The organism is Pseudomonas sp. TE6288, from assembly GCF_054062095.1.
Window position 1 is genome coordinate 57,672 of sequence record NZ_JBSSEW010000009.1, and the last position, 115,343, is coordinate 173,014.

Here is a 115,343-nt window from a genome sequence, read left to right on the forward strand (position 1 = left end):
GACGCCGAACACCACGTCGCGCTCGCCGCTGTAACGGGCCAGGGTCAGCGCCCAGGCCGCCTGGGCGAAGGTGTTGACCGTCAGTTGGTGGGCCTGGGCCAGATCACGCAGGCGGGCGCCCTCGCTCACTTGCAGGCGGGTGTAGCAGTCACCCACGACCATGCCGTCTCCGGCGTGGTCATGGCGCAGCGGACGGTCACTGGGGATCGCCGTGGCGCGCTCAAAGCCGGCCAGGTTGGCCTGCCACCACTGGCGCGCCTCGTCGAGGTCCTGGCGCTGCAGCCAGCCGATGTAGTCGCGGTAGCGCGGCGGCACCGGCAACTGGGCCTGGCGCCCTTCGCCCAGGGCCTGGTAGATCTCGAAGAAGTCGTTCATCAGCAGCGAGCGGCACCAGGCATCGATGAGGATGTGGTGGTTGCTCATCATGAACCAGTAACGCGCATCGTCCACACGTACCAGGCGCAGGTGGAACGGTGCTTCGCGCAGCAGCTCGAAGCCGGCCTCGCGCTCCTCCTTGTGCAACGCTTGCAGGCGCGCTTCCTGGGTGTGCTCGTCGAGGCCGCGCCAGTCCTGATAGTCCACCGCGGTCTTGCCGGGTTTGTGGATGATCTGCAGCATCGCTTCGCCGGCGTTCCAGCTGAACGAGGCGCGCAACGCCTCATGGCGCGCCACCACCGCCTGCCAGGCCCGGGCGAAGCGCTCGGGGTCGAGGGCGCTGTTGATGCGGTAGCGGTCCTGCATGTAGTAGATGCCGGTGCCCGGCTCGAGCAGGGTGTGCAGCAGCAGGCCTTCCTGCATCGGCGTCAGCGGGTAGACGTCCTCGATCTCGGCGGCCGGGATCGGCAGCGCGTCGATCTGCTCCTGAGTCAGTTGCGCCAGCGGGAAGTCCGAGGGGGTGAAGCTGCCGTTGCCGTCCGCCAGGCAGTGGGCGACCAAGGCCAGCAGCTCCTGGCGATAGGCCTCGGCCAGACGGGCGATGGTCGCCTCGTCATAGCGCTCGGCACTGAAGCTCCAGCGCAGTTGCAGCGCGCCGCCGTAGACCTGGCCATCGACGCTCAGCCAGTTCGGCAGCGGCGCATCCAGGTCATGGGCCAGGCCCGCCGGGGCATCCAGCGGCTGGAACAGTGCCGCCTGGTCGAACTGCTGGTCGAACTGGCCGAGGTAGTTGAAGGTGATCCGGGCCTGGGGCAAGGCGGCCATGCGCTCACGCCCGGCCTCGTCGGCCAGGTAGCGCAGCACACCGTAGCCCTGGCCTTTGTGCGGTACCTGGCGCAGTTGTTCCTTGATGCGCTTGATCGAAGCGGCGCGGCCAACTTCGCCCTCAGCCATTACGGGGGTCAGGCTCAGTGGGTAGGCGTTGGTGAACCAGCCGACACTGCGGGTCAGGTCCATGTCCTCGAACAGACCATCGCGGCCATGGCCTTCCAGCTGCACCAATACTTGTTGGTCGCCGCTCCACTGGCACAGGGTACGGGCCAGGGCAGTCAGCAGCAGGTCGTTGACCTGGGTGTGATAGGCCGCCGGCGCCTGTTGCAGCAGCTGGCGGGTCTGCTCGACGTCCAGCTCGATGGCGATGCTGCGGGCATTACGGTGCAGGTTGTCGCCCTGGGGGTGGTCGCAGGGCAGTTCACGACGGGCGTTGCCCAGTTGCGCTTCCCACCAGCCCAGCTCGTCGCGCAGCGAGTCGCTGCCGGCATAGCTGGCCAGGCGCGCCGCCCAGTCACCCATGGCATGGGTCTTGGCGGCCAGGGTTTCACCGCGGTACAGCGCCTGCAGGTCTTCCAGCAGGACGCGCCAGGACACGCCGTCGACTACCAGGTGATGGATCGCCAACAGCAGGCGCTGGGCGCCCTGGTCATCGCTGACCAGCAAGGCGCGCAGCAGCGGCCCCTCGGCAAGGTCGAGGCTGCGCTGCACATCGGTATAGAACGCCTGGCAGTCCTCGAAATCGCTCACCGTCGCGGTCCATAGCAACGGCTGGGTGCTCGGCTGGGCGTACTCGGCCTGCCAGCGGCCGTTGGCCTGACGGAAGCGCAGGCGCAGGCTGTCGTGGTGTTGCACCAGCGCGGCCAAAGCCCGCTCCAGCGCCTCGGCCTGCAACGGCTGGCGCACACCGAGCAGCACCGCCTGGTTCCAGTGCTGCGGTTGCGGCACTTCGCTGTCGAAGAACCAGTGTTGGATCGGCGTCAGGCCGGTGCGTCCCTGACGTGCGCCCTGCTCGATCGCGCTCGGCGCCTCGCTGCGGGTCACCACGGCCGCCAGGGTCTGGATGGTCTGGTGCTGGAACAGGTCACGCGGGGTGAACTGCAGCCCCAGCTGGCGGGCACGGCTGACCACCTGAATCGACAGGATCGAGTCGCCGCCCAGTTCGAAGAAGTTGTCCTGCACGCCGATGCGGGGCAGGTTGAGCACCTCGCGCCAGATCTGCGCGAGTTGGCCTTCCAGCTCATTGGCCGGCGCCTGGTAATGCTGGCGCGCCTGCTCCAGATCCGGGGCCGGCAACGCGCGGCGGTCGAGCTTGCCGTTGCCCATCAGCGGCAGGCTGTCGAGCAGCACCAGGTGCGCCGGCACCATGTAGTCGGGCAGGTGCTGGCGGGCATCGGCCTTGACCGCCTCGCGCAGCAGGGCCTGGGCCTCGCCGTCGGCGCTGGCCTGCGGGCACACCAGGTAACCCACCAGCTGCTTGCCGCCCGGCAGGTCGAGGGCCAGGACTACCGCTTCCTCGACGTCGGCGTGCTCCTGCAGGCGGCTCTCGATCTCACCCAGTTCGATACGGAAGCCACGGATCTTCACCTGCTGGTCGGCACGGCCGACATACTCCACCAGGCCATCGGCGCGCAGGCGCACCAGATCGCCGGTACGGTATAGGCGACCGCCAGCATGGCTGAACGGGTCCGCGACGAAACGCTCAGCGCTCAGGCCCGGACGGTCGTGATACCCCTGGGCCAGGCCGGCACCGCCGACGTAAAGCTCACCGATGCCGCCTTGCGGCAGCAGCGCCAGGTCCTCGTCAAGGATATAGGCGGTGCGGGCACCGATGACCCGGCCGATCGGCACGCTGCCGGCGTCGACCGGTATCTGCTCCGGCGCCAGGCAGGCCAGCGGCATCACCACCGTTTCGGTCGGGCCGTAGGCATTGAAGAACTGTTGCGGCGCAAAGGCCTGACGGATGCGTTGCAGGTGCTCGCCGGTCAAGGCCTCGCCACCGGTGATCACCAGGCGCACCGGCAATTGCTCGCCCTGCCCGGCCAGGTACTGGGCCAGCTGGCTGCCGTAGCTCGGGGTGAAACCGAGCACGCTGACTTGCTGCTCGCGCACCAGCTGGCAGATTTCCTCGGCGCCCCACTGTCCTTGGGCACGCAACACCACGCGGGCACCGCACAGCAGCGGCACCAGCAGGCGCTCGCTGGCGGCGTCGAAGTTGATCGAATAGAAGTGCAGCTCGCAGTCGTCGCTGCGCATGCCGAACTCGGCGATCACCGCCTTGCAGTGCATGGCGATTTCACCATGACTGACCACCACGCCCTTGGGCTTGCCTGTGGAGCCGGAGGTGTAGATCAGGTAGGCCTGGTGCTGCGGCAGGTTGAGGTTGTCCAGGGCGGCGTCGCTGTAGGCGGACAGGCTCGCGGCATCGTCCTCCAGGCTCCAGCGGTCAACGCCCGGCGGCAGTTCGCCCAGGGTGTCGAGCAACGCCCGCTGGCCGATCAGCAGGCCCAGGCGGCTGTCCTCGATCATGTAGCGCAGGCGATCGAGCGGGTATTCCGGGTCCAGCGGCACGTAGGCGCCACCGGCCTTGAGGATGGCCAGCAGGCCGACCACCATCTCCAGCGATCGCTCCAGCGCCAGGCCCACCCGCACCTGCGGGCCGACGCCGCGCTCGCGCAAGGCCCGGGCCAGGCGGTTGGCCTGCTGGTCGAGTTCGGCGTAGCTCAGGTGCTGGCCGGCGAAGGTCAGGGCCAGGGCCTGCGGGGTGCGCTCAGCCTGGGCAGCGAACAGCCCGTGCAGGGTCTGGTCCAGCGCGAAGTCCTGCTCGCCCTGCAGCTGGCCGATCAGCACCTGCTGCTCGGCTTCAGCCAGCATCGGCAGTTCGCACAGGCGCTGCTGCGGATCGTCGATCAGCGCCACCAGCAACTGCTGCCAGTGCTCGGCCATGCGCGCGATGCGCGGCTCATCGAACAGGTCGCGGCTGTAGGTAAAGCAGCAGCCCAGGCGGCCGTCGAGGTCGGTGACCTCCAGGTACAGGTCGAACTTGGTGGCGCTGGCGTCGTTGACCAGGTAGTCCACCTGCATGCCCACCAGCTCACGGCTCTGCTGGAAGGCCCAGCGCTGCACGTTGCACATCACCTGGAACAGCGGGTTGTAGGCGCTCGAACGCGGCGGCTGCAGGGCTTCGACCAACTGCTCGAACGGCAGGTCCTGGTGCGACTGGCCATCGATGATGGTCTGGCGCACCTGGTCGAGCAACGCGCCGGCGCTCATTTGCCCGTCCAGTTCGCAACGCAGCACCTGGGTGTTGAGGAAGGCGCCGATCAGCCCCTCGCTTTCCGGGCGGATGCGGTTGGCCACCGGCGCGCCGATGCGCAGGTCGCGCTGGCCGCTGTAGCGGTGCAGCAACGCGGCCAGGGTGGCGGTCATGGTCATGAACAGGGTCAGGCCGCGCTGGCTGTTGAAGGCATGCACGCGTTTGACCAACGCCGGATCCAGGTCGAAGCGGTACAGCTCGCCGCGGTGGCTCTGCACCGCCGGGCGTGGGCGGTCGGCGGGCAATGCCAGCACCGGATGCTCATCGCCCAGGCGGTCCTTCCAGTAAGCCAGCTGGCGATCGCCCTCGCCGCTTTCCAGCCACTGGCGCTGCCACACGCTGTAATCGAGGTACTGCACCGGCAGCGGCGCCAGCGGCGACTCGCGCTCGTCGACGAAGGCCTCGTACAGCTCGCCCAGTTCGCGGGCGAAGATATCCATGGCCCAGCCTTCGGTGACGATATGGTGCAGGGTCAGAACGAAGTAGTGCTCGCGCTCGCCGGCCTTGACCAGGCAGGCGCGCAACAGCGGACCGCGCTCCAGGTCGAACGGCTGGTGCGCCTGGTCATCAGCCAGTTGTTGCAGGCGTTGCTGGCGGGCCTCGTCGGCCAGGGTGCTGAAGTCATGCCAGTGCAGTTGCACGTGGCTGTCATCGGCCACGCACTGGTAAGGCTTGCCGTCGATGCTGGGGAAGGTGGTGCGCAGGGTTTCGTGACGCACGATCAGCGCCTGCAGGGCGCGCTCGAAGGCGTCCACATGCAGCAGGCCCTGGAAGCGAGCCATGCCGCCGACGTTGTAGGCGGGGCTGTGCGGATCCATCTGCCAGAGGAACCACATGCGCTGCTGCGAGTACGACAGCGGCACCGCCTGGCGGCGGTCGACACGGGCGATGGTGCCTTGCAGGTTGCGTGCGCCGCTGTCCTGCAGACGGGCAATCTCGGCGCAGAACGCGCCCAGCTCGCTGGCCTCGAACAAGGCCTTGAGCGGCAGCTCGACATCCAGCGCCTGGCGGGTGCGCGAGACGATCTGGGTGGCCAGCAGCGAGTGGCCGCCGAGGGCGAAGAAGTCATCCTGCAAGCCGACCTGCGGCCGGCCCAGCACCTCGCGCCAGATCGCCGCGACCTGTTGTTGCAACGCGCTTTGCGGCTCGACATGTTCACGTTGCTGCCAGACCGGGGCCGGCAGCGCCTTGCGATCGACCTTGCCGCTCGGCCCCAGGGGCATCTGCGCAAGATGAATGAGTTGTGCCGGCACCATGTAGGCCGGCAGGCGTTCGGCCAGAGCGGCCAACAGCGCCTCGGTCTGCTCGACACCGCTGTAATAGCCCACCAGCTGGGCACCGACGGCATCCTTGTGGATCAGCACCAGTGCCTGGGCGACACCCGGCTCGGCCAGCAGCACCGCCTGCACCTCCTCCGGCTCGACGCGGAAGCCGCGCACCTTGACCTGCTGGTCGAGGCGCCCCAAGTACTCCAGGGCCTGGCTCGGCATGTGCCAGCGGGCGCGGTCGCCGCTGCGGTACAGCCGTGCGCCGTCGCCATCGGGCTGCGGCACGAAGCGCTCGGCGGTCAGCCCCGGGCGGCCGAGATAGCCGCGAGCCAGGCCCGCGCCCCCCAGGCACAGCTCGCCGGGCACGCCCGGCGCGGTCAACTCGAACTCATCGTCCAGCACCCGGCACAGCACGTTGCCCAGCGGGCGGCCGATGGGCGAGCGCTCGCCGTCATTCGCCTGGCAGTGCCAGTGGGTGACGTTGATCGCGGTTTCGGTCGGACCGTAGCGGTTGTGCAGTTGCACCTGTGGCAGCAGTTGCAGCACGCGGTCACGCAAGGCGGCGGACAGCGCCTCGCCACCGGAGAACAACCGGCGCAGGCTGGTGCAGCCGGCGGCCAACGGCTCCTGGACGAACACCTGCAGCAACGGCGGCACGAAGTGCAGCGTGGTCACCGCGTGTTGCTGGATCAGCTGGGCGATGCGCTGCGGATCGCGATGTTCGCCGGGGCCGGCCAGGACCAGCTTGCAGCCGGTGACCAGCGGCCAGAAGCACTCCCACACCGACACGTCGAAGCTGATCGGCGCCTTCTGCATCAGCACGTCGCTGTCATCCAGCGCATAGCTGGCCTGCATCCACTGCAGGCGCTCGGCCAGCGCGGCATGGGTGTTGCCCACGCCCTTGGGCTGGCCGGTGGAACCGGAGGTGTAGATCACATAGGCGAGGTTGTCGCCGTGCAGGTGCAGGCCGGGGGCCTGGCTTGGCCAGCTGTCCAGGTGCAGCTGGTCGAGGGCGATGGCGCTCACGCCTTCGACCTGCGGCAGTTTGTCGAGCAGGCTGCTGTGGCTGAGCAGCAGGCCGGCCTGGCAATCACCGAGCATGTAGGCCAGGCGCTCGGCCGGGTAGTCGGTGTCCAGCGGCACGTAGGCGCCACCGGCCTTGAGAATGGCCAGCAGGCCGACCAGCAGCTGTGGCGAACGCTCCAGGGCAATCGCCACGCAAGTGTCCGGACCGACGCCCTTGTCGCGCAGGTAGTGCGCCAGGCGGTTGGCCTGCTGGTGCAGTTCGGCATAGCCAAGCTGACCGCCCTCCCACACCAGCGCGGTGCGCTCGGGGCTCAGGCGCGCCTGTTCGTTGAGTTGCTCGACCAGCAGGCGCGGCGCGCTCGCCATGGGCGCCTGGCCCCACTCGAGCAGTTGCGTCTGGCTGTGCTCGTCGAGCAGGCGCACCTCGCCGAGGGGCAACTGCGGCTCGGCGCAGACCTGCTCGAGCAAGGCCAGCAGATGGCTGGCCAGGCGTTTGACGGTGGCCGCCTCGAACAATCCGGCGGCGTAGTCGAAGGCCAGCGTCAGGCGGCCCTGGTGGTCTTCCTCGCTGTGCAACTGCAGGTCGAACTTGGCTTCGCGGCTGTGCCAGGGCAGCTCTTCGGCCAGCACGCCGGGCAGGCGGCGCAACGCCGACAGGTCGCGTTGCTGGTGGTTGAACATGACCTGGAACAGACCCTGTTCACGAGCCTGCGGCAGCGCCTCGAGCAGTTGCTCGAAGGGCAGGTCCTGATGGGCCTGGGCCTCGAGTGTGACCTGGCGTGCCTGGGCCAGCAGCCCGGCGAACGGCAGACGGCCGTCGAGCTCGGCGCGCAGCACCTGGGTGTTGATGAAAAAACCGACCATGCCCTGGGTTTCCAGGCGCGGACGGTTGGCGTTGGGCACGCCGATACGGATATCGCCCTGGCCGCTGTAGCGGTGCAGCAGGGCCTGCCAGCCGGCCAGCAGGACCATGAACAGGCTGGCCTGCTGGTCGCGGGCCAGATCCTTGAGGGCGCTGGTCAGCGCCGCAGGCACCTTGAGCGTGTGGCGCGCGGCAAGGCTGTGCTGCCGGCTGGCGCGGGGCTGGTCGGTACACAGGTCGAGCACCGGCAGTTCATCACCCAGCTTGTTCTTCCAGTAGTCGAGCTGGCGGGCGCTTTCGCCATCGGCCAGCCACTGGCGCTGCCACTGGCCGTAGTCGGCGTAGCCCAGCGTCAGTTCGGGCAGTTGCACAGCCTGGCCCTGGGCCGCGTACAGACGGGCGAACTCATCCAGCAGGATGTTCAGCGACCAGCCGTCGGCGACGATGTGGTGCAGGGTCACCCACAGCTGGTGCTCTTCGTCGTCCAGGCGGGCCAGGGTCACCCGCAGGAGCGGACCCTGGCGCAGATCGAACGGCTGCTGCGCCTCATCCTCGCGGCGCGCGGCCACCTCGGCGGGAGACTGCCCTTCGAGCTCCAGATGACGCAGGGTGAACGCCTGGCTCGGCAGGATGCGTTGCACGGCCTGGCCGTCGACTTCGTCGAACAGCGTGCGCAAGGATTCATGGCGTGCCACCAGAGCCTGGAAGCTGGCCTGCAGCGCCGCGACCTCCAGCTCGCCGCGCAGGTGCAGGCCAGCGGGGATGTTGTAGGCGGCGGACTGCGGCTCCAGTTGCCACAACAGCCACAGGCGGTTCTGTGCCAGCGATTGCGGCAGGGCCTGGTCGCGAGCCTGGGTTTCGATGGTGCCGGCGGCGCTGCCACCTTCGGCGAGGACGGCCGCCACGGCGGCGCTGTACTCGGCCAAGGTCGGTGCCTCGAACAGGGTACGCAGGCTGAGCTGGATGCCCAGTTCATCACCCAGGCGCGCGGTTACCTGGGTGGCCGCGATGGAGTTGCCACCCAGCAGCAGGAAGTGGTCGTCCGCCGCCACCGCCTCGACCTTGAGCAGTTCACGCCAGATACCCGCGATCCGTGCCTGCAGGTCGTCACCGGCCACGCCATTGCCCTGCTCCGTTTGCGCCGTCGGGAACCGCGCATAGATATCCAGGCTGCTGTCGTTCATGCGCAGGCGGCAGGCCGAGCGCTGCAGCTTGCCGCTGGAGGTCTTGGGCAAGGCGCCCGGGTTGAGCAGCAACACCACGGCCGGCGCCTGGCGACAGGCATCGGCAATGACCCGGCGCAGGGTATTGATCAGCGCCTCGGGCGTGTGCGCCTTCTGCACATTGCGGCTGATCTCCACCGCCACGCCGATGCCTTCCTCGCCCTGGTCGTCGACGGCGAACACCGCCACCCGGCCCTTGCGCAGCACCTCGACCTCGCGCTCCAGGGTCTTTTCCAAGTCTTGTGGGTAGAGGTTCTGGCCACGGACGATGAGCATGTCCTTCAGGCGCCCGGTGACAAACACCTCGCCGTCGCGCATGAAGCCCAGGTCGCCGGTGCGCAGCCAGGTCTGGCCGTCCATCTCGACGAAGGTGCGGGCGCTGGCCTCGGGGTTGCGCCAGTACCCCAGGGCGATGCTCGGGCCGCCGGCCCAGATCTCGCCCACCTGATTGTCAGCCAGCACCTGCAGTTGCTGCGGCTCGACGATACGCACCGCATGGCCCGGCTGCGGATAGCCGCAGCTCATCAGCACGCTGCCCCGGCCCGGTTCGGCACGGTTGGCGGCGAAGGCCCTGGCATCCAGTTCCAGGGCGCCGATGCCTTGGCCACGGCGGCTGCCGCTGACGAACAGAGTAGCCTCGGCCAGGCCGTAGCTGGCGAAGAAGCTGCTGGCGTCGAAGCCACAGGCGGCAAATTTTTCGGCGAAGGTGTCGAGGCTGTCCTGGCGGATCGGCTCGGAACCGGAATAGGCCACGCGCCAGCGGCTCAGGTCCAGGCCGGCGAGTGCCGCCTCGCTGACGCGCTCGCTGCACAGTCGGTAGGCGAAGTCCGGACCACCGCTGATGGTGCCGCCGTAGTCGCTGATCGCCTGCAGCCAGCGCAGCGGTCGGGCGAGGAAGTAACCCGGCGACATCAATACGCAAGGCACGCCGCTGAAGATCGGCTGCAGCAGGCCACCGATCAGGCCCATGTCGTGGTACAGCGGCAGCCAGCTGACGATCACGTCGTCCGGGTTCAGGTCGATGCCGAATCCCTGGCGGATCAGCTGTTCGTTGGCCACCAGGTTGCCGTGGCTGACCTGCACACCCTTGGGCAACGCGGTGGAGCCGGAGGTGTATTGCAGGAAGGCGATGTCTCTGCCTTCCAGCCTCGGTTCGCGCCACTGCGCGGCCAGTTGCGAATCCAGGCGGTCCACGGCCAGCAGGCTCGGAGCGTTGGCCCCGGCCAGGGCCTCGAGGCCCTGCAAACTGTCACACAGCGCCTCTACCGTCAGCAGCAGGCGCGGCTCGGCGTCGTCGATGATCGACAGCAAGCGTTCCTGATGGTGCTGGCGCGAAGACTCCGGCGGGTAGGCCGGCACGGCGATCACCCCGGCGTACAAGCAGCCGAAGAACGCCGCGACATAGTCCGGCCCACTAGGGAACAGCAGTACCGCACGCTCGCCAAACCCGGCTCGCGCCTGCAACGCCGCGGCGATGGTCCGCGCACGCTGGTCGAGGTCCCGATAACTGAGCACCGCCTGCTCGCCGGGCGCGTCAGCGAGGAAGCGCAAGGCGATGCGCTCCGGGGTCTGGGCGGCGCGTTGCGCCAGGGCCTGGACCAGCGAGTGCGGGAGTTCGAAGGCGTCCGTCATGGAATGTTCCTGCCAGTGTCTGGGTGAGTCGCGCCTGACTGGCCCGCGCACGACAGGCGGGCAGTGTTCGGCAGCCGAGATGTACACAGGGGAACGGATGGGCGGGGGAAGAAATTAGGACCGTCGGGAAGGCTGGAAAGGCCGGACGTAGAGGCAAATGTTGAAGCGTTTCACAGGTTGAAGCTTAGAACCAAAATGGATAGAAACTCATTAACTTTCGTATTTGACAATCATTATCATTACGAATAGTTTGTCGCACGTCGTAGGAAGCCTCCTCCAGAGGTGCGCTCCCTCTCCTCTCTGAGACAAGGTGATTTCCATGGCGGAACAACTATCCACAAGTAAGTGCGATTCACCATTACTCCAGGCATTCGTCGACAACCGCAGCATCCTGGTCAAGATCGCAGCCCGCATCACCGGCTGCCGCTCCCGCGCCGAGGATGTGGTGCAGGATGCCTTCTTCAGGCTCAGCGCCGCCCCGCAGATCACCTCATCGTTCAAGGCCCAGCTCAGCTACCTGTTCCAGATCGTGCGCAACCTGGCCATCGATCACTACCGCAAGCAGGCCATGGAACTCAGGTACTCCGGCAGCGAGGAGGAAGGGATGAACGTGGTCATCCAGAACGCCTCGCCCGAGGCCACCCATATCAACCTCGCTACCTTGGAACACATTGCCGACGCCCTCGACGAACTGCCCAAACGCACCCGCTACGCCTTCGAGATGTACCGCCTGCATGGCGTACCGCAGAAGGATATCGCCAAGGAGCTGGGGGTCTCGCCGACGCTGGTCAACTTCATGATCCGCGATGCGCTGATCCATTGCCGCAAGAGCAGCCGCCTGGGCTGAGGCCGTCATCGCGGGGCAAGCCCGCTCCAACAGGGGCGTGTTTGCCTTGGGCACTGCAACAGCCTGCCCGCTCCCTACTGAATACGCGACGGCCTTGCCGAAATTTAGGCTCCTAGTCGTGCGGCGCTTCGACGGTGATCTGGTAAGGCTGGAAGATCCGCAGCAGCTCGCCGTTTTCCCGCAGCTGGCGCAACAGGCTGGCGAACGCCTCGGGGCTGATGGACGCCCCTGGGCGCAGCAGCGCGTAGTGATGGTAGACCTGGTCGACCCGTTGCGAGGCCAGCAACTGGCCGGCACTGTCCGGGTTGCGCCTGAGAAAATCGCTGAGGTACGAACGGGTGACCAGGGCGATGTCCGCACGCCCACGCTCGACCATGTTCAGGTTGCTGTCGTGGGAATAGGTCAGGGTCGCCCTGTAGCGTTTCTTCAACCAGGCCGGGTCCGGGTTGAAATCGGCGAAAGCGTAGTGGTAGCCATTGAACAGCGCCAGGCGCTTGCCTTCGAGATCGTCGAAGTAGTGCTGGTCACGCCCGGACTGCTGACGGCTGACGAACACCTCGGCATCTTCCAGCCCCATGTCCACGGTCTTGTGGGCAATCTCCTGCCAGCCCCACTGCGGGTTCTCGAAGATCGCCATGTCGGTGCGGCCTTGCTGGAAGTCGCCAAAGCGCCGGGGAATCGAGGTGGGCACCAGGACGAAACGGTGCCGGGACTGCAAACGGTTCAACGCCTCGACCAATTGCGGCAGCAAACCGGTATCGGCACCCTGTTCGGGGCGCACGGTATACGGGGGAAAGTGCGCCGCCCCGATCTTCACTTCCAGCACCTCGTCTGCCCGCGCCGCACCACCCAGCGCTACCGCAACGAACAACAGCAGGGAAGAGGAAATCTTGACGCTGGGCAGTGGGATCAAGTCGAGACACTCATCACGGGTAGGGGCCTGAATGCGCCTAAACTAGGCGTTTTCCCACATGGGCACAACCGCCGAATATGCCAAAGTGCCAGGGGATGCCGTGGCTCTCGACTTTGGCTACGCTCTACCGGCCGGCCCGCTCAGATCAGCGCGCCGGCCTTTGTGCATTGAAGGGGAGCCTGGCATGGGCCACTGGTTGGTGATCGACCTGGAAGCCACCACCGACGACGGCGGCTGGCCGGTCACGGAGATGGAAATCATTGAAATCGGCGCAAGCCTGGTCACCCGCGAAGGGCGCGAGGTCGATCACTTCCAGCGTTTCGTGCGCCCCAGGCGGCGGCCGCAGTTGACGCCATTCTGCTGCGAACTGACCCACATCACCCAGGCCGACGTCGATGGCGCGGAGAAATTCGACCGGGTCTGGCGCCAGTTCGAACAGTGGCTGCAGCCGCACCAGGCACAGTTGCAGGCGTGGGTCAGCTGGGGCGACTACGACCGCAAGCAGCTGCTGCAGGAATGGCAACTGCACCATGTGCGCAGCCTGCTGGAACAACTGCCGCACATCAACCTCAAGCAACGCTTCGCCAAGGCCCGCCACCTGCAGCGCCCGGCGGGCCTGAACAGCGCCTTGCAACTGGCCGGCCTGCAGTTTTCCGGGCAGCAGCACCGAGCCCTGGAAGACGCCCGCAACACCGCCCGCCTGCTGCCCTTGAGCCTGCCGCCGGGCACGGCCTGAAACAGATGACGCTGGGGCGGGCCTTGGGCATACTGGCCAGCCTTTTTTCATTGCTTTTTCAGGAGTCGCCCGATGTTCAAGGTCAATGAGTACTTCGATGGCACCGTCAAGTCGATCGCCTTCGAAGGCAAGGAAGGTCCAGCCACCGTGGGCGTGATGGCCCCGGGCGAGTACGAGTTCGGCACCGCCAAGCGCGAAATCATGCACGTGGTCTCCGGCGCCCTGAGCGTGAAGCTTCCAGGTAGCGACAACTGGGAAACCTTCAATGCTGGCGACAAGTTCAACGTGGCCGCCGACAGCAAGTTTCAGCTGAAGGTGGCCGTGGACACTGCCTACCTGTGCGAGTACCGCGACTAAGCAAGCCGGCCCCTACGCCATTTCCGGGTAGGAGCGGCTTTAGCCGCGATGCAGGCAACGCGATGCCTGGCACCCGCTTCGCGGGTGATCGCGGCTAAAAGCCGCTCCTACAGGGGTTTCTCTTTATGAGAGAAACCTAGCCACCCGCTCCGCCGCCGCCTGCATATGCTGCTCATGGCTGAACCCCGACGCCTTCAGCGGCTTCAGATCATGGTCCGCCGCCGCCAGCCAGCTCACCTCGATCGCCGGCGATAGCGCATACCCCTCGACCGCCTCGCGATTGCCCAGGGCATCCCGCTCGCCCTGCACGATCAGCGTGCGTGTGCGCAGGCCTGCAAGATGCTCCACGCGAGGTTTCTCCGGCTTGCCAACGGCATAGAACGGATACCCCAGGCACACCAGCGCATCGGCGCCCAGTTCATCAGCCAACAGGCTGGCCATGCGCCCTCCCATGGACTTGCCACCTATGGCCAACGGGCCTGCGGCTAAACGCCGCACCTGTTCGTATACAGTCCGCCAGGACTCCAGCAATACCTTCTGCGGATTGGGCGGCCGCTTGCCGCCGTTCAACCGTCGTTCGGCCATGTAGGGAAACTCGAAGCGCACCACCCCTACCCCTTGCCCCGCCAGCCTTTGCGCCATGTCCTCCATGAACCCGCTGTCCATCGGCGCACCGGCGCCGTGGGCCAGGATCAGGCAGCCGCAAACGCCGCGATCCGCCGGAATTTGCGGAGGATCGCAGCGCAAGCCTGGGACATTTCCGATCTTCGCCCATTGATCCCCGTCAATACCGGCACTTTGCCCATTAATCATGCTTGCCTCGCTGTCTAGCCTGCCTATAACCGTGGATGGGAACCCATACATGAACACAACCAGCAGTACCGCCTACAACTATCAGGTGGTCCGCCAATTCGCCATCATGACGGTGGTGTGGGGCATCGTCGGGATGGGGCTCGGCGTCTTCATTGCCGCCCAGCTCGCCTGGCCCGCCTTCAACCTTGACCTGCCGTGGACCAGCTTCGGCCGCCTGCGACCCTTGCATACCAACGCGGTGATCTTCGCCTTCGGTGGCTGTGCCCTGTTCGCCACCTCGTATTATTCGGTGCAACGCACCTGCCAGACCACCCTGTTCGCACCGCGCTTGGCCGCGTTCACCTTCTGGGGCTGGCAACTGGTGATCCTGCTGGCGGCCATCAGCCTGCCGCTGGGCTACACCAGCACCAAGGAGTACGCCGAACTGGAGTGGCCGATCGACATCCTGATCACCATCGTCTGGGTCGCCTATGCCGTGGTGTTCTTCGGTACGCTGATGAAGCGCAACACCAAGCATATCTATGTCGGCAACTGGTTCTTCGGCGCCTTCATCCTGACCGTGGCGATCCTGCATATCGTCAACAACCTGGAAGTACCGGTCAGCCTGACCAAGTCCTACTCGCTGTACGCCGGCGCCACCGATGCCATGGTGCAGTGGTGGTACGGCCATAACGCCGTGGGCTTCTTCCTCACCGCCGGCTTCCTGGGGATGATGTACTACTACGTGCCCAAGCAGGCCGAACGTCCGGTGTATTCGTATCGCCTGTCGATCGTGCACTTCTGGGCGCTGATCACCCTGTACATCTGGGCAGGCCCGCACCACCTGCACTACACCGCGCTGCCGGACTGGGCGCAGTCGCTGGGCATGATCATGTCGCTGATCCTCCTGGCACCGAGCTGGGGCGGCATGATCAACGGCATGATGACCCTCTCGGGCGCCTGGCATAAGCTGCGCAGCGACCCGATCCTGCGCTTCCTGGTCGTCTCGCTGGCGTTCTACGGCATGTCCACCTTCGAAGGCCCGATGATGGCCATCAAGACGGTCAACGCCCTGTCCCACTACACCGACTGGACCATCGGCCACGTCCACGCCGGCGCGCTCGGCTGGGTGGCGATGATCTCCATCGGCGCGCTGTACCACACCATCCCGAAAGTGTTCGGCAAGGAGCGCATGTACAGCCTCGGGCTGATCAACGCGCACTTCTGGCTGGCCACTATCGGCACCGTGCTCTACATCGCCTCGATGTGGGTCAACGGTATCGCCCAGGGCCTGATGTGGCGCGCGGTCAACAGCGACGGCACGCTGACCTACTCGTTCGTCGAAACCCTGGTGGCCAGCCACCCAGGCTTCGTCGTGCGCTTCGTCGGCGGCGTGATCTTCCTCAGCGGCATGTTCCTGATGGCCTGGAACACCTGGCGCACCGTGCGTGCCCCGGCTGCCGAGCAAGCCACCGCCAATGCCCAGCTGGCTTGAGGAGTAGAGCCTGATGAAACACGAAGTCGTTGAGAAAAACATAGGCCTGATGGCCCTGCTGATGGTGTTCGCCGTCAGCATCGGCGGCCTGACCCAGATCGTCCCGCTGTTCTTCCAGGACGTGACCAACAAGCCGGTCGAAGGCATGAAGCCCTACACCGCCCTGCAGCTCGAAGGCCGCGACATCTACATCCGCGAAGGCTGCGTCGGCTGCCACTCGCAGATGGTGCGGCCGTTCCGCGCCGAAACCGAGCGCTACGGTCACTACTCGGTGGCCGGCGAAAGCGTCTGGGACCACCCGTTCCTGTGGGGTTCCAAGCGCACCGGCCCGGACCTGGCCCGGGTCGGCGGGCGCTACTCGGACGACTGGCACCGTGCGCACCTGTACAACCCACGCAACGTGGTGCCTGAGTCGAAGATGCCGTCCTACCCGTGGCTGGTGTCCTCGCAGGTCGACAACAGCCACACCGACGTCAAGATGCGCGTCCTGCGCAACCTGGGCGTGCCGTACACCGACGATGACATCGCCGGGGCCAAGGACGCCGTCAAGGGCAAGACCGAGATGGACGCGCTGGTCGCCTACCTGCAGGTGCTCGGCACCGCGATCAAGAACAAGAGGTGAGTGCGATGGAAATGGACATCGGCATGATCCGCGGCCTGGGCACCCTGCTGGTGATGATCGCCTTCATCGGCTTGTCGCTCTGGGTGTTCAACCGCCGCCGCGACCGTGATTTCGCCGAAGCGCGCCTGCTGCCCTTCGTCGACGACCGCCTGCCCCCCGCCGGGCAGGAACCTGCTGCAATGAGGAGTACCCGGCAATGACCACCTTCTGGAGTACGTACATCAGCGTACTGACCATCGGCAGCCTGATCGGCCTGACCTGGCTGCTGCTCGGCACCCGCAAGGGCCAGAGCAGCGACACCACCGACCAGACCATGGGCCACAGCTTCGATGGCATCGAGGAGTACGACAACCCGCTGCCGAAATGGTGGTTCTGGCTGTTCGTCGGCACCCTGGTGTTCTCGGTCGGTTACCTGATCCTCTACCCAGGCCTGGGCAATTGGAAAGGCATCCTGCCCGGCTACGAGAACGGCTGGACCCAGGTGGACGAGTGGCAGAAAGAGATGGACAAGGCTGACGCCAAGTTCGGCCCGATCTTCGCCAAGTATGCCGCCATGCCGGTGGAGGAAGTGGCCAAGGACCCGCAGGCGCTGAAGATGGGCAGCCGGCTGTTCGCCTCCAACTGCTCGGTGTGCCACGGCTCCGACGCCAAGGGCTCCTACGGCTTCCCCAACCTGACCGACAAGGACTGGCGCTGGGGCGGCGAGCCGGAGACTATCAAGGCCTCGATCATGAACGGCCGCCACGGCGTGATGCCGGGCTGGGCCACGGTGATCGGCGAGCAGGGCGTGGCAGATGTCGCCGCGTTCGTGCTGACCAACCTCGATGGCCGCAGCCTGCCGGAAGGCGTCAAGGCCGACCCGGCCAAGGGCCAGGAGATCTTCGCCAGCAATTGCGTGGCCTGCCACGGCCCCGCAGGCAAGGGCACCCCCGCCATGGGCGCACCCGACCTGACCCACCCGCAGGCGTTCATCTACGGCTCGAGCTTCGCCCAGCTGCAGCAGACCATCCGCTACGGCCGCCAGGGCCAGATGCCGGCGCAGCAGGATATCCAGGGCAATGACAAGGTCCACCTGCTGGCGGCCTATGTCTACAGCCTGTCGCAGGATGAAGTGCCGGAAACCGTAACCGCCAAGTAAGCAAGCGCAACACCCCTGTGGGAGCAAGTCCGCTCCCACAGGCCCGCTCTACCCTCCCCACCTTGCACCCCCTCCGAACACAACTAAGCTTGTTGCCACAGTGGCTCCGCTCGCAGCGACCGGAACAGACGTGGTGCACAGCCTGACATCACGCATCCAACCTGGACGCTCGAGCCTGCGGCTTTGGGATGTGCCTTGCGTGCCCGTCCCAAGAACAAAAGCTTGACCGAACGATCAGAAAAACATGGAAAACGGTACACATTACAAATATTTATTTGTGTACAATCGTTCAACCCCCAACGCCACGGGACGGTGGCGAAAAGGGCCTGGACACGGGTCGGCGTACACAACTTGCGTTGCCATAACCCTGGTGGTTATCAATACTGGCGCCGATTTACCAACCAACAAGAACACCCAAACCGTGGAACCTTAGAATGAGCACTGCAATCAGTCCGACTGCTTATAACTATAAGGTCGTCCGCCAGTTCGCCATCATGACGGTGGTCTGGGGGATCCTTGGCATGGGGCTCGGCGTCTTCATCGCCTCGCAACTGGTATGGCCCCAGCTCAACCTGGACCTGCCATGGACGAGCTTCGGCCGCCTGCGCCCGCTGCACACCAACCTGGTGATCTTCGCCTTCGGTGGCTGTGCCCTGTTCGGCACCAGCTACTACGTGGTGCAGCGCACCTGCCAGACCCGCCTGATCTCCGACAGCATGGCCGCCTTCACCTTCTGGGGTTGGCAGGCGGTGATCGTCGGCGCGCTGATCACTCTGCCGATGGGCTTCACCACCACCAAGGAATACGCCGAGCTCGAGTGGCCGCTGGCGATCCTGCTGGCCATCGTCTGGGTCACCTACGCCCTGGTGTTCTTCGGCACCATCGTCAAGCGCAAGACCAAGCACATCTATGTCGGCAACTGGTTCTACGGCGCCTTCATCGTGGTCACCGCGATGCTGCACATCGTCAACCACATCTCACTGCCGGTGAGCCTGTTCAAGTCCTACTCGGCCTACGCCGGGGCCACCGACGCGATGATCCAGTGGTGGTACGGCCACAACGCCGTGGGCTTCTTCCTCACCACCGGTTTCCTGGGGATGATGTACTACTTCGTGCCCAAGCAGGCCGAACGGCCGATCTACTCCTATCGCCTGTCGATCGTGCACTTCTGGGCGCTGATCACCCTGTACATCTGGGCCGGCCCACACCACCTGCACTACACCGCGCTGCCGGACTGGGCGCAGTCGCTGGGCATGGTGATGTCGATCATCCTCCTGGCGCCGAGCTGGGGCGGCATGATCAACGGCATGATGACCCTGTCGGGCGCCTGGCATAAGCTGCGTACCGACCCGATCCTGCGCTTCCTCGTGGTGTCGCTGGCGTTCTACGGCATGTCCACCTTCGAAGGCCCGATGATGGCCATCAAGACGGTCAACTCGCTGTCGCACTACACCGACTGGACCATCGGCCACGTCCACGCCGGCGCCCTCGGCTGGGTGGCGATGATCTCGATCGGCGCGGTCTACCACATGATCCCGAAACTCTACGGCCGCCAGCAGATGCACAGTGTCGGGCTGATCAACGCGCACTTCTGGCTGGCGACCATCGGCACCGTGCTGTACATCGCCTCGATGTGGGTCAACGGCATCACCCAGGGCCTGATGTGGCGCGCCATCAACGACGACGGCACCCTCACCTACTCCTTCGTCGAAGCCCTGCAGGCCAGCCACCCGGGCTTCATCGTTCGCGCCCTGGGCGGTGCGTTCTTCGCCTCCGGCATGCTGCTGATGGCCTACAACGTGTACCGCACCGTGCGCGCCGCCAACCCGGTGGAGGCTGAGGAAGCCACCAAGATCGTCGTCGTGGGAGCCCACTGATGAAGCATGAAGCAGTCGAGAAGAACATTGGCCTGATGGCCTTCTTCATGGTCATCGCCGTCAGCGTCGGCGGCCTGACCCAGATCGTCCCGCTGTTCTTCCAGGACGTCACCAACAAGCCGGTCGAGGGCATGAAGCCACGCACCGCGCTGGAGCTCGAAGGCCGCGACATCTACATCCGCGAAGGCTGCGTCGGCTGCCACTCGCAGATGATCCGCCCGTTCCGCGCCGAAACCGAGCGCTACGGCCACTACTCGGTAGCCGGTGAAAGCGTGTGGGACCACCCGTTCCTGTGGGGCTCCAAGCGCACCGGCCCGGACCTGGCCCGGGTCGGCGGGCGCTACTCGGACGACTGGCACCGTGCGCACCTGTACAACCCGCGCAACGTGGTGCCGGAGTCGAAGATGCCGTCGTACCCGTGGCTGGTCGAGCACAAGCTCGACGGCAAGGACACCGCCAAGAAGATGGAAGTGCTGCGCACCCTGGGCACCCCCTACACCGATGAAGACATCGCCGGCGCCGCCGACGCGGTCAAGGGCAAGACCGAGATGGACGCCCTGGTCGCGTACCTGCAAGGCCTTGGCACCCTCATCAAGAGCAAACGGTGACCGTGATGGATATCGGGATGATTCGCGGCCTGGGCACCGTCGTGGTGCTGGTGGCCTTCGTGGGCCTGGCGCTGTGGGTGTTCAGCCCGCGGCGCAAGAAGGAGTTCGACGAGGCAACGCAATTGCCGTTCGCGGACGATCCCGAAGCCACCCGTCACGTCGAGCAAGCACAAGCTTCTAGGAGCAAACAACAATGACAACCTTCTGGAGTCTGTACGTCACCGTCCTGACCCTGGGCACCATCTTCGCCTTGACCTGGCTGCTGCTGTCGACCCGCCGGGGCCAGCGCGAGGAAATCACCGACGAAGTCGTCGGGCACGCCTTCGACGGCATCGAGGAGTACGACAACCCCCTGCCGAAATGGTGGTTCTGGCTGTTCGTCGGCACCGTCGTCTTCGCCCTCGGCTACCTGGTGCTCTACCCAGGCCTGGGCAACTGGAAAGGCATCCTGCCGGGCTACGCCTACGTCGACAACGAAAAGAAGACCGAGTTTTCCAACGGCCAGGCCGGCTGGACCGGCGTGCACGAGTGGGAAAAGGAAATGGCCAAGGCCGACGCCCGCTTCGGGCCGATCTTCGCCAGGTTCGCCGCCATGCCGGTGGAGGAAGTGGCCAAGGATCCGCAGGCACTGAAGATGGGCGCGCGCCTGTTCGCCTCCAACTGCTCGGTATGCCACGGTTCCGATGCCCGCGGCGCCTACGGCTTCCCCAACCTGACCGACAACGACTGGCGCTGGGGGGGTGAGCCGGAGACCATCAAGACCACCATCATGAACGGTCGTCATGGCGTGATGCCGGGCTGGGCCACGGTCATCGGCGAACAGGGCGTGGCGGATGTGGCGGCCTTCGTGCTGACCAACCTCGACGGTCGCAAGCTGCCCGAGGACGCCAAGGCCGACCCGGCCAAGGGCAAGGAAATCTTCGCCACCAACTGCGTGGCCTGCCACGGCCCCGAAGGCAAGGGCACCCCGGCGATGGGCGCGCCCAACCTGACCCACCCGCAAGCGTTCATCTACGGTTCGAGCTTCGCCCAGTTGCAACAGACCATCCGCTATGGTCGCCAGGGCCAGATGCCGGCCCAGGCGCAGATGCAGGGCAACGACAAGGTGCATCTGCTGGCGGCGTACGTGTATAGCCTGTCGCACCAGGAACAGCAGCAGGCCCCACAAGCCGAGTGATGTCGAACCATGGGAGCGGCGGCACGCCGCTCCCATGGTTGTTTCAGCACATGCAAAAACAGCCGCGACTGACATGGATCAATTGACACCCGCCATAACACGATTCACACCACGAACCCAACGCGACTAAGTGTCGCAGTGCGCCCCGCATGCGCTATCACAGGCGTATCATGGGCCGCAGAGCGCTAGCAGAACGCGCGAGACTGCGGCCGGCACGCACTGGCCGCGGCATTTCTCCACTGCCGTGGGACTTGATGATGAGCAAGCAAATTCCGGTACATGACGTCACCCCGCCTGCCAGCAAAGGGAAGGATTCCGTCGATCTCTACGCCTCGCGCGAAAAAATCTATACCCGCGCCTTCACCGGCATTTTCCGCAGGTTGCGGATGGTCGGTGGCGCGGTATTGTTCCTGCTGTATTTCGGCACCGTCTGGCTGAACTGGGGCGGCCACCAGGCCGTGTGGTGGAACCTGCCCGAGCGCAAGTTCTACATCTTCGGCGCCACCATCTGGCCCCAGGACTTCATCCTGCTTTCGGGCATCCTCATCGTCGCCGCCTTCGGCCTGTTCTTCATCACCGTGTACGCCGGCCGGGTCTGGTGCGGCTACACCTGCCCGCAGAGCGTGTGGACATGGGTGTTCATGTGGTGCGAGAAAGTCACCGAAGGCGACCGCAACCAGCGCATGAAGCTGGACAAGGCGCCCATGAGCGCCAACAAGCTCCTGCGCAAGCTGGCCAAGCACAGCCTGTGGCTGTTGATCGGCTTCGTCACCGGCATGACCTTCGTCGGCTACTTCTCGCCGATCCGCGAACTGGCGATCGAGTTCTTCACCGGCCAAGCCGATGGCTGGGCCTACTTCTGGGTCGGCTTCTTCACCCTGGCCACCTACGGCAACGCCGGCTGGCTGCGCGAGCAGGTGTGCATCTACATGTGCCCGTACGCGCGCTTCCAGAGCGTGATGTTCGACAAGGACACCCTGATCGTTTCCTACGACCCGCGCCGCGGCGAAACCCGCGGCCCGCGCAAGAAGGACATCGACTACAAGGCCAAGGGTTTGGGCGACTGCATCGACTGCACCATGTGCGTGCAGGTCTGCCCCACCGGCATCGACATTCGTGACGGCCTGCAGATCGAGTGCATAGGCTGCGCCGCCTGCATCGACGCCTGCGACAGCATCATGGACAAGATGAACTACCCCAAGGGCCTGATCAGCTACACCACCGAGCACAACCTGTCCGGGCAGAAGACCCACATGCTGCGCCCGCGCCTGATCGGCTATGCCCTGGTGCTGCTGGTGATGATCGGCGCTCTGGTCACCGCCTTCGCCACCCGTTCGCTGGTGGGCTTCGACGTGGCCAAGGACCGCGTGCTGTACCGCGAGAACGCACAAGGCCGGATCGAGAACGTCTACAGCCTCAAGGTGATGAACAAGGACCAGCGCGACCACGTCTACGTGCTCGACGCCGCCGGCCTGCCCGACCTCAAGCTCGAAGGCCAACGCGAGATCCGCGTGGCCGCCGGCGATATCGTCAACCTGCCGGTGCAGTTGTCGGTCGCACCGGAGCAGCTGCCCTCGACCACCAACGAAATCACCTTCATCCTCAAGGACGCTGACGACAGCGCCAGCCAGGTTGAAGCCAAGAGCCGCTTCATCGGCCCACAGATCCGCTGAAAGAGAACCTAGACAATGCCTGCCGCCACCGCCGCCAGCCCCTGGTACAAGCACCTCTGGCCCTGGATCATCATCGGCATCCTGGCCACCTCGGTGTGCCTGAGCCTGACCATGGTCAGCATCGCCGTGCGCAACCCGGACAACCTGGTCAACGACAACTACTACGAGGCCGGCAAGGGTATCAACCGTTCGCTGGACCGCGAGCTGCTGGCCCAGACCCTCAACCTCAAGGCCAGCGTGCACCTGGACGAGCTGACCGGCGAGGTCGAAGTGCGCCTGACCGGCAACAGCGACCCGCAGGCGCTGGAGCTGAACCTGATCTCGCCGACCCAGCCGGCCAAGGACCGCAAGGTGCAGCTGGCACGCACCGAGCCAGGCCGCTATGTCGGCCAGCTGGACGACAAGGTCGACGGCCGGCGCTTCGTCGAGCTGCTCGGCAGCCAGGACGACCATGTGTGGCGGTTGTTCGAGGAGGAGAAGGTCGAGCATGGGGTGACCTTGCAGCTGGGCGATGAAGCCATTCAAGGGGCCGAGCACCAGTAACAGCGACACACCACACCTCGTGGGGGCGGGCCTGAAAACCAGCATTCCAGGCCCATCGCGGGGCAAGCCCGCTGCCACGAACCCGCTGCAGCAAGAAGAGATGTCGATGAGCCAACCCACCCCCTGCTACCACTGCGCCCTGCCCGTCCCCGCCGGCAGCCGCTTCACCGCCGTGGTGCTTGGCGAGCCCCGGGCATTCTGCTGCCCCGGCTGCCAGGCAGTGGCAGAGTCCATCGTCGCCGGGGGCCTGGAGCACTACTACCAGCACCGCAGCGACACCAGCGCCAACCCCGAGGCCCTGCCCCGCCAACTCCAGGACGAGCTGGCCCTATACGACCGCAGCGACGTGCAGCAGACCTTCGTGCGCCACACAGGCGAACTGGCCGAGGCCACCTTGCTGGTCGAGGGCATCAGCTGCGCCGCCTGTGGTTGGCTGATCGAGAAGCACCTGCGCACCCTGCCCGGCGTCGTCGACGCCCGGCTGAACCTGTCCAACCATCGCCTGCTGGTCAACTGGGACGACCAGCAACTGCCACTGTCGCAGCTGCTGGCCGGGCTACGCCACATCGGCTATGCCGCCCACCCCTACCAGCCCGACCAGGCCGCCGAACAGCTGGCCCGGGAAAATCGCAGCGCCCTGCGTCGCCTGGGCGTGGCCGGGCTGCTGTGGTTCCAGGCGATGATGGCGACCATGGCCACCTGGCCGGAATTCAACATCGACCTGTCGCCCGAGCTGCACACCATCCTGCGCTGGGTCGCGTTGTTCCTCACCACGCCCATCGTGTTCTACAGCTGCGCACCGTTCTTCAAGGGCGCGGCCCGCGACCTGCGCACCCGCCACCTGACCATGGACCTTTCGGTGTCGCTGGCCATCGCCCTGGCCTACTGCGCCGGGATCTGGACCGCCATCACCGGCCATGGCGAGCTGTATTTCGACACCGTGGGCATGTTCGCCCTGTTCCTGCTCACCGGCCGCTACCTGGAGCGCCGCGCCCGCGAACGCACCGCGGCGGCCACCGCGCAGCTGGTCAACCTGCTGCCGGCGTCGTGCCTGCGCCTGGACGCCAACGGCCAGGGCGAACGCATCCTGCTCGGCGAACTGCAGTGCGGCGACCGTGTGCAGGTGCTGCCTGGGGCCGTCATCCCGGCCGACGGGCTCATCGTCGACGGTCGCTCCAGCGTCGACGAATCACTGCTGACCGGTGAGTACCTGCCCCTGGCGCGCCGCGTCGGCGACCGGGTGACCGGTGGCACCCTCAACGTCGAAAGCACGCTGACGGTCGAGGTCCAGGCCCTGGGCCAGGATTCGCGCCTGTCGGCCATCGTCCGCCTGCTGGAGCGCGCCCAGTCGGAGAAACCGCGCCTGGCGGAGATCGCCGACCGCGCCTCGCAATGGTTCCTGCTGTTCACCCTGGTCGCCGCCGCGGTGATCGGTGTCGTCTGGTGGCAGCTCGATGCGCCCCGGGCGTTCTGGATCGTCCTGGCCATGCTGGTCGCCACCTGCCCTTGCGCCCTGTCGCTGGCCACCCCCACCGCTCTCACCGCCGCCACCGGCAGCCTGCACAAGCTCGGCCTGCTGGTGACCCGCGGGCATGTGCTCGAAGGCCTCAACCAGATCGACACGGTGATCTTCGACAAGACCGGCACCCTCACCGAAGGCCGCCTGGCCCTGCGCAGCATCCGCCCGCTGGGCCGACTGGACGCTGACCAGTGCCTGGCGCTGGCGGCGGCGCTGGAGAACCGTTCCGAACACCCCATCGCCCGTGCCTTCGGGCGCGCCACACAGGCGGCCGAAACCGTCACTGCCGTGCCGGGGCTGGGCCTGGAAGGCATGCTGGCAAGCCAGCGCCTGCGTATCGGCCAGGCCACCTTCGTCTGCGCACTCAGCGGCGCCGAGGTACCCACCGTGCCGGAGCCACACGGGCAATGGCTGCTGCTCGGGGACCGGCAAGGGCCACTGGCCTGGTTCGGCCTGGATGACCGCCTGCGCGACGACGCCCAGGATCTGGTGACGGCCTGCAAGGCACGCGGCTGGAATACGCTGCTGCTGTCCGGCGACAGTTCGCCAATGGTCGCGCAGGTGGCCGCGCAACTGGGCATCGACCAGGCCGTCGGCGGCCTGCGTCCGGACGACAAGCTCGCCCGCCTGAAAACGCTGCAGGGTGAAGGGCGCAAGGTGCTGATGCTTGGCGACGGCGTCAACGATGTACCGGTGCTGGCCGCCGCCGACATCAGCATCGCCATGGGCAGCGCCACGGACCTGGCCAAGACCTGCGCCGACGCGGTGCTGCTGTCCAACCGCCTGCAGGCGCTGGTGCAGGCCTTCGACCTGGCCCGCCGGACCCGCCGCAACATTATCGAGAACCTGCTTTGGGCGACGCTGTACAATGGCCTCATGCTGCCGTTCGCCGCGCTCGGCTGGATCACCCCGGTGTGGGCGGCGATCGGCATGTCGGTCAGCTCGCTGATCGTGGTGCTCAACGCCCTGCGCCTGACCCGGCTGCCCAGCGGCGTGACGCCGCCCGGGCGCGAGCCCGCGTCGCTCGAAAGGAAACCGCTATGCCCGCCCTCTACGTGATGATCCCCGCCGCCCTGCTGCTGGTCGGTGTCGCCGTGTACATCTTCTTCTGGGCGGTGGACAGCGGCCAGTACGACGATCTGGAAGGCCCGGCCCACAGCATCCTGTTCGATGACCAGGACCCCTGCCACCAGGCCGCCGTAAAGCCCAAGGGCGAGAAACCCGAAGACCAGGACCCTGCCCCGCGTGCCTGAACTGATCCCCCTGCTGGGCTCGGCGCTGGTCCTGGGCCTGCTCGGGGGCGGCCATTGCCTGGGCATGTGCGGCGGCCTGATGGGCGCCCTGACCCTGGCCATCCCCCCCGAACAGCGCAGCCGGCGCCTGCGCCTGCTGCTGGCCTACAACCTCGGGCGTATCCTCAGCTATGCCGCCGCCGGCTTGCTGTTGGGCCTGGCTGGCGTGGCCCTGGCCAGCAGCCCGCTGGCGACCGGTTTGCGGGTCGCGGCCGCGTTGCTGCTGATCGCCATGGGCCTGTACCTGGCCGGCTGGTGGAGCGGCCTGACCCGTATCGAGGCACTCGGGCGCGGGCTTTGGCGCCATGTGCAGCCGCTGGCCACGCGCTTGCTGCCGGTTTCCAGCCTGCCCCGCGCCTTGCTGCTGGGCGCCCTGTGGGGCTGGCTGCCGTGCGGGCTGGTGTACAGCACCCTGCTGTGGGCGGCGAGCCAGGGCGATGCACTGCACAGCGCGGCGCTGATGCTGGCGTTCGGCCTGGGCACCTGGCCGGTGCTGCTGGCCACGGGGCTGGCGGCCGAGCGGGTGGGTAGCCTGCTGCGCCATCGCGGAGTGCGCATGGCCGGCGGCGTGCTGGTAATTCTCTTTGGCCTGTGGACCCTGCCCGGTCCTCACCAGCACTGGCTCATGGGGCATTGAGGGGCTGCTGCGACCGCCAGATCTCCTGATACAAATCAACACGACTTCTTACAAGCGCCCCTAGACTCCGGACACTGCAGCTTTATCCGGGGACTACCCACATGCTCGACGACCTACGCTGGGACGCCGACCTGATTCGTCGCTACGATCTGGCCGGGCCACGCTACACCTCCTATCCGACCGCTGTGCAGTTGCATGGCGAAGTGGGCTCGTTCGACCTGCTCCACGCCCTGCGCGAGAGCCGCCGCGCCACCCGCCCGCTGTCGCTGTACGTACATGTGCCGTTCTGCGCCAACATCTGCTACTACTGCGCCTGCAACAAGGTCATCACCAAGGACCGCGGCCGCGCCGCGCCCTACCTGCAACGCCTGGAGCAGGAAATCCAGCTGATCGCCTGCCACCTCGACCCCAAGCAAGTCGTCGAGCAGCTGCATTTCGGCGGCGGCACGCCGACCTTTCTCAGCCATGTGGAACTGCGCCAGCTGATGGCCACCCTGCGCCAGCACTTCCACCTGCTGGACGACGACTCCGGCGACTACGGCATCGAGATCGACCCGCGCGAGGCCGACTGGTCGACCATGGGCCTGTTGCGCGAGCTGGGCTTCAACCGTGTCAGCCTCGGCGTGCAGGATCTGGACCCCGCCGTGCAGCGCGCGGTCAACCGCCTGCAGAGCCTGGAGCAGACCCGCACGCTGATCGAAGCAGCGCGCACCCTGCAGTTCCGCTCGATCAACCTGGACTTGATCTACGGCCTGCCCAAGCAGACCCCGGAAGGTTTCGCCCGCACCGTCGAGGAAGTGATCCGCCTACAGCCCGACCGTCTGTCGGTATTCAACTACGCGCATCTACCCGAACGCTTCATGCCCCAGCGGCGCATCGACAGTAGTGACCTGCCGGCCCCGGCGGCCAAGCTGGAGATGCTGCACGCCACCATCGACCAACTGACCGCCGCCGGCTACCGCTACATCGGCATGGACCACTTCGCCCTGCCCGACGACGAGCTGGCCATCGCCCAGGAAGAAGGCACCCTGCAACGCAACTTCCAGGGCTACACCACCCACGGCCACTGCGACCTGATCGGCCTGGGCGTGTCGGCGATCAGCCAGATCGGCGACCTCTACTGCCAGAACAGCAGCGACCTCAACACCTACCAGGACTCCCTCTCCACCGCCCAGCTGGCGACCCAGCGCGGCCTGATGTGCAACCAGGACGATCGCTTGCGCCGCGCAGTGATCCAGCAACTGATCTGCCACTTCGAACTGGATTTCGAAGCGATCGAACACGCCTTCACCATCGATTTTCGCGGCTACTTCAAGGAGCAGTGGCCACAACTGCAAGCCATGCAACGCGACGGCCTGATCAGCCTGGACGCCAAGGGCATCCGCATCCTGCCGGCCGGCCGCCTGCTGGCGCGCTCGGTGTGCATGGTGTTCGACGCCTACCTCGCGCAGCAGAACCGCCAGCGTTTCTCGCGGGTGATCTGAGGCGCTTGAGGCGTTTCACCGCATGGACAGCCCGCCTTTCGAGGCACACTATGGACAGTTGAACGGTGACGGGACACACCTTCCGCACCGCTGCTAGCGTGCACCAAAAATGCGCACACTGGCCTACAGCCCATGCCGCAGGTTATCCTTACGGCTTATGTGTGCTTTCCCACAAGGATCGAAAGAAATGTCCGAGCCAGTAAAACTGCGCCCACACAACCAGGCCCACTGCAAGGATTGCAGCCTGGCCCCCCTGTGCCTGCCCCTGTCCCTGAACCTGGAAGACATGGACGCACTGGATGAAATCGTCAAACGCGGCCGCCCGCTGAAGAAAGGCGAGTTCCTGTTCCGCCAGGGTGACAATTTCGGCTCGGTCTACGCAGTACGTTCCGGCGCCCTCAAGACCTTCAGCCTCAGCGACAGCGGTGAAGAGCAGATCACCGGTTTCCACCTGCCCAGCGAGTTGGTCGGCCTGTCCGGCATGGACACCGAGGCCTACCCGGTGTCGGCCCAGGCCCAGGAAACCACCTCGGTGTGCGAGATCCCCTTCGAGCGCCTCGACGAACTCTCGGTACAGCTGCCACAGCTGCGCCGTCAGCTGATGCGGGTGATGAGCCGCGAGATCCGTGACGACCAGCAGATGATGCTGCTGCTGTCGAAAAAGACCGCCGACGAGCGCATCGCCACCTTCCTCGTCAACCTGTCGGCGCGCTTCCGCGCCCGTGGTTACTCGGCCAACCAGTTCCGCCTGAGCATGTCGCGCAACGAGATCGGCAACTACCTGGGCCTGGCGGTGGAAACCGTGTCGCGCGTGTTCACCCGCTTCCAGCAGAACGGCCTGCTCAAGGCCGAGGGCAAGGAAGTGCACATTCTCGACCCGATCCAGTTGTGCGCGCTAGCCGGTGGTGCACTCGAGGTCTGATCGCCGCGCTAAAAGGGTATACTGACGCCGAGTTTTTCCAGGATACCCGCCCCATGCACAGCGACACCTTCGACCTCAAAGCCTTGATCCGCCCGGTATTGGACTTCCCCAAGCCGGGCGTGATCTTCCGCGACATCACCCCGCTGTTCCAGTCGCCGCGCGGGCTGCGCTATGTCGCCGACCAGTTCATCGAGCGCTATGTCGAGGCCGAGTTCAGCCATATCGGCGCCATGGACGCGCGAGGCTTCCTGATTGGCTCGATCATTGCTCACCAGCTGAACAAGCCGCTGATCCTGTTCCGCAAGCAGGGCAAGCTGCCGGCTGACGTGCTGTCCGAGGGCTATCAGACCGAATACGGCGAGGCCTTCCTGGAAGTGCATGCCGACAGTCTCTGCGATGGGGATTCGGTCTTGATCTTCGATGACCTGATTGCCACCGGCGGCACCCTGCTGGCGGCCGCCAACCTGGTGCGCCGCACCGGTGCGCAAGTGTTCGAGGCGGCGGCGATCATCGACCTGCCGGAACTGGAAGGCTCGCGTCGCCTGCAGGCGGCCGGGGTGCCGACCTTCTGCCTGACCGAGTTTTCCCTGAGCGAATACTGAGTTCGCCTTCAAAACGATCGCGGGGCCAGTCGCATCGGCGCACCGCCGCTTCCACGCATGTTGATCTGCGCGGGAGCGGCGGTGCGCCGATGCGACTGGCCCCGCGATACTTTGCAACGACTTACAGCGAAATCGGCCGGCGCCCGGCAAAGGCGTGAGCCAGCGTCCCGCCATCCACCAATTCCAGCTCGCCACCCAACGGCACGCCATGGGCGATGCGCGTGGCAGTCAGGCCCTTCTCGGCCAGCAGCTGGGCGATGTAGTGCGCCGTCGCCTCCCCTTCCACCGTGGGGTTGGTGGCCAGGATCACCTCACTGAAGGTGCCCTGCTCCTCGATCCGCGCCATCAGCTGTGGAATGCCGATGGCATCCGGCCCCAGCCCGTCCAGCGGCGAGAGATGCCCCTTGAGCACGAAGTAGCGACCTCGATAGCCGGTCTGCTCCACTGCGTACACATCCACCGGCCCCTCGACCACGCACAGTTGCGTGTCGTCACGGCGCGGGTCGGCGCACTGCGGGCAGAGTTCCTGCTCGGTCAGCGTGCGGCATTGGCGGCAGTGACCGACACCCTCCATAGCCTGGCTCAGGGCCTGGGCCAGGCGCGTGCCGCCACTGCGGTCACGCTCCAGCAGCTGCAGGGCCATGCGCTGGGCGGTTTTCTGGCCGACGCCGGGCAAGATGCGCAAGGCGTCGATCAGTTGGCGGATCAGGGGGCTGAAGCTCATGGGAATGGCCTGACAGATCAATAAGACGCGGTTTATACCGAGCAAGGTGGGCAGCGTCAAATCAAAGGCGAACGATGACCAACCGTTGCGGTTGACCCGTGAACAGGCCCTGCGTTCACAAGGCGCATGATGATGAGCTGAGGGGATGCATCAAGACGTCCCGACCGCTTCCACACCTTGGGGGTGTACAAGCGGTCGGCCTGCACAGGTACGTGCCCTTCAGGCCACGTACCTGTCTGCCCTTACTGCCAGTTGCTGGCAATGACGGAGTCGAGTGCCTCCTTGTAGTTCTGCGGCAATGTCATCTGCCCTGCCGCGGGCGGCGCGAACGCTGCCATCGCCGAAACCAGCTGGTCGACCTGGCCATCGAGCAAGACCTTGCCATCACTGGTGCGGAACTGTTCGACATGCTGCGCCTTCTCCCAGTTGCCCGCGCCCCAGAACGACCATTTGGAGACCGTCACCTGGTCGTCTGTGCCAATCACACTGACCTCGAGATCCCAGCCATTCTTGCGGAACCACAGCTGTTCGGCCGAAATTCCCGGGCCAAACTGCAGCACATCTATGTTGGTGTCGCTGTCGAAGTCGTTGATGACGTCCCGGCCTCCTCCACGTTCGAACTTGTAGAGGTCGTCACCGGTTCCCCCTTCGAGGCGATCGTTGCCGGCCCCACCATCAAGTGTGTCGGCGCCACTGTCACCATACAGCTCGTCGGCGCCCTTGCCGCCCAGCAACGTGTCGTTGCCGGCGAACCCGTAGAGCTTGTCGTCACCGTCAAGCCCACTGAGCACATCAGCCTGGGTCTCGTCACCGAACAGCTGGTCGTTACCCTGGGTTGCGGAGCCCCTGGCCATTGTCTTGATCGTGTCGACGTCCCAGCGTGTGCCATCGGCGAAGCGGATCTGCTCGACCTGGTTCGAGGCGCTGGAGAACCAGCTGTTCACCTTCAGCGTGTCGGTGCTGCCCTTGATACCGATGTACAGGTTGGACAGATCCCGGCTCAGGCTGAGGTCGGACGGCGCGATACCCGCTGCGACTTCGATCACATCGAGGTTACCGGCCTGATAGTCGTAGTCGCTGATCTCGTCCTGCCCGGCACCCCGGTAGAACAGGTACGTGTCATTGCCAGCATCCCCCTGAAGCTTGTCATTGCCAGCACCGCCGTCGAGGATGTCCGCCCCAGGCCCACCATAGAGCATGTCGTTGCCGGCACCACCGTTGAGGGTGTCGTTGCCCGAGAGCCCGTAGAGCTTGTCGTTCCCCCCCAGGCCGTTGAGGGTGTCGTCGACCGCCTCCGCGCCTTGCAGCACATCATCGCCCTGGGTGGCCATGCCCTTGACCAGGGCCTGCACGGTAGCCACATCCCATGACGTGCCATCGGCGAACTGAACCTGTTCGACCTGGTTATCCTTGGCGAAGAACCAGTTGCTGACGGTCACCTTGTCGGTCGAGCCGCTGATTGCCAGTTCCAGATTGTCGCCTTGGCGCGATGCCTTGACGTCGGCCGCGACAATGCCTGGGCCGAACTTGATCACATCGACATTGCCTGTGGTCCAGTCGCGGTCGGAGATCGTGTCCTGCCCACCACCGCGCTGGAACAGATAGGTATCGTTACCTGCCCCACCCGACAGCGTGTCATTGCCGATGCCTCCGTCGAGAGTATCGTTGCCGTTGCCACCATCGAGCTGGTCGTTGCCAGCCCCACCGATGAGCACGTCGTCACCGGACAAGCCATAGAGCTTGTCGTCGCCCGCCAGGCCATCGATCCGCTCGTTGCTGTCGTCGCCATAGACGGTGTCGGCGGCTTCGCTCGGCGCCACCCGCGACAGACGCCGCAGGTCGTCGACTGTCCAGACGCTACCGTCGGCGAAGGCCACACGCTCCACCTGGTAATTGGCGTCGGTGTAGCTGCGGATGGTCATCCGGTCCGTGGTGCCTTTGATGCCCAGCTGCAAGTCCCAGAGATCGCGGGTCAGGGTGATATCCGCCGCGCTGATCCCCGCGGCAACCCTGATCGTGTCGTTGTTGCCGACGCTCATGTCGAACTCGCTGATGCTGTCCTGCCCCATCCCTCGGTAGAACAGGTAGACATCATCGCCCTGACCACCACTGAGGCTGTCATCACCGGCCCCGCCATCCAGGATGTCATTGCCAGCATCTCCGTTGAGCGAGTCGTTGCCGTCGCCACCCTCGAGGGTGTCATTGCCCGCCTCACCGTACAGGTTGTCGTTACCGGCCCCACCGATGAGCCGGTCATCGCCGGCACCGCCATAGATCCGATCGTTACCCGCCAGCCCGTCGAGCACATCGGCGCCGCTATCCCCGTACAGCATATCGGCCCCTTGGCTGGGCGTGCCGCGCGTCATGTTCTTCAGCGCCTCCAGGTCCCAGGTCGTGCCGTCGGCGAACAGCACACGCTCGAAGCTGTAGTTGACATCGTTGAAGAAGGTGATCGTCACTTTGTCGGACGTGCCCTTGATCGCCAGGGTGAGATAACCGCCATCTCGGCTCACCAGTACATCGGCCGGCGTGATGTCGGCGGCAACCTGAAGGGTGTCGACATTGCCCACGGTCGGATCGAAGTCGACGATCGTGTCCTGCCCCATGCCACGGTAGAAGCGGTAGGTGTCGTTGCCCGTGTCCCCCGACAGCCGATCATTGCCTGCCCCGCCATCGAGGATGTCGTTGCCGATATCCCCGTAAAGCGAGTCATTGCCATCACCGCCGTTGAGCACATCGTCCCCGGCGCCACCGTAGAAGTAATCGTCGCCGGCCAACCCATTGAGCGTGTTGGCCTGGGCATCCCCACGCAGGTTGTCGGCACCCGCCGTGCCATTGATCACGGTCGTGGCAGGGCTCACGACGATGTCGAATACATCACTGGCCTCGGCCGCCGACTGGTCCACCGCCGTGACCTTGATCGATAGCGTGCCGCCCTCGACCGGCGTGCCACTGAAGGTACGGCTGGCTGCATCGAACACCAGCCAGCCCGGCAGGGCCGCCCCGCTGGCGAGAGTTGCCCGATAGCTCAGCCGGTCACCTGCGTCGACGTCGCTGAAGGTGTTGGCCGGCAGCGCGTATTGCAGTGCCTGGCCACTCTTGAGGTTCAGGTCGACGATGGCATTGGCCAACTGCGGCGCGTCATTGACGTTGGCGATGTTCAGGCTGAAAGCATCGGACACCGCGGCACCCGCCTTGTCGGTCGCCGTGACCAGGATGTCCAGGCGGCCGACCTGGGCATTGCCCGGCGTCCCGCTGAAGGTACGGGTTGGCGCATCGAAGCTGAGCCAGCCCGGCAACGGCTTGCCATCGGTCAAGGTAGCGCGCAGCGTCAGGGTATCTCCGGCATCGGCGTCGTTGAACGTGTTCATGCCCAGGGTCAGGACAAATCGACTGTCCTCGGCCACGTTCTGGTCGGTGATCGCGGAAGCTACCGTGGGCACGCGGTTGGCCAGCGTGGCCAGGGTCGCGGTGTTCCAGACCTTGCCGTTGGCGAATTCGATGCGCTCGATAGCATGACCGCCAGCGGCGGTCCAACCCGAGACGATCTGCTGACCGTCGTTCAGGCGCAGGACCATGCCCTGGGCCGAGTGTTCGACCGCCACGTCGCGCTCCTCGATACCCGCCTCGAAGACGATGCTGTCGGTACCGCCTGCGACACCAAGCGCCTCGCTGATGACGTCCTGGCCGTGCCCCGCACCAAATACATAGCGGTCGTTGCCGCTGCCACCTTGCAGGAAGTCGTTGCCCGCGCCACCGTACAAGCGGTTGTCCAGCGTATTGCCGATCAGTTCGTTGTCCGCGCTGTTGCCCGTTGCATTCAAGGCCGGCCCGACCAGTTCCAGGCGCTCGACGTTTGCCCCGAGAGAGAAGTCCACACTGGCGAAGACTCGGTCGAAGCCACTGTCGGGCGCCTCGATCGCCTGGTCACCCAGATGATCGACGAAGTAACTGTCGTTGCCCCCGCCGCCATGCATCTGGTCAGCGCCCTGGGCGCCATCCAGCCGGTTGTCCCCACGGTTGCCACGCAGGATGTTGTCGACCGCGTTGCCGGTACCGTTGATGTCAGCATCGCCGGTCAGCTCGAGGTTCTCGAGATGAGTGGCCAGGGTGAAGGAGACCGAGCTGCGGACGGTGTCCGTGCCCTCGTCGGCCGACTCGACGATGCGGTCGGCGCCGTCATCGACCACATAGATGTCGTCGCCCAGGCCGCCCACCATCACATCCGCGCCCCCGGCGCCATCGAGCATATTGTTGCCCGCGTTGCCAACCAGCCGGTTGGCCAAGCCGTTGCCCGTTCCGTTGATGGCCGCCGAACCTTGCAACTGCAGGACTTCCACTTCATCGGCGAGGACATGGCTAACGCTGGACTTGACCACATCGTAGCCACCACCGACCACTTCCTTAACGACATCGCCAGGGTGGTCGACGATATAGGTGTCATCACCCAGCCGCCCCTCCATCACATCGGCACCGACGCCACCGTCCAGGGTATTGCCCCCGGCATCCCCCACCAGCAGGTCGTTACCCGCCGTTCCAGTCAACAGCACCTTGGGTTGCGCGCCGCCCTGACCAAAGGTGAAGTGGCTGGCGGACAGTTGGCCCGCAGTCACACCCTTGAGCGTCAGGTATTGGGTACCACTGGCCATGGTCCCGAGCCAAACCCGCAGGTACTGCTGGCCATCGACGGTGACGGTGCTGAAATTGAGGTCGGCAAAGCCGCGTACCGCATGAATCTGCGACAGGTCGATCGTTTCCTTGGGGTTGCCCACCTCGAAGTCGTCGATCAGGTTGGCCATGACACCTTGCGAGGCGCTGGCGCGCAGGTCTTCGACCAGCACGAAGCGATCGTTGCCGGCACCGCCGGCCACCGAGGCGCCGGTGTGGGTCGCCGCACCACTGAGGTTGATGTTCGCAGACAGCAACGTGGTGGTGGCATGGTCGCTGATCGCCTGGTCACCCTCCAGGTACAAGGTATCGTCGCCGGCATCGCCCCCAGGTAATCCAGCCCCGCGCCACCGTACAGCACATCGTCGCCTGCCCCCCCACGCACGACATCGTTGCCTTCGCCGCCGTTGATCAGGTCATTGCCACCGACGGCTGAGTCGGTGGAGGTCTCACCGACCAGCACATCGTTCCCCAGGCCACCCTGGATCGTATCGCTCCCCGTGCCACCAAACACCCGCTCGCCCGCATCGTTGGTCCAGTACCGGAAACCACCACTGGTGTTCGGCAGGTTGCGCTCGGTGGCCGTGCCATCCAGGCCGAAACCGTAGCCCGACGCTTGCGTTAGCTGATTCACACGCAGGGCCTGCGGCGTGTGAATGAAACTGCTCAATGTCAGGTCTGCGGCCTGTACATTCCGGAGCACCAGCACCTGCCCATCGCCGAGGTCCAGACGCGCATCGGCACCTTGCTGGGAAATGGCCATCGTCGCATAGGTGTCGGCGGTAAAGCCGGAGAGCACGATCCGGTCGGTACCGATCACGAAATCGGTCAGGGTGTCGGTGTCCCCGGCAGCCTTGTCGATGATGAAGTAATCGGTATCGGCACCACCGCTCAGGGTATCGTTGCCCTGCCCACCGATCAGCGTGTCGATGCCGGCCCCGCCGGCCAGCACATCATTGCCGCGTCCACCCACGAGGGTGTTGTTGGCCGCGTTGCCGGTCAGCGTATCAGCGAACTCCCCACCGATCAGGTGCTCGATCTGGCCTGGGTTGGCAATGGTCAGGCGCGCACCGACCAAAGTAGCTTCGCCCTTGGCCAGGTCGATGCTGCTGGCACTGGTAATGGCCGCCACATTGATCGTGTCCTGGCCGCCATCGGTGTCGTTGAGCACATTGCGTGCGCCCGTCCCGGCGAGTTGCGCGAACTCGTTGGTGTACACGTACTGGTCGTCGGCACTGGCGCCCCTGCCAAAGACATTCAGGCTCCAGTTGTTCAGCGTGCCGATATCGCCCGTCACGCTGTCGATCACGTGCAGCGTCCAGTTGCCCTGCACCGCTTCGCCCCGCAGCAACGCGGTGCTAAAGACATAGTCCAGGCTCTGCGCGCCGTCGAAGCTGGCATTGCCACGATCACTGGCATCACTGCCAGGCGCCTTGCCAGGGCGATTCATCAGGATCGACTCAGTGCCCGAGGGCGAGATCAGCTTGAGGATCAAGTCACCGGGCCGGGCATGGGTCAGGCTCACCTTGACCTCGACATGCTCGGCCAGCAAGTCGACATTGCCCATGCTGAGCGAATGGCTGATCCCAGCACCTTGCCCGTCGCTGATTGGCCGATTGAGCACGCCCGAATCCAACGGTGTGGCCAGGCTGAGTTCGTTGGTCAGGATTTGCTGGCTGTTCCAGGTTTCTGCCAGGCGCACCGCCGCGCGGGCGTCGACTTCACCGTAGCCGTAGTCATGGCTAACGTGCATACCGCCGCCGTTCCAGTTCTGGCCACCATTGGTCTGCCAGGTGGTGGCGCTGTCATTCACCTTGCGGGCGGAGATCGCAAGGATCTGCTGAACGTCGCGATAGCCCAGCGTGGGGTTGGCTTCCAACATCAACGCGACGATGCCCGAGACGATCGGTGCCGCGAAGCTGGTGCCCTGGGAGACGCTGGTGTCACTACCAAAAGTCGAGCCGTTGTCGTTCTGAACCAGGCGCGAGGTCGACGTCACATTTGAACCCGGTGCACTGACCAGGATACTGGCCCCTGGGCTGGAGAACGGCTTACCGCCCAGCTGCAAGGCCCCCAGGTCGGTGGTCGCGTTGATCGCGCCCACGATGACGCTGCTGCGGCTGTTGGTGAGGTTCGAGTAGTTGGTGTTGCCGCCTTTCTCACGATCGTTGCCGCCGGCCGTGACGATCACCGTGCCCAGGCCATCACGCCCTTGGCCAATAGCCTGCTTGAACGGCGTGGGCATCAATCCCAGTTCGGTCGGCGTGAACTTCAGGTCGAAGTGGTTGCTGCTGCCCCAGCTGTGGTTCACCACATCGTACTCGCGCATATGCGACAGGTTGGTGAAGTCATGCTTGTCGACCCAGTAGCCGGCGATGCTGGCGTCGTAGGCCACGCCGACACTGCCTTCACCGTTGCGCGAGGCGACCATGACACCGGCGACGAGCGTCGCATGGTCGCTGAACTTGCCACCACTGCCCTCACCGGCCATCTGCCCCGGGGTCGCGTTGGCCAGCCACTGCGGGTCGAGGTTATCCTTGAGGTCGGCATGGCGGTAATCGAGGATTTCCCGCGTGGTGCCGAACGGGCTCTGGATTTCGACCTGGGCGATCCGTACACCTTTGCCGGTGTAATCCTTCCAGACTGGCAGGATATTGGCCTGGGACAGGTACCACTGGTCGGTCACCAGCGGATCGGCCGGCAGGTCAGCGGTGCGCAGGTAGACGGCAGCGCGCATCGTTGCGCTCTCACCTGTCCCCATGTTGACGACCGTGGTCGCCGCATGGCCCTTGGCGTCGGCCACGGTGTACTTGAAACCCATCACGCCCGTGAAGGTCGCATCCGGGGTGAACAGCACGTCCCCCGCCTGGGTCAGGCTGGCGCTACCCCCCACTACCTCGAACAGGCCGGTGATGTGCAGGGCGTCGTGCTGCCAATCGATATCGTTCTGCAGCAACTGCTCCTTGCCGATCAGGTGCGCGCTGGTGCGCTCGAAGGCGACACCCGCCCGATCCTTGCCCAGGACATCCTTGACCAGCAGAGGGTTCTCGCTGCCAGCGCTGGTGGCGCTCGGAATCTCCACCTGCTTGAGGTTGCGGAAGTTGGCGCTCTCGACGTTCTTCAAGAAGTCTGTGCCATCGCGGCCCGCCACCGTGTCGCTGATCCAGACACCTTCGGCGGTACGAGTCAGACGGTAGTCGGCAAAATCACCCGACAGTTCCACGACGTCCAGGCCATCGCCACCGTCGATCACATCGTCGCCAGCACCACCGATCAGTACGTCGTCCCCGGCGCCGCCGTTGAGGCTGTCGTCATCGAGGCCACCTTCGATCAAATCGTTGCCTTCGCCACCGAACAACTGATCACGCCCACGGTGGCCACGCAGCACGTCATTGCCAGCATTGCCGTTGATGAAGTCATCGCCATCCTCGCCAGAGAGGGCATCGTTGGCCGAACCGCCGACCAGCACGTCGTCGCCATCGCCACCACGCAGGTAGACCGTGCTGCTACCCCCACCGATGAACACGTCATCACCGCGTCCGCCCTGGGCGATCTCCACGCCGGCCTCGGCCAGGTTCAGGCGCACGCCCTTGTCACCGAGCACCTGCACGATGTCGGTGCCGTCACCACCGTGAATGTTGCCGGGCAGGTCGTCACCGTCGATCAGCAGGACATCGTCACCGGCCCCACCATTGAAGCTGTCACTGCCTTGGCCACCGGCCAGCCAGTTGCTCTGGGCATCACCCAACAGCACATCGTTGCCTGAACCACCGGTGGCATTATTGACCCCTTTGAGCGCCACATCGATGCGCTCTCCCGTGGTCGAAGCGGAAACGTAGCCCTTGACCGGCGCCACCTGCCCGGCCCCCTGGGTGGAAACGATCGTGCCGTTGCCACTGGCGCTGAACACGTGTCCGTTCGGGTTGGCCACGAAGTTTGCAGCGATGGCTTCCTTGGTCGCGCCGTTCTGCACAAAGGTGCCGCGCGCCAGGACTTCGTTGCCGTCACGCACTTCGCCGCTCTGTGCCTGGTTACCCAGGTTGATCCGGGTGATGCCCAGTTCGGTCAGCGACTTGAGCTCGCTGGCTTCACCCGTCTCGATGCTGCCATTGCCGTTGAGGTCCAGCCAGCTCTTGCCATCGTGATTGCCATCGACCCAGACCTTGACGCTCGACCAGGCCGCATCCTGGCTGTCGAACACCCCATCGGCATTGCTGTCGAGACTGGCCAACGCGGCGAAACCGTTGGCGAAACGCTTCTGGCCGGCATCGCCATTGCTGCCGGCCGCCCCGCCAAAGTATTCGGAAAGGGTCTCGCTGATGTTGTCGATTTTGCCATTGGCATTGGTGTCGACCACGACAATGCCATCCTCGGCACTGACCCAGCCGGTTTCCTCGAGACTGCCGCCATCGTTGTCAGCGTCGAAGAACACCGGGGCCGTCAGGTAATCGGTCAAGCGCACGCCATCGCCATTCAGGTCCAGGACCAACGGGTCGGTAGGCAGGGTCAGACGTGCGCGGGCATCGCCTGAGTTCAGCAATGCACCCAAGGTACTGCCATAGGACAGCCCCTGGCTGGAGCCACGCAGACTGAAGTCGAATACATCACTGGCGGTGTTGATGTTGCCTGGGCGATAACCGTCGGCAAGGATCTGAGTCGCGGCGGCGGTAAAGGTGTTGTTGACCCAGTTTCCTTGCATCTGGTTGATATTGAGCTTGTTGGGGTCGTAGGTAATCGTCCAGCCACCACCGCTGCGCACCAGACCATCGGCCACCTGGGCGGCATTGCGCTCGTGATCGGTGGCGCCCTTCTCGGTCACGCTGCCCGCATTGTTGATATCGAGCTTGAAGTAATTGTCACTGACCGACGCAATGGGGATAGAAGGAACGCCCACGTATTTCTTGATCTGCGCGGCATTCTCAAGGTAGACCTCGCCGCCGCTTACACCGCCACCAGGCTTGGGCGCGTACTGGCCACCGGGGTTGTCGGAGGCAAACTTGTCCGCCCTGGCAGTAGCCCACTCCCTGCCATTGTTGTAGTACGTGATCAGTACCGCATCCTGGGTGTCCTGATCATAAGAGCCCAGGCGGCACCCGCTCGCTCCGCATAGAAGGCGCGACCTTCCTGCAACATCAATGCGGCGAACTTCAGGCTGGCACTGTTTTTTTCATCAGAGAGGTCACTGACCAGCGACTTGTAGTCCCCGTTGTAACCTTTCAGGCCCAACGGATCCTGCTCGGGGTTGGCGGTATTGTACTTTGCCAGCAGGTCGATCGCGGTCAGGATCTTGATATTGCCTGGCCCGACATCATTGAGTACCGGGTTGTCCCATTTGATCAGTCCTTTCTTGATCGATCCGGCCGAGACCACATCACTCAGGATCTGCTTATCCTTCACCACGCTGTCGTAGTTGCTTTTGATCTCTTCATGACTGAAGGCGGACACCCGCGCCGTCTGGATCTTGTCGACGGTACCTAGCGACTCATACTCTTCACCAATCGCCCCGAGTATGCCCTGAGCGGTGACATCCGCCGCGCCAAGCTCGTTGGCAATCGCCTTGGCCCGTTCAGCCTGGCTCTTTATGTACTCGAATGTGGATTCTTTAAACGCCATCGCTCAATTCCTTCTGACTAGATAACTTGACCAACCTTTGCGAAGGACCGGGTCATGAAGAGCCATACCCAAACATCAAGATCCCCCCCAGAAAAACGCCATGTCCCACAACGGAGACCATGGAAACGACCAGGCCAGCCCTGTTCAAGGCGCGCCAGCGGCCCATGCGCCCCAACAAGGCACACACGCCGCCCAACCAACCCAATTGCGCCAGCGCCAGAAGCTGGATGACCAGCATCGGCAGCGTCCAGTGATCGCCGCCACTGCCCTGTATCCAGACCAGATAGGAGAAAACGCTCAGCGGCAGACTACAGCCCCAGATGAACCAGGACGCCGCGTGCGCGGGCCTGAACGTCAACAGCCCCAGGCTCGCCAGCAACACACAGAGATAAGCAGGGCCGATCACGGCCCCCAGCAACGCCTTCAGTTCCAACATCCAAGACTCCCCAAAACGACCATTACACCAATCAGCAGGTCGTGGCCTCAGCGCTCGCGCAGGCTTTCATTCGCATACTGCTGCAAGGGGCTGAGGAAGTAATCGATGACCTTGCGTCGGTCGGTCTTGATCTCGACCGTGACCGACATGCCTGGCGAAAGCGCCACCTTCTGGTCGCGCACCCAGATGAAATCCTGCAACAAGCGCACGCGGCTGCTGTAGATCAGCCCGCGCTTTTCATCCTCGATGGCGTCGTTGGAGACACTGACGACTTCGCCCGCCACTGTGCCGTATTTGGTGAACGTGAAGGTTTCCACTTTCACGCTGGCCTGCTGCCCCTCTCGGACAAACCCCACGTCCTTGTTCTCCAGCATTGCCTCGACCTCCACTGGCTGGTCGCTGGGCACGATGACCAGCAACGGTTGCGCGGCCGTCACCACGCCACCGACGGTGTGGATCGCCAGTTGCTGCACGGTGCCGTCCACAGGCGCGGTGAGACTCATCAGATGGTCACGCTGCTCGGCTTTTTTCAGCTCCTGGGTCAACGAGGCAACTTGCTGTTCTGCTTGCTGCTGCAGGTCAAGCATGCTGCGACGGGTCTGCGCCAGGGTGCCCTCGCAGCGGCGCTCGGCCTCCTTGCGGCTGGCCGTGAATTCGATCACCCGCGCTTGCTGCACGGCCAGGTCGCGCTCCTGGTCGAACAACGCCTGCTGTTTTTCCAGGTAGGCGTGACGCGGCACATACTGCTGCTCAAGCAAGGCGCGATAGTCCTCGGCCAGGCGGCGAGTAATCGGCAGCGTCTGCTGCAAGGAGGCGACAATGGCCTTGGCTGACTGGATTTCCGCCGAACGCTGCTCGATCTCCGCGCTCACCTGGTCCAACGCATTGCGCATTTCCAGGTACTGCCCCTGCAACCAGCGTTGTGCCGCTTGCACCTGCTCGGCCCCGGCCTCCGGCAGGTAACGCGCCAGAGAGCCTGGCGCCTGGTTGCCCTGGATCGACTCGAGCAAGGCGCTGGCTCGCGCACGATCGACCTGCGCAGCCAGCAACTCGCTTTGCAAGCGCTTGACGTCGGCGCCGGAAGCGCTCGTGTCGAGCTCCACCAGCACGTCACCCGCCCTCACCACCTGGCCATCGAAGACCCGAATCGCCTTGACCACCGCCACTTCGCTCGGTTGGATGATCTTGCTCTTGCCACTGGCCACCACCTTGCCACGGGCCGTCGCCACGACTTCGATCTCGCCCAAGCATGCCCAAGCCAGCGCCAGTGCGGCAAACAGCATGATGACCCACTGGATGTAGCGTGGAGCCGGGTGCGCGGGCTGCTCCTGCAAGGCCAGCGCGGCCGGCAGGAACTGCACCTCGTGCGCCAGGCGCGGCGGTGCGTCCAACTGTTTGCGTCGGCGCCAGGCCTGGCTCCAGGCACGCCGGTAGCGCTGCCAAAGTTCACGTTTGGCGGAAGGTTCACGCATGGCCACTATCCTTGTTGCAAACGGTGCAGGCGCGAGTAGTACCCCGCCTGGTGTTCCAGCAGTTGCGCATGAGTGCCCTGCTCGACGATCTGCCCACGATCCATCACCACGATCCGGTGGGCATCGCGCACCGCCGACAACCGGTGCGCAATGATGATGACCGTGCGGCCCTTGCAGATGGTCTGCATGTTCTGCTGGACGATGCGCTCGGACTCATAGTCCAGCGCACTGGTCGCCTCGTCGAAGATCAGGATCCGCGGGTTGCCGATGAGCGCCCGGGCAATCGCCACGCGCTGGCGTTGACCACCGGACAACGAGGCACCATGTTCACCGACGATGGTGTCGTAACCTTCCGCCAGCTCCAGGATGAAGTCATGCGCACCGGCCATCCTGGCGGCATGCATCACCGCCTCCAGCGGCGCACCGGGATCGCTGAGGGCAATGTTCTCGCGGATGCTGCGGTTGAACAGCATGTTGTCCTGCAGCACCACGCCGATCTGTCGGCGCAACGACGAGACATCGGCCAGTGCCAAGTCCATGCCGTCGACCAGCACTCGACCTCGCTCAGGTACATAGAGGCGCTGCAACAACCGGGTCAGTGTGCTTTTGCCCGACCCTGAGCGCCCAACTACACCAATCACCTCACCGGCCTTGATGTCCAGGCTGACGCCACGCAATACCTCGGAGCCGTCGGGCCGGTAGCGGAAATGCACCTGGTCGAACTCGATGTGCCCCTTGAGTGTGGGCAACGCGCTGCGGGTCGCCTGCGACAGCTCGGTCTGGGTGTTGAGAATATCGCCCAGGCGCTCGACCGAAACGCCCGTCTGCTGGAAATTGGTCCACAACTGAGCCAGGCGCATGATCGGCTGGCTCACCCGCCCCGCGAGCATGTTGAACGCAATCAGCTGGCCGACGGAAAGCTGCCCATCGATCACCAGGCGCGCACCGAGCCAGAGTGTTGCCACGGTCACCAGCTTGCCAATCAGGGAAACACTTTCATTGGCGATGGTGGACAGGGTCTGGGTCTTGAACCCGGCACTGACATACGCTGCCAGCTGGTTGTCCCACTTGCGCGTCACCTGTGGCTCGACCGCCATCGACTTGAGCGTGTCGATGCCATTGACCGTCTCCACCAGAAACGCCTGGTTCTCCGCACCGCGGGCAAAGCTCTCGTTCAGCCGCGCGCGCAGCATCGGGGTGATCACCAGCGAGACAACGAAGTAAAGCGGCAGCGACAACAGCACCACCAGTGTCAACCAGCCGCTGTAGAAGAACATCACGGCGATGAACACCACCGAGAACAGCACATCCAGCAACAGCGTGATGGCATTGCCGGTCAGGAAACTCCGGATATTCTCCAGCTCACGTACCCTGGCGACCGAGTCACCAACGCGCCGGGCCTGGAAGTACGACAGCGGCAGCGTCACCAGGTGCCGAAACAACCTGGAACCCAACTCGACGTCGATACGGCTGGCCGTGTGGGCAAAGACATAGCTGCGCAAACCACTCAGGATGGTTTCGAAGAGCATGATGCCCAGCAGGCCGGTGGCGATCACATCCAGCGTGGTCAAACCGTGGTGCACCAGCACCTTGTCCATGACCACCTGGAAGAACAACGGCGTCAGCAACGCGAAGATCTGCAGCACGAACGATACCAGCAAGACTTCGCCAAGCAGCTTGCGGTACTTCACGATGGCAGGAATGAACCAGGTGAAATCAAATCGGGACAACTCGGTCGCCAACGATGCCTGGGAGCGCAGCAGAATCATTTCGCCACCCCAGCGTGCATGCAGTTGCTCGGCATCGAGCAGTTCCGGGCGCTGGGACAGGGGATCGTGGATCAGCACCTTGCCCTGATCGATACGAGCAATGATGAAAAAGCCCCCGTCGCTGTCGCAGGCAATGGCGGGCAATGGCGTTCGCGCCAGCCGCTCGAAGGTGGTGCGGATCGCCTTGGCTTTCAGGTCGAGCTGACGGGCCGCCAGCAGGATCTCGGCCCTGCCGAAGGCCTGACCCTGAGCGAGATACTCATGGGCCAGTTGTTCGGGTGAAACCGCGAGATTGTGAAAGCGCGCCAACATGGCAAGGCAGGCCAAACCTGTGTCGAGTGCGCCTTTGGGTTGGGCCGCGTCGGCCCTGGGTCCTTGCATAAGTGCTTCCATGCTGGTGAATCGTCGAATACACAGGAGGATATTGCCGACGGCGTGCCCCCGAACACGGGTGGGCACACGCCCTCTCATACCTGAACAAGGTCAGGCATGGCGGCGAGGTTCTGGCTAATGTCGGGATAATCCCGCAACGGAGGCAGACATCAGCTCCGGCGGTAGAAAGTCGCGTTGTGGCTCGTAGTCAGCTTTCAGATAGTCGGCGAGCGACTGCAGATCATGGGCGGCCAGCATGCCGGCCGCCTGTTTCAATCTCAGGTTATTGAGGATGAAATCGTACCGGGCGTTGTTGTAGTCGCGCACGGCCTTGAACAACTGGCGTTGGGCATTGAGCACATCGACGGTGTTACGCGTACCGATATCGGCCCCGACTTTCGAGGCCTTCAACGATTCCTGGCTCGACTGTATCGTCTGCCTGCGCGCGTGGATCTGCTCGATGTCCGAATTGACTGCACGAAAGAAGTTGCGCGCATCGAGGACCACTTCCCGGCGTTGACCCTCTCGCTGCTCTTCACTCTGCATCAGGCGTTGATAAGCCTCGCGCGACTGTGAGCTGGTGCGCCCACCGTTGAATAGCGGAAGGTTCATTTCCAGGGCGATGCTGCTCTGGGCGACATTGCCGCGATAGCCGTCGAGCCCGAAATCGCTTGGGTTGTTATAGCCAAAACTGTCATTGTCGCCACGTCGATAGGACACCACCGCATCGACGGTCGGGGCGTGGCCGGCGCGCCGCTGGCTAAGATTTTCCTCTGCGGCCCGCACGGCATAGTTGTTGGCCAGCAGCGTCAGATTCTGCCCCAACGCCGCATCGACCCAGGCTTGGGTGTCATCGGGAACCGGGGCATGGATGGGCATCTGGTGGCGCATGCCTTCAATGCTCGCGTAAGATTTGTTCGTCAGACGAATCAACTGCTCAAAGGCATCGTCCACCTGTCGTTGCGCCAGTTTGCGATTGGCCATCGCATTGTCGTAGGCCGATTGTGCGTCCAACACATCGGTAATGCTCGACAAACCGCCCTTGAGCCGAGCCTGCGCCTGGTCGCGCTGCTGCTTGAGCGCGCACTCTTCGGCACGCGAGGTGGCGTGCTCATCGGTGGCGCGCAGCGTCTCGAAATAGACCTCGGCGGTCTTCAAGATCAGTTCCTGCTCCTTCGCCGACAACTCCAATGCCGCTTGCGCAATGCTAGTCTTGGCCGCTTTGAGCTCAAACCAGAAAGCGGCGTTAAAAAGCGGTTGCTTGAGGTTGGCCTGAACCGTCGTGCCGCTACGCGCTCGGGTTCGTCGCGAGTCAGGCGGGTTGATTCGACAGTCGAGCCGACACTGATGGCGGGCAGCAGATTGGCCCGAGCCTGGGGCAAGGCCTCCTGGCGGGCGGCAAAATCGGCACGGGCAGCGGCGATTTCAGTGTTGTGCTCGACAGCTTGCCGATAGACAGCCATCAATTCGGCGCGGTCCGAGCCAGACGCGGCCAGGGTACACGAGGAGAACAGCCAGGCTAGAACGACGACCTGTTGAGCGCGAAACATGAACACATCCTTTTGAGCACACCCAGCATCCTGCTTACCCGCAAACCTGCGTCTTTGGATAGTTGGCACCGAACGACTCGGCATACAACTGGACAGTTTCGAGAAATGGCACATTGCCATTTGAGGGGTGCGGCATACTATGCGATCACCGCGGGCAAAATCAATTACGAACCATTGCTGTTTTTCGCGCTTCGATGTCTTTTTCGAGAGGCAACAAAAACCCGATGCGAGCATCGGGTCTTCGAGGGCCCAACGCCTATCAGACGGGGCACATGGCGTTGCCTGAACAACGACTCAGAACGGCATCTTGAAACCAGGCGGCAGCTGCATGCCAGCGGTCATGCCACCCATCTTTTCCTGGCTGCTCTGCTCGATCTTGCGCACGGCGTCGTTCAGCGCGGCGGCGATCAGGTCCTCGAGCACTTCCTTGTCGTCAGCGTCGGTCGACATCAGGCTCTGGTCGATGCTGACGCGCTTGACGTCGTGGCGACCGGTCATCACCACACTGACCAGGCCGCCACCGGACTGGCCGGTGACTTCCGCATTGGCCAGCTCTTCCTGCATCTTCTGCATCTTTTCCTGCATCTGCTGGGCCTGCTTCATCAGGCCGGCCATGCCACCTTTCATCATGGGGGTATACCTCGATTGGGTCATGTGATGCGGCCCGGCACAGGGCCGGCCGCATGGTTATCCGTTCATTGGCCCTGGCTGGCCAGGGCGTCTACAGGCTCAATAGTATCCTGCCTGACCGTCGCGCCGAACTGCCGGATCATCTGCTGGATGAGCGGGTCCTGTTCGATCGACACCACGGCGTCATGCTGGCGCTCGGCGCGCTTGCGCGAGGCGGCCTGGGCCGGGGTTTCCTGCTCGGGGCGGATCAGCTCGATCTTCAGGCGGATCTCGCGGCCCAGTTGCTGGTTCAGTGCGTCGTTCAGCCTGCGCTGCTGCGTCGAGTTGAACAGCGCGCCCTGCCCCGGGTCCAGGTGCAACAGCCAGTCATCACCCTCGGCGGCGATCAGCGTACAGTTTGCGGCGATGTTGCCTGTCATACCGGAGACAGGCAACTGTGGGAATAATTCCAGCCATTGCAGGGCCAAGCCGGTCGCGGGCATGGCCGCCGGCAGTGGCTCCGGCGCCTGGGCAGGCGCCTCTTCCTGCACGTGCTCGGCCAGCTCGTCCAGGTAGCTGAAGCCAACCGGGTCGCTGTCGGGCGCGTAGTAGTCCTCGTCCGCCGGCGGCTCGTCGTCGCGCTCCATGCCCGCCGGGCTGTAGGCCGACGGATCGAACGGCGGCTCGTCATCGTCCGGCTGCTGGCTGGCGGCCTCGACCGCGGGTGCCGGCTCGGGCAACTGCTCGGGCGCAACCGGCGCCGGAGTGGCGATTGGCTCCTCCCACGGCAGGTCGACGACCTCCTCGACGGGCTGCGGCTCTGGCTCCGATGGCGCTTGCGGCGCCTCGACAACCTCGGCAACGGCCGGCACGTCCACAACTGGGGGCTCGGCCTGTATGGATGCCTCAGCCACAGGCAGCGGCGCGACCACTTCAGCCACAGGGCTGGCGACAACGGGCGGCGCCACGACCATAGCCGCTGCCGCCACCGGTTGGGTCGGATCAGCTGTGGCCTGGCTGATCCCCGTCGGCTTTAGTACCGGCCTCGGTGCGTCGTCGGTATCGGCCGGGCGGAATGCCAGCATGCGCAGCAGGACCATCTCGAAACCGCCGCGCGGGTCCGGCGCCAATGGCAGGTCACGGCGGCCGATCAACCCCATCTGGTAGTAGAACTGCACGTCTTCGGCCGGCAGGGCCTGGGCCAACGCCAGCACGCGGTCACGGTCGCCCTGGCCGTTGTCCACCGCCTCCGGCAGGGCCTGGGCGATGGCCACGCGGTGCAGCACATTGAGCATTTCCGACAGCACGCCGTTCCAGTCCGGGCCTTGTTCGGCCAGGTCACGCACCGCGGCCAGCAGCGCCCGGGCATCGCCTTCGAGCAGGGCCTGGAGCACGCCATACACCTGGCCGTGGTCGAGGGTACCGAGCATCGCCCGCACGTCGGCGGCCAACACCCGCCCCTCGCCAAAGGCGATGGCCTGGTCGGTCAGGCTCATGGCGTCGCGCATGGAGCCGTCGGCGGCGCGGCCGAGCAACCACAGGGCATCCTCCTCGAACGGCACGTTCTCGGCGCCCAGCACGTGGGTCAGGTGCTCGACCACGCGCTCCGGGCTCATGTTCTTCAACGAGAACTGCAGGCAGCGCGACAGGATGGTCGCCGGCAGTTTCTGCGGGTCGGTGGTGGCGAGGATGAACTTGACGTAGGGCGGCGGCTCTTCCAGCGTCTTCAGCAGGGCGTTGAACGAGTGGGTGGAGAGCATGTGCACTTCGTCGATCAGGTAGACCTTGAAGCGCCCGCGGCTCGGCGCGTACTGCACGTTGTCGAGCAGCTCGCGGGTGTCCTCGACCTTGGTGCGGCTGGCGGCGTCGATCTCGATCAGGTCGACGAAACGGCCCTCGTCGATCTCCCGGCATACCGAGCAGGTACCGCACGGCGTCGAGGTGATGCCGGTCTCGCAGTTCAGGCACTTGGCGATGATCCGCGCAATGGTGGTCTTGCCCACGCCCCGGGTCCCGGTGAACAGGTAGGCATGGTGCAGGCGCTGGTTGTCCAGGGCGTTGATCAAAGCCTTGAGCACATGGGTCTGGCCGACCATTTCGCGGAACGAGCGCGGACGCCATTTACGTGCAAGAACCTGATAACTCATCAAAAAACCATCGTGACCGGAGCGGGCGGAAAGAGCGCTAATGCTAGCGGAGCGGGGCCGAAATTGCACCCTGCCGATCTCGTCTAAGCTCAGTGACGGGCACACGGACGACGGATCAGGGAGGATGAGGCGTGCGGCGAGTCCTGGCCATCCTGTTGTTGTGGGTATTGTTGTGGGCCACCCACGGCCTGGCGCAACCGCCGGTGTTGCGCTTCTCCATCGCCGAAAGCTGGAGCATGCCGCTGATGCGCATCGAGGACCAGCAGCCAGCGGAAGGCATCCTGCTGGAGCTGATGCAGGCCATCGCCAGAGAGGTCGATGCCCGCCCCCAGTACCATGTGCTGGCGCGCCTGCGCCTGCAGGAGGCGATGCAGGCCGGCGAAATCGACGTACGCTGCTACGTTTCCACGCAATGGCTGACCGATCGACCCGGTGACTATCTCTGGAGCATCCCGCTCATCGAGCAACGCGACCTGCTGGTCGGCCGCCCCGGCGACAGCGGCCCCGTCAGCCCGGACGCACTGCCACCCCAGGCCATCGGCACCGTACTCGGCTACACCTACCCCACGCTCGAGCCGCTGTTCAGCCAGGCCCGCCTGCAGCGCGAAGATAGCCGCAATCAGTTGCTGGTCCTGCAGAAACTCCAGGTCGGGCGCTTGCGCCATGCCGTGAGCAACCAGCTGTCGCTGCAGTGGTACAACCGCTCCCTGCCCCCGGCTCAACACCTGCAGCCCCTCGCCGTGCTTGAAGAACAGGCGCTGGGCTGCATGGTGCGCAACGACCCCGCACTACCGACCCAGGCGGTGCTCAGGGCGCTGGTGCGGATCAAGCAGTCCGGGGAAATGCAGCGGATCGTCGAGCGTTATAGCGAGCCCCATCCGTTCGCAGGTGACGACAGCCCTCAAGTACCCGCAGCCGCGACACCCAGTGCCGCCAGGTAGAGGCCCAAACCGAACACGCAGTGCGTCGCCAGGCTGCGCAGGCAGCTCTTCAAGGGCGCGGGTGTGTTCGTCGCGAAATACCCTGCCCCCAATGCAGGCTGCACCACGCACAACGGCACGAGCACCGAGACCACCCCGAACAGCAAGGCTGGCCACAGTGTCGGCCCCCGCAACCAGCCCTCCCCTGCAATAGCCGCCAGCAGCGTCGCGAATACCAACCCTGTGGCGTAGTGGAGCAGCCAGCCCCACGCCAGCTCCCCCCTGACCGGCGCAGCCTTGCCGATCGCCGCATGCCGCCAGCGCCCTTCGAGCAGGTGCCCCGCCCAGCGCCCGACCATCGCGTAGTTCAGGGTGGTGACACCCAGGCGCCTGAGCAGCAAGGTCCACAGGTCCATGACCAGGGTGGCGCCGATGCCGATGAACAGGATGGAAAGCACAAGCGAGGAGATGGTCATGACGAGAGCCCTTGGCAGATTGACGGAAAGGTCGATGCCAAGCAGCATGCAAGTTGAAGTCAACTTCAAGTCAAGAGGGGTTGCAATGGACATTGCCGATGTCGCCAGGCGCACCGGAGTGCCGGCGTCGACATTGCGTTACTACGCGAACAAGGGGTTGCTCAGATCACTGGCCAGCCATGGGCAGCGCCGCCAGTTCCCGCCAGACACCCCCGAGCGCCTGGCGCTGATCGCGCTGGGACAGGCGGCTGGCTTTTCGCTGGACGAAGTAGCCACCATGCTTGACGAGCAACGGGTCGATCGCGAGTTGCTGCTGGCCAAGGCCGACGAGATCGACCGCCGGATCAAACGGCTGCAGGCGATGAGCAAGGGGTTGCGCCATGCGGCGCAGTGCCCCGAAGAGAGCCATCTGCAATGCCCGACCTTTCAGCGGCTGATGCAGGTGTCGGCTAATCAGGGCAGGCGTGGAGGCCTCAGTAGCCGTGCAACTCGCGGAACGGCTGGCCCTTGTGGTAGTTGATCCACTCCTCCACGTCATACGGCAGGTACAGCTGCCGACGCGCCCGCGACAGGGCGATATACACGGCGCAGATCCGCGCATCGAAGGCGTAGGCGTCCTTGAAGCGGTCGGTGGTCATCAGTTCCGGTGTCAGCAGCACCTGATCGAACTCCAGGCCGCCGGCCTCCTCGGCCATCAACAGCGTCAGGCTGTCGGGCCGTGCAGCGATGCGTGCGTCCAGCAGCGTCAGGTCTGCAAGCTTGAAACCCGCCTCAAGGCGCGCCTCGACCCAGAGGAACGCGGCATCGAAACGCTCGGACTCGCGCACCTGCTGCCAATCGAGCAGGTGCGCGAAGTACGGATGCGGCCCTTCGGCGTCCTGCCCGGGCGCATAGAACGCAGCCCTGAACAGGCCGATTGCCGTGGCCATGAAGCGGCGCATTTGAGGCCAATCGGGGAAGTTCAACAAGCAATTGGACTCGGCCATTTCCATGGCCCAGCGCATCGTGTCCCAGCACGAGGCGGTCAGCACCACGCAGCCCTCGGGAGGGATGAACCCTTCGGGGAAGTGCTCGATACCGACATCGACATGCCGTGCGGCCTCGAACGCGACCTTGGACTTCTTCGAGTGCACACCGATCAACGGGTTGATCAGGCGCTCTACCTTGGGTCCGGAGCGCACGGCAAAGGCCATGTCCTTCTGCCGTACCTGACGCTCGCGCCTGACCACCTCGCCGGAGGCCTTCTGGTATTCGTCACCCAGGGTGATCAGCACCTGGCGGCCCCGCTCGATGACTTGCAGCAGCGAGGCCGGTACGTCCTGGCTCTCGTCGATGATCACGTGGCTGAAGCGCCCTGGCACGCTGCAGCCAGTCAGGCTCGCTCGCTTGAGCAGCAGCAACGCCTCGAACCCGGTCTGCGCGCCCCAGGCCGGTTGCGCCTCCAGGTAGCGCCATAGCCGGCTGGCGTACTCGAGCAGGACCTGGGTATCGACGCCGGAGAGTGCTTGGCGAAAATACGGCAGATGACGATTCGACAGGCTGTAATCCCGCGAGTCGCAGTAGTTGCGCAGCACTTCCAGGCAGATGTCCAGGGCATGCTCGGCGTCGTACTGGCGCAAGCCGACGATCCCCAGTTCCTCGGCCAGCCTGCGCTTGCCGGGACCGCGCTGCGCCGTCCGGGCGAAAACTGACCGGGTATCCTTGAGCAGGGCCCGGGCGAACTGGCCGAAGGTCATGCCGACCTTGGCCTGCTCATCCAGCCCCATGCGCCGACGCAAGGCGCCGAGCTTGGCCGGCGTGCGCGCCAGGGCCAGCACCCGACCACGGGGCAGGCAGTCCATGAGCGCGCCGAGCAGGTAGCTCTTGCCGATCCCGGCATAGCCCTGCACGTGGATGTCTTCGTCGAGGTTGGCCTGGATAACCTTGAGCAGCTTGTCCTGCTCGACGGTCAGCCAGCGTTCGGTATCGAAGCCGGTGGTCACCCGCTGGCTGAACGGGTTGTCGCTGTGATGCAGCCGAACGCGGTAGTCGAAATCCCACTTGCCATCGGCCAGCAGGTATTCCCGCGCCTGGACCTGCTCCGCGTCGAGCAGACGCAGCTTCGAACCCTTGATCACCTCAAGGCCGAAATAGAGCTTGCGCGCATCGAACAGCCTACGGGCCTCAGACAACAACCCCACGCCAGGCGAGTGCGCGCCATCTACCGCCCACGCCAACAGCTTGCCCAGCACCTTTTCCGCCGCCCGCGCATCGACCTGCCCCTGTGCCTGGGCCAGGTTCTGGATCACCAGCACTGCCGCCAACTCCGGCTCGCCCAGGGTATCGAGCGCCAGCGTGCCGTCGGCCAGCAAGGCCTGGCACACCTCTGCGGTGACCGGCAGGTATACCGGATGGGAAAAGTCCAAGTGCTCGGGCTGCATGTCGATACGGGTCCGGGGATCACTCAAGGTTTGTCGGATTCAGCGGCCTGCCCCACCACCAGTTCGAAGCGGTAGGCCCCCAACGACCCGGCCATGTCGCCGGGATAGCTGACACCCGCCTGCGGTGCGTCGAGCACGCCATCGAGCTCATGCAGGGCCAGCTCCAGCAGCTTGCGCAAGTCACGCACCGAGCGCGCCGACACCTGCAGCTCCAAGGCCGCCGTGCCAGCCTTCCCCGCCACTGGCGCAGCCGCTTCCTCGAGGATGCGCTCGTGCTCTTCTTCCATCTGGTCGAGCACCTGGGACAACTCCAGCACACGCTCGGGACTGGCGGCCATCTGGTCCTTTATTTCCAGGCGGCGCAGCTGCCACTCGCGAATCTTCTGGCGGGTGAGGTCGTCGACATGTTCCACGGTCGCTATCTCCTGGCCGAATGGGCCAACACGATGGGATGCATGATAAGGCGCTGCGCGGGATCGTGCAGGCGGAAAACAGTGCGAGGGTGTAAAGAAACGCGTCTGATGTGCGACGCCTGACAGGTACGCCGGAAAAACCCTGCGCCCAAAATGGAGGCGGCCCCACCAGCCACACCCCGGCACTCGATGTTCCCGCTATGGCTGCTCCCTTCCGGGCCTGACCAGGTTAACGGGTAATCAATGCGGGGGGACCGATGGGGCCACCACGACGGCTCGCCAGCTGACGAGCCGCGCCATTGTACAACGCCAGCGAGAAGTTACAACCTTTGATCGAGAAAAAACCATCATTTCTCAAGGACTTGTGGCAAATCTATCGCGAGGCGAACCCGCCCCCCACGTGCGATCACCCGTGGGAGCGGGCTTGCCCCGCGACAAGGCCACCGGCCTCAGACGTCGATTCCGCGCTCCGCAAGGAAGCCCACGAACGCCTCCTCGTCCATCACCGACACGCCCAGCTCACCGGCCTTGGCCAGCTTGGAGCCGGCGCCGGGCCCGGCCACCACGCAATGGGTCTTGCCGGACACGGAGCCCGCCACCTTGGCCCCCAGGCTTTCCAGCTTTTCCTTGGCAATATCGCGGCTCATGCGCTCCAGAGTACCGGTCAGCACCCAGGTCTGGCCGGCCAGCGGCAAACCCTCGGCGGACTTCTTCTCGCACGACCAGTGCATGCCGAAGTCCAGCAACTGGGCTTCGATGGCGCGGGCCAACTGCTGGTTGGCCTCGACCTTGAAGAACTCGCGCACCCCGTCGGCGGCCTTGGTATTCAGGGCCTGGCGCAAGTCGATGCCATCGGCGGCGATGATCTTGTCCAGGGTGCCCAGCTTGTCTACCAGCTTCTCGGCGCCGGTCGGGCCGACCGACGGGATATCGAGCTTGGCGAGCATCCCGGCGAGGGTGGTGCTGGCGGCGAACTCGGCGCCCAGCTCCCCTTCATCCTGCAGTTGCATACCGCTGTCCAGCAGCTGCTTGATCACCGCACGGTTGTGCTCGTCCTCGAAGAAGTTATGGATCTCGTAGGCAACTTCCAGGCCAATGTCCGGCAGGTAGGTCAACACCTGCGGCAGCGCCACCTGCACCCGCGCCAGGCTGCCCAGGGAGCGGGCCAGGACCTTGGCGGTCTCCTCGCCGACATCGGGGATGCCCAGGGCGTAGATGAAACGCGCCAGGCTCGGGCGCTTGCTGGCCTCGATGGCTTCGAGCAGCTTGCGGCTGGAGACCTCGGCAAAGCCTTCAAGGGCGACCACTTGCTCGAATTCCAGCTTGTAGAGGTCGGCCGGCGAGCGGATCAGGTTTTCATCGACCAGTTGCTCGACGCTCTTTTCGCCCAACCCATCAATGTCCATGGCGCGACGCGACACATAATGGATGATCGCCTGCTTGAGCTGAGCGGCGCAGCTCAGGCGCCCCACACAGCGGTACACCGCGCCTTCGCTGGTGGTTTCCTTGCCCTTGCTGCGCTTGACCAGCTGAGTGCGCTCGACCTGCGAGCCGCACACCGGGCATTGGCTCGGCACCTGCACCGCACGCGCGCCTTCGGGGCGGCGCTCGAGCACCACCTGCATGACCTGCGGGATCACGTCACCGGCACGGCGGATGATCACCGTGTCGCCGATACGCAGGCCCAACCGGGCGATCTCGTCCATGTTGTGCAGGGTGGCGTTGGACACCGTCACGCCGGCCACCTTCACCGGCTTGAGGCGGGCGACCGGAGTCACCGCGCCGGTACGCCCGACCTGGAACTCGACATCGAGCACCTCGGTGAGCTCTTCCATGGCCGGGAACTTGTGGGCGATCGCCCAGCGCGGCTCACGGGCACGGAAACCCAGCTCACGCTGGGAGGCCAGGGCATTGACCTTGAATACCACCCCATCGATTTCGTAGGGCAGGCTGTTGCGGCGCGCGCCGATGTCCCGGTAATAGGCCAGGCACTCGTCGATACCAGCGGCGTGCCTGAGCTCGCGACTGATCGGCAGCCCCCAGGTCTTGAGTTTCTCCAGGATACCGATATGGCTGTCGCCAAACGGCTCGGACACCTGGCCGACGCCATAGCAGCAGAACTCCAGCGGGCGGCTGGCGGTGATCTTCGAGTCCAGCTGGCGCAGGCTGCCGGCGGCGGCGTTGCGCGGGTTGGCGAAGGTCTTGCCGCCGGCCTCGGCCTGGGCCGCATTGAGCCGGTCGAATCCGGCCTTGCTCATGTACACCTCGCCGCGCACCTCCAGCACCGCCGGCCAGCCCTCGCCCTGCAGCTTGAGCGGGATGTTGCGCACGGTACGCACGTTGGCGCTGATGTCCTCACCGGTAGTGCCGTCGCCGCGGGTGGCGCCCTGCACCAGCTGGCCGTCGCGGTACAGCAGGCTCACCGCCAGGCCGTCGAGCTTGGGCTCGCAGCTGTAGTCCACGGCCGCCTGATCGCCGCCCGGCAAATCCAGGCCTTCGACCACGCGGCGGCCGAAGTCGCGCAGGTCGTCTTCCTCGAAGGCGTTGCCCAGGCTGAGCATCGGTATCTCGTGACGCACCTGGCTGAAGGACGCCAGCGCCGCGCCGCCGACGCGCTGGGTCGGCGAATCCGGCGTCACCAGGTGCGGGTGCTCGGCCTCCAGCGCCTTCAGCTCATTGAACAGGCGGTCGTATTCGGCATCGGGCACGCTGGGTTCGTCGAGCACGTAGTAGCGGTAGTTGTGCTGGTCGAGTTCGGCGCGCAGTTCGTGGATTCGGGATTCGGCGTTCATTCCTGGTCTTCTCTTGCAAAGCAAAAGAGCAGCCCCTGGCTGCTCTTTCGTTTCAATCATCGCGGCGCGGACCGAGGCAAGGTCCGCCCGCTCGGGTGTATCAGCGTTTCTGCGTCAGGGCGCGGCGCTCGAACTCGACGATGCGCTGGCGGTAGTGCTCGATGGTCTGGGCGGTCAGCACGCTGCGCTGGTCATCCTTGAGCTCGCCATTGAGCTCGTGGGCCAACTTGCGGGCGGCGGCGACCATCACGTCGAAGGCCTGCTTGGGGTGACGCGGGCCTGGCAGGCCGAGGAAGAAGCTCACCGCACGGGTGCTGAAATGGTCGATGTCGTCCAGATCGAACACGCCGGGCTTGACCGCATTGGCCATGGAGAACAGCACTTCGCCGTGGCCGGCCATGCTCTCGTGGCGATGGAAGATGTCCATCTCGCCGAAGCGCAGGCCGCTTTCCAGGATGTTCTGCAACAGCGCCGGGCCCTTGAAACCGCCTTCGTCGCGGGAGATGACGCTGATCACCAGCACTTCTTCGGCCGGCGGCAGCTCTTTGGCCGGCGTGGACGCGGCAGTAAAACCGCTGTTGCGGGTGTTGTCGGCGGCGAAGTCGTCGTCGCCAGTATCGAACAGGTCCGGTTCACGCGGCTCGGCGGCCAGCTTCAGGTCGCCCTGTTGCGGCTCGCTGTTGTTGCGCTTGCCGCGCTTGGCCTTGGCCGGTTTGGCTTCACGCTCGCGTTCGCGCTCCCGCACCGGGGCGCTGACCGATGGCAGGTCGCTCTCATCCAGCTCGGGCTCTTTATGGGTTTCCAGCACACGCGAAGGGCCGAGCACCTCGGCGCCGCCGCTGTCGTCGTCCGGGGCGTTGGCGTAGCTACGGTCCAGACGGAACTTCAACTTGCCCTTGCCGCCGCGCATGCGGCGCCAGCCGTCGAAAAGAATACCGGCGATGACAATGATGCCGATGACGATCAGCCACTCGCGCAGACCGATTTCCATGTAATCCCGTGCCTCTATAAAAAATATGCTTGAAAACAAAGGCTTCAAAGGCCTTTAACACGTGGCGCCAACTCTATGTTCTGACAGGCGTTTTACCCACGCAAAAAACAAGTGACATTAAGCTAGCACGACCAAAGGCAACTTTACACCGTCTGTCGCGTCTGCTGAGGCTTTTGCCTACACGTTCACACCCTTTCTTTACCCCTTAGGCTCTGTCCGAAATGTATCTGCACTCGCCCATACTGCGTTGAAACGGGGCTCGGAATGCTCATGTACTCCAGTCCAGTCGGGCGCGACCCCGGCCGTTCCTTCCCCCGTTTCGCCTTGTCTGGCCTTCGCGCAGACACATTTCGAACAGACCCTACGCATCGACCATAGCCATCGCTTCTTCCACATCAACTGCTACAAGACGTGAACAACCCGGCTCGTGCATGGTCACCCCCATCAGCTGGTCGGCCATTTCCATGGCGATCTTGTTGTGGGTGATGTAGATGAACTGCACGGTTTCGCTCATTTCCTTGACCAGGCGCGCATAGCGCCCGACGTTGGCATCGTCCAAAGGTGCGTCGACTTCGTCGAGCATGCAGAACGGCGCCGGGTTCAGCTTGAAGATGGCGAACACCAGAGCCAAGGCCGTCAATGCCTTCTCGCCGCCGGACAGCAGATGGATGGTGCTGTTCTTCTTGCCCGGCGGGCGCGCCATGATCGTCACCCCTGTATCGAGTAGATCTTCGCCCGTCAGTTCCAGATAAGCGCTGCCGCCACCGAAAACTTTTGGGAAAAGTGCCTGTAATCCGGCATTTATCTGATCAAAGGTATCCTTGAAGCGGTTGCGGGTTTCCTTGTCGATCTTGCGGATGACGTTTTCCAGGGTCTCCAGTGCCTCGACCAGATCGGCGTCCTGGGCATCCAGGTAGCGCTTGCGCTCGGATTGCTGCTCGTACTCTTCGATGGCCGCCAGGTTGATCGCGCCCAAGCGCTGGATACGCGCCTCGACCTGCTCCAGCGCCTGCTCGGTGCCCTGCTCGCTGGCCTCGGCCTCGAGCGTGACGAGCACGCCCTGAAGATCGTAGCCGTCGGCAAGCAGTTGTTCCTGCAAGGTCTTGCGCCGCACATCCAGCCCCTGGGACTCCAGGCGCTGCTGCTCCAGCTGGCCGCGCAACAGTTGCGACTGCTGCTCGGCCTGGGTGCGGCGGCGCTCGGCATCACGCAACTCACGGTCCGCCTCGTCCATGTGCAGCCGCGCCTGGCGCATTTCCTCGTCGACGCTCATGCGGCGCTCGAGCAGTTCCTCAAGCTTCAGGCGCAGTTCTTCCAGCGGTGCCTCGCCTTCCTCAAGATTCAGGTTCAGTTGCTCCTGACGCTCGTTCAGGCGCGCGGCCTGCTGCTCCAGGCGCTCGAGCGCCTGGCGGGTGGAATCGTGCTGGGCGCGCAACGAGCCCAGGCGCACGGCCAGTTGATGGGCATGGTCCTTGTGCTGGCGGGCCTCCTGGCGGACCCGGTCGAGACCTTCGCGCAGGGTGTCGCGGCGCGCCATCAGTTGCTCGCGCTGTTCGGTGTCCGCGGCCATCAGGTCGAGGGACTCCTGCAACAGCAGGCGCGCCTCGCCCAACTGCTCATGCTCCAGGGCACGCTGCTCCTGGAGCTCGGCCAACTCTTCGTGCAAGCGTCGGCGGCGCAGTTCAAGCTGTTCGGCCCGGGCCCGGCCAGCAGACAGGCGCGCCTTGAGCTCACCGTGCTGGCGGCTCTCGTCCTGGCTGCGACGGCGCAATTGCTCGCGCTGCTCCTCCAGGTCGAGCTGTTGTTCACGCAGACGCTGCAGTTGCTCGTCGAGCTGTTCGAGTGACGCTTCCTGCTCCAGTTGTTCCTGGGCCAGGCGTTCGATTTCCTGGCCCCTGGCCAGCACGCCGCCCTGGGCTTCACCACCGCGGCTGACCCGCAGGAAATGCCGCCCCACCCAGTATCCGTCGCGGCTGACCAGGCTTTGCCCAGCAACCAGTGACGCCCGCTGCGCCAACGCCTGCTCCAGCGTTTCAACCGGCCTGACCTGCCCCAGCCAGGCCGACAGGTCGGCCCGCCCCTCGACCTTGTCGAGCAGGCTGCCGGGAACACGCGGACCCTCGCCCCCGGCCAGCAGCAGGCGCAGATCGCCCTGCTCCAGCGCGGCGAAGTCCAGGCCGGCGAAGTCATCCAGCAACACTGCCTGCAGGTCGGCGCCAAGCACCGTTTCCACCGCCAGCTCCCAGCCGGGCTCGACCCGCAGCCCCTCGGCCAGGCGCGGGCGCTGCTCCAGGCCCTGGGCGCGCAGCCAGTCGGCGGCCCCCACACCGGGCTCCAGCGCCGCCTGCTGCAAAGCCTCCAGCGAGGCCAGACGCCCGCCCAGGCGCTGCAGATCACCCTGCTGTTGCTGTTGTGCCTGGCTGGTCTGCTGCAGGTGTTCGCGCAACCCTTCCAGGCGCTCGACCACCTGCTGCTCTTGCAGGTGCAGCTCTTCGAGCAGCAACTCGCTGCTGGCCACTTGCTCGCCCAGATCAAACGTCTCGGTGTCCTGGGTATCACCACCGAGCTGCTCACCCTCCTCGCCCAGCTTGCGCTGGCGCTCGGCCAGGCGCTCCAGGCTGGATTCGAGCTGCGCCAGGCGCGCCTGCTGCACCTCGGCCTGACGGCGCGGCTCGGCGGAGCGGGTGTTGAAGCCGTCCCATTGCTCCTGCCAGCCGTGCATGCCGAGCTCAGCTTCCTCCAGGGTCGCGGCGGCTTCCTCGGCCGCGGCCAGGGTCAGCTCCTGCTCCGGTTCGAGCATCGCCAATTCTTCGCCGAGGGTCGCCAGCAAGGTGCGGTCATGCCCCAGGTGCGATTCGGTTTCCAGGCGGCTGCGCTCGGCCTCCTTCAGGTCGTCCTGCAACTGGCGCAGACGCTGCTGGCCGTGCTGGATGCTCTGCTCGACGCGGGCGATATCGCCAGCCACCGAATAGAAGCGGCCCTGCACCTGGTTGAAGCGTTCGGACAACTCATGGTGACCGTCGCGCAGTCGCTCGATGCTGGCGTCGGCGTTGCGCTGTTCGGCCACCAGCGCCTCGAAGGCGACCTCCTGGTCGCCGATCACCGTCTCGCGCTGGCGCACCCGCTCATCCAGGTCGCGCCAGCGCAGAGCCGACAGGCGTGCCTTGAGCTGACGTTCCTCGGCCTTGTACTCACGGTATTTCTCGGCAGCCTGGGCCTGGCGGTGCAGGCGCTCGATCTGGCGTTCCAGCTCTTCGCGCAGGTCGGTCAGGCGCGCGAGGTTTTCCTGGGTACGGCGGATGCGGCTCTCGGTCTCGCGGCGACGCTCCTTGTACTTGGAGATGCCCGCCGCTTCCTCGATGAAGTTGCGCAACTCCTCGGGCTTGGCCTCGATCAGCTTGCTGATCATGCCCTGCTCGATGATCGAATAGCTGCGCGGCCCCAGCCCGGTGCCGAGGAAGATATCGGTGATGTCACGACGCCGGCACTTGGTGCCGTTCAGGTAATAGGTGTTCTGCCCGTCGCGGGTGACCTTGCGGCGGATCGAGATCTCGGCGTAGGCGGCGTACTCGCCCACCAGGCTGTTGTCGCTGTTGTCGAACACCAGCTCGATGCTGGCCTGGCTGACCGGCTTGCGGCTGGTGGAGCCGTTGAAGATGACATCGGTCATCGACTCGCCACGCAGATTCTTCGCCGAACTCTCGCCCATCACCCAGCGCACCGCGTCGATGATGTTGGATTTACCGCAGCCGTTGGGGCCGACCACGGCGGCCATGTTGCTGGGGAAGTTGACCGTGGTCGGGTCGACGAACGACTTGAACCCGGCCAGGCGGATGCACTTCAGGCGCACCGGTCAGACCCGCGCCAGCGCCGCCAGCACCAGTTCGCAACTGCGCTGGCAATAGGCGGTGAGCACCTCGCGGATGCGCGGCAGGTCGCGGGCGACCACGGCTTCGAGCAGGCGGGCGAACAGCTCCAGGTAATCGACCATGTTGGCCTGGCGCTGGTCCAGGGCCAGGTAGTAGGCGCGGCTCATGGCCGGCTGCAGGTTCTCGACGGTTTCCTGCAGGTACGGGTTGTTGGCGAACGGATACGCGGCGCGCATCACCGCGAAGCTGTCGCCGACGAAGGCCTTGATGTCCTTGCCGGCATGGGCCTGCTTGAGGCGCTGCTGGATGTCCAGGAACGGGCGCAGGTCGCCCTCGGTGCGCCAATGCTGGGCGACGGCGTTGCCCAGCAGGATGTAGAACTCGCCCATCAGGGCGCACAGGCTGCGCACGCTGTTCTCGTCGAGTTCGGTCACATGGGCGCCACGGCGCGGCAGGATTGCCACCAGGTGCCGGCGCTCGAGGATGAGCAGCGCCTCGCGTACCGAACCGCGGCTGACGTTGAGGGCCTGGGTGACCTTCTGCTCCTGGATGCGCTCGCCGGGTGCGAGTTCGCCGCGGATGATCCGCTCGGCCAGGTAGTGGGCAATTTGCTCGGAGAGGCTGTCCGGCGCCTTGAACGTCATGGTTTTCCTTCGCAATCTGGGTAGCTGTGCACAAGGGCGCGATTGTAGCGCACTTGCCAGGCGCTCGCGCAGCAGGACTGCGTGCTTTGTGCGACTGGCGGGTCAACTTTCCTGCACGGCGCGAACTATGCTTTGGAAAAGGCTCGATGAGGCGGCTCGGAAGGCCCTCGTGCAAATTCTTGACCTTTGAGTCAGAAAATTATTGACCCGAAGGTCAGCCGTTGCTTAGAGTCCGCCGGAACAACAATAAAACCATTGCGAGGCCCTCCCCCGTGATCCAGTTTCTCGTCAACCAGGAGCTGCGCAGCGAGCATGCCCTGGACCCGAACATGACGGTGCTGCAGTACCTGCGCGAGCACCTGGGCAAACCCGGCACCAAGGAAGGCTGCGCCAGCGGCGACTGTGGCGCCTGCACCGTGGTCGTCGGCGAACTTGTCGAAAACGCCCAGGGTGGCGACGACATCCGCTACCGCAGCCTCAACTCATGCCTGACGTTCGTCTCCGCCCTGCACGGCAAGCAACTGATCAGCGTCGAGGGTCTCAAGCACCAGGGCGAACTGCACAGCGTGCAAAAGGCCATGGCCGACTGCCATGGCTCGCAGTGCGGCTTCTGCACCCCTGGTTTCGTCATGTCGCTGTTCGCCCTGCAGAAGAACAGCCAAGGCCACGACCTGCACCAGGCCCAGGAGGCCCTGGCCGGCAACCTGTGCCGCTGCACCGGCTACCGGCCGATCCTCGAGGCTGCCGAGCAGAGCTGCGCACGCCCCTGCCGCGACCAGTTCGACGCTCAGCAGGCGCAGACCATCGCTCGCCTCAAGGCCATCGCCCCGCAACAGACCGGCGAGCTTAATAGCGGCGACAAGCGCTGCCTGGTGCCGCTGACCGTGGCCGATCTGGCCGACCTGTACAGCTCGCACCCCGAGGCGCGCCTGCTGGCCGGGGGTACCGACCTGGCGCTGGAAGTCACCCAGTTCCACCGCACCCTGCCGGTGATGATCTATGTCGGCCACGTCGCCGAACTCAAGCGCATCGACAAGACCGCCAGCCATCTGGAGATCGGCGCCGCCACGCCGCTGACTGACTGCTACACCGCGCTCAACGAGGAATACCCCGACTTCGGCGACCTGCTGCACCGCTTCGCCTCACTGCAGATCCGCAACCAGGGCACTCTCGGCGGCAATATCGGCAACGCCTCGCCAATCGGTGACTCACCACCTCTGTTGATCGCCCTCGACGCGCAGATCGTCCTGCGCCAAGGCGAGCGCCAGCGCACCCTGGCCCTGGAGGACTACTTCATCGACTACCGCATCACTGCACGCCAGGACAGTGAGTTCATCGAAAAGATCGTCGTGCCGCGCGCCAGCAACGACTGGGCCTTCCGCGCCTACAAGGTGTCCAAGCGCCTGGACGACGATATCTCCGCGGTGTGCGCGGCGTTCAACCTGAGCATCGAGAACGGGGTGGTCAGCGGCGTGCGCATCGCCTTCGGCGGCATGGCGGCGACTCCCAAGCGTGCCCGCGCCTGCGAAGCCGCGCTGCGCGGCAAGCCGTGGACCCAGGCCAGCGTCGAACGCGCCTGCCAGGCCCTGGCCGAGGACTTCACCCCGCTCAGCGACTTCCGCGCCAGCCGCGAGTACCGCCTGCTGACCGCGCAGAACCTGCTGCGCAAGTACTTCATCGAACTGCAAACGCCGCACATCGAAACCCGGGTGACCGCCTATGTCTAACCATCACGCCGTCAAGAGCCAGGCCGAGATGGCCGCACTGTTCAGCCAGGACCTGACCACCGGGGTCGGCCGCAGCCTCAAGCACGACAGCGCCGACAAGCATGTGGCCGGCGAGGCGGTGTACATCGACGACCGCCTGGAATTCCCCAACCAGCTGCACGTCTATGCACGCACCGCCGACCGCGCTCATGCGCGCATCCTGCGCATCGACACCACGCCCTGCTACCAGTTCGAAGGGGTGCGCATCGCCATCACCCACGAAGATATCCCAGGCCTCAAGGACATCGGCCCGGTGGTCGCCGGCGACCCGTTGCTGGCCATCGACAAGGTCGAGTTCTTCGGCCAGCCGGTGCTCGCCGTTGCCGCCTGCGACCTCGAGACCGCCAGGCGCGCCGCCATGGCCGCCATCGTCGAGTACGAAGACCTGGAGCCGGTGCTCGACGTGGTCGAAGCCCTGCGCAAGAAGCACTTCGTGCTCGACAGCCACACCCACCAGCGCGGCGACTCTGCCGCCGCACTGGCCAGTGCCCCGCACCGCATCCAGGGCACCCTGCACATCGGCGGCCAGGAGCACTTCTACCTGGAGACCCAGATCAGCTCGGTGATGCCCGTTGAAGACGGCGGCATGATCGTCTACTGCTCGACGCAAAACCCCACCGAGGTACAGAAGCTGGTGGCCGAGGTGCTCGACGTGCCGATGCACAAGATCGTCGTCGACATGCGCCGCATGGGTGGCGGTTTCGGCGGCAAGGAAACCCAGGCCGCCAGCCCCGCGTGCCTGTGCGCGGTGATCGCGCGCCTGACCGGCCAGCCGACCAAGATGCGCCTGCCGCGGGTCGAAGACATGACCATGACCGGCAAGCGTCACCCGTTCTACGTGGAATATGACGTCGGCTTCGACGACAACGGCCGCCTGCACGGGATCAATTTCGACCTGGCGGGCAACTGCGGCTACTCGCCGGACCTGTCCGGTTCGATCGTCGACCGCGCCATGTTCCACTCCGACAACGCCTACTACCTGGGCGATGCCACGGTGCACGGCCACCGCTGCAAGACCAACACGGCCTCCAACACTGCCTACCGCGGCTTCGGCGGCCCGCAGGGGATGGTCGCCATCGAGCAGGTGATGGACCATATCGCCCGTCACCTGGCCCTCGACCCGCTGGCGGTGCGCAAGGCCAACTACTACGGCAAGACCGAGCGCAACGTCACCCACTACTACCAGACCGTCGAGCACAACATGCTCGAGGAGATGACCGCCGAGCTCGAAGCCAGCAGCGACTACCATGAGCGCCGCGAATCGATCCGCCGCTTCAACGCCAACAGCCCGGTGCTGAAAAAAGGCCTGGCGCTGACCCCGGTGAAGTTCGGCATCTCGTTCACCGCCACCTTCCTCAACCAGGCAGGTGCCTTGATCCACATCTACACCGACGGCAGCATCCACCTCAACCACGGCGGCACCGAGATGGGCCAGGGCCTGAACACCAAGGTCGCGCAGGTGGTGGCGCAGGTGTTCCAGGTCGACTTCAACCGTATCCAGATCACCGCCACCAATACCGACAAGGTGCCCAACACCTCGCCCACCGCCGCCTCCAGCGGCGCCGACCTGAACGGCAAGGCCGCGCAGAACGCCGCCGAGATCCTCAAGAAGCGCCTGACCGAGTTCGCGGCCCGGCACTACAACGTCACCGAGGAAGACGTCGAGTTCCGTAACGGCCATGTGCGCGTGCGCGAGCAGATCGTCAGTTTCGAGCAATTGGTCCAGCAGGCCTATTTCGCCCAGGTGTCGCTGTCGACCACCGGTTTCTACCGCACGCCGAAGATTTTCTACGACCGCAACCAGGCCCGTGGCCGCCCGTTCTACTACTTCGCGTTCGGCGCCGCCTGCGTGGAGGTGATCGTCGATACCCTGACCGGCGAGTACAAGATGCTGCGCGCCGACATCCTGCACGACGTGGGCGATTCGCTGAACCCTGCCATCGACATCGGCCAGGTGGAGGGTGGTTTTGTCCAGGGCATGGGCTGGCTGACCACCGAGGAACTGGTGTGGAATGCCAAGGGCAAGCTGATGACCAACGGCCCGGCCAGCTACAAGATCCCGGCTGTGGCCGACATGCCGATCGATATGCGCGTCAAGCTGGTGGAGAACCGCAAGAACCCCGAGGACACCGTGTTCCACTCCAAGGCCGTGGGCGAGCCGCCGTTCATGCTCGGCATTGCCGCCTGGTGCGCGATCAAGGACGCGGTGGCGAGCATCGCCGACTACCGCGTGCAGCCAAACGTCGACGCGCCGTCGACGCCGGAGCGGGTATTGTGGGGTTGCGAGCAGATGCGCAAGGCGGTGGCCGCGGCGCAGCCTGCCGAACAGCAACTGGAGCCCGTGACGCACTGACGCCACGCTCCCTGTAGGCGCGACCTTAGGTTGCGCCTACAGGGGACCGAGGAGGACTGAAGACATGCACCAATGGATCAACGCCCTCGCCGACCACCAAGCCCGTGGCGAGCCCTGCGTGCTGGTAACCATCATCGAGGAGCGCGGCTCCACCCCGCGCAACGCCGGCTCGAAAATGGTGGTCAGCGCCAGCGCGCTGTACGACACCATCGGCGGCGGCCACCTGGAGTTCAAGGCCCTGCACATCGCCCGCCAGATGCTCGCGGAACACCGCAGTACCCCGCACCTGGAGCGCTTCAGCCTCGGCGCCAGCCTCGGCCAGTGCTGCGGCGGCGCCACCGTGCTGCTGTTCGAGCCGATGAGCGGCGTGCAGGCCGAGATCGCCGTGTTCGGCGCGGGCCATGTCGGCCGCGCTCTGGTACCCTTGCTCGCCGCGCTGCCCTGCCGGGTGCGCTGGATCGATTCGCGCGAGCAGGAGTTCCCCGCGCTCATCCCCACCGGAGTGAGCAAGATCGTCAGCGAAGAGCCGGTCGACGAAGTTGCCGACCTGCCCGCCGGCAGCTACTGCATCGTCATGACCCACAACCACCAGCTGGACCTGGAACTGACCGCCGCGATCCTCAAGCGCAACGACTTCACCTGGTTCGGCCTGATCGGCTCGAAGACCAAGCGGGTCAAGTTCGAGCACCGCCTGCGCGAGCGCGGCTTCGACGACGCCCTGATGGCGCGCATGCGCTGCCCGATGGGCCTGGCCGAGGTCAAGGGCAAGCTGCCGATCGAGATCGCCGTGTCCATCGCCGCCGAAATCATTGCCACCTACAACGCCTGCTTCGGCCAGCACGACGCTGCCGCCAATTCAGGCCCCATCGCCCAGTTGCTGCCGTCCTCGCGACGCAGCCAGACCCTTTGACGAGAGCCCCATGAGCGCAACCCGCAAAGCCTACCGAGCCGCCATCCTGCACAGCATCGCCGACCCCGCCGAGGTCGGCCTGGAGGCGTCCTGCGAATACTATGAAGACGGCCTGCTGGTGGTCGACGACGGCCGCATCAGCGCCCTGGGCCATGCCAGCGAGCTGCTGCCAACCCTCGACGCCGCCATCCCGGTGCAACACTACCAGGACGCCCTGATCACCCCGGGTTTCATCGACACCCACATCCACTTCCCGCAGACTGGCATGATCGGCTCCTACGGCGAGCAGCTGCTGGACTGGCTGAACACCTACACCTTCCCCTGCGAAAAGCAGTTCGCCGACAAGGCCCATGCCGACCAGGTGGCGAAGATCTTCCTCGCCGAACTGCTGCGCAACGGCACCACCACCGCGCTGGTGTTCGGCAGCGTGCACCCCGAGTCGGTCAACGCCCTGTTCGAGGAGGCCGAGCGCCTGGATCTGCGCATGATCGCCGGCAAGGTGATGATGGACCGCAACGCCCCCGACTACCTCACCGACACCGCCGAGTCCAGCTACCGCGACAGCAAGATGCTGATCGAGCGCTGGCACGGCAAGGGCCGCTTGCACTACGCGGTCACCCCGCGCTTCGCGCCGACCAGCACGCCGGAACAGTTGAGCGTGGCCGGCCAGTTGCTCAAGGAACACCCGGGCGTGTACATGCACACCCACCTGTCGGAGAACCTCAAGGAAATCGACTGGGTCAAGGAACTGTTCCCCGAGCAGCAAGGCTACCTGGACGTCTACGACCACTTCGAGCTGCTCGGCGAGCGCTCGGTGTTCGCCCACGGCGTGCACCTGTGCGACGACGAGTGCCAGCGCCTGGCCGAAACCGGTTCGGCCATCGCCTTCTGCCCGACCTCCAACCTGTTCCTCGGCAGCGGCCTGTTCAATCTGCCCCAGGCCGAGCGCTTCAAGGTCAACGTCGGCCTGGGCACCGATGTCGGCGCCGGCACCAGCTTCTCGCTGCTCAACACCCTGAACGAGGCGTACAAGGTGATGCAGTTGCAAGGCGCGCGCCTGCACCCGTACAAGTCGCTGTACCTGGCCACCCTCGGCGGCGCCCGCGCCCTGCGCCTGGAGGACCGCATCGGCAGCCTGCGCCCGGGCAATGACGCCGACTTCGTGGTGCTCGACTACAAGGCCACCCCGCTGCTGGACTACCGCCTGCAGCAGTCGAAAAGCATCGAGGAGACCTTGTTCGTGCTCACCACCCTGGGCGACGACCGCACCGTGCGCGAGACCTACGCCGCCGGGCGTTGCGTACACCAGCGCTAAGGTTGTTTGGCCAGGCCTCGATAGAATGCACCGCCGATCACAGCGCCGATCAGCGGTGCCAGCCAGAACAGCCAAAGTTGCTGCAGCGCCCAGCCACCGACGAACAGCGCAGGCCCGGTGCTGCGCGCCGGGTTCACCGAGGTGTTGGTGACCGGGATCGAGATCAGGTGGATCAAGGTCAACGCCAGGCCAATGGCGATCGGCGCAAACCCGGCCGGCGCCCGGGCGTCCGTGGCGCCCATGATGATCACCAGGAACATCGCGGTCATCACCACTTCGCTGACGAAGCCTGCGGCCAGGGTGTAGCCGCCGGGCGAGTGTTCGCCATAACCATTCGACGCCATGCCGTTACCCACCTCGAAACCGGCCTTGCCGGTGGCGATGAAGTAGATCACCGCCGCGGCGAGGATCGCGCCGATCACCTGGGCAATCACGTAGGGCAGCAACTCTTTTGCCGGGAATCGCCCCCCCACCACCAGCCCGAACGACACGGCGGGGTTGAGGTGACAACCGGAGATATGGCCGATGGCGAATGCCATGGTCAGGACGGTAAGGCCGAAAGCGAAGGCGACACCCAGGACACCGATGCCGACAGGCGAGCTGGCGGCCAGCACCGCGCTGCCACAGCCACCCAGGACCAACCAGAAGGTGCCGACCAGCTCGGCACCCATGCGCACACCCAGGGATGAACTCATGGAGCATTCCTCAAGTAATTGGACGCAACGACTGCGCAAGCCCAACTGCTTGATGAAGGTTTGCTGAGGAAAATCTAGCAGAGCCTTGGCCAAGGGCCAGTAAAGCCAGGGGCTGCGAAGCAGCCCCGCTCAGGCAGGCAAACGATCAACCCTTGGCAGTAGCCTTGGGCTTTTTCAGCAGGTGAGAGAACACCGCGTGCAGATCGTCCGAGGCGCTCTCCTCGTCGAGGTTGAGCTTGCTGTCGATATGGTCCATGTGATGCATCATCAGGCTTACCGCCTGCTCGGCATCACGGGCCTCGATCGCATCGATCAGCTGCATGTGCTCATCGTACGAGCAGTGCGAGCGGTTGCCGCTCTCGTACTGGGCGATGATCAGCGAAGTCTGCGACACCAGGCTGCGCTGGAAGCTCACCAGCGGTGCGTTGCCGGCGGCTTCGGCCAGCTTGAGGTGAAACTCGCCGGACAGGCGGATACCGGCGCCACGGTCGCCACGGGAGAAGCTGTCACGCTCCTCGCGGACCATCTGGCGCAGTTCGTTGAGCTGTTCGAGAGTGGCGTGCTGCACGGCCAGTTCGGTGATGGCGCGCTCGACCATGCGCCGCGAGAAGAACACCTGCCGCGCCTCCTCGACCGTGGGGCTGGCCACCACCGCACCACGGTTGGGCCGCAACAGCACCACGCTTTCATGGGCCAGACGCGACAGGGCGCGGCGGATGATGGTGCGGCTGACGCCGAAGATCTCGCCCAGTGCTTCCTCGCTCAACTTGGTGCCCGGTGCCAGACGCTGCTCGAGGATCGCCTCGAAGATATGCGCATAGACGATGTCGTCCTGGGTACCGCTGCGGCCGGCCTTGCCAGTGCGCACAGGTTTTTTCAGAGGTTGCAGCTGTTCGTTCATGGGCTCTCGAGCACAAAGGATCTGCCAGTCGGACCGTGACTGTAATACCGGTCAGCGGGGGGATGGCAAGCCCTGGAAGAAGAAAAGGGGCCAAGGTATGGCGCCATTGTACACAGGCTGACCCGTTTCTGCAGGTGGCCTTTTACCTATATAGCCGTTGTACGGCAGTTCGTGGGAACAAAAGATAAAACATTATTTGCATTCTTTGTACACAAAAGCATAATCCTGCGAGCAACTTCCTGACCCAAAAGTCAACAAACTGGTCGGACGTCTGCCACACCCCCTCGCGAAGCCCCCCAGTGCATGGCTCAGGACCAGGCTTCGAACAACAAGAAAGACTTGAGGAGTACTCGCTGTGGAAAGCCGCAAATCCGAAGCACCTACGCTGGATCTCGTCCCACCGCTCGAAACGGGCTGGCTGGAGCGGATTTTCAAACTCAAGCAGCATGGCAGCACCGTCCGCACCGAGCTGATCGCCGGGGTGACCACCTTCATCACCATGGCCTACATCATCTTCGTCAACCCCAACATCATGGCCGACGCCGGCATCGACCACGGCGCGGCATTCGTCGCCACCTGCATCGCCGCCGCCCTCGGCTGCCTGCTGATGGGCCTGTACGCCAACTGGCCGGTCGGCCTGGCGCCGGGCATGGGGCTCAACGCCTTCTTCACCTACACCGTGGTCGGCACCATGGGCTACAACTGGGAAACGGCGCTGGGGGCGGTGTTCGTCTCGGGCGTGCTGTTCATGTTCCTGACCGTTTCGCGCGTGCGTGAGTGGCTGCTCAACAGCATCCCGCTAAGCCTGCGCCATGCCATGGGGGCCGGCGTCGGCTTGTTCCTCGGGCTGATCGGCCTGAAAACCGCCGGCATCATCGTCGACAGCCCGGCAACCCTGGTCAAGCTCGGCTCGCTGCATGAGCCCGGCCCACTGCTGGCGGCGGTGTGCTTCCTGCTGATCGCCATCCTCAGCTACAAGCGGGTGTTCGGCGCGATCCTGATCAGCATCATCGGCGTCACCCTGGCCGGCTGGGGCCTGGGCCTGGTCAAGTTCGGCGGGGTGGTGTCGATGCCACCAAGCCTGGCACCGACCTGGATGGCCATGGACGTGGTCGGCGTGTTCAACGTCAGCATGATCAGCGTGGTACTGGCGTTCCTGTTCGTGCACATGTTCGACACCGCCGGCACGCTGATGGGCGTGGCTCAGCGCGCCAATCTGGTGGCACCGGACGGGCGCATCGAGAACCTGTCGCGGGCACTGAAGGCCGACAGCACCTCCAGCGTGTTCGGCGCGGTGGTCGGCGTGCCGCCGGTGACCAGTTACGTGGAAAGTGCTGCGGGTGTGGCGGCAGGCGGGCGCACCGGTTTGACCGCCGTGGTGGTTGGCGTGCTGTTCATTGCCGCAATGTTCTTCGCCCCGCTGGCCGGAATGATTCCGGCCTATGCCACCGCTGGCGCGCTGATCTACGTGGCGATGCTGATGATGGGCAGCATGGCGCATATCGAGTGGGATGAAGCCACCGACAGCATTCCGGCGATCGTCACGGTGATCATGATGCCACTGACCTTCTCGGTGGCAGACGGCATTGCCCTTGGCTTCATCAGCTACGTGGCGCTCAAGGCGGGCACCGGGAAATTCAAGGAGATCTCGGCCAGCCTGTGGGTGCTGTGCGCCATCTTCATTGCGAAGTTTGTGTTCCTCTGATCTTCACAGCCTTAACAGAGGGCGCTTCGGCGCCCTTACTTGTTGATCCTGGTGATATAGTTTTTTTCCTCGCGAAAATGCCCGTCCGCGGAAGGTTGGCTGGCTTTGCGTCAGGCGGAGCCTCTTTTACAACTTCAATGACATCATAAGCCGCTGGCAGGATCGCGGTCACATCAAACGCATCCTTCTTGTAGCCTATGTCTGGCACTAAACTGACACCGGCTTTAAGAAGTACCACTAAGGTAACACCCTCTATAGCGGCTTTACGGTAGGGCTCTACATATGCTGAGTCTGGCCCGAGATAGAAAGCCTCCCCTTGAGCTTGCCTACCTGGCCTTGAATGGCCTCGGGAAACACCTTGCACCAACCCTGGTACATTAAATCCATCTGTCGCGTGAAACCCAAGTACTATACGCCTCGCCGCCTTACCAAGTAACATCACAGATGATTTAACATGACCACTTGGGTCTTTGTTGTTCAGCGGATCTCCCTGACAGTAGCTGTATGCGTTCAAATCACCTTTGGCGAACGGACTCATACTGTCCGGGCTATTGAAAGTCATCAAAACCGGATTGTACGCTCTGTAACCATTACCCAAAAGGTAATGACCAGTTGCCCTTTCCACCAACTCGCCAGTGAACCCGAGGGAAACTTGACCGCGCCTATGGTAGCCATAGGGCGTGTATGCATATTGAGTGCTCATCAGGCCGGATGCTCAGCTGACTGAAAGCCCGATGGTCTCAAACGACCGACACACAGACCACTGACAAAAATGTCAGTGGCACGCCGAGCCCCCACCTGAAAGAGCATATTCAGCAGACGAAAAAAAGCCCGCCAGTGTGAGAGCGGGCCAAGGACCTACGAAGATTCTTCTAGCGACCAACTAGCTTCCACGATAGGTCGAATAGCTGTACGGCGAGATCAGCAGCGGCACATGGTAGTGCTCCTGCTGCTCGTCGATGCCGAAGCGCAGCACGACCACGTCGAGGAACGCGGTGTCCGGCAGCTTCACACCCTTGGCGCGGTAGTAGTCACCGGCGCTGAACTGCAATTGATAGACGCCGGTGCGGTAGTCGTCACCCTGCAGCAGCGGCGCGTCAACGCGGCCATCGCTGTTGGTCAGGGCGGTGTTCACCAGTTCCAGTTGCTGGCCTTCGACGCGGTACAGCTCGACCTTGATCGAGCTGCCCGGGCAGCCATGCGCGGCGTCCAGTACGTGTGTGGTCAAACGTCCCATTTGCTTGTCGCCTCTTGTCGTCTACGTGGGCAAAAAATACACGGCAACAGGCTGGCACCGTGCGGGAATGCAGCCATTAAGACAGTTTAGCGATAGATTGTACACAATTTTTTCTGCATCCAAGGTCAAGGCTCCTCGAACACTCCATCAGTCGCAAAGACACGCCCGATGCCGACCCTCGCGGCATTAGCTGACCAATCAGGCAGGTTTCTTGCAAGCCATTCTCAGGCGACAAATGGGAAGAAATGCGGAAAAACAGGCTTACAAAGTATTTAAGAAGTTGTATACAATCAGCCCATCCGGTGGTGCGACATCCCGACGCGGCCCGCCCACCACTCGCACATACGTACAAGAAGGAAGACTGCAGTGAGCGCTGACTACCCTCGCGACCTGATCGGTTACGCCAACAACCCACCTCATCCGCAATGGCCGGGCAATGCCCGCATTGCACTGTCCTTCGTGCTCAACTACGAAGAAGGTGGCGAGCGCAACATCCTGCACGGCGACAAAGAGTCCGAAGCGTTCCTCTCCGAAATGGTCGCCGCCCAGCCGCTGCAGGGCGCGCGCAACATGAGCATGGAGTCGCTCTACGAATACGGCAGCCGCGCCGGCGTATGGCGCCTGCTCAAGCTGTTCAAGGACAGCGGCGTGCCGCTGACCATCTTCGCCGTGGCCATGGCCGCCCAGCGCCACCCCGACGTGATCCGCGCCATGGTCGAGGCCGGCCACGAGATCTGCAGCCACGGCTACCGCTGGATCGACTACCAGTACATGGATGAAGCGCAAGAGCGCGAGCACATGCTCGAAGCCATCCGCATCCTCACCGAACTCACCGGCGAACGCCCACTGGGCTGGTATACCGGCCGCACCGGCCCGAACACCCGGCGCCTGGTCATGGAGGAAGGCGGCTTCCTCTACGACAGCGACACCTATGACGACGACCTGCCCTACTGGGAGCCGAGCAACCCGACCGGCAAGCCGCACCTGGTGATCCCCTACACCCTCGACACCAACGACATGCGCTTCACCCAGGTACAGGGCTTCAACTGCGGCGAGCAGTTCTTCCAGTACCTCAAGGACGCTTTCGACGTGCTCTACGAGGAAGGCGCCGAGGCGCCAAAGATGCTCTCCATCGGCCTGCACTGCCGCCTGGTCGGCCGCCCGGCGCGCCTGGCCGCGCTCAAGCGCTTCGTCGACTACGCCAAGAGCCACGAGCAGGTCTGGTTCGCCCGTCGCGTGGACATCGCCCGCCACTGGCACGCCACCCACCCGTACAAGAAAGAGAACGCCTGATGACCGCCTTCAAGACCCTCAAGCCCTCCACCCTCGACCGCGCCGCCTTCGTCGCGGCCTTCGCCGACATCTACGAGCACTCGCCGTGGGTCGCCGAGAAAGCCTACGACCTGGGGCAACTGGCCGAGCTGGACGAGATCGAGGCGCTGCATCAACGCATGAGCGACATCCTCCTCAGCGCCAGCCATGCCGAGCAACTGGCACTGATCAACGCTCACCCGGACCTGGCCGGCAAGGCCGCCATCCAGGGCGAGCTGACCGAATCGAGCACCAACGAGCAGGCCGGCGCCGGCATTCACCAGTGCACCGCTGAAGAGTTCGCCCGCTTCACCGAACTCAACGACGCCTACAAGGCCAAGTTCCAGTTCCCGTTCATCATGGCGGTCAAGGGCAGCAACCGGCACCAGATCCTCGCCTCCTTCGAAAAACGCATCCACAACGACACCGATGCCGAGTTCAAGGAAGCCCTGGCCCAGATCAACCTGATTGGCCTGTTCCGCCTGCTTCAGCTTTGAGGGTTGAACCCCGTCCTGGCCCGAGTGCGTGACGCGTCCGCACCCAGGGCCTGGCCGGCAAGCCAACCCACCCAACAACGAATAGAAGAGATAACCGCATGCGCACCCTGATGATCGAGCCCCTGACCAAAGAAGCCTTCGCCCCCTTCGGTGACGTGATCGAAACCGACGGCAGCGACCACTTCATGATCAACAACGGCTCGACCATGCGCTTCCACAAGCTCGCCACGGTCGAGACCGCCGAGCCTGAAGACAAGGCGATCATCAGCATCTTCCGCGCCGACGCGCTGGAGATGCCGCTGACCGTGCGCATGCTGGAACGCCATCCGCTGGGCAGCCAGGCTTTCATCCCGCTGCTCGGCAACCCCTTTCTGATCGTGGTCGCGCCACTTGGCGATGCACCTGTATCAGGCTTGGTCCGCGCCTTCCGCAGCAATGGCAGGCAGGGCATCAATTACCATCGCGGCGTCTGGCACCACCCGGTGCTGACGATCGAAAAGCGGGATGACTTCCTGGTGGTTGATCGCAGTGGTTCCGGCAACAACTGCGATGAGCATTACTTCCCCGAGGAACAGATGTTGATCCTCAATCCCCACCAATAAGAAAGGGTCGGTCATCCGAGGGGCTGTACGAAATGCTTCGAGCGGCGATCAGGCAAGGCGAAAACAGGCGAGGAAGCGGAGTTTGCTCATTGCAAATGAGCATTCCGAGCCTGTTTTCAACGCTGCATGATCGCCGCGCAGAAGTGTTTCGTGCAGTCCCTGAACGGTGACTGGCGAGAGGTATATACTGTGGAAGCACACCTTCACGAATGGCTGAACCTGAGCATTCGCTGGGTTCACATGATCACCGGCGTGGCCTGGATCGGTGCATCGTTCTACTTCGTCTGGCTGGAGAACCACCTGAACCGAAGCAACCCGCGCGATGGGTTGTCGGGTGACCTCTGGGCCATCCACGGTGGTGGTATCTACCACCTGGAAAAATACAAGCTGGCCCCGCCGAAGATGCCCGAGAACCTGCACTGGTTCAAATGGGAAGCCTACTTCACCTGGATGTCCGGGATCGCCCTGCTGTGCGTGGTGTTCTACTGGAACCCGACCCTGTACCTGCTGGCACCCGGCAGCACCCTCAGCGGTGCCGAAGGCGTGGCCATTGGTATTGGCTCGCTGATCGCCGGCTGGTTCATCTACGACTTCCTCTGCGACTCGCCCCTGGGCAAGAAGCCGGCCCTGCTCGGCGCCGTGCTGTTCGTGCTGATCATCGCCGCCTGCTGGGGCTTCAGCCTGGTGTTCAGCGGCCGCGGCGCGTACCTGCACACCGGCGCGATCATCGGCACCATCATGGTCGGCAACGTGTTCCGTATCATCATGCCGGCGCAGCGCCAGCTGGTGGCGGCCATCGAGAACAACCAGACCCCCGACCCGGTGCTGCCGGCCAAGGGCCTGCTGCGCTCGCGCCACAACAACTACTTCACCCTGCCGGTGCTGTTCATCATGATCAGCAACCACTTCCCGAGCACCTACGGCAGCCAGTACAACTGGCTGATCCTGGCCGGGATCGCGGTGGCCGCGGTATTGATCCGTCACTATTTCAACACCCGCCACGACAGCAACAAGTACGCCTGGACCCTGCCAGTCGGTGCCCTGGCGATGATCTGCCTGGCCTACGTGACCGGCCCCAAGCCGCTGCCGACCGCCCCTGAGCAAGCCGCCGCCAAGGTCGAGTACCAGCCGCTGCCGGCCACTGCCGTAGGTGGCAAGACCGCCGCCGAGCTGCGCGCCGAGGAAGCCGCCAAACCTGCGGCCCCCGCCGAGGCACCTGCCCAGGCCACCACCCAGGCTGGCGGTGAAACCTTCGACAAGATCCACACCGTCATCCAGGAACGCTGCACCGTGTGCCATTCGGCCAAGCCGACCAGCCCGCTGTTCAGCGCAGCCCCAGCCGGCGTGATGTTCGACACCCCGCAGCAGATCCAGGCCCAGGCCGCGCGCATCCAGGCGCAGGCCGTCGCCAGCCAGATCATGCCGCTGGGCAACATCACCCAGATGACCGTCGAGGAGCGCAAGCTGGTCGGCGACTGGATCGCCAAAGGCGCGCAGGTCAACTGAGACACCCCACGACTGCGTGGGAGCGGGCTTGCCCCGCAATGAGGCCGGTACTCCCGGCCTCGCTACAAGCTCTACGTAACAAGCAAGCATCGAGCGTTCGGCTTCACGCGGGAACCCCGGCCTCCTTTACCGGAGCCTGCCACGTGAAGCCGCCCGCTTGGATCCGAGAATAAAAACAAAACTCGAGGTGCTGCATGTCCGAGTCACCCAAGGCGTACATCCCTGTTGCGCCGCCACGACAGCCCCTGCCTTTGTTCCAGCTGATCCTGGTGGGTCTGCAACACGTTCTGCTGATGTACGGCGGCGCCATCGCGGTGCCGCTGATCATTGGCCAGGCGGCGGGCCTGTCCCGCGAAGAAGTCGCCTTCCTGATCAACGCCGACCTGCTGGTCGCCGGCGTTGCCACGATCATCCAATCCTTCGGTATCGGCCCGGTCGGCATTCGCATGCCGGTCATGATGGGCGCCAGCTTCGCCGCCGTCGGCAGCATGGTGGCCATGGCCGGCATGCCGGGCGTCGGCCTGCAGGGGATCTTCGGCGCGACCATCGCCGCCGGATTCTTCGGCATGCTGATCGCGCCGTTCATGTCCAAGGTCGTGCGCTTCTTCCCGCCGCTGGTGACCGGCACGGTCATCACCTCCATCGGCTTGTCGCTGTTCCCGGTAGCGGTCAACTGGGCCGGTGGCGGCCATGACGCCGAAGCCTTCGGCGCGCCGATCTACCTGATGGTCGCCGGCCTGGTGCTGGCGGTGATCCTGCTGATCAACCGCTTCATGCGCGGCTTCTGGGTCAACGTGTCGGTACTGGTGGGCATGGGCCTGGGTTACGTGCTCGCCGGTTCCATCGGCATGGTCGACCTGTCGGGCCTGAGCGAGGCACCGTGGCTGCAGGTGGTTACGCCGCTGCACTTCGGCATGCCGACCTTCAGCCTGGCGCCGATCCTGTCGATGTGCCTGGTGGTGGTGATCATCTTCGTCGAGTCGACGGGCATGTTCCTTGCCCTGGGCAAGGTGACCGACCGTGAAGTAACGCCAGGCATGCTGCGGCGCGGCCTGCTGTGCGATGCCGGCGCGTCGTTCATCGCCGGCTTCTTCAACACCTTCACCCACTCCTCGTTCGCCCAGAACATCGGCCTGGTGCAGATGACCGGGGTGCGCTGCCGCTACGTCACGGTGATGGCCGGCGCGTTGCTGATCCTGCTCAGCCTGCTGCCCAAGGCGGCCTTCCTGATCGCCTCGATCCCGCCCGCGGTACTGGGCGGCGCGTCCATCGCCATGTTCGGCATGGTCACCGCCACCGGGATCAAGATCCTCCAGGAAGCGGACATCTCCGACCGACGCAACCAGTTGCTGGTCGCCGTCAGCGTCGGCTTTGGCCTGATCCCGGTGGTGCGCCCGGAGTTCTTCGCGCAGATGCCGCAGTGGATGGAACCGATCACCCACAGTGGCATCGCCATGGCCACCCTCAGCGCCCTGGTGCTGAACCTGCTGTTCAACATCCTCGGCGGCGCCGACCGCGCCGCGCACAACGATGCCTGTCACCAGCATTGAGTGACCAGGGGCGGCGCCGTCCTGGCCGCCCCGCTTCAACCCTGTGGTAACGCAGTACCGTCGGCCCGCCGGAATGGGCCGTCCGGGGCGCCTGCGCGCCGAAAAAGCCCTTACAAAAACAATAAGTCCGGGAATCACAACATGAAGCGCATCACCACCTCCGTCCTGCTGGGCAGCAGCCTGCTGGCCACCCTCCCCGCCCATGCCGGCGAATGGCTGCAGTGGCACGGCGAAAGCCTGTCCTACCTCTACGGCAAGGACTTCAAGGTCAACCCCGACATCCAGCAGACCATCACCTTCGAGCACGCCAACAAGTGGAAGTACGGCGACACCTTCCTGTTCGTCGACAAGATCTTCTACAACGGCAAGGCCGACCCCGGCAAAGGCGTGACCACCTACTACGGTGAGTTCAGCCCGCGCCTGTCGTTCGGCAAGATCTTCGAGCGCAACCTGGCCTTCGGCCCGGTCAAGGACGTGCTGCTGGCCATGACCTACGAGCGTGGCGAGGGCGACAACGAGGCCTACCTGATCGGCCCCGGCTTCGACCTGAACGTGCCCGGCTTCAACTACTTCACCCTGAACTTCTACCTGCGCAACACCGAGGGCAGCCGCCCCGGCGACAACGTCTGGCAGATCACCCCGGCCTGGTCCTACACCATCCCGGTGGGCAAGTCCGACATCCTGATCGACGGCTACATCGACTGGGTGGTCGACAACGACCAGACCCGCCGTGGCACCTACCACGCCAACCTGCAGTTCAACCCACAGGTCAAATACGACCTGGGCAAGGCCCTTAACCTGGGCGCCAAGCAGCTCTACGTCGGCTTCGAATACAGCTACTGGAAGGACAAGTACGGCATTGACAGCCGCGGCAACGTGGACAGCAACCAGAGCGTCGCCAGCGCCCTGGTGAAGGTGCATTTCTGACCGAACGGGCGCATGCCCGATGATGTGACACCGTGCTCCAGGACGGAGCACTTGAGGCCCGGCGCGCAAGTGAGTAATCTGCGCGCCCCCTCGATCGGGGCGGGAAGGATCCCGCCCGCGTTTGCTGACCGCCCAGTCAATGTTTCCGGGCGGTTGGCCAACGTGTTGCCAGCGTGAAATACCTATTTCATCCGTTCAGAAAGACGTCGAGCAGGATGGTTGTGCCCAACGTGGAAAAGTTGGCGCAGCTCTTGCCAAACAGCTGTGGCCAATTGAAAAAAGCTGACCCAAAAGACAAGAACAGCGCCCGAGCGCTGACAACAGATCCAACTCAAGGGAGCGACACACGCAATGCGTACCATCAATAGCCTGATCCTCGCCGGCGGCCTGCTGGCCTGCGGCGCCAGCCAAGCCGGTGACCTGCTGCAATGGCAGAACAACAGCCTGACCTACCTGTGGGGCAAGAACTTCAAGGTCAACCCCGAGACCCAGCAGACGGTCACCTTCGAGCACGCCGATGCGTGGAAGTACGGCGACAACTTCTTCTTCTTCGACAAGATCTTCTACCAGGGCAAGAAGGACGCCAGTAACGGCCCGAACACCTACTACGGCGAGTTCAGCCCACGCCTGTCGTTCGGCAAGATCTTCGACCAGAAGCTCGAGTTCGGCCCGGTCAAGGACGTGCTGCTGGCCATGACCTACGAGTTCGGCGAGGGTGACACCGAGTCCTACCTGATCGGCCCCGGCTTCGACCTGGCGATCCCAGGCTTCGACTACTTCCAGCTGAACTTCTACCAGCGCACCACCGACGGCAGCCGCCCAGGCGACAACGTCTGGCAGATCACCCCGGTGTGGTCCTACACCATCCCTGTGGGTTCGTCCGACATTCTCATCGACGGCTTCATGGACTGGGTGGTGGACAACGACGAGAACCGTCGCGGCACCTACCAGGCGAACCTGCACTTCAACCCGCAGGTCAAGTACGACCTGGGCAAAGCGCTGCACCTGGGCGAGAAGCAGTTGTACGTGGGTATCGAGTACGACTACTGGAAGAACAAGTACGGCATCAAGGACAGCGATGCCTTCACTACCGATCAGAACACCATGAGCTTCCTGGTGAAAGTGCACTTCTGATCACACAGCGCTCAGGCTCTGTCTGACGTGGGAGCGGGCTTGCCCCGCCCCCACGTCCCTGCGCTACTCAGTGAGCAGGGCGCAGCGCCTGCCACAGCTTGCCGACGACGCTCACCACCGCCAGCACCACAGCCCCCGCAATCACCCCCGCCACACCATTGAGCAGCGCCCCGGTCAACGCCCCGCCGCGCCCGTCGGCGAACGCCTCGATGGCGTGATGCAGCGGCGCGATGCCATGCACCAGGATCCCGCCACCGACCAGGAACATCGCCGCGGTGCCGATCACCGACAGGCTCTTCATCATGTACGGCGCGGCGCGCAGGATGCCGTTGCCCACCGCCTGGCTCAGCGCCGAGGCTTTCTTGGTCATCCACAGCCCCAGGTCGTCGAGCTTGACGATGCCTGCCACCAGGCCATACACCCCCAGGGTCATGACGATGGCGATCCCCGACAGCACGATGATCTGCTGGCTCAGCGGCGCATCGGCCACGGTGCCCAGGGTGATGGCGATGATCTCGGCGGAGAGGATGAAGTCGGTGCGCACCGCGCCCTTGATCTTGCTCTTTTCAAAGGCCACCAGGTCGACCTGCTCGTCCGCCACGGCCGCCTTGCGCGCCTCGTGCTGCGCGTCGTCCTCGGCCTTGCTGTGCAGGAACTTGTGCGCCAGCTTCTCGAAGCCCTCGAAGCACAGGTAGGCGCCACCAACCATCAGCAGCGGAATCACCGCCCAGGGAATGAACGCGCTGATCAGCAACGCCGCCGGCACCAGAATCGCCTTGTTCACCAGCGAGCCCTTGGCCACCGCCCACACCACCGGGATCTCGCGTTCGGCGCGCACGCCGGTGACCTGCTGGGCGTTGAGCGCCAGGTCGTCGCCCAGTACCCCGGCGGTCTTCTTCGCCGCGACCTTGGTCATCAACGAGACATCGTCGAGTACCGTGGCGATATCGTCGATCAGTACCAGTAAGCTGCTTCCTGCCATGTCAAAATGTTTCCAGTAGGTTCGAATGGCCGGGATTCTAGCCCAAAGACGCTGCCTTGAGCGCCCGTCCGAGCGGGTGCTACCATGCCGGACCCCTCTTGGAGGGGCCAGACCCGAGGAAGATTCCCGACAATGAGCACCATTCGCGAGCGCAACAAGGAACTGATCCTGCGCGCAGCCAGTGAAGAATTCGCCGACAAGGGCTTCGCCGCCACCAAGACCAGCGATATCGCGGCCAAGGCCGGCCTGCCCAAGCCGAACGTGTACTACTACTTCAAGTCGAAGGAAAACCTCTACCGCGAGGTGCTCGAGAGCATCATCGCGCCGATCATGCAGGCCTCGACGCCGTTCAACGCCGACGGCGATCCGAAAGAAGTGCTCAGCGCGTACATCCGCTCGAAGATCCGCATCTCCCGCGACCTGCCCCACGCCTCCAAGGTGTTCGCCAGCGAGATCATGCATGGCGCGCCGCACCTGTCGCCGCGCCAGGTGGAGCAGCTCAACGAGCAGGCCCGGCACAACATCGAGTGCATCCAGCGCTGGATCGAGCGCGGCCAGATCGCCCACGTCGACCCGCACCACCTGATGTTCAGCATCTGGGCGGCGACGCAAACCTATGCGGATTTCGACTGGCAGATCGCCGTGGTGACCGGCAAGGCCAAGCTGGCCGACAGCGACTATGACGCGGCGGCCGAGACCATCATCCGCCTGGTGCTGAAGGGCTGCGAGCCCGAGGCAGCCTGACAGGGCCAATGGGGCTGCTGCGCAGCCCTTATCGCCGGCAAGCCGGCTCCCACAGGCCCTGCACAATTCCTGTGGGAGCCGGCTTGTCGTGGCGACGAACCGCGGCGATGGGCCGCACAGCGGCCCCAGAGAAACTGAACCTTAAGCCGCCACCCCGGCATCCGCCGTCAGCCCGACTTCCTCAATTGCATTGATTGCGCACTGCTCGTCGATATCCGACGTATCCCCGCTGATCCCCACCGCCCCCAGCACCCTGCCCTCCTGGTCACGGATCAGCACGCCCCCTGGCACCGGCACCACCGGTCGCTCGCCGAGCCCGTTCAAAGCCGCGTAGAAGGCTGGGCGCTGCTGCGAGTCCAGCGCCAGCAGGCGCGAACCCTTGCCCAACGCCACCGCACCCCAGGCCTTGCCAATGGCCACCTCGGGGCGCAGCAGGCTGGCGCCGTCCTCGCGCTGCAACGCCAGCAGATGCCCGCCGGCGTCGAGCACCGCCACGGTCAAGGGCGCAGCGTTGATCTTGCGGCCTGCGGCCAACGCGGCATTTACCACGCCCACGGCCTGTTTGAGGGTCAATGCGTTCATGAAAAGGTCCTCTTCTTGTTGTGAGAAGCCCTGAGGGCAGTTGAAAACCAATAGACACGATAGAACACAACAAAGACACTGTTTGTATACAATTTTCTGATCTAATGTCTCTAACTGCGACGAAATGCCGCCCTTTTTCGCCATGACCAGCAAGTCAAACCCGCCGACGAAAATGGATTGACCTTTTGCGCCGACCATGAATACACTCTTACGCAACGCAAGTTGTATACAATTACAAAATCGATGAGGCACAAACCATGAGCAAAATGAGAGCAATCGATGCAGCCGTTCTGGTCATGCGCCGTGAAGGTGTAGATACCGCGTTCGGCATTCCCGGCGCCGCGATCAACCCGCTGTACTCGGCCCTGAAGAAAGTCGGTGGCATCGATCACGTCCTCGCTCGCCACGTCGAAGGCGCCTCGCACATGGCCGAGGGCTACACCCGCGCCAACCCGGGCAACATCGGCGTGTGCATCGGCACCTCCGGCCCCGCCGGCACCGACATGGTCACCGGCCTGTACAGCGCCTCGGCCGACTCCATCCCGATCCTCTGCATCACCGGCCAAGCCCCGCGTGCCCGCCTGCACAAGGAAGACTTCCAGGCCGTCGACATCACCAGCATCGTCAAGCCGGTGACCAAGTGGGCGACCACCGTGCTGGAGCCGGGCCAGGTGCCTTACGCATTCCAGAAGGCCTTCTACGAAATGCGCACCGGCCGCCCAGGCCCCGTGCTGATCGACCTGCCGTTCGACGTGCAGATGGCCGAGATCGAGTTCGACATCGATGCCTACGAGCCACTGGCGATCAGCAAGCCAGCCGCCACCCGCGTCCAGGCTGAAAAAGCCCTGGCCCTGCTCAATGACGCCGAGCGCCCGCTGCTGGTAGCTGGCGGCGGCATCATCAACGCCGACGCCAGCGACAAGCTGGTCGAGTTCGCCGAGCTGACCGGCGTCCCGGTAGTGCCAACCCTGATGGGCTGGGGCACCATCCCGGACGATCACGAATTGATGGTCGGCATGGTCGGCCTGCAGACCTCGCACCGCTACGGCAACGCGACGATGCTCAAGTCCGACCTGGTGTTCGGCATCGGCAACCGCTGGGCCAACCGCCATACCGGCTCCGTCGACGTCTACACCGAAGGCCGCAAGTTCGTGCACGTGGACATCGAACCGACCCAGATCGGCCGAGTGTTCACTCCAGATTTGGGTATCGTCTCGGACGCCGGCAAGGCCCTGGACGTGTTCCTCGAAGTGGCCCGCGAATGGAAAGCCACCGGCAAGCTCAAGTGCCGCAAGGCCTGGCTGGAAGACTGCCAGGAACGCAAGGCTACCCTGCAGCGCAAGACCAACTTCGACAACGTCCCGGTCAAGCCGCAGCGCGTGTACCAGGAAATGAACGAAGTGTTCGGCAAGGACACCACCTACGTCAGCACCATCGGCCTGTCGCAGATCGCCGGCGCGCAGTTCCTGCACGTGTACAAGCCACGCCACTGGATCAACTGCGGCCAGGCCGGCCCGCTGGGCTGGACCATCCCTGCCGCGCTGGGTGTCGTCAAGGCCAACCCGAAACGCAAGGTGGTCGCGCTGTCCGGTGACTACGACTTCCAGTTCATGATCGAAGAGCTGGCGGTGGGCGCGCAGTTCAACCTGCCGTACGTCCACGTGCTGGTGAACAACGCCTACCTCGGCCTGATCCGCCAGGCGCAGCGTGGTTTCGACATGGATTACTGTGTACAACTGGCGTTCGAGAACATCAATTCCACCGACGCCGCCACCTACGGTGTCGACCACGTCGCCGTGGTCGAGGGCCTGGGCTGCAAGGCCATCCGCGTGTTCCAACCGGCCGAGATCGCCCCTGCCCTGCTCAAGGCGCAGAAGATGGCCGAAGAGTTCCGCGTGCCGGTGGTGGTCGAAGTGATTCTCGAGCGTGTGACCAACATTTCCATGGGCACCGAGATCAACGCGGTCAACGAGTTCGAAGACCTCGCCCTGGTCGGCAACGACGCGCCGACCGCCATCTCGCTGCTGGACTGATCGCCTGACGCCCCCGCGCCGCGCGCGGGGGCAATCAACGCAAGGAGACGACTTATGCCTCGCTTCGCCGCCAACCTGTCCATGCTGTTCACCGAACAGGACTTCCTGGCTCGCTTCAAGGCCGCCGCCGACGCTGGTTTCAGCGGCGTCGAATACCTCTTCCCGTACGATTTCAGCGCCGCCGAGATCAAGCAGCAGCTCGACGCCCATGGCCTGACCCAGGTGCTGTTCAACCTGCCCGCGGGCGACTGGTCGAAAGGTGAGCGTGGCATCACCTGCCACCCCGACCGCGTCGAAGAGTTCCGCGCCGGTGTCGACAAGGCCATCGAGTACGCCAAGGTGCTGGGCAACACCCAGGTCAATGCCCTGGCCGGCATCCGCCCGCAAGGCCCGGACTGCGCCACCGTGCGCAAGACCTTCGTGGAAAACCTGCGCTACGCCGCCGACAAGCTCAAGGCCGCCGGCATCCGCCTGGTCATGGAAATGATCAACACCCGCGACATCCCGGGCTTCTACCTGAATACCACGAAACAGGCCCTGGAAATCCAGGCCGAGGTGGGCAGCGACAACCTGTTCCTGCAGTACGACATCTACCACATGCAGATCATGGAAGGTGACCTGGCGCGCACCCTGGAAACCAACCTCAAGCTGATCAACCACGTGCAGCTGGCCGACAACCCGGGCCGCCACGAGCCGGGCACCGGCGAGATCAACTACCGCTTCCTGTTCGAGCACCTGGACCGCATCGGCTACCAGGGCTGGGTGGGCGCGGAGTACAAGCCCAAGACCACCACCGAAGCCGGCCTGGGCTGGCTCAAAACTCACAACGCTATCTAAGGATTCGCTCGAAGGGGCTGCCCTGATTGGCCCCTGTGGGAGCTGGCTTGCCAGCGATAGCGTCAACACGGCCAACATCGTTTGCATATCGATCGCAATCGCTGGCAAGCCAGCTCCCACAAGGTTCGCACCGCCTGCTCCATCGAGATTCAACAATTACAACGAGGTAATCTCTCATGGCTAAAATCGGTTTCATCGGCACCGGCATCATGGGCAACCCCATGGCCCAGAACCTGCAAAAAGCAGGTCACAGCATCTTCGTTTCGACCCACCACGACGCAGCTCCGGCCAACCTGATCGCCGCTGGCGGCGTGGCCCTGGCCAACCCGAAGGAAGTGGCCCAGGAAGCTGAATTCATCATCGTCATGGTGCCCGACACCCCACAGGTCGAAAGCGTGCTGTTCGGTGAAAACGGCGTCGCCGAAGGCGTGGGCCCGAACAAGGTGGTGATCGACATGAGCTCGATCTCGCCTACCGCCACCAAAGCCTTCGCCGAGAAGATCAAGGCCACCGGCGCCGCCTACCTGGACGCCCCGGTGTCCGGCGGCGAAGTCGGCGCCAAGGCCGCGACCCTGAGCATCATGGTCGGCGGTTGCCCGAAAGCCTTCGAGCGCGCCCTGCCGCTGTTCGAAGCCATGGGCAAGAACATCACCCGCGTCGGCGGCAACGGCGATGGCCAGACCGCCAAGGTGGCCAACCAGATCATCGTCGCCCTGAACATCCAGGCCGTTGCCGAAGCCCTGCTGTTCGCCGCCAAGAACGGCGCCGACCCGGCCAAGGTGCGCGAGGCGCTGATGGGCGGCTTCGCATCGTCGAAGATCCTCGAAGTGCACGCCGAGCGCATGATCAAAGGCACCTTCGACCCAGGCTTCCGCATCAACCTGCACCAGAAGGACCTCAACCTGGCCCTGCAAGGCGCCAAGGAGCTGGGCATCAACCTGCCCAACACCTCCAATGCCCAGCAAGTGTTCAACACCTGCCAGGCCCTGGGCGGCGGCAACTGGGACCACTCGGCGCTGATCAAGGGCCTGGAGCACATGGCCAACTTCTCGATCCGCGACGACAAGTGATTTGAATCCGGGGGCTGCTGCGCAGCCCTTTCGCCGGCAAGCCGGCTCCCACAGGGACCGCACCGTCCTATGATCCAGCGCTGTACCTGTGGGAGCCGGCTTGCCGGCGATGAATCCAACACCGTTCTCCTGCAACCACAGGTCGAAGGGTGACCCCGAGCAACACCCGCCCCTGGTTCGGCCTGCACGGAGGCAGTTCCAGGGGCGTTTTCGATTTTGCAGAACAACAAGAATCTGGGAGCCTGCCATGTCGGTCGATCCACAAAAATTCCTGCGCGAGCTGTTCGACACAGCCATCGCCGCCGCCCACCCCCGTCAGGTCCTCGAACCCCACCTGCCCGCCGACCGTAGCGGCCGGGTCATCGTCATCGGCGCCGGCAAGGCCGCCGCCGCCATGGCTGAAGTGGTCGAGAAAAGCTGGCAAGGCGAGGTCTCGGGCCTGGTCGTGACCCGCTACGGCCACGGCGCCAGCTGCCAGAAGATCGAGGTGGTCGAAGCCGCCCACCCGGTCCCCGATGCCGCCGGCCTGGCCGTGGCCAAGCGCGTGCTCGCGCTGGTCAGCAACCTCAGCGAAGACGACCGCGTCATCTTCCTGCTCTCCGGCGGCGGTTCCGCCCTGCTGGCCTTGCCCGCCGAAGGCCTGACCCTGGCCGACAAGCAGCAGATCAACAAGGCCCTGCTGAAGTCCGGCGCCACCATCGGCGAGATGAACTGCGTGCGCAAGCACCTCTCGGCGATCAAGGGCGGGCGCCTGGCCAAGGCCTGCTGGCCGGCCACCGTCTACACCTACGCGATTTCCGATGTACCGGGCGACCTGGCCACAGTCATCGCCTCCGGCCCCACCGTGGCCGACCCGAGCACCTCGGCCGATGCCCTGGCGATCCTCAAGCGCTACAACATCGAAGCGCCCAAGGCCGTCATCGACTGGCTCAACAACCCGGCCTCGGAAACCGTCAAGGCCGACGATCCGACGCTGGCGCGCAGCCACTTCCAGCTGATCGCCCGCCCCCAGCAGTCGCTCGAGGCCGCCGCGGTGAAAGCCCGCCAGGCCGGTTTCAGCCCGCTGATCCTCGGTGACCTGGAAGGCGAGTCGCGCGAGGTGGCCAAGGTGCATGCCGGCATCGCCCGCCAGGTCGTCCTGCACGGCCAGCCGCTGAAGGCACCCTGCGTGATCCTCTCCGGCGGCGAGACCACCGTCACCGTGCGCGGCAATGGCCGTGGCGGGCGCAACGCCGAGTTCCTGCTCAGCCTTACCGAAAGCCTCAAGGGCCTGCCGGGGGTGTACGCATTGGCCGGCGATACCGACGGCATCGACGGCTCCGAGGACAACGCCGGCGCCTTCATGACCCCGGACAGCCACGCCCGCGCCGAGGCCCTGGGCCTGTCGGCCAGCGATGAGCTGGACAACAACAACGGCTATGGCTACTTCGCCGCGCTCGACGCGCTGATCGTCACCGAGCCGACCCGCACCAACGTCAACGACTTCCGCGCCATCCTGATCCTCGAGACCGACCCCTCATGACGCCTGATAAAAAAGTAAAAATCCTCGCCACCCTCGGGCCTGCGATCAAGGGCATCGACGACATCCGCCAGCTGGTCGAGGCCGGGGTGAACATCTTCCGCCTCAACTTCAGCCACGGCGAACACGCCGACCACGCCCTGCGCTACCAGTGGATCCGCGAAGTCGAGCAGCAGCTCAACTACCCGCTGGGCATCCTCATGGACCTGCAGGGGCCGAAGCTGCGCGTCGGCCGCTTTGCCGACGGCAAGGTACAACTGCAACGCGGCCAGGCCCTGCGCCTGGACCTGGACAAGACCCCGGGGGACAGCCGCCGCGTGAACCTGCCACACCCGGAGATCATCGCCGCGCTGGAGCCCGGCATGGACCTGCTGCTCGATGACGGCAAGCTGCGCCTGCGCGTCACCGCCAAGCACAGCGACGCCATCGACACCGAAGTGCTGGCCGGCGGCGAGCTGTCCGACCGCAAGGGCGTCAACGTGCCGCAAGCCGTGCTCGAGCTCTCCCCGCTCACCGAAAAGGACCGCCGCGACCTCACCTTCGGCCTCGAGCTGGGCGTGGACTGGGTGGCCCTGTCGTTCGTGCAGCGCCCGCAGGACATCCTCGAAGCACGCGAGCTGATCGGCGACCGCGCCTACCTGATGGCCAAGATCGAGAAGCCTTCGGCGGTCGAGCAGTTGCAGGCCATCGCCGAGCTGTCCGACGCGATCATGGTCGCCCGTGGCGACCTGGGCGTGGAAGTGCCGGCCGAGAGCGTGCCGCAGATCCAGAAAAGCATCATCAATACCTGCCGCCAGCTGGGCAAGCCGGTGGTGGTGGCCACGCAGATGCTCGAATCCATGCGCTTCTCCCCGGCCCCGACTCGCGCCGAAGTCACCGACGTGGCCAATGCCGTGGCCGAAGGCGCCGACGCGGTGATGCTGTCGGCCGAGACCGCCTCGGGCGACTACCCGCTGGAGGCCGTACAGATGATGAGCAAGATCATCCGCCAGGTAGAGAACGGCCCGGACTACCAGGCCCAGCTCGACGTTGGCCGGCCCAAGGCCGAAGCCACGGTGTCCGATGCCATCAGCTGCGCGATCCGCCGCATCAGCGGCATCCTGCCGGTGGCGGTGCTGGTCAACTACAGCGAGTCGGGGAACTCCACCCTGCGCGCCGCCCGCGAGCGGCCACGGGCGCCGATCCTCAACCTGACGCCGAACCTGAACACCGCCCGCCGCCTGAGCGTGGCCTGGGGCGTGCACTCGGTGGTCAACGACCGCCTGCGCCAGGTCGACGAGGTGGTCTCCACGGCGCTGGAAATCGCCCAGGCCCAAGGCATGGCCAGCCGTGGCGACACGCTGCTGATCACCGCCGGTGTGCCTTTCGGCAAGCCGGGTTCGACTAATACGCTGCGGATCGAGACGCTGGTGTAACAACCTGCACGACTCCTGTGGGAGCGGCGGTGCGCCGCTCCCACGAGACGTGCTAGCAACCCATGACATCGCGGAAAACCGAGGCCCGAAGAGGCCCACCGCTCCCCCACTCACCTTACCGACTGCCCATGTACACCAAGAATTTCGTCAACCCGTGCCCCGACTGGGCCACGGCCTTGCTCAACGGCTTCAGCCAGGTGCTGCTGCTGCGCAACCCCCTGTGCGGCCTGTGCTGCCTGCTGGCCATCCTGCTGACCGCGCCGAACCTGGTCGGCGGCGCCCTGCTCGGCGCCCTGGCCGGCCTGCTCACCGCCCAGCGCCGCGGCTACGACCGCGCCGACCGCCAGGCCGGGCTGTACTGCTACAACGGCGTGCTGATCGGCATCCTGATCAGCGCCGTATTGCCCTGGTCGGCAATCCTGCCACCGCTGATCATCGCCGCCGGCGGCCTGTCGAGCATGCTCACCCACCAATGGCGCAAGCGCGGCGGCAAGCTGCTGATCGCCTACACCGCGCCATTCGTGCTGCTGGGCTGGGCCGCGTTGCTGCTGACCGAGCCTTCGGCCAACGGCTATGTCGAAGCGGATCCGGTGTATGCCCTGCTGCGCGGCGTGGGGCAGATCTTTTTGCTCGACAAGCCCATGGCCGGCCTGCTGATCGTCATCGGCATGTACTTCGCCAACCCGTATGCCGCCACTTGGGCGTTGATCGGCTCGGCCATCGGCGGTGGTGTCGCGCTGCTGGCTGGAGAAACGCAGGCCGCGTGGCTGGGGCTGTATGGCTTCAACGCCGCCCTGGCGGCCCTGGCCTTCAGTCGCCAGGGTGAGAAACCCTGGATGACCTTGCTCGCCATCGCCTGCGCCCTGCTGCTGCAGCCGCTGTTCAACCTGCTGCCGATTTCCGGGCTGACCGCGCCTTTTGTGACCGCGTGCTGGCTGATGCACCTGGGCAACCACCTGGTCCAGGTCAACCAGCGCCGCAACGCACCCCGCTTGCACAGCTGATACCCAGCCCCTAGGCTCTGCCCATCCACCTATTGGAACGAGCCCATGGACAACCCTGCGAGCCTGCGCGAGCGGCTCTACGTCATCGTCTTCCAGACCGACACCACGGCTGGCAGACGCTTCGACAAGATTCTCCTGCTGATCATCCTCGCCAGCCTGGTGACGGTGATCCTCGACAGCATCGACGACGTTCACCAGAACTACGCCGGGCTGCTGGCCGGGATCGAGTGGGGCTTCACCGCGATCTTCCTCGCCGAATACATCACCCGCCTGTACTGCTCGCCCAAGCCACTGCGCTATGCCTTCAGCTTCTACGGGCTGGTCGACCTGCTGGCGATCGTGCCGGGGATCATCGCCCTGTACTACAGCGACGCCCAGTACCTGCTGATCATCCGCGTGGTGCGCATGCTGCGGATCTTCCGCGTGCTCAAGCTCAGCCCCTACCTCAAGCAGGCCCACTACCTGCTGGCGGCGCTGCAGGGCAGCAAGCAGAAAATCATCGTGTTCCTGGTCAGCGTGTCGACCCTGGTGACCGTGTTCGGCACATTGATGTACGTGATCGAAGGGCCGGAGCATGGCTTCACCAGCATCCCCAAGGGCATCTACTGGGCCATCGTCACCCTCACCACCGTGGGCTTCGGCGATATCGTGCCGACTACGCCGCTAGGGCAGGTGCTGTCCTCGCTGGTGATGATCACCGGTTACTCGATCATCGCCGTGCCCACCGGGATCTTCACCGCCGAACTGGCCAATGCCATGCGCGGCGAACAGTTGCAGCATGACTGCCCGACCTGTGCCAAGCACCACCACGAGCATGGCGCGGCGTTCTGTTCGCGCTGTGGCAATGCGTTGTTTCCCAAGCGTTGAGGTTGACGGTGCTGAGGCCATCGCGGCTGAAGCCGCTCCTACAGGTCCTGCGCAAAGTTGTAGGAGCGGCTTCAGCCGCGATAGGCCGGCACTGACAACGACATAACCAAAGACCGTTTTGTTCTTTATCCCACGCAAAGCCACCCGCTATAGTCGCTGGCAAAGCGCCAACCCTTTGAACCAGAACAAGGAATGCCCCCAGTGAAAAAACTCTTCAGCGCCTCGCTGCTCGCCGCGGGCCTGGCCCTGGGCAACCTCGCCCAGGCCGCCCCTACCCTGCTCAACGTGTCGTACGACGTGATGCGCGACTTCTACAAGGACTACAACCCGGCGTTCCAGAAGCACTGGGAGAAGGAGCACAACGAGAAGGTCAACCTGCAGATGTCTTTCGGCGGCTCGAGCAAGCAGGCGCGCGCGGTGATCGATGGCCTGCCGGCCGACGTGATCACCATGAACATGGCCACCGACATCAATGCCCTGGCCGACAACGGCAAGCTGGTGCCGGACAACTGGGTAACGCGCCTGCCGAACAACAGCGCGCCGTTCACCTCGGCCACCGTGTTCATCGTGCGCAAAGGCAACCCCAAGGCGCTGAAGGACTGGCCCGACCTGCTGAAGGACGGCGTGCAGGTGATCGTGCCCAACCCGAAGACATCGGGTAACGGCCGCTACACCTACCTCTCGGCCTGGGGCTACGTGCTCAAGCAGGGCGGTGACGAAAGCAAGGCCCGCGACTTCGTCGGCAAGCTGTTCAAGCAGGCCCCGGTACTGGACACCGGTGGCCGCGCCGCCACCACCACCTTCATGACCAACCAGATCGGCGATGTGCTGGTGACCTTCGAGAACGAAGCCGAGATGATCGCCCGCGAGTTCGGCCGCGACCAGTTCGAAGTGGTCTACCCGAGCGTGTCGGCCGAAGCCGAGCCGCCGGTGAGCGTGGTCGACAAGGTGGTGGCCAAGAAAGGTACCCAGGCCGTGGCCGAGGAATACCTGAAGTACCTGTGGTCGCCGGAGGCCCAGGAGATCGCCGCGAACAACTACCTGCGTCCGCGTGACGCCACTGTGCTGGCCAAGTACACCGACCGTTTCCCGAAAGTCGACTTCCTGTCGGTGGAGAAGACCTTCGGTGACTGGCGCACCGTGCAGAAGACCCACTTCAATGACGGTGGCGTGTTCGACCAGATCTATACCAGCCATTGATCACTGACCTGTACCGGCCTATCGCCGGCAAGCCGGCTCCCACACCGACCGCGCAAACCTCAACCCTTGCGCTATCCCTGTGGGAGCTGGCTTGCCAGCGATGAGGCCACTACAAACAACACAAGACAGTTGCTCCGACTGGGAACGCGATCTCCTGTGGGAGCCGGCTTGCCGGCGATAGGCCGGTAAGGGCTACTGATCACCCCTGGCGAAACACCAGCGCCTTCAGCCCACCCTCCGGATCCGCATCGGGAAACTCCGGCGGATTCTCCAGCCGCTCGACGAACGCCAGCCCCGGCGCCTGCTCGGCCATCCCCTCGATGAGAAACTGCGGCCCGATCCCCGGATCGTTGACGCAGGCCAATACCGTGCCGCCTTCAGTCAACAACTCCGGCAAACGCCGAAGGATCTTGGCGTAGTCCTGGGTCAGCACGAAGCTGCCGCGCTGGAAGGTCGGCGGATCGATGATGATCAGGTCGTACGGCCCGTACTTGCGCACCTTGCCCCACGACTTGAACAGCTCATGCCCCAGGTATGCGACCCGCGAGGCGTCATGGCCATTGAGCCGGTGATTGTCGCGGCCCCGGGACAGCGCCGACTTGGCCATGTCCAGGTTGACCACCTGCTCGGCGCCGCCGGCAATCGCGGCCACCGAGAAACCACAGGTATAGGCGAACAGGTTGAGCACGCGCTTGCCGCCCGCCTGCTCGCGCACCCAGCGCCGGCCGTAGCGCATGTCGAGGAACAGGCCGTTGTTCTGTCGCACGCCCAGGTCGAGCAGGTACTTCAGGCCATCCTCGACCACCTCGCGCTGCTGGCACGGCGCGCCCCACAGCCACTGCCCAGGGCTGTCGGGCAGGTAGCGGTGCTGCAGCAGGATGGCCTGGCCGCTCCACTGCGGGCGCTCGGCCAACGCCATCAGCATTGCTTCAAGCTCGGCCAGCTGGCCCTCGGGCGGCTCGCGGAACAGCGCCACCAGCAACACGCCGTCGAGCCAGTCGACGGTGATCTGTTCAAGCCCCGGCCAGCAGCGGCCACGGCCATGGAACAGGCGGCGAGTCTCCTGGGGGGCAGGGTCGAGGGCGGCGAGCAGGTGCTGCTCGAGGGTGGCAATGGCTGGGCTCATGTCGGCTACGGTCAGGCAAAAGCGCCATTCTACCCGCTCGCGGCCGGGCCGGGCGGCCATCGATGAAGGGGATGAGAGGGTTTGCGGCACTTTTGTCGCTTTTTTCTTGCCGGGGCGCTGTGGATAGTGCGGCCATCCCTCCCTGAAACCGGATCACTGCCATGTCACCCCTGAAAGTCGAATTCTTCCACGATGTCGTCTGCGGCTGGTGCTTCGTCCTCGCCCCGCGCCTGAAGCAGTTGCAGGACGAACTGAACCTGGACGTGCAGCACCGCAGCTTCATCCTGCAGACCAGCCGCGAGGCGATGGTCGAGCGCTTCGGCTCGATGCCCAAGGCCAAAGAGACCATCCTCAGCCACTGGCTGTCGTGCTCGCGTGCCGAGGACGTCAAGCGCATCAACATCGAAGCCATGCGTCAGCAGGACTTCGAGTACCCCACCGGCCTGCTCGCGGGCCTGGCCTGCCAGACCGCCAAGGCCCTGGGCGGCAACGAAGGCCACGAGCGTATGTTCGACCGCCTGCAGGAAGCCCACCTGGTGCAGGCCCGCAACATCGGTGACCGCGCCACCGTGCTGGCGGTGGCCGCCGAAGCCGGTTTCGACCCGCAGGCCTTCGCCACGGCATTCGACCAGCAGGCCCCGCAGATGCTCGAGGAAGAACTGGCCCAGGGCCGGCGCCTGGGCATCAGTTCGGTGCCCAGCCTGGTGATCGACGGCCGCTACCTGGTCCCCGGCGCGCTGAGCCTCGAGCAACTGCGCCAGACCTTCATCCAGGTCCGTGCCAACCAGAACCAGGCACAAGGAGCCGCCCAATGAAAAACCGTTACTGGATCGCCGCCGGCACTTCCCTGTCGCTGCTGGCCATGGCCCTGCTGCCCGCCCCGGCGGTAGTGGCCAACGACGCCCCCGCCGCCCAGGCCAACGCCACCCCGGTGGCAATCGCCCGCGTGCAGTCGGGCCCGATGCCGCAGGTGCTCAGCGCCGTCGGCACCCTGGAGGCGGTACACCAGGTCAATGTCTCGCCCGAGGTCGGCGGGCGTATCACCGCGCTGGAGTTCACCGCCGGCAAGGCCGTGGCCGCAGGCCAGGTGCTGGTCAAGCTCAACGACGCGCCCGAACGCGGCGAGCTGGCCAAGCTGCAGGCCCAGGCCAAGAACGCCAAGCTGGCCCTGGAGCGCACGCGCAAGGTGCTGCCGCTGGCCTCCACCCAGGCCCAGCTGGATCAGGCCCAGGCCAACTACGACCAGCTGCTCGGCGAGATCGCCCAGGTCCAGGCGCAGATCGCGCAGAAGACCATCCGCGCCCCGTTCGCCGGCGTGCTGGGTATCCGCAAGGTCAACCTCGGCCAGTACGTCAGCCCCGGCGACAGCCTGGTAACCCTCACCGAGCTGTCGCGCCTGCACGTCAACTTCCCGCTGCCCGAGCAGTCCGCCGCCGCCCTGCAGGCGGGCCAAGCCATCACCCTCAAGGTCGACGCCTGGCCGCAGCAGCGCTTTGTCGCCGCGGTCACCACCCTGGAGCCGCAGATCGACCCGGGCGCCCGCTCCATGCTGGTGCAGGCAACCCTCGACAACCCCGGCCAGCAACTCAAGCCGGGCATGTTCGCCAACGTCAGCATCGAGCTGCCGAGCCACGCCGATGTGCTGAGCGTGCCGGAGACGGCGATCAGCTACAGCGCCTACGGCAACTCGCTGTACGTGCTGCGCGAGAAGGACGGCGCCCTGCGCGTGGAGCAGGTGTTCGTCAGGCTCGGCGCGCGCCGCGACGATCGCGTGGTGGTGCTCGACGCGCTGACCCCGGGCGACCGCGTGGTGGTCTCGGGGCAGATCCGCCTGAGCAACGGCATGCCGGTGCGGGTCACCGATGACACCCTGGCCGCCAGCACCCCGCGCAAGCCGGACCTGGCCCAGCAGTAATGGGTTTGCGTGCCACTGAAAAGGACCTGTAGCACCATGAAATTCACCGACCTGTTCATCCGCCGCCCGGTACTGACCCTGGTGGTCTGCGCGATGATCGTCATGCTTGGCCTGTTGGCGCTGCTGAACCTGCCGATCCGCCAGTACCCGCAGCTGGAAAGCGCGACCATCACCATCACCACCGAATACCCCGGCGCCCGCTCGCAGCTGATGCAGGGCTTCGTCACCCAGCCCATCTCGCAGGCCGTGGCCTCGGTCGACGGCGTCGACTACCTGAGCTCGACCTCGACCCAGGGCAAGAGCGTCATCAGCGTGCGCCTGAAGCTCAATGCCGACTCCAACAAGGCCCTCACCGAGATCATGGCCGCCGTCAACCAGGTCAAGTACCGCCTGCCCGAAGGCGCCTACGACTCGGTGGTGGCCAAGTCTTCCGGCGAAGGCACGGCGGTGATCTACGTCGGCTTCTCGAGCAAGGACATCGGCCTGCCGGCGATCACCGACTACATCTCCCGCGTGGTGCAGCCGCGCCTGGCGGCCATCGACGGCGTGGCCGAGGCGCAGATCCTCGGCGGCCAGAAACTGGCCATGCGCCTGTGGCTGGACCCGGCGCGCATGGCCGCGCGCAACCTGTCGGCCAGCGACGTGGCCGAGGCCATCCGCCAGAACAACTTCCAGGCCGCCCCCGGGCAGACCAAGGGCCAGTACGTCTCGGCCAACATCAACATCAACACCGACCTGACCAGCGTCGACCAGTTCCGCCAGATGGTGGTGCGCCGCGACGGCGACACGCTGATCCGCCTGAGCGACATCGGCACCGCCGAGCTCGGCGCCACCTCCTACGACACCAGCGGCATCATGGACGGCGAGCCTGCGGTGTTCATCGGCCTGCACGCCACCCCCGCCGGCAACCCGCTGACCATCGTCGGCTCAGTGCAGGAAATGATGCCGCAGATCCGCGAGACCATGCCGCCGGGCATGACCGCCAACATCGTGTTCGAGGTGGCGCGTTTCATCCAGGCGTCCATCGACGAGGTGGTCAAGACCCTGGTCGAGGCCGTGGTGATCGTCGCCGTGGTGATCTTCCTGTTCCTCGGCTCGCTGCGCAGCGTGCTGATCCCGCTGGTGACCATCCCACTGTCGCTGATCGGCGCGGCGGCGATCATGAGCCTCTTTGGGTTCAGCATCAACCTGCTGACCCTGCTGTCGATGGTCCTGGCCATCGGCCTGGTGGTGGACGACGCCATCGTCGTGGTGGAGAACGTGCACCGGCATATCGAGGAAGGCAAGTCGCCGTTGCAGGCAGCCTTGGTCGGCGCCCGCGAGATCGCCGGCCCGGTGATCGCCATGACCCTGACCCTGGCCGCGGTGTACGCCCCCATCGGCCTGATGGGCGGGCTGACCGGCGCGCTGTTCAAGGAGTTCGCCTTCACCCTCGCCGGCGCCGTGGTGGTGTCCGGCGTGGTGGCGCTGACCCTGTCGCCGGTGATGAGCGCCTTCCTGCTCAACCGCCAGGCCAGCGAAGGGCCGATGGCGCGTGGCGCCGAGCGCTTCTTCCACTGGCTGGGCAAGGGCTATGGCCGTTTGCTTGACGTGTCCCTGCACCACCGCTGGCTGACCCTGGCGATTGCCGCGGCGGTGTTCGTCAGCCTGCCGATCCTCTACCTCGGCGCCCAGCGCGAACTGGCGCCGGTCGAGGACCAGGCCCAGGTGCTGGCGGTGGCCAAGGCCCCGCAGTACGCCAACATCGATTACACCCAGATGTACGCGCACCGCATGGACCGCCTGTTCGCCACCTTCCCGGAAACCGACATCACCTGGGTGGTCAACGGCAACGACGGCCCGCGCACCGCGTTCGGCGGCGCCAACCTGAGCACCTGGGAAAAGCGCCAGCGCAGCGCCGACCAGCTGCAGGCCGAGATCCAGAAAGCCGTGGGCGAAATCGAGGGCGTGGCCATCTTCGCCTTCCAGCTGCCGCCGCTACCCGGCTCCACCGGCGGCCTGCCGGTGCAGATGGTGATCCAGAGCTCCCAGGACCACCGCGTGGTGTTCGACGCCATGGACAAGATCAAGCAGGCGGCCATGGCCAGCGGCCTGTTCGCCGTGGTCGACAGCGACCTGGACTTCAACAGCCCGCTGGTCAACATCAACATCGACCGCAGCAAGGCCAACGACCTGGGCATCAGCATGCAGGCCATCGGCGACGCCCTGGCGGTGCTGGTGGGCGAGAACTACGTCAACCGCTTCGCCCTCGACGGCCGCTCCTACGACGTGATCCCGCAGGTGGCACGGGCCCAGCGCCTGTCGGCCGAGATGCTGGTCGGCCAGTACGTCAAGGCCGCCAACGGCGCCCAGGTGCCGCTGTCGACCCTGGTCAGCTTCGACATGTCGATCGAGCCCAACAAGCTGACCCAGTTCAACCAGCTCAACTCGGCCACCCTGCAGGCGGTGCCGGCGCCGGGCGTGAGCATCGGCGACGCGGTGCAGTTCCTCGCCGCCCAGGCCGATGCCCTGCCCACCGGCTTCAGCCATGACTGGCTGTCGGATGCCCGCCAGTTCGTCCAGGAAGGCAGCGCCCTGGTGGTGACGTTCATCTTCGCCATCCTGGTCATCTACCTGGTGCTGGCGGCGCAGTTCGAAAGCCTGCGCGACCCGTTGGTGATCCTGGTCAGCGTGCCGATGTCGGTGTGCGGCGCGCTGATCCCGCTGTACCTGGGCTATGCCACGGTGAACATCTACACGCAAATCGGCCTGGTGACCCTGGTCGGCCTGATCAGCAAGCACGGCATCCTCATGGTCGAGTTCGCCAACGAGCTGCAGCAGGCCGACCAGCTCGACCGCCGCACGGCCATCGAACGCGCCGCGCAGATCCGTCTGCGGCCGATCCTGATGACCACCGCGGCCATGGTCGTGGGCCTGGTGCCATTGCTGCTGGCCAGCGGTGCCGGCGCCCACAGCCGCTTCAGCCTGGGCCTGGTGATCGTCATCGGCATGCTGGTCGGTACGCTGTTCACCCTGTTCATCCTGCCCACCGTGTACTCGCTGCTGGCCAAGGACCACCGTGCCAGCGAAGACCCACGCCTGCAGGAACTGGCCGCCTACACCCAGCCGGCCTGACCCCTTAGCCCGCCCTCCCCTGTGGCAGCCATGACCGGCTGCCCCTGGGAGCGGCCGGCCCGAATAAAGAGAAACGACATGCTACGTAAGACCCTTCTGCCCCTGCTGCTGCTGGCGCCCCTGGCCCAGGCCGTTGCCGCCGACCGTGCGACGCTGATGTCGGTGTACGCCCAGGTGGTCGAGCACAACAGCGACATGGCCGCCGCCCGCGAGAACTACCTGGCCCGCCGCGAGGCCGTGCCCCTGGCCCGCGCCCGCCTGCTGCCGCAGGTGGCCCTGGATGCCGAGGCCGGCGACGTGCGTAGCGACCGCCGCCAGGTCGAGCAACGCAGCGGCAGCCTGTACCGCCTGAGCCTCGACCAACCGCTGTTCGACCTCAGCCGCTGGTTCGACTACAAGGCCGCGCAGTCCGAGAACGAACAGGCCGAACTGGACTTCTCGGCATTCCAGCAGCAGCTGATCCTCGACACCGCCAGCAGCTACTTCGACACCCTGCTGGCCGAGGACAACCTGGCCACCGCCAAGGCCGAGCTGCGCGCCTTCGACCGCCAGCTGCAACAGACCCGGCTGAGCTACGACGCCGGCCTGTCCGACCAGAACGACATGCTCTCGGCCCAGGCCAGCTTCGACCGCGCCAGCGCCAACCTGATCGACAGCCAGCGCCGCAGCGAGGACGCCTACCAGGCACTGATGCGCCTGACCGGCCAGGCCCAGCCGGCATTGGCCGGGATCCGTCACAGCCTGCCGGTGCAGGCGCCGGTGCCCGAGCGCGCCGAGGCCTGGGTCGAACAGGCCATGGCGCAGAACCTGCGCCTGCGCGCCAGCCAGGCCGCCGTCAGCCAGGCCGGCCAGACCCTGCGCAGCAGCAAGGCCGATCACCTGCCGACCTTCAACCTGGCCATGGGCTACGCCGAGGGCGACAGCGACCTGATGGACTCCAGCGCGCACTTCGGCCAGCGCCCCGGCAACCAGCGCGACAGCTCGGTGATGGTGCAGATGAAGCTGCCGCTGTTCAGCGGCGGCGGCACCAGCGCGCGGGTGCGCCAGGCCACCCATGAGCTGGCGCGTACCGAGTACGGCCGCACCAGCCTCGAACGCGAGGTGCTGGAAGGGTCGCGCAACGCCTTCCGCGCGGTGGTCAGCGATGTCGAGCAGGTACGGGCGCGGCGCCAGAGCATCATCTCCAGCCAGGGCTCGTTGCGGGCCACCGAGGCGGGGTATGAGGTGGGCAGCCGCAACATCGTCGATATCCTAGATGCCCAGCGCGACCTGTACAATGCGGTGCGTGACTACAACGTCTCGCGCTATGCGTACATCGTCGACAGCCTGCGGCTCAAGCAGCAGGCCGGCAGCCTGAGCCCGGAAGACCTGCGCGAATTGGCGGGGTACCTGAAGCTGGATTACGAGCCGGAGCGGGATTTCCTGCCGAGTGATCTGCGGGGTTGACTGGAGGCACTGCCCATCTCGATCTTTCTCAACGAGCAGGTGGCCGCCGTACGCGGGGTGAGAAACCGACGCACTGAAGCCGGCCAGACCGAAGTCTGCCCGCGTACGGCAACCATGAAGCAATGACCTTGGCATCTCACAGGACAAAGGGTGGCAGTCGTGCACGGGGTGAGAAACCGAGGCGCAAGAGAAACTCGGCCAGACTGAAGTCTGCCCGGGCACGGCTGCCATAACTGGATTGCCGATAATTTACGCCTCGGGTTCTCACGCCCGGTCACCTGGTGTGGCGACCCCGTGAAGTTATCCGTGGGGTATTTCCCCGACAACGCAGCAGCTTCCGGCGAGCGCGTAGGATAGTTCCCAAGCTTTGCTGGCTGAAGCATTTGGTTTCAGGTTCGGAAATGTCTTACCTGGAAAATGAACAAGCATGGCCGGGCAAGACCCGGATTGCGAGCAAGCCCGCGATGGCGATCAAGAGTTCACCAAACAGCAACTAGCGATAGCTGCACCAGCCCAGGCGCCGCCCGTAACTTCGCGACTTCAGGAGGCCGAACGCAGGCCTTGCGGAGGGAGGTGACGGGCATGGATGCCCGTCAAGCGCTGCGCCCCAGGATGGGGCGTTCAGCGCGGTCCTCCCGGGAGCAAGGCCGGAGTGAGGGAACCCGGAGCGAAGCGGAGGGCCGGATGAATGGAGCAAGCATTTTTTGGTTCCTTTTTGATGCTTCAAAAAGGGACCCGCCGTAAGGGCGGAAAGGTGACTAAGCGTCGACATCACAAATGAATGCGCCTACATCCCTCGAAACCAGCCCCAACGATCCATCAAGCAACAACCGGCCGATACTCCCGACACCGCTCCCGCAGTATCTGCGCCAGCAACCGCACCTCGGGACTGTGCCGGTACTCCTCGGGATACCCCATGTACATCGGCACCTCCCGCTCCCGCTGATGCTGCAGGTTGACCCGCACCAACCGCCCTTGCGCCAACCCCTGCTGCACCCGGTGCTCCGGCAGCCAGGCAAAGCCCATCCCCCGCTCGACGAAGCTCTCGGCCGCCGCCAGGCTGCTCACCGTCCAGCGCTGCGAGGTCCCCAGCCAGCCGCTGTTCTGCGAATTGCGCGTGCCGGAATCGCGGATCACCACCTGCCGGTGGTTCTTCATGTCGTCCAGGCTCAACTCGCCCTGCGCCTCGCTGAGCGGGTGGCTGGCCCCCACCACGCAGATCAACGAGACATTCAGCAAGAACTCCTGCAGATACCCCGAGGGCAGGCTGCTGGCGATGCCCAGCTCGACCTTGCCGTCCTCGAGCAACTCGCGAGCCCCGGACAACGCCGTCTCGTACAAGCGGATACGGTGATCCTTGTACTCAAGGGCAAACTCCTGCAATGCCTGCTGCAGCAATTCGATGGGGAACAGCACATCCACCGCCAGCGCCTGCTCGGTGAACAACCCGGGCTGGTACTGGTTGGCCAGGTGCTCGAGCTTCTGCGCCGCGCCCAGCAGGTGCTTGGCCTGGGGCAATAGCGCCTTGCCCAGCGAGGTGAGCACGGCCTTGCGCCCTTCGATGATGAACAGCTCCTGGCCCAGGAGCATTTCCATGCGGTTGACCGAATGGCTGATCGCCGACTGCGACTTGTACATGTGCTCGCCGGCCTGCTGGAAACCGCCGCACTCGACCGTGCAGACGAACGCGCGCCACTGATCGAGACTGATCTTGGAAAACACCACTACCTCCTTGTGTGCCCGGAAACCGGGCGACGAATCCTTTGTCCTGCGGCGTTGTACCACAGCTGCCGCCAACACATGAAGACCGTGCCGTGATGCGCGCACTTTTTGTCACTATTCGCCCAGCCCGCTTCGTGCGACAACAACGTCCCGCACAGTGCCTGGCACTAATGGATGAATAATGGACAAGGAAGTCCCGACCATGCAGATATGCACAAGCGATACGGCATAAATATATAGCCGAAACAACAGGTCAATCAGGCGACAACACCGCCATAAAATTTTCATATTAAAACAATTGAAAATTTTAATTGCCCTATTGTTCGACAATCTGTTCATCACCCCTTTGCATAAGCCGCGTGGAATCACGGGGCGCACGCCTGCGCGCGATAAATAAAATGCAAACTTTCCGCACCCGGAAAACCATGAACAGGCGTCATCAATCCCATCTGAATTATTCGCTTTTTTTGGCAAAAGCTTCAGCCGCAATAATTAAATGGCCAGCAGGGACTGGCACCGGAACAACAAGACCGGTTGTGTATTTTGGGATTTTTTCAACAGTGAAAAATAATTGGGCATACACATGAAAATCGGCATTGATGATATTGGGCTGTCTGTACCGCAACACTTTTTCGCACTGGAAGAACTTGCCGAACGGCACGGTATCGACCCGCAGAAGTACCTGGTCGGCATCGGCCAGGAGTTCATGGCCGTGCCGGCCCCGGACGAAGACATCGTGACCCTGGCGGCCAACGCCGCCCTGCCGCTGCTCGATGACGCCACCCGCGCCTCGATCGCCACGGTGATCCTCGCCACCGAGAGCGGCATCGACCAGTCCAAGGCCGCCGGCCTGTTCGTCCACAGCCTGCTCGGCCTGCGCGCCGACTGCCGCGTGGTGGAGTTCAAGCAGGCCTGCTACGGCGCCACCGCCGGCTTGCAGATGGCCCGTGCGCTGGTCGCCCAGCGTCCTCACGAAAAGGTGCTGGTGATCGCCACCGACATCGCCCGCTACGAGCAGAACTCCGAGGGCGAATGCACCCAGGGCGCCGGCGCCGTGGCCATGATCGTGGCCGAGAACCCGCGCCTGCTGGAACTGCACCCGCACCAGGGCCGCTACAGCCTGGACGTCTCGGACTTCTGGCGGCCGAACCTGCGCAGCACCGCGCTGGTCGACGGCAAGCTGTCGATCGAGGTCTACCTGGAGTCGCTGCGCAACGCCTGGCAGAGCTACCGCGCCGACGGCGGCCTGGGCCTGGAGGACATGAGCTTCCTGTGCTTCCACCAGCCGTTCACCAAGATGGCGAAGAAGGCCTTCTCGGTGTTCGAGGCGATCGAACCCGAAGCAGCCAAGGCCCTGGGCGAGCAGGCCTACGCCACCAGCCAGCTGTACGGCAAGGCCATCGGCAACTGCTACACCGCCTCGCTGTACATCGCCCTGCTGTCGCTGCTGGACAACAGCGACGAGGACCTGACTGGGCGCAACATCGGCCTGTTCAGCTACGGTTCGGGCAGCGTCGGCGAGTTCTTCAGTGCCACCGTGGTGCCGGGCTACCAGGCCCATTCGCGGCGCAAGGCGCATGCGCGCATGCTGGCCAGCCGCACCCGCCTGGGCCATGAGCAGTACAGCGCCTGGTTCTACGGCGACAACCACCCGGCCGTCGCCGACTACAGCACGCCGTACGTCACCGGCGGCGCGTTCCGCTACGGCGGTTGCGAGGGCTATCGCCGTCAGTACGAGAGCACCGCCCTGTCCCTGAAGATGGCGAGCTGACGACCATGAGCGACGTGCTGCTGAGCTGGCCGCAACCTGCGGTCGCCTGCCTGACCCTGAACCGTCCGCATGCCGGCAACGCCCTCGACGAGGCCCTGCTCGGGGCCTTGCACGAGCAGTTGCAGGCCCTCGCCGAGCACCCCGGGCTGCGCGCCCTGGTGCTCGACGGCGCCGGCGAGCACCTGTGCACCGGGGCGGACCTGGAGTGGATGCGCCGCAGCCGCGAGTTCGACCATGCGCGCAACCTGGAGGACGCCAGCCTGCTGGCCAACGTCCTGCAGCGCCTGGACGACTTCCCGGTGCCGGTGCTGATGCTGGCCCGCGGCGCGGTGTTCGGCGGGGCCTTGGGCCTCTTGTGCTGCGCCGACCATGTGCTGGCCGCCGAGGATGCGCGTTTCTGCTTCAGCGAGGCGCGCCTGGGCCTGGCCCCGGCCTTGATCAGCCCCTACGTGGTGCGCGCCATGGGCGTGCGCCAGGCACGGCGCTACATGCTCTCGGCCGAGGTGTTCGGCACCGAGGACGCGCTGCGCCTGCAGCTGGTCCACCGCCTGGTGCCCGCCGCCGAGCTGGAGCAGGCCCGCGACCGCTGGCTGGCCACCCTGCTGCAGACCGGCCCCCAGGCCAGTCGCGAGATCAAGCAGATGCTGGCGCGCCTGGCAGGCCGCGACCACCTGCTCGACGAGCAGGGTTGCAACCTGCAGCTGATCGCCCGCCTGCGCACCTCCAGCGAGGGCCAGCACGGTCTTGCCGCCTTCTTCGAACGCAGCCGCCCCGACTGGGCGCAATGAACCCTGGGTGCGCGGACCACGAAGCCCGCGCCGTTCCGGCGTCGCCGACGACGCCCGACCTATGAGAAAAGGATTTTGCCATGTGTGGTTTCATCGGTGTCTACCAGTCCAAACGCAACAGCATCAGCGACCAGTCGATCCTCGACGCCCTGGCCGCCATCAACCACCGCGGCCCGGACGAGCACAGCCTGTGGCGTGACCCGGGCGAGCGCGCCGTGCTTGGCCATACCCGCCTGAGCATCATCGGCCTGGACAACGGCATGCAGCCGATCGTCGCCGACGAAGGCGACCTGGCGGTGATCGTCAACGGCGAGTTCTACGACCACGAGCGCATCCGCGCCGAGCTGCAGGCCGAAGGCGCGATCTTCAAGACCGCCTCGGACAGCGAGATCGCCCTGCACCTGTACCGCCGCTCCGGCATGGCCGGGCTCAAGGAGCTGCGCGGCGAGTTCGCCATGGTCCTGTTCGACCGCCGTCGCCGCCTGATGCTGGCGGTGCGCGACCGCCTGGGCATCAAGCCGCTGTTCTACACCCAGCATGAAGGCAACTGGTACTTCGCCTCCGAGATCAAGGCCCTGCTGGCCGCCGGCGTCAACCCGACCTGGGACGAGAACGCCTACGCCAGCCGCGCCTTCTACCTGCGCGACCACACCCTGTTCGAAGGCGTGCGCAGCGTGCAGCCGGGCTGCTGGGTGATGGTCGACCACGGCGGCCTGCACAGCGGCCGTTACTGGGACATGGAATTCGCCCGCCGCGACACCCCGGCGCCGAGCGACGAGGCCGGCATGATCGAGGCCGTGCGTGCCTCCATCGAAGAAGCCGTGCGCCTGCGCCTGCGCGCCGACGTGCCGATGGGCGTGTACCTGAGCGGTGGCATCGACTCCTCGGCGATGCTGGGCATGGCCACCGCCCTCAAGGGCGAGCCGCTGGACGCCTTCAACCTGTCGTTCACCGACATGGACGACTACGACGAGAACCGTTTTGCGCGCATGGCCGCCGAGCACAACGGCGCGCGCTTCCACACCATCGAGATCACCCAGGACGACCTGGCGGATAACTTCGAGCAGGCGGTATGGCACAACGAGACGCCGTTCTTCAACGCCCACGGCGTGGCCAAGTACATCCTCAGCAAGGAAGTGCGCAAGGCCGGCCTGAAGGTGGTGCTGACCGGCGAAGGCGCCGACGAAGTGTTCGCCGGCTACCCGCACTTCCGCCGCGACATGTTGCTGTACAACAACGAACAACAAGACCCGAAAGTCATCGACCTGCTGCGCCAGCGCATCCAGGCCAACGAACAGGGCTACACCAACGCGCACATGCCCCACGACATCCACTGGATGGTCGACCAGCTCAAGCACGGTGTGTCGTGGCTGGACAACCAGGCCGGCTGGTTCAAGGCCCTGGAGAGCCTGTACCGCGGCGACTTCCGCGACCACTTCACCGGTGTCGACCCGTACCGCCAGTTCTTCGACCGCCTCGACCACGGCAAGCTCGCCGACCGCGACCCGGTGCACAACTCCATGTACCTGTGGGCCAAGTCGTACCTGCCGAACTTCGTCCTCACCACCCTGGGCGACCGCATGGAGATGGCCAACAGCATCGAAGGCCGCGTGCCGCTGCTCGACCACCACGTGGTCGAACTGGCCTGCCAGCTGCCGGTGTGGATGAAGGTGCGCGGCGCCACCGAGAAGTACGTGTTCCGCGAAGCCATGCGCCCTTACCTGCCCAAGGCCCTGTACGAGCGCAAGAAGCACTACTTCCGCGCGCCGCCGGCCACCCTGCAGCAGCAAGGCCGCCTGTGGCAACTGGTGCAGGACACCCTGCACAGCCGTGACCTGGACGCGCTGCCGTTCTTCGACGCGGCCAAGGTGCGCAGCCTGCTCAAGCAACTGCCGACCCTCAGCGCCCAGGAACAAGGCCTGCTCGACCCGATGCTGATGGAGCTGACCAGCCTGTGCCTGCTGCAGCGCCGCTACCGCATGAGCGGCCAGAGCTGGAACACCTTGAGCGAGGTGGCCGCATGAAGATCGCGATCATCGGCGCCGGCCTCAATGGCTTGGCCTGCGCCCTGATTCTCAAGCGCTTCGGCCTCGAGGCCACGGTGTACGAGCGGGCCCATGGCCCGCGCGACTCGGGCACCGGCATCTACGTCTGGCCCCAGGGCGTGCAGGTGCTGCGCTTCCTGTTCAACGACACCAGCTTCATCGGCCGCGGCAAGGCCATCGAGTTCCTCGACACCCATGGCCGCGACGGTCGCCTGATCCACAGCCAGCCGGTACGCCCGGACGGCCTGGGGATCCCGGCGCCGGCGGTGATGTTCCCACGCCCCGAGCTGTTCGGCCTGCTGCGCGAACGCCTGGCGCCGGGGCAGATCCGCTACCAGATGGGTTGCGAGAAGGTGGAGAAGGTCGGCGAACAGGCGCGGGTCACCTTCAGCAACGGCGAGCAGGAAGACTTCGACCTGGTGATCGGCAGCGACGGCGTCGGCTCCACCGTGCGCCAGTGCCTGGAGCCGGGGCTGACGCCCTATGACACGGGCCTGGTGGCCAGCCGCGGCATGGTCGAGTTCGACTCGCCGCTGCTGCTGCCCGACCGTTGCCAGATCTTCGCCTCGGAGTTCTCGCGGGTGGTCACCTACCCGCTGGCGGCCGACCGCCCGTACCGCTACTGGTTCGCCGCCTACCAGCACCGCAACCAGCCGCTGCTCGACCGCGACGGCCTGGTGCGGCTGTTCGCCGACCTGCCGCCGGATGTGGTGCGGATGATGGAAGCCACCGAGCACGAGCAGATCCTCACCCACAAGATGATGGCCCTGACCGGCGCCGGCTGCTGGCAGAACGGCCGTGTGGTGATGCTCGGCGACAGCATCCACGCCATGCTGCCGACCCTCGGCTACGGCCTGACCCTGGGCCTGGAGAACGCCTTCATGCTCGCCCAGGCCCTGGTCGGCTGCTGCGACGAGCGCCTCGACAGTGCCCTGCAGCGCTACGAGATCCGCGCCGCCGAGCGTTCGCGGGTGATGCTGGAAGTGATGCGCGATATGACCGACCTGTACTACTTCGAGGAAGACAGCGCCATGACCTCGTCGCGGATCCGGCCGATCGTCGAGCGCTTCCACGACCTGGCCCTGACCACGGTGTTCTGAGGAGGCCGCCATGACTGATGCATATCGTCAGCGCCTGCAAGCCTTTGTCCAGGCGCAGATCACGCCGAACATCGATGCCTGGGAACAGCTCGGCGCCTACCCCGCCGCGCTCAACCGCGAGGCCGGCGCCGCCGGCCTTCTGGGCCTGGGCCACGACCATCGGCAATTGCCCGACGACCCACGGGCGGTGGCCGTGCTCATCGAGGAACTGACCCGCAGCGGCGCCCAGGGCATCACCATGGGCCTGGGCTCGCACTTCGTCAGCCTCAAGGCAGTGCAGGCCACCGGCCACCCGATCGTCCACGACCTGGTGCCGGCGGTGCTCGACGGCCGCCAGAGCATCGCCCTGGCGATCACCGAGCGCCAGGCCGGCTCCGACCTGCGTGCCCTGGAGTGCCGCGCCGCGCGCCAGGCCGACGGCTACCGGTTGAACGGGCACAAGGCGTTCATCTGCAACGCCACCCGCGCCGACTGGCTGCTGATGGTCGGCCACTGCGAGGACGGCCTGGCGCTGTTCCTGGTGGAGGGTTCGGCCGCCGGTATCCGCCATACGCCGCGCCGCGCCCTGGGCTGGCGCTGCCTGCCGCTGGCCGACCTGGAGCTGGAGAACGTGCCGGCCATCCGCCTGACCGAGAAAGGTGGCGTGGGCCGCCTGCTGCAGGCCAGCCTGCAGCAGGAGCGGCTGAACCTGGCGGTGATGGCCATCACCAGTGCCGACATGGCCCTGCAGGCCGCCATCGACTGGTGCAAGAGCCGCCAGGTCGGCGGCAAGCCACTGTTCGACAAGTCGGTGATCCGCCAGCGCCTGGCCGAGCACTACGCGCAGCTGACGGTCAGCCGCCAGTTCGTCGACACCTGCGTGGCCCGCCAGGCCGAAGGCACCCTGGACGCGCACCAGGTCGCCATCGCCAAGAACAGCGCCGTGCAGACTTTGGAAACCCTGGCCCGCGACGCCGTGCAACTGCATGGCGCCCACGGCTGCGTCGAGCCCTCGCTGGTCGAACGCATCCACCGCGACGCCCGCCTGCTGGCCATCGGCGGCGGCACCCACGAAATCATGCTGGAAATCATTGCCCGGCACCTGTGAAGGATCACACCATGAGCACCATCAGCGACCACGCCGCCGCGCACTCGCGCGCGCTGCTCGAACACGCCTACCAGCGCTACTGCGGGCTGGAGATGCTGGAACAGTCCCCCGGCCAGTGCACCTGCCGGCTGACCGTCAACGCCGACATCGACAACCTGAGCCAGACCCTGCACGGCGGGGTGATCTACTCGATGCTCGACGTCACCAGCATGCTCGCCACCCTGCCCTTGCTGGGGCCGGACGAGTACGCCCTGACCAACAGCTTCAACACCCTGCTGCTGTCGGCCACGCCGCGCGACACCGAGGTGCTGTTCCACGCCAAGGTGATCCGCGACGGCCGCAACCTGATGTTCACCCAGGCCGAGGCCTGGCGGGTCAATGCCGACGGCAGCCAGACCCGCATCGCCAGCGCGCAGCTGAGCAAGTTCAGGCTCAAGCGGGAGTGGTGACGGCGTAATCGCACATCACGTTCATCGCGGGGCAAGCCCGCTCCCACGCGATTTGTGGGAGCAGGCTTGCCCCGCGCTCGTTCCAGCCCAGAGCCCCTGGCGATACATGACAACCTTAAGGGTAATACCCTGATTATCTGCGCTTTTCACTCCCGCCCGATTGCTCAAGACTGGCTATCACACACATCACAGAAAGGATTCGCGCAATGAATCACAAGGTCCTGGTCATCCGCTCCTCGATCAAGTCCGACGGCGGCTTCTCCGGCCAACTGGTGGACAACTTCCTCAAGCAGCTCAAAGAGGTCAACCCCGAAGCTTCGGTGGCGGTGCGCGACCTGCACGCCCAGCCCATTCCGCACCTCAATGCGGTGACCATGGACGCCCTGTTCGGCGGCGACGCCAGCAGCATCGAGGCGGCTGCGGCGCTGAAGCTGTCCAACGAGCTGATCGAAGAAATCCAGGAAGCCGACCGCGTGGTGATTGGCCTGCCGCGCTACAACTTCGGCGCACCGTCGATCCTGCACACCTGGGTCGACTACATCGTGCGTGGCGGCGTCACCTTCACCTATGTCGACGGCGCCCCGGTCGGGCTGCTCGACGACAAGCCGGTGCACGTGCTCAACGCCAGCGGCGGCGTCTACAGCCAGGGCACCGACACCCTGGCCGGCTGGCTGTCGCAGACCCTGGGCTTCGTCGGCCTGAACAGCGTCGAATTCATCTACGCCGAAGGCCTGGGCATGGGCGAAGAGAGCCTGGCCGCGGGCCTGGCCGCCGCCAACCTGAAGATCCAGCACAGCATCGCCGCCCTCGGCGAGCGCCCATGCCCAAGCCTGGCCACCGCAGTAGGGAGGTAAGATGACCCGCAGCCAAGACAACCCGTCGGTCCAGGAGCTGTTCCTCAGCGAACTGGTGGCCGAGCCCAACCGCTACCACCTGTACATCTCCCACGCCTGCCCGTTCTCGCACCGGGTGCACCTGGTGCAGAGCCTGCTGGGCCTGGAAGACGCGCTGGACGTGACCTCGGTGGCGGCACGCCGCCACGACCAGGGCTGGGAGTTCGACGAGCACGACCAGGACCCGCTGCACAAGGACGTCACCCTGCTGTCGAGCCTGTACGAGCGCTCGCGCCCGGGCTTTGCCGGCAACCAGTCGGTGCCGGTGCTCTGGGACCGCCAGCAGAACCGCATCGTGCACAACGATTCGGCCGAGCTGGCGCTGCAGATGGCCACCCGCCTGCTGCCCCTGGCCAAGACCCCGATCGACCTGGTGCCCGACCGCTCCAGCTGTGACATCGTCGAGCTCAACCAGTGGCTGCACACCAACATCAACCGCATGGTCTACCACATGGGCTTCGCCCCGGACCAGGCGAGCTACGACGAGGCCTACAAACAGTTCTTCGCGGCCATGGACACCCTCGAGCACCGGCTGCGCAAGCAGCCGTACCTGGTGGGCGGCAAGCTGAGCCTGTCGGACCTGTTCCTGCTGCCCACGCTGATCCGCTACGAGGCGGTGTACTACGTGCACTTCAAGGCCAACCACAAGACCCTGGCCGAGTACCCGGCGCTGTACCAGTACCTGGTGCGCCTGACGCAGATCCCGGCGATCTACCGCACCATCGACATGGCGCATATCAAGCTGCATTACTACTACTCGCACAACCACATCAACCCGACGCGGATCGTGCCGCAGGGGCCGGCGTTGAGCTGGTTGAACTGAGTAGTTGGCGTTGCTGGGAGCGCGCTCCTTCTTCCACCTTTTTCCACGGCATGAACAACAAGGGCGACCCGAGGGTCGCCCTTGTTGTTCATGCCGATCACCACACGGATCGGCAGCGCTTACTTGCTCTCTTTGGCGATGGTGCCCAGCGCCGCGTCCTTGACCAGGTAGCGGCCTTCGAGGTCGCTCAGCACCTTGAGGCTGTTACGCGCCATGACCACGCCCATCTCGACTTCCTGCTTGAGGTAGATGACCTCGCCGGCCTTCGCATTCACGGTCATGTCGGCCCAGTTCTCGGCTTTGGAACTGATCACGTGAGTGCCCGGTGTCACGTAGAAATAGATGTACTGGTTGCCGCGGTTGTAGCCCATTTCCGAATCGGCTTCCTTGTCATCGAGGAAGACGTTGAAACGCACCATCATCCCGGCATTGCTGGGGCGGACCACATAGACCAAAGCCTTGTCGGCCACCGCAGCCTTGGGCAACGCGTAGTTGGCGACTTCCGCCTGCATCTTGTCTGCCGAAGGGGTGGAGGCGCAGCCGTACAACAGGGCGACGGAGAGAACGGCGGCAGCTTTGAACAGGGTCTTGATCACAGGGGGCTTCCTTGCGTACGAAAAGGGTAGTCATTTACGGTGGGTCGGCCGAGCGAGGCGATATTAATTTGACATCATCTTGACGTCAATCTGCAGTCTCAGGACGTGGAGCAAAGATTGTATTCGTGGCAGGGGCACTATCCAGAGGTCATCGACATGGAGACGGTCGCACGCATTTCATGGAACGTGACCACCGGGCCATACTCCTGATCAGAGTTAATAGCCTCTACGTGGAAGCTTCTATCAGGAAATTGCGCCTTCAATACCATTCGCCAGGACATGGCCAGCACATTGGACAGTTGCTCGAAAACCACCTCGTCCACCGCAGATCCACACCCTGAAAACACATCGTACAGATGGGTGTGATTCAGCATCCTCTCGACACCGGCTTTATCGCCTGAAAAATGATCAAGCCACACACGAAATGCGGGCTCGTCAAATTTCATTTCCAGTATCACCGAATCCTCGAACACGACGAAATCCGGGAACAGCCATTTGCAAAAAATCAAACTGTCCTCTGGGCTGACGACATCTTCAATATAGGAAAACAGGTCAACAGACGCTGGTTCCTGCCAGCCGGCTCGCCAAGCCGCAAACCTTTTAAGCCCTGTCAATTTCGCGAAGGATTTGATTATTTTCATGTTCGTGCGCCAATGTGAAAAAGTGCGGTGAAAAATGAAACAGGCCCATGCCTATGCTCTTTCCCCGCCACTGCCAGCAGCATATAAACTACCTATATTCCGCATGATCCGAATAGGCATCTAGGGGTGTCGTGGCGGCTAAATACTCCGAAAAAGCATCAATTAGCCGTACAAGCTCGCTATCAAACCTATCCGGCAAGAGACCCAGTATGTCCTCCAACTCGCAACATTCCATAACAAGATCGCAGACAACAGCAGAAATCCCTTTCCTTCTAAAAACACTTGACGCTCCGGGCGAGAACAACAAGCGTTCTGCTTCATCCAGTTCGATGACACCAGCCCTGACTGACGAAAGCAACCCAATCGAAGCCATCGCTAGAAATCGTCCAGCTTCATCACCGTCAAAAATTTTTACCTCCAGCGCTACATCGGCCACCTAATACGCCTCCCATCCCCAATCAAGATTTTTTGGAAGTATGAGACTTATCGACCAATACTCTCCATTTATTTTCTTGCCGATCAGCCCGACTCACACCCTTCATTTCTTCCACCGAAAACCCCAAACGACCACCTAACGCTTCAAAGCGTCTATAAGATTCCTCTCCCTCGGCAAGGTATTCAACCATAAACGGCTGAGGTGGAGCCTCTTTGTTCCGAACGCCAGCCTGTAAAAAAACCATGTAGTCACTCAAAGTGGAAACAGCTTGCTCAATGGTCATTAATACCTGGGATCCCTCACTGTACTCACACTCTAGATACAGATGACCTGCCGCATATGCCATGTGGTGTGCATTGCCGAACCCCAAGTACTCAGATTGACCACGGAGCTGACAGTCCTCCAGTCGAGTGATCAGCGCTTTTGCGCTAACACTACTACTGACGTCGTCACTCAACCACCCCACAATCTCACGCACACCGAAAGGAGGTCGCTCCTTCTGAACCTTGGCATCAGGCTCATTGGCCGAGAGGTCATAAAACCCAAAATTCGACCAACTTGGGTAAATAATACCTAAATTCATATCTTCTATCTTTTCGGCCTAATCTTCATGATTACTCGACCCTTCGAACCCACAGGGATCGAAATTTTCTCTGGCCCAGCCTGACTGCTCGTTCTCTTAGAAACCACAGGAATAGAAAATAGAGCAGAAAGAATAGTTCAGCCCCTTTTCAGCCGCTCAAGCTTATGAACCAATTCTCTCCCGTCTTCTATAAGCCACTCTTCCCACTTCCGAATATCCAGGCAGTCGTCCACTACCGACTAACACCTCGTATCGACTTTTCAGATCTCCGTCTTGGTAAGCCGCATATTGACACATCACATCTACAACCTCATCAACATCCTCCTCATCATACTCTTCCAAGTAAAACCTAGTGACCCACTCTTCGCCCTCAAAAGATATAGAAACCATTCTAAAATTAGGGGAAACAGCACCGACCAAGGCTTGAACAAGCATCAAAACCTGATAATTCCAACCTTTGAGACTCTCACTCATTTTGCACTCCAATTCGAACCCTAAAGGAAAGAGATTGATCTGCTCTACAATAATTTTGGCCTGCCCTGCTTGACTGCTCTACCCCTCGCGCCCCTCAAGAACCGAATTTATATTAGCAAAATAGATCTGCAAACCTATAACTAATTCAGCGCGAAACTTCTTCAATCCTACCAAATGCATCTATGTAAGCTGCCTTCAACGCAAGACTAACAGCATTTAATGTCTCGGATTTCAGATAGACCAAATCCCGACCAACCAACTCCTGGCCTGCCATTTTTATTTTTACACGCGACTGCCCCATATATTTGGTCGTTCCAACATACACCGAGAGCCTGGCCTCGCACGCATAATACTCAGGACTTCCCCAAGTCTTGACGAAAATCCGGTCAATCTCGACTCTGGTTTTTATGCTCGCATCTGCATCAGACCCGATAGACCGTTTGGTAAACTCAGACCAATCGGTGACTGGGACGTTAGCAAAACCCTCATACAAACCCGTTTTGTAGTTGGCTGCATGCCACACCACCTTACTACTCTCGGAACAGTGAGTGCAGCGCTCGTCGCCAGATACACTGGTTATCGTTGAGTGAGTAATTTTGCTTTTGATTGAAGATAGCTCTGCGTCTGTAGTGTAGGCGGCGAAATGCAGTTGATTGGTTACGCAGCCAGACAAAGCAAAAAACAAAACCAACATTACATTGAACTTCACTGCCACCTATCCTTTTCTTGCAATAACTCAAATAACGAATGGAAAATTGACAAACTTAATTTCCCCACTCTAATCCCACCTACCATTAATTACTGCTCGCCCCTTCGTCCTCATCGACACCGGAATCAAAGTGGAAAACGGTCCTTCCCGAACAGCACATGCATTTTTTGCGCCAAACTAAACCAATCCAAAATTATCCAAGCAGTCTATGACCTCTCTGGCATCTACCAGCATAACCAACCCATCTTCATTCAATTTAGAAAATCCTTCAGCCTGCAAACAGGAATATACTTCCACAAATTCAGAGGAGACATCCTGAGTAAAGGGATCCTCCGTTATAAATTTTAACCCAGCCCTGACGGGAATTATAAACAATGACACATAGGCAGCCAAGCACACACCCTCAGCCTTAGACTGCAAATAGTGATCCATCTCGTCATAGGCGTAACCAAAAGCCTGATACAATGTGAGGCCTCGCTCACTAACCGCTCGTTTAAATAACACTTCCATCTCGCAGCAAAAAAGGGACAGATTTATTTTCCCCACTCTAATCTCGGCCTACCTACGTGACAGCTAGATCCCTTCGCTGCCAGGATCTGGAATTAGAGTATGGAAAATAAATCTGTCCCCTTTTCCAACCAGGAATTGGAATTAGAGTAGGAAAAATAAATCTGTCCCCTTTTCTCAGTACTTCAGCTGCACCAGTTGCTTTTGCACCGAGGCTATCGCCCTTATGTCACCGGCCTAAAATCATCGATCGTCTTGTTTTTCTCTTTCAATAGAGACGCAACGAAACCGGGATTGAAAACCATCAAAAACTCAATAGCATCATAAATTTTCCAGCGATGAATTTCGGGATGATCAATTATGGCGACAAGGTGCTTTTCAACAAGAGGCACATACTCTGAGTAGTTTTCACTACTCGCGAAATCAAAAATTCTGGCTATTTCAAACGGTTCACTACTCGCCAAAGCAATGATTTTCGATAGGGGGGAATAGATCTGGACTCTCGCAGCCTCGATATCTCCACAATCAGCCACGTTGGCAAAATACCGAGTCACAGCCAAGAGTATTTGGTAATAAGTGTCGTCGTATCCGTGTAGTCGATGGAAGTAGACTCCTTCGATGCCTCCAGGTTTGTCCATTCTCCCCTCCAAGGCAATCAACCCTTCACGGATGCCCCAACTGGTCAGTAACTTCGCAGCCAAGAAGTGCTCCTCATCGTTATTCGCATGACGAAGCAAATCCAGCACGGCGTCAATTCTATCCTGTGGAATATCCTCTGGATCCAAATCTCCTGCACTCACGGCA

The 115,343-nt window shown here is 64.2% G+C and carries 87 protein-coding genes, 1 other RNA gene and 2 pseudogenes (2 of these 90 cut by a window edge); 54 read left to right on the forward strand and 36 right to left on the reverse strand.

From position 1 onward, the window contains the following. Nucleotides 1-10,533: the 5' portion of a non-ribosomal peptide synthetase gene (locus ACVWY1_RS11050; RefSeq protein WP_457378271.1), read on the reverse strand. 2,415 nt of this gene lie to the left of the window's left edge; only the first 10,533 of its 12,948 coding nucleotides appear in the window; it begins with the start codon at nucleotides 10,531-10,533; the stop codon falls past the left edge of the window. Nucleotides 10,534-10,852: 319 nt separating this feature from the next. On the opposite strand from ACVWY1_RS11050, the gene ACVWY1_RS11055 reads away from it, so the two are divergent. Further along, nucleotides 10,853-11,380: an RNA polymerase factor sigma-70 gene (locus ACVWY1_RS11055; protein ID WP_046856458.1), complete on the forward strand. Its 528-nt coding sequence runs from the start codon at nucleotides 10,853-10,855 to the stop codon at nucleotides 11,378-11,380. A gap of 112 nt (nucleotides 11,381-11,492) precedes the next feature. On the opposite strand, the gene ACVWY1_RS11060 is transcribed toward ACVWY1_RS11055, so the two are convergent. After that, the gene (locus ACVWY1_RS11060) at nucleotides 11,493-12,293 is read right to left on the reverse strand and encodes a substrate-binding periplasmic protein (RefSeq protein WP_457378272.1); all 801 of its coding nucleotides are present in this window, start codon (nucleotides 12,291-12,293) and stop codon (nucleotides 11,493-11,495) included. A 184-nt stretch (nucleotides 12,294-12,477) separates the two neighbouring features. Here ACVWY1_RS11060 and ACVWY1_RS11065 point away from each other — a divergent pair, with 184 nt between their 5' ends. Then, nucleotides 12,478-13,029, forward strand: coding sequence for an exonuclease domain-containing protein (locus ACVWY1_RS11065; protein WP_277503299.1), 552 nt, complete (start codon nucleotides 12,478-12,480; stop codon nucleotides 13,027-13,029). 72 nt (nucleotides 13,030-13,101) lie between these two features. Next, nucleotides 13,102-13,386 carry a pyrimidine/purine nucleoside phosphorylase gene (ppnP, locus tag ACVWY1_RS11070; RefSeq protein WP_038705716.1) on the forward strand — a complete coding sequence of 95 codons (285 nt, stop codon included), beginning with the start codon at nucleotides 13,102-13,104 and terminating at the stop codon, nucleotides 13,384-13,386. Nucleotides 13,387-13,509: 123 nt separating this feature from the next. On the opposite strand, the gene ACVWY1_RS11075 is transcribed toward ppnP, so the two are convergent. Next, nucleotides 13,510-14,199, reverse strand: a complete 690-nt coding sequence (locus ACVWY1_RS11075; RefSeq protein WP_110699163.1) for an alpha/beta family hydrolase — start codon at nucleotides 14,197-14,199, stop codon at nucleotides 13,510-13,512. A 49-nt stretch (nucleotides 14,200-14,248) separates the two neighbouring features. On the opposite strand from ACVWY1_RS11075, the gene ccoN (ACVWY1_RS11080) reads away from it, so the two are divergent. The 16 genes from ccoN (ACVWY1_RS11080) (at nucleotide 14,249) to ACVWY1_RS11155 (ending at nucleotide 29,767) form a co-directional block, all read left to right on the forward strand. After that, nucleotides 14,249-15,673 (forward strand): cytochrome-c oxidase, cbb3-type subunit I, encoded by a 1,425-nt coding sequence (gene ccoN, locus ACVWY1_RS11080; protein WP_050706570.1) that lies wholly within the window; start codon nucleotides 14,249-14,251, stop codon nucleotides 15,671-15,673. Nucleotides 15,674-15,686: 13 nt separating this feature from the next. Beyond that, nucleotides 15,687-16,295, forward strand: a complete 609-nt coding sequence (gene ccoO, locus ACVWY1_RS11085; protein WP_046856462.1) for a cytochrome-c oxidase, cbb3-type subunit II — start codon at nucleotides 15,687-15,689, stop codon at nucleotides 16,293-16,295. Nucleotides 16,296-16,300: 5 nt separating this feature from the next. Then, nucleotides 16,301-16,495, forward strand: coding sequence for a cbb3-type cytochrome oxidase subunit 3 (locus ACVWY1_RS11090; RefSeq protein WP_046856463.1), 195 nt, complete (start codon nucleotides 16,301-16,303; stop codon nucleotides 16,493-16,495). After that, nucleotides 16,492-17,433 carry a cytochrome-c oxidase, cbb3-type subunit III gene (gene ccoP, locus ACVWY1_RS11095; protein WP_102684963.1) on the forward strand — a complete coding sequence of 314 codons (942 nt, stop codon included), beginning with the start codon at nucleotides 16,492-16,494 and terminating at the stop codon, nucleotides 17,431-17,433. Before ACVWY1_RS11090 ends, ccoP (ACVWY1_RS11095) begins: the two co-directional genes overlap by 4 nt. A gap of 434 nt (nucleotides 17,434-17,867) precedes the next feature. Then, nucleotides 17,868-19,310 carry a cytochrome-c oxidase, cbb3-type subunit I gene (gene ccoN, locus ACVWY1_RS11100; protein ID WP_046856465.1) on the forward strand — a complete coding sequence of 481 codons (1,443 nt, stop codon included), beginning with the start codon at nucleotides 17,868-17,870 and terminating at the stop codon, nucleotides 19,308-19,310. After that, complete coding sequence (gene ccoO, locus ACVWY1_RS11105; RefSeq protein WP_023631369.1) at nucleotides 19,310-19,918, forward strand: cytochrome-c oxidase, cbb3-type subunit II; 609 nt, start codon at nucleotides 19,310-19,312, stop codon at nucleotides 19,916-19,918. The genes ccoN (ACVWY1_RS11100) and ccoO (ACVWY1_RS11105) overlap by 1 nt, the downstream gene beginning before the upstream one ends. 5 nt (nucleotides 19,919-19,923) lie before the next feature. Continuing rightward, a complete protein-coding gene (locus tag ACVWY1_RS11110; RefSeq protein WP_102684962.1) occupies nucleotides 19,924-20,115 on the forward strand; it encodes a cbb3-type cytochrome oxidase subunit 3 in 192 nt (63 codons plus the stop codon). After that, nucleotides 20,112-21,095 carry a cytochrome-c oxidase, cbb3-type subunit III gene (ccoP, locus tag ACVWY1_RS11115; RefSeq protein WP_110699087.1) on the forward strand — a complete coding sequence of 328 codons (984 nt, stop codon included), beginning with the start codon at nucleotides 20,112-20,114 and terminating at the stop codon, nucleotides 21,093-21,095. Before ACVWY1_RS11110 ends, ccoP (ACVWY1_RS11115) begins: the two co-directional genes overlap by 4 nt. A 257-nt stretch (nucleotides 21,096-21,352) precedes the next feature. Then, nucleotides 21,353-22,768 (forward strand): cytochrome c oxidase accessory protein CcoG, encoded by a 1,416-nt coding sequence (gene ccoG, locus ACVWY1_RS11120; protein WP_457378273.1) that lies wholly within the window; start codon nucleotides 21,353-21,355, stop codon nucleotides 22,766-22,768. 15 nt (nucleotides 22,769-22,783) lie between these two features. After that, a complete protein-coding gene (locus ACVWY1_RS11125; RefSeq protein WP_102684959.1) occupies nucleotides 22,784-23,311 on the forward strand; it encodes a FixH family protein in 528 nt (175 codons plus the stop codon). 106 nt (nucleotides 23,312-23,417) lie between these two features. Next, entirely contained in the window at nucleotides 23,418-25,889 is a 2,472-nt protein-coding gene (locus ACVWY1_RS11130) for a heavy metal translocating P-type ATPase (protein WP_277503297.1), read from the forward strand. After that, nucleotides 25,871-26,083 (forward strand): cbb3-type cytochrome oxidase assembly protein CcoS, encoded by a 213-nt coding sequence (gene ccoS, locus ACVWY1_RS11135; protein WP_102684671.1) that lies wholly within the window; start codon nucleotides 25,871-25,873, stop codon nucleotides 26,081-26,083. Before ACVWY1_RS11130 ends, ccoS begins: the two co-directional genes overlap by 19 nt. Further along, nucleotides 26,076-26,759 (forward strand): sulfite exporter TauE/SafE family protein, encoded by a 684-nt coding sequence (locus ACVWY1_RS11140; protein ID WP_139672501.1) that lies wholly within the window; start codon nucleotides 26,076-26,078, stop codon nucleotides 26,757-26,759. Before ccoS ends, ACVWY1_RS11140 begins: the two co-directional genes overlap by 8 nt. 101 nt (nucleotides 26,760-26,860) lie before the next feature. Next, nucleotides 26,861-28,243, forward strand: a complete 1,383-nt coding sequence (gene hemN, locus ACVWY1_RS11145; protein ID WP_139672504.1) for an oxygen-independent coproporphyrinogen III oxidase — start codon at nucleotides 26,861-26,863, stop codon at nucleotides 28,241-28,243. A 187-nt stretch (nucleotides 28,244-28,430) separates the two neighbouring features. Further along, nucleotides 28,431-29,165 (forward strand): Crp/Fnr family transcriptional regulator FnrA, encoded by a 735-nt coding sequence (gene fnrA / locus ACVWY1_RS11150; protein WP_023630845.1) that lies wholly within the window; start codon nucleotides 28,431-28,433, stop codon nucleotides 29,163-29,165. A 53-nt stretch (nucleotides 29,166-29,218) separates the two neighbouring features. Next, on the forward strand, nucleotides 29,219-29,767 hold the full coding sequence (locus tag ACVWY1_RS11155) for an adenine phosphoribosyltransferase (protein ID WP_139672510.1): 549 nt from the start codon (nucleotides 29,219-29,221) through the stop codon (nucleotides 29,765-29,767). A 121-nt stretch (nucleotides 29,768-29,888) separates the two neighbouring features. Here ACVWY1_RS11155 and recR read toward each other — a convergent pair whose 3' ends face one another. The 10 genes and pseudogenes from recR to dnaX all read right to left on the reverse strand — a co-directional run bounded on the left by recR (nucleotide 29,889) and on the right by dnaX (nucleotide 49,127). Further along, nucleotides 29,889-30,491, reverse strand: coding sequence for a recombination mediator RecR (gene recR / locus ACVWY1_RS11160; RefSeq protein WP_217868997.1), 603 nt, complete (start codon nucleotides 30,489-30,491; stop codon nucleotides 29,889-29,891). Between the two features lie 242 nt (nucleotides 30,492-30,733). After that, nucleotides 30,734-35,290 (reverse strand): calcium-binding protein, encoded by a 4,557-nt coding sequence (locus ACVWY1_RS11165; RefSeq protein WP_457378302.1) that lies wholly within the window; start codon nucleotides 35,288-35,290, stop codon nucleotides 30,734-30,736. Further along, nucleotides 35,278-40,053: a S8 family serine peptidase gene (locus tag ACVWY1_RS11170; RefSeq protein WP_457378274.1), complete on the reverse strand. Its 4,776-nt coding sequence runs from the start codon at nucleotides 40,051-40,053 to the stop codon at nucleotides 35,278-35,280. The genes ACVWY1_RS11165 and ACVWY1_RS11170 overlap by 13 nt, the downstream gene beginning before the upstream one ends. A 152-nt stretch (nucleotides 40,054-40,205) precedes the next feature. Next, on the reverse strand, nucleotides 40,206-40,772 hold the full coding sequence (locus ACVWY1_RS11175) for a hypothetical protein (protein ID WP_457378275.1): 567 nt from the start codon (nucleotides 40,770-40,772) through the stop codon (nucleotides 40,206-40,208). A gap of 52 nt (nucleotides 40,773-40,824) precedes the next feature. Next, nucleotides 40,825-41,208 carry a hypothetical protein gene (locus ACVWY1_RS11180; RefSeq protein WP_277503293.1) on the reverse strand — a complete coding sequence of 128 codons (384 nt, stop codon included), beginning with the start codon at nucleotides 41,206-41,208 and terminating at the stop codon, nucleotides 40,825-40,827. Between the two features lie 47 nt (nucleotides 41,209-41,255). After that, nucleotides 41,256-42,680: an HlyD family type I secretion periplasmic adaptor subunit gene (locus ACVWY1_RS11185; RefSeq protein ID WP_457378276.1), complete on the reverse strand. Its 1,425-nt coding sequence runs from the start codon at nucleotides 42,678-42,680 to the stop codon at nucleotides 41,256-41,258. 5 nt (nucleotides 42,681-42,685) lie between these two features. Continuing rightward, on the reverse strand, nucleotides 42,686-44,830 hold the full coding sequence (locus ACVWY1_RS11190) for a type I secretion system permease/ATPase (protein ID WP_457378277.1): 2,145 nt from the start codon (nucleotides 44,828-44,830) through the stop codon (nucleotides 42,686-42,688). Nucleotides 44,831-44,956: 126 nt separating this feature from the next. Beyond that, nucleotides 44,957-46,371 (reverse strand): annotated as a pseudogene (locus ACVWY1_RS11195) (TolC family outer membrane protein). Between the two features lie 294 nt (nucleotides 46,372-46,665). After that, entirely contained in the window at nucleotides 46,666-47,001 is a 336-nt protein-coding gene (locus tag ACVWY1_RS11200) for a YbaB/EbfC family nucleoid-associated protein (protein WP_023632783.1), read from the reverse strand. Between the two features lie 65 nt (nucleotides 47,002-47,066). Continuing rightward, nucleotides 47,067-49,127 (reverse strand): DNA polymerase III subunit gamma/tau, encoded by a 2,061-nt coding sequence (gene dnaX / locus ACVWY1_RS11205; RefSeq protein WP_457378278.1) that lies wholly within the window; start codon nucleotides 49,125-49,127, stop codon nucleotides 47,067-47,069. 131 nt (nucleotides 49,128-49,258) lie between these two features. Here dnaX and ACVWY1_RS11210 point away from each other — a divergent pair, with 131 nt between their 5' ends. Beyond that, entirely contained in the window at nucleotides 49,259-50,068 is an 810-nt protein-coding gene (locus tag ACVWY1_RS11210; RefSeq protein WP_457378279.1) for a substrate-binding periplasmic protein, read from the forward strand. Here ACVWY1_RS11210 and ACVWY1_RS11215 read toward each other — a convergent pair. Beyond that, nucleotides 50,029-50,523, reverse strand: coding sequence for a DUF2938 domain-containing protein (locus ACVWY1_RS11215; RefSeq protein WP_457378280.1), 495 nt, complete (start codon nucleotides 50,521-50,523; stop codon nucleotides 50,029-50,031). The two genes, ACVWY1_RS11210 and ACVWY1_RS11215, sit on opposite strands and share 40 nt — an antisense overlap. Before the next feature lie 85 nt (nucleotides 50,524-50,608). Between ACVWY1_RS11215 and ACVWY1_RS11220 the strand changes: the two genes are divergently transcribed. After that, on the forward strand, nucleotides 50,609-51,043 hold the full coding sequence (locus ACVWY1_RS11220) for a helix-turn-helix domain-containing protein (RefSeq protein ID WP_457378281.1): 435 nt from the start codon (nucleotides 50,609-50,611) through the stop codon (nucleotides 51,041-51,043). Here ACVWY1_RS11220 and ACVWY1_RS11225 read toward each other — a convergent pair. The 7 genes from ACVWY1_RS11225 to ACVWY1_RS11255 all read right to left on the reverse strand — a co-directional run bounded on the left by ACVWY1_RS11225 (nucleotide 50,997) and on the right by ACVWY1_RS11255 (nucleotide 61,652). Next, nucleotides 50,997-52,943 (reverse strand): hypothetical protein, encoded by a 1,947-nt coding sequence (locus ACVWY1_RS11225; protein ID WP_277505572.1) that lies wholly within the window; start codon nucleotides 52,941-52,943, stop codon nucleotides 50,997-50,999. The two genes, ACVWY1_RS11220 and ACVWY1_RS11225, sit on opposite strands and share 47 nt — an antisense overlap. A gap of 23 nt (nucleotides 52,944-52,966) precedes the next feature. Beyond that, nucleotides 52,967-53,356, reverse strand: coding sequence for a hypothetical protein (locus ACVWY1_RS11230; protein WP_277503286.1), 390 nt, complete (start codon nucleotides 53,354-53,356; stop codon nucleotides 52,967-52,969). Between the two features lie 163 nt (nucleotides 53,357-53,519). Next, nucleotides 53,520-53,616: signal recognition particle sRNA small type (ffs, locus tag ACVWY1_RS11235), an RNA gene on the reverse strand. Between the two features lie 189 nt (nucleotides 53,617-53,805). Further along, a complete protein-coding gene (gene ligA, locus ACVWY1_RS11240; protein ID WP_277503285.1) occupies nucleotides 53,806-56,148 on the reverse strand; it encodes an NAD-dependent DNA ligase LigA in 2,343 nt (780 codons plus the stop codon). A 100-nt stretch (nucleotides 56,149-56,248) separates the two neighbouring features. Continuing rightward, complete coding sequence (gene zipA, locus ACVWY1_RS11245; protein WP_277503284.1) at nucleotides 56,249-57,139, reverse strand: cell division protein ZipA; 891 nt, start codon at nucleotides 57,137-57,139, stop codon at nucleotides 56,249-56,251. A 361-nt stretch (nucleotides 57,140-57,500) separates the two neighbouring features. Then, complete coding sequence (smc, locus tag ACVWY1_RS11250) at nucleotides 57,501-60,989, reverse strand: chromosome segregation protein SMC (RefSeq protein WP_457378282.1); 3,489 nt, start codon at nucleotides 60,987-60,989, stop codon at nucleotides 57,501-57,503. Between the two features lie 3 nt (nucleotides 60,990-60,992). After that, the gene (locus ACVWY1_RS11255) at nucleotides 60,993-61,652 is read right to left on the reverse strand and encodes a GntR family transcriptional regulator (RefSeq protein ID WP_023631392.1); all 660 of its coding nucleotides are present in this window, start codon (nucleotides 61,650-61,652) and stop codon (nucleotides 60,993-60,995) included. A gap of 272 nt (nucleotides 61,653-61,924) precedes the next feature. On the opposite strand from ACVWY1_RS11255, the gene xdhA reads away from it, so the two are divergent. The 4 genes from xdhA (at nucleotide 61,925) to guaD (ending at nucleotide 67,996) form a co-directional block, all read left to right on the forward strand. Next, the gene (gene xdhA / locus ACVWY1_RS11260) at nucleotides 61,925-63,379 is read left to right on the forward strand and encodes a xanthine dehydrogenase small subunit (RefSeq protein ID WP_457378283.1); all 1,455 of its coding nucleotides are present in this window, start codon (nucleotides 61,925-61,927) and stop codon (nucleotides 63,377-63,379) included. Beyond that, entirely contained in the window at nucleotides 63,372-65,771 is a 2,400-nt protein-coding gene (gene xdhB, locus ACVWY1_RS11265; RefSeq protein ID WP_457378284.1) for a xanthine dehydrogenase molybdopterin binding subunit, read from the forward strand. Before xdhA ends, xdhB begins: the two co-directional genes overlap by 8 nt. A 64-nt stretch (nucleotides 65,772-65,835) precedes the next feature. Then, nucleotides 65,836-66,681, forward strand: coding sequence for a xanthine dehydrogenase accessory protein XdhC (gene xdhC / locus ACVWY1_RS11270; RefSeq protein ID WP_102684658.1), 846 nt, complete (start codon nucleotides 65,836-65,838; stop codon nucleotides 66,679-66,681). Nucleotides 66,682-66,691: 10 nt separating this feature from the next. Next, nucleotides 66,692-67,996, forward strand: a complete 1,305-nt coding sequence (gene guaD, locus ACVWY1_RS11275; protein ID WP_102684657.1) for a guanine deaminase — start codon at nucleotides 66,692-66,694, stop codon at nucleotides 67,994-67,996. Here guaD and aqpZ read toward each other — a convergent pair. After that, nucleotides 67,993-68,691: an aquaporin Z gene (aqpZ, locus tag ACVWY1_RS11280; RefSeq protein WP_457378285.1), complete on the reverse strand. Its 699-nt coding sequence runs from the start codon at nucleotides 68,689-68,691 to the stop codon at nucleotides 67,993-67,995. The two genes, guaD and aqpZ, sit on opposite strands and share 4 nt — an antisense overlap. 145 nt (nucleotides 68,692-68,836) lie before the next feature. Then, on the reverse strand, nucleotides 68,837-69,592 hold the full coding sequence (locus ACVWY1_RS11285; protein ID WP_038705701.1) for a GntR family transcriptional regulator: 756 nt from the start codon (nucleotides 69,590-69,592) through the stop codon (nucleotides 68,837-68,839). Between the two features lie 355 nt (nucleotides 69,593-69,947). Here ACVWY1_RS11285 and ACVWY1_RS11290 point away from each other — a divergent pair, with 355 nt between their 5' ends. Then, entirely contained in the window at nucleotides 69,948-71,297 is a 1,350-nt protein-coding gene (locus ACVWY1_RS11290) for an NCS2 family permease (RefSeq protein WP_258598671.1), read from the forward strand. 454 nt (nucleotides 71,298-71,751) lie between these two features. Here the strand turns inward: ACVWY1_RS11290 and ACVWY1_RS11295 are convergent. Both ACVWY1_RS11295 and uraH read right to left on the reverse strand, forming a co-directional pair. After that, a pseudogene (locus ACVWY1_RS11295) lies at nucleotides 71,752-71,997 on the reverse strand (RHS repeat-associated core domain-containing protein); the annotation flags it as partial. A gap of 183 nt (nucleotides 71,998-72,180) precedes the next feature. Then, nucleotides 72,181-72,534 (reverse strand): hydroxyisourate hydrolase, encoded by a 354-nt coding sequence (gene uraH / locus ACVWY1_RS11300; protein WP_028692847.1) that lies wholly within the window; start codon nucleotides 72,532-72,534, stop codon nucleotides 72,181-72,183. Nucleotides 72,535-72,900: 366 nt separating this feature from the next. Here uraH and puuE point away from each other — a divergent pair, with 366 nt between their 5' ends. The 7 genes from puuE to ACVWY1_RS11335 all read left to right on the forward strand — a co-directional run bounded on the left by puuE (nucleotide 72,901) and on the right by ACVWY1_RS11335 (nucleotide 80,061). Then, entirely contained in the window at nucleotides 72,901-73,827 is a 927-nt protein-coding gene (gene puuE, locus ACVWY1_RS11305) for an allantoinase PuuE (protein WP_102684653.1), read from the forward strand. Then, nucleotides 73,827-74,342: a 2-oxo-4-hydroxy-4-carboxy-5-ureidoimidazoline decarboxylase gene (uraD, locus tag ACVWY1_RS11310; protein WP_457378286.1), complete on the forward strand. Its 516-nt coding sequence runs from the start codon at nucleotides 73,827-73,829 to the stop codon at nucleotides 74,340-74,342. Before puuE ends, uraD begins: the two co-directional genes overlap by 1 nt. 98 nt (nucleotides 74,343-74,440) lie before the next feature. Beyond that, nucleotides 74,441-74,944 (forward strand): ureidoglycolate lyase, encoded by a 504-nt coding sequence (locus ACVWY1_RS11315; protein ID WP_023631381.1) that lies wholly within the window; start codon nucleotides 74,441-74,443, stop codon nucleotides 74,942-74,944. Between the two features lie 189 nt (nucleotides 74,945-75,133). Next, nucleotides 75,134-76,450: a urate hydroxylase PuuD gene (locus ACVWY1_RS11320; RefSeq protein WP_277503278.1), complete on the forward strand. Its 1,317-nt coding sequence runs from the start codon at nucleotides 75,134-75,136 to the stop codon at nucleotides 76,448-76,450. Between the two features lie 194 nt (nucleotides 76,451-76,644). Continuing rightward, nucleotides 76,645-78,000, forward strand: coding sequence for a nucleobase:cation symporter-2 family protein (locus ACVWY1_RS11325; RefSeq protein ID WP_046856489.1), 1,356 nt, complete (start codon nucleotides 76,645-76,647; stop codon nucleotides 77,998-78,000). A gap of 141 nt (nucleotides 78,001-78,141) precedes the next feature. Further along, nucleotides 78,142-78,927 (forward strand): outer membrane protein OmpK, encoded by a 786-nt coding sequence (locus ACVWY1_RS11330; RefSeq protein ID WP_139672561.1) that lies wholly within the window; start codon nucleotides 78,142-78,144, stop codon nucleotides 78,925-78,927. A 351-nt stretch (nucleotides 78,928-79,278) separates the two neighbouring features. Next, on the forward strand, nucleotides 79,279-80,061 hold the full coding sequence (locus ACVWY1_RS11335; protein WP_102684649.1) for an outer membrane protein OmpK: 783 nt from the start codon (nucleotides 79,279-79,281) through the stop codon (nucleotides 80,059-80,061). A 67-nt stretch (nucleotides 80,062-80,128) separates the two neighbouring features. On the opposite strand, the gene ACVWY1_RS11340 is transcribed toward ACVWY1_RS11335, so the two are convergent. Next, nucleotides 80,129-81,043, reverse strand: coding sequence for a DUF808 domain-containing protein (locus tag ACVWY1_RS11340; protein WP_102684648.1), 915 nt, complete (start codon nucleotides 81,041-81,043; stop codon nucleotides 80,129-80,131). A 132-nt stretch (nucleotides 81,044-81,175) separates the two neighbouring features. Between ACVWY1_RS11340 and ACVWY1_RS11345 the strand changes: the two genes are divergently transcribed. Then, nucleotides 81,176-81,787, forward strand: a complete 612-nt coding sequence (locus ACVWY1_RS11345) for a TetR/AcrR family transcriptional regulator (protein ID WP_028692838.1) — start codon at nucleotides 81,176-81,178, stop codon at nucleotides 81,785-81,787. 141 nt (nucleotides 81,788-81,928) lie between these two features. Here the strand turns inward: ACVWY1_RS11345 and ACVWY1_RS11350 are convergent, their stop codons facing one another. Then, nucleotides 81,929-82,369 carry a GlcG/HbpS family heme-binding protein gene (locus ACVWY1_RS11350; RefSeq protein ID WP_139672567.1) on the reverse strand — a complete coding sequence of 147 codons (441 nt, stop codon included), beginning with the start codon at nucleotides 82,367-82,369 and terminating at the stop codon, nucleotides 81,929-81,931. 257 nt (nucleotides 82,370-82,626) lie between these two features. Here ACVWY1_RS11350 and gcl point away from each other — a divergent pair, with 257 nt between their 5' ends. The 8 genes from gcl (at nucleotide 82,627) to ACVWY1_RS11390 (ending at nucleotide 92,314) form a co-directional block, all read left to right on the forward strand. Further along, nucleotides 82,627-84,402: a glyoxylate carboligase gene (gcl, locus tag ACVWY1_RS11355; protein WP_457378287.1), complete on the forward strand. Its 1,776-nt coding sequence runs from the start codon at nucleotides 82,627-82,629 to the stop codon at nucleotides 84,400-84,402. A gap of 54 nt (nucleotides 84,403-84,456) precedes the next feature. After that, on the forward strand, nucleotides 84,457-85,239 hold the full coding sequence (hyi, locus tag ACVWY1_RS11360) for a hydroxypyruvate isomerase (protein WP_046856495.1): 783 nt from the start codon (nucleotides 84,457-84,459) through the stop codon (nucleotides 85,237-85,239). Nucleotides 85,240-85,415: 176 nt separating this feature from the next. Then, nucleotides 85,416-86,309, forward strand: coding sequence for a 2-hydroxy-3-oxopropionate reductase (locus tag ACVWY1_RS11365; protein ID WP_023631172.1), 894 nt, complete (start codon nucleotides 85,416-85,418; stop codon nucleotides 86,307-86,309). Nucleotides 86,310-86,556: 247 nt separating this feature from the next. Continuing rightward, nucleotides 86,557-87,831 carry a glycerate kinase type-2 family protein gene (locus ACVWY1_RS11370; RefSeq protein ID WP_139672571.1) on the forward strand — a complete coding sequence of 425 codons (1,275 nt, stop codon included), beginning with the start codon at nucleotides 86,557-86,559 and terminating at the stop codon, nucleotides 87,829-87,831. Next, nucleotides 87,828-89,243, forward strand: coding sequence for a pyruvate kinase (gene pyk, locus ACVWY1_RS11375; RefSeq protein WP_102683545.1), 1,416 nt, complete (start codon nucleotides 87,828-87,830; stop codon nucleotides 89,241-89,243). The genes ACVWY1_RS11370 and pyk overlap by 4 nt, the downstream gene beginning before the upstream one ends. A 128-nt stretch (nucleotides 89,244-89,371) precedes the next feature. After that, nucleotides 89,372-90,247: an urea transporter gene (locus ACVWY1_RS11380; RefSeq protein WP_102683546.1), complete on the forward strand. Its 876-nt coding sequence runs from the start codon at nucleotides 89,372-89,374 to the stop codon at nucleotides 90,245-90,247. 45 nt (nucleotides 90,248-90,292) lie between these two features. Further along, nucleotides 90,293-91,114, forward strand: coding sequence for an ion transporter (locus tag ACVWY1_RS11385; protein ID WP_457378288.1), 822 nt, complete (start codon nucleotides 90,293-90,295; stop codon nucleotides 91,112-91,114). Nucleotides 91,115-91,315: 201 nt separating this feature from the next. Beyond that, nucleotides 91,316-92,314, forward strand: coding sequence for a sulfate ABC transporter substrate-binding protein (locus ACVWY1_RS11390; protein WP_102683548.1), 999 nt, complete (start codon nucleotides 91,316-91,318; stop codon nucleotides 92,312-92,314). A 199-nt stretch (nucleotides 92,315-92,513) separates the two neighbouring features. Here the strand turns inward: ACVWY1_RS11390 and ACVWY1_RS11395 are convergent, their stop codons facing one another. Beyond that, on the reverse strand, nucleotides 92,514-93,440 hold the full coding sequence (locus ACVWY1_RS11395; protein ID WP_102683602.1) for a class I SAM-dependent methyltransferase: 927 nt from the start codon (nucleotides 93,438-93,440) through the stop codon (nucleotides 92,514-92,516). A gap of 161 nt (nucleotides 93,441-93,601) precedes the next feature. On the opposite strand from ACVWY1_RS11395, the gene ACVWY1_RS11400 reads away from it, so the two are divergent. The 4 genes from ACVWY1_RS11400 (at nucleotide 93,602) to ACVWY1_RS11415 (ending at nucleotide 99,915) form a co-directional block, all read left to right on the forward strand. Further along, the gene (locus tag ACVWY1_RS11400; RefSeq protein WP_046856501.1) at nucleotides 93,602-94,255 is read left to right on the forward strand and encodes a DsbA family oxidoreductase; all 654 of its coding nucleotides are present in this window, start codon (nucleotides 93,602-93,604) and stop codon (nucleotides 94,253-94,255) included. Continuing rightward, nucleotides 94,252-95,355, forward strand: a complete 1,104-nt coding sequence (locus ACVWY1_RS11405) for an efflux RND transporter periplasmic adaptor subunit (RefSeq protein WP_457378289.1) — start codon at nucleotides 94,252-94,254, stop codon at nucleotides 95,353-95,355. Before ACVWY1_RS11400 ends, ACVWY1_RS11405 begins: the two co-directional genes overlap by 4 nt. A gap of 36 nt (nucleotides 95,356-95,391) precedes the next feature. After that, complete coding sequence (locus ACVWY1_RS11410; protein ID WP_457378290.1) at nucleotides 95,392-98,469, forward strand: MexW/MexI family multidrug efflux RND transporter permease subunit; 3,078 nt, start codon at nucleotides 95,392-95,394, stop codon at nucleotides 98,467-98,469. Between the two features lie 78 nt (nucleotides 98,470-98,547). Then, on the forward strand, nucleotides 98,548-99,915 hold the full coding sequence (locus ACVWY1_RS11415) for a TolC family outer membrane protein (protein WP_198754911.1): 1,368 nt from the start codon (nucleotides 98,548-98,550) through the stop codon (nucleotides 99,913-99,915). An 819-nt stretch (nucleotides 99,916-100,734) separates the two neighbouring features. On the opposite strand, the gene ACVWY1_RS11420 is transcribed toward ACVWY1_RS11415, so the two are convergent. Further along, nucleotides 100,735-101,637, reverse strand: coding sequence for a LysR family transcriptional regulator (locus ACVWY1_RS11420; RefSeq protein ID WP_263158532.1), 903 nt, complete (start codon nucleotides 101,635-101,637; stop codon nucleotides 100,735-100,737). A 583-nt stretch (nucleotides 101,638-102,220) separates the two neighbouring features. Here ACVWY1_RS11420 and ACVWY1_RS11425 point away from each other — a divergent pair. The 8 genes from ACVWY1_RS11425 to ACVWY1_RS11460 all read left to right on the forward strand — a co-directional run bounded on the left by ACVWY1_RS11425 (nucleotide 102,221) and on the right by ACVWY1_RS11460 (nucleotide 110,593). Continuing rightward, nucleotides 102,221-103,408, forward strand: coding sequence for a hydroxymethylglutaryl-CoA synthase (locus ACVWY1_RS11425; protein WP_110704543.1), 1,188 nt, complete (start codon nucleotides 102,221-102,223; stop codon nucleotides 103,406-103,408). A gap of 5 nt (nucleotides 103,409-103,413) precedes the next feature. Further along, nucleotides 103,414-104,196, forward strand: a complete 783-nt coding sequence (locus tag ACVWY1_RS11430; RefSeq protein WP_046856508.1) for an enoyl-CoA hydratase-related protein — start codon at nucleotides 103,414-103,416, stop codon at nucleotides 104,194-104,196. Between the two features lie 80 nt (nucleotides 104,197-104,276). Then, nucleotides 104,277-106,220 carry an asparagine synthase (glutamine-hydrolyzing) gene (asnB, locus tag ACVWY1_RS11435; RefSeq protein WP_102683557.1) on the forward strand — a complete coding sequence of 648 codons (1,944 nt, stop codon included), beginning with the start codon at nucleotides 104,277-104,279 and terminating at the stop codon, nucleotides 106,218-106,220. Then, nucleotides 106,217-107,341 (forward strand): FAD-dependent oxidoreductase, encoded by a 1,125-nt coding sequence (locus ACVWY1_RS11440; protein ID WP_102683558.1) that lies wholly within the window; start codon nucleotides 106,217-106,219, stop codon nucleotides 107,339-107,341. The genes asnB and ACVWY1_RS11440 overlap by 4 nt, the downstream gene beginning before the upstream one ends. 10 nt (nucleotides 107,342-107,351) lie before the next feature. Next, complete coding sequence (locus ACVWY1_RS11445) at nucleotides 107,352-108,428, forward strand: acyl-CoA dehydrogenase family protein (protein WP_457378291.1); 1,077 nt, start codon at nucleotides 107,352-107,354, stop codon at nucleotides 108,426-108,428. A gap of 11 nt (nucleotides 108,429-108,439) precedes the next feature. Beyond that, entirely contained in the window at nucleotides 108,440-108,877 is a 438-nt protein-coding gene (locus ACVWY1_RS11450; RefSeq protein WP_046856512.1) for a PaaI family thioesterase, read from the forward strand. A gap of 206 nt (nucleotides 108,878-109,083) precedes the next feature. After that, on the forward strand, nucleotides 109,084-109,731 hold the full coding sequence (locus ACVWY1_RS11455) for an FMN-dependent NADH-azoreductase (protein WP_023629104.1): 648 nt from the start codon (nucleotides 109,084-109,086) through the stop codon (nucleotides 109,729-109,731). A 1-nt stretch (nucleotide 109,732) separates the two neighbouring features. Next, entirely contained in the window at nucleotides 109,733-110,593 is an 861-nt protein-coding gene (locus ACVWY1_RS11460; RefSeq protein WP_046856513.1) for a glutathione S-transferase C-terminal domain-containing protein, read from the forward strand. 119 nt (nucleotides 110,594-110,712) lie between these two features. Here ACVWY1_RS11460 and ACVWY1_RS11465 read toward each other — a convergent pair whose 3' ends face one another. The 7 genes from ACVWY1_RS11465 to ACVWY1_RS11495 form a co-directional block, all read right to left on the reverse strand. Then, nucleotides 110,713-111,105, reverse strand: a complete 393-nt coding sequence (locus tag ACVWY1_RS11465; protein ID WP_277505570.1) for a DUF2846 domain-containing protein — start codon at nucleotides 111,103-111,105, stop codon at nucleotides 110,713-110,715. 221 nt (nucleotides 111,106-111,326) lie between these two features. After that, nucleotides 111,327-111,830, reverse strand: coding sequence for a hypothetical protein (locus ACVWY1_RS11470; protein ID WP_111532715.1), 504 nt, complete (start codon nucleotides 111,828-111,830; stop codon nucleotides 111,327-111,329). 88 nt (nucleotides 111,831-111,918) lie between these two features. Continuing rightward, a complete protein-coding gene (locus ACVWY1_RS11475) occupies nucleotides 111,919-112,266 on the reverse strand; it encodes a DUF3969 family protein (RefSeq protein ID WP_277503267.1) in 348 nt (115 codons plus the stop codon). A gap of 22 nt (nucleotides 112,267-112,288) precedes the next feature. After that, on the reverse strand, nucleotides 112,289-112,849 hold the full coding sequence (locus ACVWY1_RS11480; protein WP_457378292.1) for a hypothetical protein: 561 nt from the start codon (nucleotides 112,847-112,849) through the stop codon (nucleotides 112,289-112,291). 162 nt (nucleotides 112,850-113,011) lie between these two features. After that, nucleotides 113,012-113,323 carry a hypothetical protein gene (locus ACVWY1_RS11485; RefSeq protein WP_277503265.1) on the reverse strand — a complete coding sequence of 104 codons (312 nt, stop codon included), beginning with the start codon at nucleotides 113,321-113,323 and terminating at the stop codon, nucleotides 113,012-113,014. A gap of 145 nt (nucleotides 113,324-113,468) precedes the next feature. Further along, a complete protein-coding gene (locus tag ACVWY1_RS11490) occupies nucleotides 113,469-114,032 on the reverse strand; it encodes a hypothetical protein (RefSeq protein WP_277503264.1) in 564 nt (187 codons plus the stop codon). A gap of 731 nt (nucleotides 114,033-114,763) precedes the next feature. After that, nucleotides 114,764-115,343, reverse strand: partial view of a hypothetical protein gene (locus tag ACVWY1_RS11495; protein WP_457378293.1) — the 3' portion only. 53 nt of this gene lie beyond the right edge of the window; 580 of the gene's 633 nt are visible here — the last part of the coding sequence; its start codon lies beyond the right edge, outside the window — the gene reads right to left on this strand; its stop codon occupies nucleotides 114,764-114,766.

Coding starts and splice junctions, on each gene's coding strand:
- ACVWY1_RS11225 (WP_277505572.1), bottom strand. CDS start 52,943: ATGCAGCCCGAGCACTTGGACTTTTCCCATCCGGTATACCTGCCGGTC.
- hemN (WP_139672504.1), top strand. CDS start 26,861: ATGCTCGACGACCTACGCTGGGACGCCGACCTGATTCGTCGCTACGAT.
- asnB (WP_102683557.1), top strand. CDS start 104,277: ATGTGTGGTTTCATCGGTGTCTACCAGTCCAAACGCAACAGCATCAGC.
- ACVWY1_RS11315 (WP_023631381.1), top strand. CDS start 74,441: ATGCGCACCCTGATGATCGAGCCCCTGACCAAAGAAGCCTTCGCCCCC.
- uraH (WP_028692847.1), bottom strand. CDS start 72,534: ATGGGACGTTTGACCACACACGTACTGGACGCCGCGCATGGCTGCCCG.
- uraD (WP_457378286.1), top strand. CDS start 73,827: ATGACCGCCTTCAAGACCCTCAAGCCCTCCACCCTCGACCGCGCCGCC.
- hyi (WP_046856495.1), top strand. CDS start 84,457: ATGCCTCGCTTCGCCGCCAACCTGTCCATGCTGTTCACCGAACAGGAC.
- ACVWY1_RS11285 (WP_038705701.1), bottom strand. CDS start 69,592: ATGAACGAACAGCTGCAACCTCTGAAAAAACCTGTGCGCACTGGCAAG.
- ACVWY1_RS11255 (WP_023631392.1), bottom strand. CDS start 61,652: ATGACGTTCAAGGCGCCGGACAGCCTCTCCGAGCAAATTGCCCACTAC.
- aqpZ (WP_457378285.1), bottom strand. CDS start 68,691: ATGAGTTCATCCCTGGGTGTGCGCATGGGTGCCGAGCTGGTCGGCACC.
- ACVWY1_RS11200 (WP_023632783.1), bottom strand. CDS start 47,001: ATGATGAAAGGTGGCATGGCCGGCCTGATGAAGCAGGCCCAGCAGATG.
- ACVWY1_RS11155 (WP_139672510.1), top strand. CDS start 29,219: ATGCACAGCGACACCTTCGACCTCAAAGCCTTGATCCGCCCGGTATTG.
- ACVWY1_RS11410 (WP_457378290.1), top strand. CDS start 95,392: ATGAAATTCACCGACCTGTTCATCCGCCGCCCGGTACTGACCCTGGTG.
- ACVWY1_RS11125 (WP_102684959.1), top strand. CDS start 22,784: ATGCCTGCCGCCACCGCCGCCAGCCCCTGGTACAAGCACCTCTGGCCC.
- ppnP (WP_038705716.1), top strand. CDS start 13,102: ATGTTCAAGGTCAATGAGTACTTCGATGGCACCGTCAAGTCGATCGCC.
- ACVWY1_RS11395 (WP_102683602.1), bottom strand. CDS start 93,440: ATGAGCCCAGCCATTGCCACCCTCGAGCAGCACCTGCTCGCCGCCCTC.
- ACVWY1_RS11415 (WP_198754911.1), top strand. CDS start 98,548: ATGCTACGTAAGACCCTTCTGCCCCTGCTGCTGCTGGCGCCCCTGGCC.
- ccoS (WP_102684671.1), top strand. CDS start 25,871: ATGCCCGCCCTCTACGTGATGATCCCCGCCGCCCTGCTGCTGGTCGGT.
- ACVWY1_RS11330 (WP_139672561.1), top strand. CDS start 78,142: ATGAAGCGCATCACCACCTCCGTCCTGCTGGGCAGCAGCCTGCTGGCC.
- ACVWY1_RS11345 (WP_028692838.1), top strand. CDS start 81,176: ATGAGCACCATTCGCGAGCGCAACAAGGAACTGATCCTGCGCGCAGCC.
- ACVWY1_RS11215 (WP_457378280.1), bottom strand. CDS start 50,523: ATGACCATCTCCTCGCTTGTGCTTTCCATCCTGTTCATCGGCATCGGC.
- ACVWY1_RS11480 (WP_457378292.1), bottom strand. CDS start 112,849: ATGAATTTAGGTATTATTTACCCAAGTTGGTCGAATTTTGGGTTTTAT.
- ACVWY1_RS11220 (WP_457378281.1), top strand. CDS start 50,609: ATGGACATTGCCGATGTCGCCAGGCGCACCGGAGTGCCGGCGTCGACA.
- ACVWY1_RS11400 (WP_046856501.1), top strand. CDS start 93,602: ATGTCACCCCTGAAAGTCGAATTCTTCCACGATGTCGTCTGCGGCTGG.
- ACVWY1_RS11165 (WP_457378302.1), bottom strand. CDS start 35,290: ATGGCCAACCTGATCGACGACTTCGAGGTGGGCAACCCCAAGGAAACG.
- ACVWY1_RS11405 (WP_457378289.1), top strand. CDS start 94,252: ATGAAAAACCGTTACTGGATCGCCGCCGGCACTTCCCTGTCGCTGCTG.
- ACVWY1_RS11365 (WP_023631172.1), top strand. CDS start 85,416: ATGGCTAAAATCGGTTTCATCGGCACCGGCATCATGGGCAACCCCATG.
- ccoG (WP_457378273.1), top strand. CDS start 21,353: ATGAGCAAGCAAATTCCGGTACATGACGTCACCCCGCCTGCCAGCAAA.
- zipA (WP_277503284.1), bottom strand. CDS start 57,139: ATGGAAATCGGTCTGCGCGAGTGGCTGATCGTCATCGGCATCATTGTC.
- ACVWY1_RS11385 (WP_457378288.1), top strand. CDS start 90,293: ATGGACAACCCTGCGAGCCTGCGCGAGCGGCTCTACGTCATCGTCTTC.
- dnaX (WP_457378278.1), bottom strand. CDS start 49,127: ATGAGTTATCAGGTTCTTGCACGTAAATGGCGTCCGCGCTCGTTCCGC.
- ACVWY1_RS11465 (WP_277505570.1), bottom strand. CDS start 111,105: ATGCAGGCGGAAGTCGCCAACTACGCGTTGCCCAAGGCTGCGGTGGCC.
- ACVWY1_RS11175 (WP_457378275.1), bottom strand. CDS start 40,772: ATGGCGTTTAAAGAATCCACATTCGAGTACATAAAGAGCCAGGCTGAA.
- fnrA (WP_023630845.1), top strand. CDS start 28,431: ATGTCCGAGCCAGTAAAACTGCGCCCACACAACCAGGCCCACTGCAAG.
- ACVWY1_RS11055 (WP_046856458.1), top strand. CDS start 10,853: ATGGCGGAACAACTATCCACAAGTAAGTGCGATTCACCATTACTCCAG.
- ccoN (WP_046856465.1), top strand. CDS start 17,868: ATGAGCACTGCAATCAGTCCGACTGCTTATAACTATAAGGTCGTCCGC.
- recR (WP_217868997.1), bottom strand. CDS start 30,491: ATGAGCTTCAGCCCCCTGATCCGCCAACTGATCGACGCCTTGCGCATC.
- ACVWY1_RS11065 (WP_277503299.1), top strand. CDS start 12,478: ATGGGCCACTGGTTGGTGATCGACCTGGAAGCCACCACCGACGACGGC.
- ACVWY1_RS11340 (WP_102684648.1), bottom strand. CDS start 81,043: ATGGCAGGAAGCAGCTTACTGGTACTGATCGACGATATCGCCACGGTA.
- ACVWY1_RS11450 (WP_046856512.1), top strand. CDS start 108,440: ATGAGCACCATCAGCGACCACGCCGCCGCGCACTCGCGCGCGCTGCTC.
- ACVWY1_RS11455 (WP_023629104.1), top strand. CDS start 109,084: ATGAATCACAAGGTCCTGGTCATCCGCTCCTCGATCAAGTCCGACGGC.
- ACVWY1_RS11190 (WP_457378277.1), bottom strand. CDS start 44,830: ATGCAAGGACCCAGGGCCGACGCGGCCCAACCCAAAGGCGCACTCGAC.
- ACVWY1_RS11350 (WP_139672567.1), bottom strand. CDS start 82,369: ATGAACGCATTGACCCTCAAACAGGCCGTGGGCGTGGTAAATGCCGCG.
- ccoO (WP_046856462.1), top strand. CDS start 15,687: ATGAAACACGAAGTCGTTGAGAAAAACATAGGCCTGATGGCCCTGCTG.
- ACVWY1_RS11440 (WP_102683558.1), top strand. CDS start 106,217: ATGAAGATCGCGATCATCGGCGCCGGCCTCAATGGCTTGGCCTGCGCC.
- ACVWY1_RS11425 (WP_110704543.1), top strand. CDS start 102,221: ATGAAAATCGGCATTGATGATATTGGGCTGTCTGTACCGCAACACTTT.
- ACVWY1_RS11185 (WP_457378276.1), bottom strand. CDS start 42,680: ATGCGTGAACCTTCCGCCAAACGTGAACTTTGGCAGCGCTACCGGCGT.
- ACVWY1_RS11445 (WP_457378291.1), top strand. CDS start 107,352: ATGACTGATGCATATCGTCAGCGCCTGCAAGCCTTTGTCCAGGCGCAG.
- ACVWY1_RS11380 (WP_102683546.1), top strand. CDS start 89,372: ATGTACACCAAGAATTTCGTCAACCCGTGCCCCGACTGGGCCACGGCC.
- gcl (WP_457378287.1), top strand. CDS start 82,627: ATGAGCAAAATGAGAGCAATCGATGCAGCCGTTCTGGTCATGCGCCGT.
- ccoO (WP_023631369.1), top strand. CDS start 19,310: ATGAAGCATGAAGCAGTCGAGAAGAACATTGGCCTGATGGCCTTCTTC.
- ACVWY1_RS11090 (WP_046856463.1), top strand. CDS start 16,301: ATGGAAATGGACATCGGCATGATCCGCGGCCTGGGCACCCTGCTGGTG.
- guaD (WP_102684657.1), top strand. CDS start 66,692: ATGAGCGCAACCCGCAAAGCCTACCGAGCCGCCATCCTGCACAGCATC.
- ccoN (WP_050706570.1), top strand. CDS start 14,249: ATGAACACAACCAGCAGTACCGCCTACAACTATCAGGTGGTCCGCCAA.
- ACVWY1_RS11075 (WP_110699163.1), bottom strand. CDS start 14,199: ATGATTAATGGGCAAAGTGCCGGTATTGACGGGGATCAATGGGCGAAG.
- ACVWY1_RS11130 (WP_277503297.1), top strand. CDS start 23,418: ATGAGCCAACCCACCCCCTGCTACCACTGCGCCCTGCCCGTCCCCGCC.
- ACVWY1_RS11180 (WP_277503293.1), bottom strand. CDS start 41,208: ATGTTGGAACTGAAGGCGTTGCTGGGGGCCGTGATCGGCCCTGCTTAT.
- ccoP (WP_110699087.1), top strand. CDS start 20,112: ATGACAACCTTCTGGAGTCTGTACGTCACCGTCCTGACCCTGGGCACC.
- pyk (WP_102683545.1), top strand. CDS start 87,828: ATGACGCCTGATAAAAAAGTAAAAATCCTCGCCACCCTCGGGCCTGCG.
- ACVWY1_RS11460 (WP_046856513.1), top strand. CDS start 109,733: ATGACCCGCAGCCAAGACAACCCGTCGGTCCAGGAGCTGTTCCTCAGC.
- ccoP (WP_102684963.1), top strand. CDS start 16,492: ATGACCACCTTCTGGAGTACGTACATCAGCGTACTGACCATCGGCAGC.
- ACVWY1_RS11370 (WP_139672571.1), top strand. CDS start 86,557: ATGTCGGTCGATCCACAAAAATTCCTGCGCGAGCTGTTCGACACAGCC.
- ligA (WP_277503285.1), bottom strand. CDS start 56,148: ATGAACGCCGAATCCCGAATCCACGAACTGCGCGCCGAACTCGACCAG.
- ACVWY1_RS11470 (WP_111532715.1), bottom strand. CDS start 111,830: ATGAAAATAATCAAATCCTTCGCGAAATTGACAGGGCTTAAAAGGTTT.
- ACVWY1_RS11325 (WP_046856489.1), top strand. CDS start 76,645: ATGTCCGAGTCACCCAAGGCGTACATCCCTGTTGCGCCGCCACGACAG.
- ACVWY1_RS11430 (WP_046856508.1), top strand. CDS start 103,414: ATGAGCGACGTGCTGCTGAGCTGGCCGCAACCTGCGGTCGCCTGCCTG.
- xdhC (WP_102684658.1), top strand. CDS start 65,836: ATGCACCAATGGATCAACGCCCTCGCCGACCACCAAGCCCGTGGCGAG.
- ACVWY1_RS11485 (WP_277503265.1), bottom strand. CDS start 113,323: ATGAGTGAGAGTCTCAAAGGTTGGAATTATCAGGTTTTGATGCTTGTT.
- ACVWY1_RS11110 (WP_102684962.1), top strand. CDS start 19,924: ATGGATATCGGGATGATTCGCGGCCTGGGCACCGTCGTGGTGCTGGTG.
- ACVWY1_RS11335 (WP_102684649.1), top strand. CDS start 79,279: ATGCGTACCATCAATAGCCTGATCCTCGCCGGCGGCCTGCTGGCCTGC.
- xdhB (WP_457378284.1), top strand. CDS start 63,372: ATGTCTAACCATCACGCCGTCAAGAGCCAGGCCGAGATGGCCGCACTG.